A 115,343-nucleotide genomic window follows, 5' to 3' on the forward strand; every position below is an offset into this window, starting at 1 on the left:
TAAAATTCTGCCATTGATTGGAAGTATAATCCACACCCACTGACCATTTATCGTATTTGCGGATCATAATACCGCCACCAAATTCTTCCGGGTAAACTACCTTACCTTTATTGCCCTTTACATAGCTTACCGTATCCTGGTTGGTATAGTTACCGGCGCCATTCGACATCAGCGTTTCATTCAGCATTTCCTGGCGGGCATTCATATTTTGTTTCATGCTACCAGTAACGCCAAAGGTCATATCCATTTCCTTATTCAGTTTAGCCCTGTATTGCAAACCCAGCTTATAAAAGAAGCTATTATAAGTAATACGGGTCATTTTATGGGAAGGGTAGGTGTTAGGATCGGGGAAGAATAAACGGGTGTTGTTTTCTACGTTACCGAAAAGATAGCCCAGGTTTACGCCAATGCTAAAATCGCCCACACGAACGCCCGTACCAGCATATAGTTGATAAAGGCCGCCACTGCCTTCATACTTGTTGGTAAGCGGCCATTTGGTAGTATCTCCGAAATTGCTGTTGAAGCCTTGTTGAATATTGTAAGATATCCTGGTAACCGGGCGCAGGCCCAGGTTGAGGCCCCACCTGTTTCTTACCAACGGAATACCTAACTGCAGGTAAGAGAGTGTTCCAAACCCGGAACTAAATTTAGCTCCCCGGTCAGTAATAGATTTTGCGCCGCCTTCAATGCCAACATCAAAAGTGGTTAATACCAGGCTGTAATAACTAGCCGGGTTCACAAAGTTTACTGCCTGAGGATCACTGTAAGCTTGAGAAACGCCCCCCATACCACGATTTACGGTATTCTGGTTGTTGTTCAAATCTCCTAATCCGTAGCGGGAATATGGTGAGTTCTCTTGTGCGCTAACTTTATTTGCCACCAGGAAAAAGGTGCCCAGCAAGCAAAGAATACTGACTTTTGTCCAATGCATTGAGTTACAGAATTGAGTTTAAGCCCTTATTCCTGTCAAATATGGGTCTGCAAATATCTACTTTTTAAAGCGGGAAGCAAAAAAAACCAAAAACCGACCTGTTAAATGCACGTTAAAGTTGGCTTAAAAAAGGCTTGAAATGCACTACAGGTAATCATATTATATATTTTATAAATTATCTGTAGATAAATTCCTGAAGTGTCCATTCAGTAATACCCGTTCCTTAAGGCGTTCCATTTCAGCCATCATTGGAATTACCTTGTGCAGATGGCGTTTCAGATATTCCAGACGCTGAGCTTCATAAAAAAGATGTAATAATTCATACTCTTCGTCCAGCGATAGTCCTGCATGGTGCGCCAGATCGTACGACAACAGCGCCGTATCTTCCTTTTTAAAGGATTTATGGATTTGCAGGATGGCATGTAATTCCCGTACACCATGCAATACTTCTTTCAGTAAGCGCTGATGGCTGCCCTCATTATTATCCGGATAATTTACAATGGCGCCAGTATACAACTTATCCGGTATTTCAGTGACCTGCTCCAATATTCGGAAAACCCGGTCACCCACTGTTACAATGTCCATTTCACCGGTCTCATACATTTTCTCTACTCTCTTTATCTGCACCAGTGTTCCATATTCCATTATTTTCTTATTTATCACTACCGGGATACCGAATGGCTTTTGCTCAGCGATGCAGGCAGCCACCAGCTGTTTGTAGCGCGGTTCAAAAACATGCAGGTTCAATTGTTCTCCCGGGTACACTACCACTCCAAGCGGAAATATGGAAATGAAATTTGTCATATCAGATTAGCCGTGTTTTGTTAAAGTTAAAAAATCATCCGGCAACTACCCAGCCAAAACACAGAAGCCCAGGGCAGTAGCCTTATATTAAATAAAAGGGATACCTTTATAGTTAACATTATTATGTTTTAGTAAACGTACTGACTCATACATACCTTAATAATACGTAACCGCTGTACACAGCGTTTCTCCATAAAGAACCGGGAGAGAAAATTACGTGAATATTTACCACTATAAAGTTTGGGCATGTACCAATCGTTAATAGATGGCCTGGCTGATAAAGACATTAAATCACTGGCCCGTTGCATTTCACTGGTTGAAAACGAAGCTGCTGGCTATGAACAGCTGCTGGAACAGCTCCCGGTAAACAACCATACCAAAGTGGTAGGCATTACCGGCCCTCCGGGAGCGGGCAAGAGCACCCTCGTTAATGCCCTGATCACCCAGTTGCTGGAACAAGAAAAAAGCGTAGCCATCATTGCTGTAGACCCGTCTTCACCTTTTAATTTTGGCGCTTTGCTGGGCGACCGGATAAGAATGAGTCAACACTTTAATGATCCCCATGTGTACATCCGCTCTATGGCCAGCAGAGGCGCCTTAGGAGGATTAAGTCCTAAGATCATTGAAGTTAGCGACTTGATTAAAGCAGCTGCCTTCGATTATCTTTTTATTGAAACAGTAGGCGTTGGACAAAGCGAAGTTGAAATTGCCGGCGTAGCAGATACTACCGTGGTGGTAGTAGTACCCGAAGCCGGTGATGAAATACAAACTATGAAAGCGGGCTTAATGGAGATAGCCGATATCTTTATTGTCAACAAAGCCGATCGCGACAACGCTGATATCTTTGCAAAAAACCTGCGCTTGCTGGCACACAGCAAGTATCACGGTAACTGGGAAATACCGGTCATCAAATCGGTAGCTACCCAACAGGAAGGTATACACGACATCATACGAGCCATCGAACAACATCATGCGCAGGTATCTCACCAACAACAAAGACATACACTGTTGCTGGCCGAAAAAGCATATCAACTCATACAGCACCGTCGTATGAAGGATATCTCCAAACAAGCTCTCCAGCAAGAGATACAACAACTGGTCAAGAAAAAGGCGTTTAACCTATACCGTTATATTTCTACCAAAAGTTAACTACGCATGTCATATGTTTCCCTGATTACACAAACTTATACCTGTGCGGCCAACGCCAAGAATGCGGCAGCTATGAAAGCCTATATGCGCGATCAGTTTGCGTTCCTGGGCATTAAAACACCCGAGCGCCGCCAGCTCAATAAAACACTCATTACCCAACATGGGCTTCCAGACATTCATGATATACCGGGTCTTATAAAATCGCTTTGGGAACTTCCTGAGCGTGAATACCAATATGCAGCAATCGACTTCCTGCAACAAATGCACAAGACACGGACACCTGATAACCTTCCGCTGATTGAATACATGATTACCCATAAGTCGTGGTGGGATACGGTGGATAGTACTGTATCCTGTGTAGCGGCCCCCTGGCTCAGAAAGTTTTCTTCTCAACAACCAGCTGTTACGAATAAATGGATTGCCAGTAACCATATGTGGCTACAACGGGCCGCTATTATTTTTCAGAACGGTTACAAACAACACACCAACGAAAAATTATTATATCGTTACATTAAAACACAGCTTCATTCTAAAGAATTCTTTATCCAGAAAGCAATTGGCTGGGCGTTGCGGGAGTATTCCAAAACAAATCCCGAGAGCGTACGCACCTTTGTAAATAGTACAGCATTAGCTCCACTGAGCAAGCGGGAAGCGCTCAGAAGAATAGAATAAATAATTTTTGCTACCTTTGCTGCATGCGTTTTACTTCATTCGGTATATCTCTCACTTACGCAGTATTTAATTACGGTCTCTGATCCGCAGAGAGCGGGTGTTTCATGCCCTTCCTTTTAATCTATTTTTCTTACTTTTTAAATTTAGTGTTATGCCTTGGTTATTCCTTGTCATTGGTGGACTATTTGAAATAGGCTTTACTATTTCATTAAAGTATTCTGAGAATTTTTCAAGGCTATGGCCTTCTCTCAGTTTCATAGCATGTATTTCTTTAAGCTTTTTCTTTCTGAATAAGGCCATCAACGGAGGACTCCCCATAGGCACCTCTTACGCGGTATGGACGGGCATTGGCGCAGCAGGTACTGCTATTGCCGGGATGATATTTTTTAAAGAGCCGGCAGCAGTATGGCGGCTATTTTTTCTCGCTTTGTTAATTGGCTCTATCATCGGTTTAAAGTTTGTATCGGGTCATGATTAACCGATACCTCATCAGCGCGAAGCATTGCTTTGCGCTGTTTTTTTCCGAATGCAGCGATTCCATAAGCGATGGTGCAAGCTATCAGTAAAGGTATAGCCGTGTTCATATCATGGGTTGCTTCTAATAGTAATATTACCGTGGTAAGTAATGTCCGCGAAGTACCTACCATCATTGCACCCATGCCTACCAGTACCAGGGTGCCGGAGTGTATTACTACAGATGGGAATAATAGCTGGATAACCACTCCCAACAACAAGCCCGTGGCGCCGCCAATCAGCAATAGGGGCGTAATGCCACTCCCTGTTTTATAGGCACTGGAGAAGAAAATCCATACCAGTAATTTTCCGGCAGCCAATGCGAATAAAATTGCCAGCGTAACGTGCGCCTGCAATAGGTCATCCAGATAATGCTCTCCTGTACCCAATATTCTGGGAGAAAAATATCCGGTTAGCGCCACCAGCAACACAGGAACTAACAAATACCAACGATTGCTATCTATTAGCTTTCCTAACCAATCATATAACCGGAGATATAACTTTGAAACAACCCTGCCCCATGCACCAACAATTAAGCCTACCACTGCGTATACCAATACTGCCGGCAAATTTGTTACCGGTGCTGCACTGATGGTAAAAACCGGCGCAGTACCCCGTAGCAGATAGCTGCCTGCAGCAGTAGTGGCTGCTGCCAGCACTATAGGAATGATCCCTGCCAATGTATATTCTGCTAAAAATACTTCCAACGCAAGTATGATGGATGCTACCGGTGCACCAAACAAATAGCCGAAAGCACTGGTCGCACCAACTATTAATAGCAGCTGTGATTCAGCTACCGTACAGCGGAACAGCTTGCCCAGCCAATTGCCGATAGCGCCATTTAGCATCATTGCCGGACTTTCGGCGCCCAATGGGCCACCCATGCCTATAGCCAGCGTAAGCCCGATAGCTTTCCCGAAAGCCTTGATTTGTTTTGAGAATATAGTTAGAAACAGGGCACCAACTACCGGCGCCAACATGATTAAAATACCCAGCTCACTATCTCCCGCTCCTGCTTCCAGATGTGACAGATTTCCATAAAATGTCAGGGAGGTAGTAGCCTGAATAGCCATTGTGATGCCTTTGGCGGCTGCTATGCCAATGATGGCAACTAATACGGCTATAGCGGATAACCGGAGGATCCTTGAGGATGTGATAGCTGCAGGCATTGACAGCAGGGGAAAGTCCGGGGTTATGTGAAGTCCCTTTTTATTGATGCGATGAAAGATATTAATCATGCGGTATTTTATAGTCCTTATGCTCAAAGCTATATTGTTCGCGTTACAATCACAAATAAACTTTTATTAATATATACTATTATTGAATTACAAAAGATATATAATATTTTTTTAGTTAGGTAACCTTATTATATTTGTAAGAACCATTCCTCATGAAAATCTAAATCACTACTTATGAATGACGCGCTGCGGCATAATCCGGCGGATTCCGGCTCTCCCTCTACGCCCGATGCACAAACCCTGGTCACTTTAAAAAGGATGCTGCTCTTCACTCATGAGGATGAGGAATACCTGCTGATGGCAGGTAATATCTTACTGGCGCACACAGAAGAGATTTTGGATGCCTGGTACGATCACATACTCAAAAATAATTATCTGGCGCATTACTTTACGAAAAATGGGGCGCCGGATGCAGATTATCTGCAACGCTTACGACCGCATTTCCGGCAATGGATTATAGATCTATGCAACCGGGGAGAGGGGAATGACTGGTGGCAGCTGGAAGAGCGCATTGTAGCGCAATTACATCCGGGTACGGGATTAGATCCTGTAAATGAATTGCCTTCCAGTTACTTGCGTTATTTATCTACGTTTATCTACCCGGTTGCAGAGGCGGGACGGCCTTTTCTGGGTGATAGCGGGTATCCACCTCAAACTACTGCGCGTATGCAGCAGGCCTGGTTTAAAGCTATTTGTTTCAGTGTATTACTATGGATATACCCTTCCGCCAGGCAGTTTACCTATGAGTAACCATCCCTTAAACCAGTTGTTATGACAGTTGCTGTTTTCGACACCTATGTAAAGAAAAAAGATGGAGGTTACCTTCATTTCGACATCATAGTTGACAAGTCTACTTGTTTCGAGGATGTTTTAGTGTATGGGAATAACTATCTGCGATCGAGAAAGGGGGAAACCTTGTCTGTTTCGCATAAAGACTGCCGCTTTTGCCATCTTACCGAAATCATTCCCCAATGGCAGGAACATATCTCCCAGCGGGGTTATTACATACATGAGCTGGAAGGATGTCACTAAAAATTGTTGAATAATCAGGAATGTCACTAATATGCTATTTCCCGCCATACATTAATATTGTACCTTGCCCCATTAACTATTAAGGACAGCAAGAAAATATGGGGAAAGTTTCCACATTCAGCCCCGCACAGCAGGCAGAAAACACATCTAGCAAAGTAGTGGCCTCCCTGGAGCGACTATCAGAGGCCTTCCGCGTACTATTATGGCAGGAGGCTACACAGTATGGGCTTAGTCCCATACAGATTCAGGTACTTACTTTTTTACTGCACTATCCAGAGGAGCAGCGTACCGTTACAACTTTGGCATCGCACTTTAACATGACCAAAGCCACTATCAGTGATGCAGTGAAATCTTTAGAGCAAAAGAACTACCTGACCCGTAAAGCAAGTCTCACCGACACCCGTAGTCACACTTTACACCTGGTAAAGGAAGGCAGGGCGGTAGCAAAAAAAGTAGAACTGTTTGCGGCACCATTACAGGAAACAGTGGAGCAACTGTCTTCCAAAGACCAAAGCACATTGCTGGAGCAGCTGATGCAGCTGATTTACCAGCTTAACCAACAGGAAGTGATTTCTTCACAGCCTATGTGTTTCAATTGCCAGCATTATGCCATGAAAAAGGGGCATTACTGCAATCTGTTGAAAATATCCCTAAACCAAGGCGGTTTGCGGGTAGATTGTCCGGTATTTGAACTTCGGGAAGAGTAGCTGTTATTATTGTACAACTGGTATTTGCAACTGGCAGGTCATTTCATTATCTCCGGCCACGAAGCCAAACTGTTCGTATAATAAACGTCCGTCTTTGCTGGTATGCAGGCTTACCTTACCAGTATTACGTTTCCGGGCTTCTTCAAGAATTTTTTCAAGCAGGTATTTTGCAATGCCCTTCCGTCGGAAAGCGGGAAGTGTATATACATTCAAAATATAGGCAACTTTGCCTTCAAGGTTGTGGTATAGTGGCGGCTGATTATAAAAAATAATGCCGGCACTTGCCACTACCTTGCCTTCTGCTTCTGCGATCCAGTTTACAAAGCTGTCGGCTCTGAGATGCTCGGCGAGGTACATATTAAGATGTGCTGTGAGGGTATGATCCTGAGCGGAATCGGCTTTAGGGTATACTTCTTTCAGAAACTTCAGCCGCAATGTAATCAGCTGCGGGATATCACTTATATCCGCCTTTCTGTAGGTAATCATAGTTGTTAAGGGTTATACTTTATCAGGCTTCCTTATTACTTTTCCACCACCTGAAAGCCAGGAAACCAATAATTATCAGGGGGGTTAAAGCCAACATCAAAATACCGTTATTCAGGCCTTTAGCAGGGCCTTCGCCCAGCTGCTGCGCTGTTTTTGTGCAAAGTGAACACTGTGCCATTACTGACCCGCTCATCATCATCAAAACACTTGTTAACAAAAACAAACCTGCCTTTTTCATAGTACTTATCGTTTGATGCTACAAAATTAGGATATCCCGTTTAAAAAATCTCCTTAATTATATTAGTGGTAATAAGGAGAAATCATAATGTATACAATGACACCGGTTACGGCCACGTAAAACCAAAGCGGCCAGGTAATACGGGCAATTTTGCGGTGACGGGGAACGTCGTTCTGGAATCCGCGCAGCAGGGTAAAGAGCACTAATGGTACTATAATACCGGCTAGCAGGATATGTGTGAGCAATAAGAAATAGTAAAAGTAGCGGATACCTCCGAGGGCAGCTTTCTCTGCCATATCCAGCACACCATTATGGTCGATATCTCCGAAACGGGTTTCAGGCGCCAGGGCATGATACGTAACATAAGACAACAGGAAAATGGCGGACAAGGCCACTGCGATCAGGTTGGCAGTTTTATGCGCTTTTACGTATTTGTTCTTGATAAAGTAGAGGCTGGCCAGTAACAATACTGCAGTAGTAGTATTGAGAATAGCATGGAACAGGGGCAGTATCCGGATATCGAATCCAGGATGCAGGTCTGGCTTGGGTAAAACGAACAATAACGCCACCAGCGCCGGGATGGCAATGGAAACGATCGTAATGGGCGTATTGAGGTTTTTATTTTTTAGTTCCATGTCTTTAAAATATATAAGGGTGAATAAAGAAAGGTGAACACCCTTTCCTTATTCACCCTTCACTTAAAATCATCAATTATTTTTCTCCGGAGAATAACTTCTTAAGAAAGGCTATAAATCCTGGCCGGTGTCTTTCCTTTGCCAGGTGGAGAATGGCGATATCGCCGGCCACCTTTTTAATCGCATTGGAATCCAAACCATTATAGTATCCCCTGATATTCCCGTTTTTATCAATCAACACCAGCTTTTCCGTGTGTATGAAATCATCCGGGCCTCCATCTCCTTTTGTTACCGAAACAAAAAAGTCGTTTCTGGCCAGGTCATAGATTTCTTTTTTACTACCGGTAAGCAACCACCAGTTATCTGGATTTACCTGGTAATCATATGCGTACTTACGCAGTTTGTCTACCGTATCCCTTTCCGGGTCTACTGAGAAAGAGAGGATCTGGAGTAAAGAATCATTCTTTACATAGGCTCCCTGGATCTTCTTCAGATTTTTGGTAAGCGTAGGACAGATACTTGGACAGGAGGTAAAGAAGAAATCAACTAATAACACTTTTCCTTCCATGTCTTTGAGACTTACCTGTTGGCCGAGTTGGTTGGTGAGGTGGAAGTCTCTGATCTTATGAAAAACGGTATCGTAGGAAACTTTACCATTTTCATGGATCGTATCTATTCTTTCAGGGATATAGTATCCTGGTACTGGCACTACATTCTTTCCATAGTGATCTACGATGAGATAACCCAAAAGCGGCACCAGAATAGCCAATGAAACTCCTAATATAGCCCTGCGAGAAATGGTCCTTGAATTTATATATGAATTAAACGTGTCCTGGCTTTACAGCGGGTCCTACTTTAGGTGTTTCCACCGGTGTACCTGGTTTCAGGTCTTTCCTCATATTCTTCCAGGAGTCGCCTTCATACAGGAATGCAACGATAAACCAGATGAACAGTAACAAAGGTATCAAGATTGTCATGATCAGGTTTTTGATTTCATGACCCAGGTGCATAAATTCAGCCACGATATAGAAGGCTTTCACAACGGTAAGGCCGATGAATATTGCATTCAGCACTACTCTTGGGAGGAAACCATATTCCAGGTGTAAAAATGCAAGACCTACTTCCACTAAGGTGATACACAACAGGATCCAGAACGTTCTCCAGATAGATTTAGTAGACGAATCAACATGTGCAGTTTCGTGTCCTGCTGCAGTGTGTGTATGCTCCATTACTATTTAAATTAAATAAATGCTAAAAATCAGATTCCAAATAATCAATAATCCATCTTGTCTTAGAGCAGGTAGAAGCAGGTGAATACGAATACCCAAACCAGATCTACGAAGTGCCAGTACAGTCCTACCTTTTCCACCATTTCGTAATGGCCTCTTTGATCGTAAGTACCTTTCAGTACGTTGGCGAGGATTACGATATTGAGGATAACACCGGAGGTAACGTGTAATCCGTGGAATCCTGTGATGGTAAAGAAGAAGTTGGTGAAGTTGGTAGAAGCCTGTGTACCATCTGCATTGACGAAAGGATTACGACCCCACCATGCACCTTCGTGGAACAGGTGTGTCCATTCCCATGCCTGGCAGCTCAGGAAGGCGAAACCACCAATGATAGTCAGTAGGAGCCATTTAGCCACTGCTTTCCTATCTCTCATGTGACCAGCGTGTACCGCCAGTACCATGGTTACAGAACTCATGATGAGAATGAAGGTCATTAAGCTCACGAACATCAGCGGCAATTCGGCATGGCCCATGCCAGGAAATGATTTGAACACTTCATTCGGATCAGGCCAGGATGGGCTGGAAAACCGGATGGTACCATATGCTATCAATAATGCGCCGAATGTGAACGCATCTGACATCAGGAAGTACCACATCATCAACTTGCCATAGCTCACATTAAAGGGAGAATATCCTCCGGCCCACCATTTTTTCTTCGCTGTAACTGCTGTATCCATTGTTAGTTTTATAAAATTTTACAAAGTTTATCTGGCGATACTTAAAAAAATTAACAGGTAAATCCACAATACATCCACGAAATGCCAGTAGGTAGCGGCTACTTCAATGGGTACTGCGCTGTAGGTGCGTATGCGGGTTCTGTAAGCCCGGCCAAACATAACGAGCAGTGCAACTACACCACCCAGTACGTGCAGCATATGCACGCCTACGATAACATAAATAAAAGAGGCAGAAACAGGCCCGTTAAGGGGAAGTCCCATTGCCTTTAACTGAGAAAATCCTATCCATTGACAAACAGCAAACACCACACCCAGTATAGCTGTAAGCGTAATTAACTGTTTATAGCGTTGCATATTCCTTTCTTTAAATTGCTTTAAAGCCAGGTGAATGGTCAAGCTGCTTGTTAAAATCACTGCAGTAGATATCCAGAAAATATGTGGCAGTTCAAATGCCAGCCAATTTGCCTGGGATCTTTTAACAATGTAAGCACTGGTAAACCCGATAAACATCATAGTGATGCTGCCCATAGCAATCCATAGGGAATATTTATGCGGATGTATTTTCTTACGTTGTTCTAATGTCATAGTATCCATCACTCCTCTTTTCATTTTAAGCTTTGTCCAGTAGCTGTGCCAGCTGAACAATAGTCAGATAAATATAAGATCCGAACATCAGCTTGCGTGCTGCTGGTACATCATTCTTTCTGTAGAGGTTGATTGCCCTGTAGAGGAAGAATATACCAGCGAGAATAGCCACTATTGCAGAGATACTGCCTGTAATTTTCAGGAGGTAAGGCGCTACACCGGCAGGAATCAGCAACAAGGTGTACGTGGCTGCCTGTAAGGCGGTGTACTTGTTGGGTTCGCCGCTACCAGGCAACATTTTAAAGCCTGCCCTCGCGTAATCTTTATATGCAATCCAGGCGATGGCCCAGAAATGCGGGAATTGCCATAAAAACTGGATGGCAAATAAAGACCAGCCACCTAAACTCAGGTTATCGGCCCCTGCTGCCCAACCAATTAATAAAGGCATAGCTCCGGGAAACGCGCCTACCAATACTGCCAGTGAGTTCCATTTCTTCCAGGGGGTGTATAGAAAAGCATACATCACCAAAGAAACCAGGCTCAGCAGGGCAGAAAGGAGGTTAAAACAGTATCCCATTACAAAGATACCAGCCAACCCGGTTACAGTTGCTAATATCACCGCCTCACTCACGTTCATCCGCCCGGAAGGCAATGGACGTACAGCAGTACGGGCCATTAGTTTATCTGTTTCCCTTTCCCATATCTGGTTAATGGTATTGGCTGATCCGGAAACCAGCAAACCACCAGCGAATAATAAAAGAACTTTTACTAAGTTAAACTCCACGCCAGGTACAAGCAGATAGCCTACTACTGACGAAAATACCACCATAAAGGTGAGATTAAACTTCATCAGCTGAGAGTAATCCTTCACCTTGCTAGCTACTGCATACGATGACGACAATTTTATGGAGTTTTCTTGCAACATTTTTTTTCTAGCCACATTCCGGGTTTAAGTCCGGAGCAAATTTACAAACATCACTGTGAACAAAATCCCGGGAGGAAGATTTTTCGCCTTCCTACCGGAATTCTGACAATTATATTAGTGTACTTCTTCGTTAGGACCGATCGGCTCAGTTTGCGGGATGAAATCTCTTCCATCCTTGCTATAATCATAAGCCCAACGATACACCTCAGGAATTTCACCAGGCCAGTTACCGTGACCAGCATGGATTGGCGTAGTCCATTCCAGGGAAGTTGCGTTCCATGGATTCAGGGTAGTCATCTTTCTACCTTTGAATATGCTATAGAAGAAGTTGAATACGAACAACAGTTGCACTGCAAACACCAGGATTACCACGATGGTGATGAATTCGTTCAGACCACCGAATTGTTTGAACGAAGCCCAGTTAGATACATCATAGTATCTTCTTGGCATACCCGCCATACCTTCGTAGTGCATTGGCCAGAAGATGAGGTAAGCACCTACCATGGTTACCCAGAAGTGGATATAACCAATGGTAGAATTCATGAAACGACCATACAATTTAGGGAACCAGTGGTAAATACCGGCGAACATACCAAAGAATGCAGATACACCCATTACAATGTGGAAGTGGGCGATCACAAACATGGTATCATGCAGGTGAATATCGATAGAAGAGTTACCTAACCAGATACCTGTTAAACCGCCGGAGATGAAAGTGCTCACAAAACCGATAGAAAACAGGGAAGCAGGTGTAAAGTTGATATTACCTTTCCAGATAGTAGTGATCCAGTTAAATACCTTGATAGCAGACGGTACCGCGATTAACAAGGTTAAGAGTACGAAGAATGCACCCAGGAACGGATTCAGACCTGTTACGAACATATGGTGTGCCCAAACCAGGAAGGCCAGGATACAGATAGCGAACAGGGAACCGATCATCGCCAGGTAACCGAAGATAGGTTTGCGGGAACTAACCGCCAGTACTTCAGATACCATACCCATGGCTGGGAGGATGATGATGTATACTTCAGGGTGACCTAAGAACCAGAATAAATGTTGATAGAGGATAGCGCTACCACCTTCGTTAGCTAAAGCTTTACCGGCGATAAAGATATCAGACAGGTAGAAGCTGGTACCAGCGTGACGGTCCATCAGCAGCAGGATAAAGCCCGACAGCAATACAGGGAAGGACAGTACACCCAGGATAGCGGTGAAGAAGAATGACCAGATAGTTAATGGCATTTTAGTCATTGCCATACCTTTGGTACGCATATTCAGGATAGTAGAGATGTAGTTCAAACCGCCGAGCAGCTGAGAAACAACGAACAGTGCCATACTGGTCAACCACAGATCCACCCCTATTTTAGAACCGATAGACGCGTCGCCCAAAGCACTCAGTGGCGGATACATTGTCCAACCTCCGGAAGCAGGGCCTGTTTGAACGAACAGGGATGCCATCATTACCAGGCTGGCCAGGAAGAAGAACCAATAGCTCAGACAGTTCATGAAAGGAGAGGCCATATCACGCGCACCTACCTGCAAAGGAATCAGCAGGTTAGAGAAGGTACCGCTCAAACCGGCAGTTAATACAAAGAATACCAGGATGGTACCATGCATGGTTACCAGTGCATAGTAAGCTTCCGCTGTAATGCGGCCACCTTTAGCCCAATGACCCAGGATGCTTTCCAGCCATGGGAAAGTTGCATCGGGAAAACCAAGTTGCAAACGGAACAGAACAGAGAAGAAAGCACCAATGATAGCCCAAACGATACCAGTAATCAGGAATTGTTTGGCGATCATTTTGTGATCCATGCTGAACACATATTTCGAGATGAAACTGTCTTCATGGTGGTGCTCATGATCATGATGATCATGTGCTCCGTGCATTACCTCCTGTTGACTGTGCAATGTTGCTTCGTTACTCATAATCGGTTCGATTTATTATAAACTAACGCCCGGGAAGTATCGTCGTTTGTCAGTTTGTCTTTATTGTTTTTAATTGTACTCCGTCAAAAATTCTTCTACACAAAATTAAGCTTACTTAGTAACAGCAGCTACTACTTTTTGTGTGCTGTCTGCCTTAGGGGCTCCGGCCGGAGCTGCTGTATCAGCGTGGGTCAGACTGTATGTTGATTTTTGTTTGGCTGCCCAGGCGTCAAATTCTTCCTGAGTTTCTACTACGATCACACCTCTCATAGAGTAGTGGCCGCTACCGCACATCTGATCACATGAAATTTCATATGTGAAATCCGGGTTACCGGTCTTTTCTTTCATTTGTTTGGTGGTGTACTTAGGAGTAAACCAGAGGGTAGTAGGAATACCAGGTACAGCATCCATTTTCATACGGAAGTGAGGTAAACCTACGTCGTGGATAACATCGCGGGAACCGATGATGAATTTAACCGGCTTGCCCACTACCAGGTGAACTTCGGTAGGCATAAAGTCGTCCTTGTTCAACGGATCGTTCCAATCCATACCCAGCTCATTACCAGCACCCGGATCGATGGCTTTAAAGTCGCGGCGACCCAGCTGACCATCTTTACCGGGGTAACGGAAGATCCAGTTAAACTGTTTACCGGTTACTTCTACTACCTGTGCATCTTTCGGAGCATCGGAAGTCAGTTGGAACCAGTGTTTCAGACCAAAAGCTACCAGAACGGTCAGCGCAATGGCTGGAATAACGGTCCAGATAACTTCCAGTTTGTTATTGTGTGGGAAATAGAAAGCTTTACGACCTTCTTTTTCCTGGTATTTAAATGCAAACCAGAACAACAGGATCTGGGTAATAACGAACACAATACCGGTGATGGCCAGTGTTACGTAAATGAGGGTATCAACACCTTCGCCTTGTACTGAAGCAGATTCGCCCAGGATTTTGCCTTTCAGCAAATCATTACAGTAGTACACGCCTATAAGCCCCAGCACCAGGAATGCTATCAGCAGGAAACCATTTATACGGTTGCTTTGCTCACGCGCTTTCTTTTCTCCCTTCAATATGGACACATATTCGCTCGCCTTCGCAATCTGGAAGATGACTATGAATATGAGAACAACAACTAAGACTGCTAAAAATCCTGACATTGCTATATGAAATAATTAAGTTATCTAATGCTTTTCTTTTGCCTAATCTCCGTTATCACCTAATTAGGTGTGGTGAACGATACTTTCCTTCAGGTAAGGATGGTTTTTGGGAACCAGTGCAGCCTTCGTCAGTTGATTAGCAACCAGGAAGATGATCAGTCCTACAAAACCAAGTCCGAGTCCGAATTCAAACCATGGGAATACCAGGTCTTTCACGGTACCGGGGGATACCATTTGCCAGAAATCCAGCCAGTGACCGAAGATGATCACGATAGCGATGAATACAATGGCAGTATAGTTACGTTTAGTGTCCCTTTTCATCAGGAACAGTAACGGTGTAACAAAGTTGATCAGGAGATTGAGGAAGAAAATTGGTCTCCACTGGCCCCAAACGCGAGGTTGGAAGTATTCTGTTTCTTCCGGCATGTTAGCGTACCAGATCAGCATGTACTGGGAGAACCAGAGGTAAGTCCAGAAGATACTGAATGCAAACATGAATTTACCCAGGTCATGCAGATGTTCTTCGGTTACGAAGGTCAGGTAGCCATGTTTTTTCAGGTATACTACAAAGAGGGAGATCAGTGCCAGACCTGAAACCCAGGTACTTGCGAAAGTGTACCAGCTGTACATGGTAGAGAACCAGTGTGCATCGATACTCATTAACCAGATCCATGGAGTGGTAGAACCAACGCTGAGGGTGAAAACTACCAGGAAGGCGCCGCAAACAACGGTATTTCTCCAGAGCAGCTTGCGGCCGGTTTCAGGGCGCAGATCCCATCCATCTTCTTCGATAGACATTTTACGGAGTCTCACAGTAAAGAATACCCAGAGGCCTAGTGTAAGAATAGTAGCGATGGTAAAGAATCCTTTGTTCAGGAAAGCAGATTTCCAGGTAAGGACTTTATCTTCCGCAACGTGGTGAGGATTTACCCAGTGGTAGATATCATCTCTTCCGCCAAATACGAGAATCATTACTACTACAAATAAGATGGCAGCCAGAACAGGCACAGCCATTGAAATAGCTTCAGGAACGCGGCGGAACGCGATTTGCCAACCACCATGTGCGAGGGTAGTAGCAGCGATAAAAAAGGTGCTTGCCAATGTAATCAGCAAAAAGAAGCTGCTGTTTTGCAACAGACCGGCCCAAAACCGTGTCGAGTGTTCGCCTCTAAACGCAACTAATCCGATCAATAACGTCAGCAAGCCCACGCCCATTAACACGAAGCTGGTTTTTTTTAATCTTGCCGGTACTACAAATTGGTCTTTCATTACTGTATATTAAAATACTTGATTGAAATTCAGTTTTAACTCATTATTTGGATGCTACTACAGCAGCAGCGCTGTCTTTAGCAGGAGCCGCAGCCGGGGCGGCAGCGCCAGGCTGTTTACTTCTGATATAAGCAGCCACTTTCCAGCGTTGTTCCCTGTCGAGCTGGCTGGCATAGCTACCCATCATGTTAAAGCCATAGGTCATTACATGGAACAGGCGGCCTTCTGTATAACCGGATTTAGCACCGGCTACCAGGTTGGCAGGAGCGGCAGAGAATGGCCCTTCACCACCTTTGTAGAGGGGACCGTTGCCATCCAGTGCGGTACCGTGGCAGATACCGCAATAGATATTAAATAAACGTTCGCCTTCTTTCAGATCAGTTGGCGTAATAGTTAATGGATTTTTCACCAGATTAGCCAGCGCCGTATCTGATTCTTTCAGATGGTATGGCAAAAGTTCACCTCTTTTTACTGTTCCTTCCACTGGCTTCAGGCCTGACAAACGAGCACTGTAAAATTCGTACGCACGGGATTCATACATGTCTGGCATATAAATCCTGCCGGGCTTTCTGTTATGCTCCCCTCTATTACAGGCTGCCAGGAAAGCTCCAGTTGCCAATGCGGCTACAATCAATATGTTGGAAGTCCTTTTCATCAGAAATTATTTATCTAGCTTTCATTAGTTCTTGCTTGCTCAAATCCTAATGTCGCAACTGTATATTTTAGCTGTTAATTATAATTAAGCGTTTGTGGTCTGAATCTTACGGAGATAAGGCTCATCGTCCTTATCCCATCTTCCGAACCACCAACCGGCTTCAGCTTTCTGCTCATTGATATCCTGAGCACCAGCAGCAGCGAGGAAGCTTTTCACTTCTTCTGCATTGGTTTTTTCGGTTACTTCTATCACCATTACAAATTTATCATCTGTTTGTCTGGGATGGAAGATGTGCTTCTTTACAAACGGCATCAGCTGGCAGAGGTAACAGAAAGTGTATACCATCCCAACTGCAGCAAATAATACTGTCAGCTCGAAAGTAATAGGAATAAATGCTGGTAATGGAAAATGCGGCTTACCACCAATATTCAGCGGCCAATCCACATTAAATACCCAGCTCATAAAGGATAATGCTGTAGTGGTACCGGTGATACCGTATATGAAACCGGCTGTGTGCAGGCTGGTTTCTCTTAAACCCATTGCATGATCGAGGCCGTGAACAGGAAAAGGAGTGTATACATCGTGCAATTTGTAACCAGCAGTACGTACTTTCTTCACTGCCGGGAACAACACTGCCTCATCGTCAAACAAGCCTACAACAAATTTTTTAACAGCCATATATTTAAAAATTCAAATTCCAGTTAATAAATCTCTTGATTCGTCTAATTAGTGTGCGTGAGCTACGTCATGTGCAAATTTCTCTGCACTCTCTTCTTCGTATACCACCATTTTCTCCTTGAAATTCTCACCGGAAGTCTTCAGGATAGACTTGATTTCCGCTAAGGCAATTACAGGGAAGTATTTAGCGAACAGGAAATAGCAGGTAAAGAACAGACCAAATGTGCCCATGTAGAAACCTACTTCAGGCCAGGATGGACGATAGTAAGACCAGCTGGATGGCAGGTAATCGCGATACAGGGAAGTACAGATGATTACGAAACGCTCAAACCACATACCGATGTTTACGATGATAGACATTACGAAAGTCACCGCTACGCTTCTTCTCATTTTACGGAACCAAAATACCTGCGGAGTGATTACGTTACAAGTCATCATGATCCAGTAAGACCAACCCAGCGGACCGGCAGCGCGGTATTTGAAGAAAGTGGCAAACTCATAAGGGTTAGCACCATACCATGCCATGAATAACTCAGTCAGGTAAGCGCAACCTACTACAGAACCTGTCAGTACAATTACCTTGTTCATGGCTTCCATGTGACCCAGGGTAATGTATTCTTCCAGTTTTAATATTTTACGTGTAATGATCAGCAGTGTTTGTACCATCGCAAATCCGGAGAAGATCGCACCCGCCACGAAGTAAGGAGGGAAGATGGTAGTATGCCAACCAGGAATTACAGAGGTAGCAAAGTCAAAAGATACGATCGTGTGTACAGACAGTACCAGTGGAGTAGCCAAACCAGCCAGTACGAGAGACAGTGCCTCATGACGTTGCCAGTGTTTGGTAGAACCTGTCCAGCCGAAAGCCGCTATACCATATAACAGCTTACGCAATTTGGTTTTAGCTCTGTCACGTACGCTGGCGAAATCTGGTAATAAACCAGAATACCAGAACAACAGGGACACGGTAAAATAAGTAGAGATCGCAAATACGTCCCAGAGAAGCGGAGAGTTAAAGTTAACCCATACCGGACCGCGGGTGTTAGGGTAAGGCAGGATGAAGAACGCCATCCATACGCGACCCATGTGAATAATCGGGAACTGGCCGGCGCACATTACCGCGAAGATGGTCATCGCTTCTGCCGCACGGTTTACCCCTGTACGCCAACCCTGGCGGAACAGGAGGAGGATGGCGGAGATCAAGGTACCGGCGTGACCAATACCTACCCACCATACGAAGTTGGTAATATCCCAACCCCAACCAATGGTTTTATTCAGGTTCCATACTCCGACACCGAAATAAATCTGCCAAAACACGGAGAAGGCACCAAAGCCCAACAGTGCGAGGGAGATGAAAAAGCCTACATACCACAGTGTTCCGGGCTTCCCTTCAATGGGACTAATGATATCTTCCGTTACCTGGTGATAATCCTTAACCCCGTCTACCAAAGGTTCTCTCAGTGTGGATTCGTATTTTAAATGCATATTCTATAAGCTTTTAGCTGCTAGCTTCTAGCTACTAGCCTTGTCTTTTGTTATGATCTCAGATTCTGTAACTTCTTTCTGTCTTTATCTCTTAACGATAACCGGTTAAGATCTCTTACGCGTGATGCGCTTCTTCCTTATGAGCAGCTTCTTTCTCTGCTTTAGGAGCGGCATCCTTGTTTCTGATCTTAGCCAGGTAGCTGATAGAAGGCAGTACGTGTGTTTCTTCCAACACATAGTACATTCTGTCTACCTGCTGTTCGTTGCGGATCTTATAGATTTCGCTATTCTTGTCGTTGATGTTACCAAATACGATCGCATCAGCGCCGCAAGCTTGTTGGCAGGCCGTTTTAGCAGCTCCATCTTTCAATGGGTGACCAGCTTTCTTCGCATCCAGCTTAGCTTCTTGCAGACGTTGTACGCAGAAAGAACATTTTTCCATCACACCACGGCTACGAACCACTACATCCGGGTTCAGTACCATACGGGTGAGGTTATCGTTCATATCCGCAACATCGTACAAGTTGTTTTCGAAGCTATCAGCACCATTCCAGTCTCTCCAGTTGAGGCGACGTACTTTATAAGGACAGTTGTTAGCGCAGTAACGGGTACCGATACAACGGTTATAAGCCATCTGGTTAATACCTTCAGAGCTGTGGTTGGTAGCACCTACCGGGCAAACGTTTTCGCAAGGAGCGTTATCACAGTGCTGGCAAAGCATTGGCTGGAATACTACTTCCGGATTTTCGTCATCACCGCTGAAATAACGGTCGATACGGATCCAGTGCATTTCGTGCCCTTTCGCTACTTCTTCCCGACCTACAACAGATACGTTGTTTTCCGCCTGGCAGGCAATGGTACAAGCACCACAACCAAAGCAGGTGTTCAGATCGATAGACATACCCCATTTGATACCAGGGTAGCTATAGTTAGGGTACAGGGTAGCATCCTTGCGGAAGTCGGCGCCGAATTTCTTCAGTTCCAGTCTGTCCTCGTTTACTTCCTTAGGGTTCTTAATGAACTCTTCCAGGGTAGTTTCTTTAACGATAGGACGACCTTCGTAGCTATTATGTGTTTGAGTTGAAGCAACAATTTCTTTTGTGCCGGTAGCTTCTGCGGTAGCATCTGTTGTGAAATAGTCGAAAGTCTGACCATTAAAGCTTACAAATGGATAAGCATTTACGCCTACACCGCCAGCAGCTCTACCTGTTTTTTCACTACGGCCATAACCTACTGCAACAGCGATTACGTCTGGATGTATACCCGGAACAATCAGCAATGGCAATTCGATTTCTTTACCGTTAGATTTAATTTTGAGTACTTTCTTTTCAGCGTTGATTTCGTAGTCATCGCCTAATTGTGTAGAGAAAGTTTTAGCCAGCTTGTTGGAGATACAAGCGTAGTTGCCCCAGGTTGCACGGGTAATAGGATCCGGCATTTCCTGTAACCATGGGTTGTTAGCGAGTTTACCGCTACCGATGGCTACTTTTTCGTAGAGTACTAATTCTAATTTACCGCCCTTCTTAGCGCTGTTGATTTTAGCAGCGGCGCCGGCAACATCACCGGAGAAAGAGGCGCCACCTAAAGCTGGAGCAGTGGTTGGCTCAATAACACCGTCCTGCAGTGCTTTGTCCCAACCTTCCTGGCCACCCAGTTTGGATATCCATTCATTTTTCAGGTAGTCTGCCCATGGCGTGGTATTACCAGCCCAGGTCAGGAGGCTATCCTGGATAGCGCGTGTTTTAAACAGCGGCAGGATAGTAGGCTGTCCGAAGCTATAGTATCCGGTTCTACCTTCTGCATCGTTCCATGCTTCCAGGAAGTGATGATCAGGTGCTACATATTTACACAACTCAGTTGTTTCATCAGCTCTTTCGTTGAAAGAAACTGCCAGTTTCACTTTGCCCAGACCGGCTGCAAATTGCTTGGCATCGAAATAGTCGTAAGCCGGGTTAACGCCATAAACCAGTACCGCACCGATGCTGCCTGCGTTCATATCGCTTACCAGTTTCGCCATATCTGCATCACTACCCTGACGGTAGTTGGATGGAGAAGCGAAATCGATCGTAGTACCGTTAGCACCGATGGCATTGTTAATGGCGTTTACGATGATCTGTACATTCACATCGTTGGAACCACTTACCACCAGGGCTTTACCGTTATTTTCCTTCAGCGCTTTAGCCGCTTTCTGAATACCATCTGCAACACGTTTGTCGGCAATGGCAGGAGCAGTAACGCTACCACCTACCGCCGCCAGCAGTGCCAGTGCAATAGCACCGGTTTCAGAAGGTCTGTGTGTATATCTTTCATCCGCGTTCGCACCGGTAAGGCTCATCGTGCTTTCGAACTGGAAGAGTTTGGACATTTCCGGTTTCTGTGCATTGATCTTACGGGTCTGTGCAAATTGGCGGGCGTATTCAACCGGGTTCAGCCAGGTTCCGAGGAAATCAGCGCCCAGACCTACTACTACCTTTGCATTTTCAAAGTGGTAGGAAGGGATTACTCTTTTACCGTAGGAAGTTTCGTTGGCTTGCAGCATACCTGCATAAGAAACAGCATCGTATACTACGTGACGGGAGTTAGGATATTTAGCCAGGAACTCGCCTATTACTTTTTTGGTAGTAGGACTGAGTACAGTGCTGCTTAATAAAACAACAGGAGCACCGCCTAAACCGGCCAGTGCTGCACCTACTTGTTTATCCAGTTCTGCCCAGGTAGTTTCCGAACCGGCGATAGACGGGAAGCGGAGACGGGCAGTATCATACAGGCTCAGTACAGCACCCTGTACTTTAGCGGAAGTAGATCCCTGGGTGATAGAAGATAAAGTATTTCCTTCCAATTTGATAGGACGACCTTCGCGGGTTTTCACCACTACTGGTACATATTCACCATCAATAGCATAAGAAGAAGCATAATAATTGGCTACTCCCGGGGTGATTTCTTCCGGTTTATTTACATACGGAATAGCTTTCTTTACCGGTGTTTCACAGCTGGCAGCGATGGCTGCAGCAGCGGTGGTGAACCCCAGATATTTCAGAAAATCCCTACGGGGGGTAGTAGCATTCAACAGGCCTTCACTCTCGAACGGTAGTTCTTCACTGAATTCGTTCTTCACAATTTCCTGATGCGCATCGGTATTGTGCAACTCCTCCAAGCCTTTCCAATACTTTTTTTGCTCCATGTTATATTAACGAGTTACGTTTATAAATTTTGATATCTTCTGATTAAGAGAAAATCTCTCTAAATCCAACCTAGTAGTGACATTTTTGACATTCAGTACCACCTACCATTTCAACAGTTACGCTATCGATCTTCTTATCTTTAATATCCTGATGAAGCTTTTCGAAGATGCTGTAATAGTTGTTGTCAGCAAACTGCACTTTAGTAGTACGGTGACAGTTAATACACCATCCCATAGAGAGGTCGGCGAACTGATGAACTTCGTCCATTTCGTTGATGGCGCCGTGGCAGGTTTGACATTGTTGTTGACCAGCTACTACGTGTTGAGAGTGGTTAAAGTAAACGTGGTCTGGCAGGTTGTGGATTTTAGTCCATTCGATAGGTCTTCCTGGCTTGGTATATTTACCAGCATTAGGATCCCAGCCTACGTAGTCGTATAATTTTGCGATTTCGGCAGTACCATCCACCTTCTTACCTTCTGCAGTTACCAGCTCATAAGTACCGGAGTACTCTTTAATCGCTTTGTGGCAGTTCATACAGATATTCTCAGAAGGAATCATGGCATGTTTACTCTTCTCAGCACCAGCGTGGCAATACAAACAATTGATCTGGTTGATACCTGCGTGTACTTTGTGGCTGTAGAAGATGGGTTGCTCCGGCATATAGTCTTTCTGACGACCCAGGCCAATTGCGCCATTGATAGTGAAGTAACCGCCTACCATGAAGAGCACGAGGATAATCAGTGCGAGGTAAGCTTTGTTTTTGTAGAAAGGAACAGGATCCGGAGTAAGTACGCCCTCTTTATCGCCAGCCAGCTTATTCAGGTTGCTGTTGATTTGCATGAGGATCAGCGCTACTACTGCGAGAATCAGGGTAATGATACCAAACAGTAAGCTGTTATCATTGCCTTTTTCAGTACCGCCTTCAGGCTGACCTTCTGGTTTTGGACCAGCAGTAGCAGGCCCTTTGGAGCCTTCCACTTTAATATAAGCCAGGATGTCGTCGATGTCCTCGTTGGATAACTGAGGAAACGCGGTCATCGCGGTCTTATTGAACTCATTAAAGAGGTCATTAGCATACTTGTCCCCTGTGGCCAGTACAGAAGCAGAGTTGTGGATCCACTGGTGCAATAATTTCTTATCGGGCCAGCGATCTTCTACTCCCGCCAATGCAGGACCTGTCAGCTTTTTGTGGACATTGTGGCATGAGGCGCAATTTGTCTGGAATGTTGCTTTACCCTTTGCTGGATCTGCAGCCTTAACTGAAGAAAAAGGAATTACTATACTAGCGCATAGAATAAGCACACTCACAAAATGCTTGCGCAAAAGAATGGAAACACGACGATACACAGCCTATATAGTTTAGATTTGACCTAAAGTTTCTTAAAAGTGCCAGCAAAAATAAGACAGAATGTTGACAATTTACCAACAATTAAAAAAATTTATTGTCTTATTGCCGCTCGTTTTGGGCTCGTTTTTTTAGTGGCAATTGTGCTGTAAGTCTTTATGCTGGCCTATTTTAACGTTTTACCGAATATATCTTTCAAAACTTATTATTTTGATTGAAAGTTCGATTCCCCTGTGGAGGCTCGTCTACATCATAATAGGGGGCAAGGTTTGCGAGGATATAATTATAATATATGTAGATGAAAACAAAATAGTGACCCCCTATATCCTCCCGAACTTACACAATATAATATATTATCCCGCTACCTGGTTAATTTCTCCGAGAGTCGTTAATTTTACCTAATAACCTGCCGATAGGCCATAATGTTCACGCCTCAATTAAAAAACTACTCCATGAAACAACATTTTCTACTACCTGCTCTGTTTGTCGCCCTGGCAGCCTGTAACAATAATACGGCTGACCACCAGGCTCAAAATACCCAAAAAAATAAGCCCGGCGTAACCGCCCTCCCCATCACTGGCACTTACCAGGGTACATTGCCCTGTGCCGACTGCCCCGGCATGGACTACCAGATAAGCCTGTATGATGACCATACTTTCAGCGAACTTGTTGCCTACCAGGGCAGAGGACAAGAGGTAGCCACCGTAGAAACCGGCAGCTGGCGGCAAACCTCCGATTCCACTGTAATAATCCATAAAAAAACAGATAGCAGCTCCTTCCTCGCCGCTGAAGGGAAATTGCTACTGCTCGATACCAAAGGGAAACGTATCGAAGGTGTACTGGCCAGCAACTATGTGCTGAAACCGGTGGAAGGAGGCGACAGGCGCGCCCTCCTCGCTGCCAAGCTGAAATCAGGCATCCGCTTTACTGCCAATGGCAACGAACCCGGCTGGCAATTGGACATCGATAACCGGAAAATCTACTTTCACACTATGAATGGCGACAGTCTGCAGGCAACTTTGCCCCCTCCGCGCCCTAATTCCGACACTTTAAAAGTATATACCACTCCACAGATTACCATCAGCATCCGGAATACCATATGCTCCGATGACATGAGCGGGATCATGCGGCCCAATACCGTACAAGTCCAGTTAAAAGAAAAAACCTACCAGGGCTGCGGGGAATTCCTGAAATAAAATGAATACCCCTGATATCTTTATATCATGATACCATGATATAAAGATATCAGGCCGCAATTATGTAATTTTGCACCCTTAAAAGGAATCAATTGAAAAATATTGCCATATTCGCTTCGGGTGCAGGTAGCAACGCTCAGAAAATTATTGATCATCTCAGGAACTCAGATAAGGGCAGGGTATCCCTGATTGTGTGCAACAAACCAGGAGCTGGCGTCTTGCAAATCGCTGAACGGGAAGGTATCCCCAGCGTGCTCATAGAAAAAGATGATTTTTTCCGTTCTGATAAATATATACAGCTATTAAAGGAACAACAGATCGACCTGGTGGTATTGGCCGGCTTTTTATGGAAAATACCCGCCAACCTGGTGCAGGCATTTCCTAATCGTATCATTAATATACACCCGGCATTGCTACCCAAATTTGGGGGCAAAGGTATGTATGGACATTTTGTGCATGAAGCAGTCGTATTGGCCGGAGAAAAGGAAAGTGGCATTACTATTCACTACGTCAATGAAAAATATGACGATGGGGAAACGATCCTCCAGGAGCGCTGCGTGGTTACGCCCGAAGATACTCCCGAAACCGTAGCCAGCAAGGTACAAGCCCTCGAGCATCAATGGTTTCCGGTAATTGTGGAACGATTATTGACCAGTTTATAAACTACGGCATACCGCCACGATCAAGGTACTTAAGCCAGTCTAACCCTTACAACTGTATGAAAAAGACACTGCTATTACTATGGTTGTCCTGCTCACTATTTTTCGCATCCTATGCACAGGAAACGAAAACAAAGGTGGGTAAAAACGCCTACCTGAAAGTGAATCCTACCACATTAATTAATGAGTTAGATATATACCTGGAACAGGAGCTTTCTGACAAATTCAGCCTGGAAGTAGGAATAAGCGGTATCTATACAGACTATCCTGACTATGTGCTCGCCAAAAAAGTAGACTTCGGCCAGAAAAAGCCGGATATCAGCACCGAACAATTTGTAGATGGACGCGGACTTGGCTTCAGAGTGGGTATGCGTTGGTACCTGGTATCTCCGGATATGGACATGGCGCCGGTTAGAGCAGCCGGTACCTATTTCGAACCTATCTTGTTCTACAAAAAAGTATTCTATCCCAACCAGGACAATACCATCAGCAATGTAACCTATACCGACTCCGGCGACAAATCAGTAGTCGGGCTACAGCTGTTGATAGGCCGCCAGTTCAAAAAAGACCGCTTTCTCCTCGACCCATTCATTGGTATCGGCATACGCAGTAAAATCTACAATTACAACACTTATCATTTCGATGCCAACAATAACGTATCCTTGAATAACGGCAAACTGGTGAGTATACTCCCCAGCTTACAGGTAGGGATCAAAATGGGACTCAAGCTGTGGTAACCGTACCTAAAAAGGTACGATTACTTTAGCGCTGAAATTTCTTCCCATATTATATATACCCAAGCGCCCGTTAGGGGAAGCCGTATAATATTCGAAGTACTTTAACCGGTTGGTGTTAGCCTGGTAAGCCACATTGCCCACATTATCCAGCTGCAGGAACACCTCGCAAACCGTTTTCCCTTTTTTATTGATAATCCCGCTACCGGCGCCCACATTAAAAAGGGTGTACCCCGCTGTAAATGTTTCTGTATTGTCTACGCCATAAAACTGAGGCTGGTCGGACATAATATCTACTTCTGCCCGGATGTAGGCCTTCGAGAATAAGCCATAATTCTGCTGCGCTGTAGCTCTCCACTCGCTTCGTATATGCGTAGGAGGTATAAACGGAAGATACCGGGCTTCTTCTCCGTGCAAGCGAATCAATTCCTGGTTTTTATTCCTTCCTTGTATATAAGCCAGGCTGTTATTCACTGCCAGCCAGGCAATCCTGCGTGGATGCAGATTCACTGCCAGCTCCCCGCCATACAACCTTGCGGCCGACTGCTGGTAGCGATACGTTGCGTTGCCGGGAACAATGACTACGGGGTTACCATTATTATCGTATAGCCTTGCCTGGTAAATATAGTTATCAATATCGTTGTTAAACAATTCTATACTGATATCTGCATCTGGCAACCAGGCCTGTATACCAATATCTTCCTGTAAACTAAACTCCGGGTTAAAGCCGCGGTTGCCCAGGTATACAATATGCGCCCCCGGGTCCAGGCCATTAGAGCCGATTTCTGTAATATTGGGAGCACGATATCCCCTGGCAATATTGGCTTTGAACAACACCCGTTCGCTGATATTCCAGGTAGCTCCCAAACTACCGGAGATACCTGTATAACTGTGGCGAAAGGCGGGGAACTGTAATCGGGCTTCCGCCGTATCTCCTCCCCGCACGTGTTGTTCAAAACCGTTTTGCTTATTGGGTCCTACATAGAAATTATTCCATCGAATTGTACGATTGTCGTACCGGAGTCCTCCTGATATATCTATCTTCCCAATCGTTTTCTTTGCAAATACAAATCCCCCTATGTCAAACAGGCCATAATCAGGGATAGGGAAGTCAGTACCATTTTTACTGATATTTGACTGATACATGCCATTTACCCCCACGGTAGTTTCCCAGCCATCCATGACTGGTAAATTATAACGTATATCGTAGTTGAGTGTATTGAGCACTACATACAATCCCGGCTGCGACGGCATTTCCGGGTGGTTATACTCCCGGCGGATACTCTGTTGCAACCCTATCATGGCGTTGATATCCCCATCGCCCAGGCTCCATTTAGTGCGGTTGTACACCCGGTAATGCTGTATATGCTGATGCAATGGATGAATAGAATAGGAGCGTAGCTCATTTTCCGGCACCAGCGGCCTTTCTTTAATATCATCTTCTTCCTTTACCTGCTTTGTAAACTTACGGGTAAGGGAGTCCCTGCTGCCATCAGGTATTTCCTGGGTATTATCATATAGCGTTACACCAATTTGTGTACTTCCCCATGATTTATCTGTTCTTGCCAGCGCTGATAGATTATACTCGCGGAAAGCGGTTCCATATACTAACCCGTCTACTTTATTCCGGTAGTTATGCGCAGTTTTGGCGGTAGCACGGAATACATATTTCCAGTCGTTGCGGCCGTATGCCAATCCAAGTGAAGATCCCAGCATACCGTTATTACTGTGGTAATCGGTCAGGAAACTACCCTGCAATTTGCCGGGAGTCAAAGACGGTACATCCGGGATCATATTAATAACGCCTGCCAGGGCGTCTGAGCCATAGGTAAGGCTGGCTGGACCTTTCACTACCTCTGCCCTTGAAACACCGTACTGGTCTACTTCTATTCCATGTTCATCTCCCCATTGCTGGCCTTCCTGCCGCACCCCATCATATAAGGTAAGTACCCGGTTATATCCCAGCCCCCGGATAAAAGGCTTTGAGATATTAGGCCCGGTAGTAACTGCGCTCACACCCGGGATCCCTTTCACAATGGCGTCGATAAGGTTATTGTTTACATTCATATTCATTTCCCGCTTGCTGATAACGGCAATGGGTATAGGATTTTTCCGTACGGCGGTTGCACGCGAAACGCCGGTCACAATTACTTCATTTAGCTTAGACAGGTCGTCCTCCAGCTGGATATTCAATGTACAGACTTGTTCAGTAAAAACGGTTCGCTTCATTTTTATAGTTTGGAATCCTATCATTGAAATAACAATATCGTATGTTCCTGGCTGCAATTGCGTGATACTAAATCTGCCACGTTGATCGGAAATGGCGCCGGTATGCAACTGACGTATGGCTATGTTGGCAAATTGCAGTGGCTGACCGTTTTTATTAACAACAGTCCCTTTAATAGCGCCATGCTGACCGTACGTAAGGGAAGTCAATAAGAGTAAAAATAGTAATGTAGCTATTTGTTTCATGTTAGTAAGAAATGTAGGTAAATGGTAACCGTGCAGGACTTCCAGGATAGTAACACTGGTTACACTTCTAATTTAATTTTCAACAAAACTATATTCTATTTTTATACCCGTCTTAATTATTTTTTAGATTAACCTAAATTATAGGAAAAGGATCCTGAAAGACGGCTTTTTGCTGGAAGCTTTTAACTTCCGGTTCTGTACACAGGCAGTCATCCAGGGCAGCTGTAATGGCTGCAGCGTCGAGTTCCTGCCCAATAATTACCAATTCATTATAGCGATCAGCAAAACGGTTGTCCCAGCGGCTGGTTACCAGCTCATAGGTTTCAGTATCCAACTGCCACTGCTGGCGGGGAATGGCACACCACCAGTAACCCGCTTTTTCCGCGCGCAGCGAACCGCCGGCCTGGCTCCAGTTGACAGCGATCTCTGGCCGGGAGGCTAGCCAGAAGAGCCCCTTGCTGCGTATAATATTGCCCGGCCACTGTTCATTAATGTAATGCCAAAAACGTTCGGGGTGAAACGGTTTGCGGCTACGATATACAAAAGAAGAAATACCGTATTCCAGGGTTTCCGGAGTATGCTCATTTTCCAGCTCGGCCTGCCATCCCGCGCTCTGGGCTGTACTGTCGAAATCGAAGAGATGTGTATTCAATATTTCTTTTAGCGGCACGACACCATTTACCGCTTCTATTATCCGCGCCTGGGCATTAAGTTTATGAAGCACCGCCCGGAGATTCCCAAGTTTTTCCGGGCTTACCAGGTCACATTTATTCAATACAATCACATTTGCAAATTCAACCTGGTCGGTGAGCAGGTTTACGATAGTGCGCTGGTCGGCCGGATCATCTGTCAATCCCTGTTCGTGCAACTGCGTAATACTGCTGTAGTCCCGCATAAAATTGAATGCATCTACCACAGTCACCATTGTATCAAGGCGGCTTACGCTGGACAGGTCTATCCCGTTGGCTTCATCCTGGTAGCAAAAAGTTTGGGCTACCGGGATAGGCTCAGAAATGCCGGTAGATTCTATCAAGAGATAATCGAATCGTTTTTCTGCCGCCAATGCGGCTACTTCCTGCAGTAAGTCATCGCGAAGGGTACAACAAATGCAGCCATTACTCATTTCCACCAGCCGCTCTTCTGTTTTATGCAGGGTGTTTTCATTCCGTACTAACTGTGCATCGATATTTACTTCGCTCATATCATTCACAATTACGGCTACACGAATATTCTCGCGGTTATGCAACACGTGATTCAGGAGCGTAGTTTTCCCTGCGCCGAGAAAGCCACTCAGCACGGTAACAGGCAATTTTTCCATATATAAGATGATTAGGTTTCGATAGGCATGGCATACAGGGCATTACCGGCATGACTTTATCAGCCCCCCCGTTGCCGGTAACCGGATCCCTGTTTATCAATCTATTTTATCAGTGATGCTTATGAATTGTACACTGTTTGCAACCACGCATGTTCAGGAGGTGCGCTGCCATGATACTGGCGACGCCCACCAGGATAATTGCAAACGCCGTGTAGGTACCTGTAAAATAAAAATGCCCCGCCAACAGTAACAGGAAACCCGTTATAAATAACAGGAGCGGCGTGGGGCGGCGATGATGCCGGAAATATCCCCGGCCCAGCGATATGCAGCCAATAAGAAAAGAAAATGACATCAGCCCGTATTCCAGTGTTTCATTTTCCATAAAATCGGCCCCCAACAAGGGCAACAGAGTTACCAACAAAGGGAACAAAGCACAATGTACTGCGCAGATCAATGAAGCTCCAATCCCTAAAGTATCCAGGTTCATCCGCTTTAGCATGTTATCATCCATACCCCTCTTTTTTATTGCTGAACAAAACTACATAAATTTGCAACAATGTTGCAAATAAAAATAATCCAATTCATCAGATAATTTTATTCCTCAATTGTAAAATGTTGCAATCGTGTTAAAAAATATCAAGACATCTTCCGTCGCTGGGCATCTGTTAACTATGTACTACCTTTGTATATCGAATTAAACAGGGGAATCATACCTATGTCGAAGAAAGCAATTATACTCATTTCGTTTTTTATAGTACTGAGCGCGGGTTTCCTGGGCTACGCAGGATATGTTATCAAGGGTGAAACCGGAACCTTCTTTGGTAAAGAAAAGCTGCCAGTATTGGGTGCTCCCGGGCATACTGTACAGGGATTTTCTTTTACAGACCAGGATGGCAAAACAAAGGCCAAGGCTGACGTTGAAGGTAAAATCTATGTAGCCGAATTCTTTTTTACCACCTGTACCGGTATTTGTCCGAAGATGAATGCCAATATGGACCAGGTTTATGCTAAATACAAAGATAAACCAGACTTCCTGATCCTTTCACATACCGTTGATCCGGATCATGACAGTGTACCTATTTTAAAAGCATATGCCGACAAGCATAAGGCCGACAGCAAAAACTGGTGGTTCCTGACCGGCGATAAAAAGCAGCTATACCGCATGGCCCGTCAGGCCTACCTGGTAGATGACGGTACTTATACCGGCGAAGAAGATTTTGTACATACTCAATGGTTTGCCCTGGTAGATAAGCAAGGCCGGATCCGTGGCTTGTACGAGGGTACTAAAAAACAGGATGTAGATAAGCTGATTACAGACATAGACCGATTAATGGAAGAATAAAGTTTTTTCATCATGGGCACTAAACAACAAATAACAGAACGAATCGGTAGTCTCTTACGGGAAAGCAAGCTAAGTGTTACAGAAACCAGGACTAAGATATTGGAACTGTTTATGAAAAGCAGCGGGGCCCTGGAGCATGCTGACTTTGAGAAGCTGACCGGTAAAACATTTGACCGCGTTACCATCTATCGCACACTGCAAACATTTCTTGATAAAGGCATCATTCACAAAATACCAACTACAGACACCTCCGTACGTTATGCATTATGCAAATCGGAGTGTTCCGAACATGATCATCACGATCATCATATCCACTTCAAATGTGAGGAGTGTGGCAACACCATTTGCCTGGATGAAACCGATGTGCCCCCAATACACCTTCCCAAAGGGTATGCTGCGCATACAGTAGAGGTGGTAGTAAGCGGAGTATGCAAATCATGCAAATAACGACTGATCAAATCATTTAGCAGGGCGATTGTCCTGGTAAAAAAAGAGGGTGTATCGGATAAGTTCCGGTACACCCTCGTCTATTTAGCGCAACTTATTACAGTTTCTCTATCTCTGTTTTTATAAAATCGGCCAGCTCTTTTACATAATCCGGTGAGAAATCGAACTTAATCCCTGCTGCTTTATATAACTCCGGTAAAGTTTTAGTGTTACCTAAACTTAACGCCTGTACGTAATTATCCAGGGCCTGGGTTTTATTCTCCTTGTATTGTTTCCACATGGCAATAGCGCCTAATTGTGCAATACCATATTCGATGTAGTAGAAAGGCACTTCAAACAGGTGCAGTTGCTTCTGCCAGGTAATTTCACGGTAGTCTTCCTGCCCCGTCCAGTCTACCACGGCGGGAGAAAATTCTCCCAGGATTTCCAGCCATTTGGCGGTACGTTCAGCCACTGTATGTTGCGGATGCTCATATATCCAGTGCTGGAATTTGTCGATGGTAGCAATCCACGGGAATATGGTAATCGCTCTTTCCAGTTGCTGCAACCGTGCACGGCGCAGCTGTTCTGCGTCATCAAAGAAAATATCCCAATGGTCCATGGTGAGCAGTTCCATGCTCATGCTGGCTACTTCTGCAATTTCCATCGGGTACTCTTTAAATGCACTTAATGTGAGGTGATGGCTCAGGAAAGAATGCACCGCATGACCGCCTTCATGTACCATAGTGGTAAGGTCTTTCATCTGGCCGGCGGCATTCATGAAAATAAAGGGAACGCCTGTTTCTGCCAGCGGGCAGTTATACCCACCCGGCGCTTTGCCTTTGCGACTTTCCAGGTCGAGGCGGCCCATTTGTTTCATGACCCGCAGGCAATTGCCGAAGAACGGTCCCAGCTCATCAAAAGTAGCGATAGCTTTGTTAACCAGTTCTTCTCCAGTATGGAAAGGTTCCAGCGGTTTTACGCCAGCCGGTTCTGCTTCTGTATCCCATGGTTTCAGGGTATCCAGTTGCAGTTTAGTTTTCTGCTTTTCCAGGGTTTGCTGTGCCAATGGAACAATATGCGCCTTGATAGCATCATGAAACTGGAACACGTCTTCTTTTGTATAATCGAAGCGGCCCAGCTCTACAAATTTATAGTCGCGATAATTGGCGAAGCCTGCGTTCTTAGCTACCTGGTCACGTTTCTTTACCAGGGAGGAGAAGAGTTCATCCAGCTGCTGCCGGTCTTGCAAGCGGCGTGCGGCTGTTTTTGTAAATACTTCTTCTCTCAGGGAACGGTCGCCACTTTCCAGGAATTTGGCGGCCTGTTGCAGCGTATATTCCTGGTCATTTACCTGGATGGTCATTTTTCCTGCAATGACGCCATATTGCTGCGCCATTACAGTAAGTTCGGCCTGGATGGGAATATTCTCTTCCCTGAATAGGTCTATCTGTTTCTGTACATTCCGGAGGTAGGTTTTATATAATTCCTGGTCGAGTTCTTTCAGGAATGGGCTATCCAACAATTTCTTATTCAGCGCATCAGCGTAGGGCTGCAGCTTAGGTTGTATTTCCATACAGAAGTATGCAAATGCTTCTTCCAGTTCTTTACTGGTGGTGTCGCAGGTCATGCGGATCTGGCGCCAGCAAGCATCTTCGCTGGTAACGGCTTCCAGTTCACTCAGGTCTTTCAGCCATTTCTCGAGGTCGGCTACGCTATTAATGGGTCTTTGTTTCAGGGCCTCAAAATAGGGCTGTAGCGTATCCCAGGTAGTTACCTGGAAAGTTTCGGGGAGAAACTGGCGGGGTAATTTCTTTATATCTGCACTTAAATTATCCATGCTATCAAATATTTTGAATTTTTTCGAATGTAGAAATGTAGCACTTTTTTAGGCGAATGCACTTAAAAGATTCGTTAAAAACGGATACTAAAACGATTCAGGCTTCTATTCACCGTCAGCAAAGGCGGTAAATAGAAGCCTGAAATATTTGTTATTTGTTGATGGGTATCAGCAAATAACCAGTGTCTTACTATTCTTCTGTTTTCTTCTTGCGTGGCTTCGCAACTTTTTTAGGTTCTTCACCTTCTGCTGCCGGCGCTTCTTCTTTCTTAGCTTTAGCCTTCTTTGGTGCTTTTTCTTCAGCGCCTTCTTCCGTGTCGGCGGCTTTTTTAGCGCGTGTCTTTTTAGGCTTTTCTTCTACAGCTGCTTCTTCATTAGCGGCAGCAGGAGCTGCTTTAGCTTTTTTCTGAGGAGCTGCGGTTTCTTCTACAGCCACTGCTTCCACTTCACCTTCACCATCGGCCAGGATCTCTTCAAATTTCAACAGATCGTTTGCTTTGAGGATACCGAACCATTTTACCATCTTCTTCATATCACTCACATACACTCTGTCTTCATCGAATTCAGGGAATACGCTTTTGAAATAAGCTTTGATAGCATTGTTGTCTGCTTTACCAGCTACAAGCGGGAATGCCGCTGCTTTTTCATCCATGGCTTTAAATACTTCAGCCAGGTTTACGTTTTCGCCGGTAGTGAATACTTCAATACTTTCCAGTGGAGTAAAATTATGCACGCGGGAAGATACAAACCTTGTACTTTTATCTTCCAGTGACCTTACGATGGCGCCATCTTGTTTACTGGCTACTAACTGAAACAAACCGCCCAACCCGGTTACTGCAACAATTTCTCTGTACTGCATGTTCAAATTTTTAGGAAGCGCAAATATAAATAATTATAATAGATTGACCGCTGCTATTTTTAAGCCATAAAAAGCCTTTAACAGGCGGGTCGCTCAATTCAACTTTCGTGCCATCACCACTGTGCGTTTGCACCGTTTTACCTGTCCCGGCAAATTAAATATTTCTATAAGAAATATATAAATACCTGAAGGTAAAAGTACTGCATTTTCGTTTTTCCCATCCCACTGCAAATATCCATTATTTCCCAGCAAAAAATTACGGGCCAGCCATCTTACGGGTCTTCCTTGTATATCATAAATAACAATATTTCCAACGTAGCCAGGGCCGGGTAATGTCCAGGAAAGCCGGACCCAATCATCTATCCCATCCTGGTTAGGAGAAAAAACACCTGGGGCCAGCACAATATTCAGTGAATCGCCTGCATCTGGCCAGCGCTGGGAATTAATCGCACCTGGCGTAGCATTACCCGCCGCGGTAGCGGCCGAGTGCCAGTTATCTACATCATCTGAAGGATGGGAATAAGATAAACGCTCCAGTGATACGCCCTGCAGCTCCCTGGCAAGGGGGAAATGCAGGCGCCTTGTATAATGCAGTTCATCGAGCAGGGCGCTATCTGTCCGTAATAATACAATGGATCCTTCCGTAGCGGGCATAGAAGGCAAACTCCCAACGGTTTGAATATTTTCAGGTTGCGCACGGGGATAATAGTTGGAAAGTGCTACCGCATCGGTGGTGAGTGCAAGTGGCTGGCCAGGCATCAACAAGCGCCCGGTACTACTGAGTATCTTCCATGGCCCCAGGCTGCCATCAGCCTTCCGGTTACAAAGCCGCAGGCTGGCCAGTTCTACCACTTTCTGGCTGCCGTTGTACAATTCTATAAATTCGGGACTTCCCGGGCCAGGATCAAATAATACTTCATTAATGACTACCTCCTGCTTTTCTGGAAGTTGCGGAATGCCAATAGAAAGACTGGTATTTAATCCGCTACTTTCTCCCATACAGTCTGTCAGTGCCATGGTAGTTAATGTATATATCTCTCCCGGAGATAAAGGAATAGACAGTTGCAATACCACATTCCTGAATAGCGGTGGAAGTACGCGGCTGCTAGTCACCTGCAGGCCATTATTGAAATGATAGTGTGCCGGATCAGCGGCCACCGCGCTATCCAACGTTTTACTGAATCCCAGCAATACATGCAAACTATCTGTAATAGTAGCATAGCGCAGATCCGGCCGGGTATTATCCGGTAGCGGCTGCGCCACTGCGTTGGGATTGCCTGGCGTTCCACCCGCTACAGCTGTACTGGCGGTCCAGTTAATTTTACCGCTGCAGGGAAGCGCATCATTGATCATTTCCAGGCTGATGCCTCCTTTGGGAGGGGAAGGCGTACCATACCAGTGCGCATCATAGTCTACCGCGTGCATTACCCGCCGATGGGCATCATACAACACCACCAGCGCGCTGTCATCTGCCAGGGCCGGGAACCGGTCAATCCCTCTGATGTTGGGGACCCGGTAGCTGGGTACAGCCGCGGTAGCACAGAGCAGCAGCAGGCTGTCTGGCTGCAACAAACAAGCCGGCAGGATGATCTCCCGCTTATTGACCGCAATCCGCCAATCTTTCAGCTGTACAGGGGCTGTACTTATATTTTTTAGTTCTATATATTCGTATGGCGGCAACCCGAGTGGGGGACCAGGTTTAACCATTATTTCGTGGATAACCACGTCATAAATGGCCGGCGATTGGGTAAAACCGCTGAAAGCCCGTAGCAACAGGCCGATACAAACAATGGGGAATCGCATATCAGGTAGTTTTTGGGCCTCAAACTTACCCTATTCGTTTTTGCAAAGTGTTAACCCCATCCAAACGGCAAAAAAAATACTTAATGCTATGAAAAGCGCATGCGATACATTAATTTTGGGCTTCCAAAATTTAAAATGTAAAACAAAATGAAAGTTGCCGTAGTAGGAGCGACCGGATTGGTAGGCTCAAAAATGTTACAGGTGTTAACGGAAAGAAACTTTCCCGTTACTGAATTGATTCCAGTGGCTTCAGAGAAGTCCGTAGGTAAGGAAGTAACATTTAAGGGTAAGACCTGGAAGGTGGTGAATGCTGCAACGGCAATAGCAATGAAGCCTAATGTGGCTATCTTCTCCGCTGGTGGCGGTACTTCCCTGGAATGGGCGCCTAAATTTGCGGAAGCTGGTATCACTGTTATCGACAACTCCAGCGCCTGGAGAATGGACCCCAGCAAAAAACTGGTGGTGCCGGAAGTAAATGGCGATGCCATTACGCGAGAGGACAAAATCATTGCTAATCCAAACTGTTCCACCATCCAGATGGTGCTGGTACTGAAACCACTGCACGAAAAATATAAAATCAAAAGGGTAGTGGTATCTACTTATCAGTCAGTAACCGGTACCGGCGTAAAGGCGGTAACCCAGTTGATGAATGAAAGACAAGGTATTAGTGGTGAAATGGCATACGCATACCCTATCGATCTTAATGTTATTCCGCAGATAGACGTATTTCTCGACAACGGCTATACGAAAGAAGAGATGAAGATGGTAAATGAAACCAAAAAAATTATGCGGGACGACAGTATTCTGGTAACAGCAACGACTGTACGTATCCCTGTAATGGGTGGTCATAGCGAATCCGTAAACATAGAGTTTGAAAATGAATACGATGTGAAAGAACTGCGTGGTTTACTGGAGCAAACACCGGGTGTTGTTGTAGTAGATGATCCTTCTAAAGCGCAGTATCCAATGCCCAAAGATGCGCACGACAAAGACGAAGTATTTGTAGGCCGCATCCGCAGGGATGAAACACAGCCTAAAACTGTGAATATGTGGATAGTAGCAGATAACCTCCGCAAAGGGGCAGCTACTAACGCTGTACAGATTGCAGAATACCTCAGTGGTAAAAACTGGTTGTAATCATACTGTTGTGCTATGTAATTAAGGGACAAAAACACCCCTAAACGTGGCTCCCGTAGATGACTATACGAAAATGATTTTATAACTCCTTAAGAGCAAGCATGTTATCGCTTGCTCTTTTTTATTTCCTTCATAAAACAATAACACAGAAAGCTTAAAAATTACACGGAAGTAGTATTGATTTGTGCGGCAGAAAATCCAATTTTGGAATCAATAATCCTATGCCAACTAAAACTCTTTGAAAGTGAAGAGAGTAGTCCAATTTTAGAGATGCCGGTTTTTTTCGTTATTTTCTAATCAGAAAACACCCTTAAGTCCTATGAAAACCAACACCAATCGCGAGCTTCTGTTAATGCACAAGTTCACCGAAGAGTGGAGTAGCAATTTCTCCTCACAGGTATCCAGGATCATGAACATCGTTGATCAGCAGGATACTTTAGATGGGATCATACCAATTATCGAAGTGGCAAACGTTTATAATCAACGTTTTGCTCACGCTCGTACTGACAAAGAAAATCTTCTAAAGAATCGCAAGGCTCGTCCATTCGAATTTCTGATTCACAAGAACTAGTGGTATATTAGTTTATCAGATAAGTATGGGATGAAGAAAAAAAAATGGCCATTTAAATACGAACTTGATTCAAAAAATAACCTGAATTTACCTTCAGAACAAAAGAGCATATTCGCCTATATTGTTATATGGATATTAGGTATTATGTGCGGCTTAATGTTTTTGTTGTTATTCGCAATGGTCATACAAAAGCTGGTAACAGGCGATTATTAAATAATCGCATTTATCTGATAAACTAATATCAACACTTTCCGGCTAGTCCATAGCACGGTTAATGAACTGGATAAAGGGCTGCATGATGGCAAAAGTTTTAAGTATTTCCCTCACGAGCGCCGGTTGTGTGCAAGCTTCATCAGTGAACGGATGAGAAACAACAAAGCTTTTCAATTTCAGGTAGGCGATAGCCGGATTATCCGGCTGGTACCCCTGTGGAGCTGTTTTTAATGCTTCTCCTTCTATTTTCCCAAACTGTTTAATAAACTCTTTATGGGAAATCAGCTGTTCAAATTCCTGGAAATTATAATCTATTTCCTGGCGTAGCTTTTTAAGTTCAGGAGCACCTGGCATCCAGAGCCCTCCTCCGGCAAAGCTATTGCCTCCCGGTTCCATATGGAAATAATATCCGGCAAGGGTAGATTTTTTGCCGCCTGCCTGGAAAGAAGCGGCCAGGTTTACTTTATAGGGCGTTTTATCTTTTGAAAACCGAACATCTTTGTAGATCCGGAACACACAATCTTTTAATTGCAGCCCCTGCATAGAAGGCTCCTGTTTCGCCAGCCCATCTATCAGCTGCTGTACCATACTTTCAAAATCAGCCTTGGCGGCCTGGTATTCGGTTTTGTGTTCGTCAAACCAGACCTTATTATTATTCAGCCTGAGTGACTTCAGAAATTTTAACGTGGACGGCTGCAACATTCTTTCTTTTTGACAGCAAGATAATACAAATCAATTTACGATGCAGGGATTTAACCATTTGTTTCCATTGTCATGGGCTGCTGTCACCCCTGCATCGTTCTTTTTGTAATGCCCTATCAGAAATGATACGTGGCGGCTAACAAAACATTGGATGTAACATCATATGGTTTGCCATCAGACTTATTGAATATATTAGCTGAAGCTTTGTCTAATCTAAACTCCGGCATGATAGTAAGGTTTCCTACCTTATAATTTAAGGTAACTGTACCTTCCACCACGTTACCTCCGCCAGGTACGCTGCCAAATACTTTCAGGCCATCTTTATCACTAAAATATTCACCGCGTACTGTAAGTCCTACTTTACTTGTAAAATCAAGATTTACATACAATGCATTTCCCCACCATTTGGCATTTTCACGAATATTCTTAGGCACGGTAGTATTGGAGTAAGTGCTATAGGTAGCATTGTAACCAAGTCCCAATACCTTATTCACCTGGTAAGTAGCTACTAGGTCTACCTGGTGATTCTGTATGCCTGAAGTATCTTTTCCTTCCAGGTAATTGAGGTATAATTTGATGGGTGTTTCAGCTGGTGCAAAGCCCAGTTGAGCACCTATATATTTATGACTGTTTGCGGTGACTGATTTTAAATCGGTAGGGTTAAAAACCCCTACCATGGCGGTGAGTGAAGAAGTGAGTGCCAGGTCAACCTTGGCGCCGGTATTGAAGAACGGTCCATAGCTGAATAAATAACTCATGCTATAGTTCCTGTTGGAGTAGGCATCTACCAGCTCGTAACCAATATGGGTGGCAAAGCTACCCAGGCTGATCTTTATTTTAGGGGTGAGTTCATACGAAACATATAACTGCTTAATCGCCATGGCCAGGCCGTTTTTCCCATCTGGCAGGTCGTTATAGGAAAATTCTCCTGCTCTTTTTCCAAACCCCAGGTCCGCTACGATACTTCCTTTCTTAAATCCATGTTCTACTTTCAGCGATACCATTCCCAATTCAAATGAATTGTGCGAATTGGTAAAGCTGGTTTTATTGTCGGTGTAATTTCCGTTCAGGTTATATTTATAATAAACATCGGCTGAGCCGGAAAGCTTAAACGCGGGTACAGACGTGGTATCTGTGGCGGATTGCGACATGGCAAACAAAGTGCTGCCCATAGCAAATAAGGTCGTTAACATTCTTTTCATACTTAAATATTTGGTTGAGAAATGGTAAGTACTACGGCCTTTCTTGCAGATTGTTTCAGGGGTGGTGCATAACGCGAGCTTCTGATGATGCTACAATCAGAATAGAAGGAATGGATAATCAGTAGTCAATGATTGGTGCAATTTTTCACTTCTTTACAGCTAGTTAACTACCAATTATCCATTCCAGGTTCTTACAACATAAAATATATGTTTAATACAGTTGATATAGATCGTATCCGGAGTAGTTCCATTCTTTTGGAACTCCCGCCAATATTACATTTCAGGAATGTACCAGCTCATCTTCTTCTTTCAGGGAACCATTGTCTGATATGCTGATGAGAGAAGGATGATAATTTTCGTTGTGCTGTGTAACATCGAGTCCCAGTTCTTCTTCTTCTTCAGATACACGCAGTGGGTGAATCAGGTTAATGAGTTTGAAGATGCCGTAAGAAACGGTGAAGCTGTAACCTACTACCAGCAGTAATCCCAGCACCTGGTTTTTAAACAGCTCGAAGTTGCCGTAAAACCAACCATTATTACCAGCGTCGTTTATTGTTTTAGTAGCGAAGATACCGGTAAGCAACATACCTACCATACCACCTAAACCATGACAGGGGAATACATCCAGTGTATCGTCGATACTTGTTTTTGATTTCCAGTGTACAGCTACGTTAGAAATGATGGCAGCAATAAACCCGATGAATACACTTTGCGGGATCGCAACAAAGCCTGCAGCAGGCGTAATAGCCACCAGACCGACTACGGCACCTATGCAGAAACCGAGCGCAGATGGTTTTCTACCGCGGATTACATCAAAGAATACCCATGATAAACCAGCAGCAGCGGTAGCGGTGTTAGTGGTAGCAAAGGCAGTAGCTGCAAGGGAACCAGCGCTCAGGGCAGAACCAGCGTTGAAACCGAACCAGCCAAACCACAGCAAACCGGTACCCAGTAAAACGAAAGGAATATTTGCAGGCTGTAATTCTTTCTTTTCGATATGGTCTTTTCTTCTTTTCAATACCAGGGCTCCGGCCAGGGCTGCGCAACCTGCTGTAATATGTACTACGGTACCACCTGCGAAATCGAGTACGCCGAGTTTAAACAGGATACCATCAGGATGCCAGGTCCAGTGTGCAATTGGCGCATATACTAATAAGCTAAATAATACCATGAAAAGCACATAAGAAGTAAAGCGGATCCTTTCTGCTACGGCACCTACCACCAGCGCCGGGGTAATGATGGCAAACTTCATTTGGAAGAGTGCAAACAACAACAGCGGAATAGTAGGGGCAAGGCTCCAGGGACCGCCGGATCCTACGTGTTGAAACATAAAAAATGTGCGGGGATCACCGATGATGCCATGATAAGAAGAACCAAATGCCAGGCTAAATCCAACTACGACCCATACTATACTAATTAACCCGGTGGCAATGAAGCTCTGCATCATGGTAGATATCACATTCTTTTTATTTACCATACCTCCATAAAAGAAGGACAAACCAGGCGTCATTAAAAATACCAGCGAAGAGGCTACCAGGATCCAGGCAATGTCAGCAGAATTATATTTACTGGCATCTGCAAAATTTGGAAGTGAAGGGATGAAAACTCCAACAATTGCAATTATTGCAAGAAAGATGAAGGGGAGATAGTCCTGAAATGATATTTTCTTCATAGCGATCTATTTTTAAATTTCTTAAATAAAAGTATATCCGAAATTTAAAACGTCAAATAGAAGGCGCTAAAAATAGAAATATTTGAATAGTGAGTGCGATATTTAGGATTAAGCTAACTATATAACAATTAATTATAATATTAATTACGAATTATTGCTATAGCAACATTTTTAAACATCTTTTAAATAGGTGTAAATTGTTGAATATCAATACTTATAGTGGAGTATTATCAGAAGGTTAACAATTTTCAAATTTACCAGGTGCATGTACTACTGTAATTGAGCGAAAAGCAATACAATCACCTGGCAAACAATTTATTATAAATTATATATTTATCAATTCATGATTCAAAATCCATCAAACATATTAAGAATAAATACATATAATGTTTTAAATGAGCCAGCCCAATTATTGTTTCATTTCTACTAATTCGCGCTCTAAAGCAAACATCTGATCCCTTAAACGGGCAGCTTCCATAAAGTCGAGATCACGGGCTGCCTTTTCCATATCTTTTTTCACCTTGGCAATCGACTTCTCCATTTGCGGGATGGTTTTCACAGCCGCTGCAGACGACCTCGCATAAGCCATGGCATCTTCTGCCACCAGCTGCACCTCATCATGAACAGCCATAGGTGAATGTTCGTCAAAGTGCTTGATTTCCAGTACAGACGTTTGCCCCAGGATCTGTTCCTTGCTCTTACGAACCGTTTTGGGCGTAATATGATGTGCTTTATTAAATGCCAGCTGCTTTTCACGGCGCCGGTCTGTTTCATCCATAGTCCGCTGCATACTCTCCGTGATCTTGTCTGCATAAAATATTACCAACCCATCTACGTTACGGGCGGCGCGTCCTGCTGTTTGGGTCAGCGACCGCTCATCTCTCAGGAAACCTTCCTTATCGGCATCCAGGATGGCTACCAGCGATACCTCTGGCAGGTCCAACCCCTCACGGAGCAGGTTTACACCCACCAACACATCGATATTGCCCAGGCGCAGGTCTCTCAATATTTCTATACGTTCCAGGGTATCTACTTCGGAGTGGATGTACCGCGACTTAACATTAATACGCCCCAGGTATTTGTCCATTTCTTCTGCCATACGTTTGGTCAGGGTAGTTACCAGCACCCGGTCGCCCTTCAGCACCCGCTTATCGATTTCTTCCAGCAAGTCGTCCACCTGGTTCACACTGGGCCGTACCTCAATGGGAGGCTCCAGCAGGCCGGTAGGACGTACTACCTGCTCTACCACCACTCCTTCTGTTTTCTTCAGTTCGTAGTCACCCGGGGTAGCACTTACAAAAATGGTTTGATTGAGCATATTCTCGAACTCATGGAAGTTCAATGGCCGGTTATCCAGTGCTGAAGGCAAGCGGAATCCGAATTCCACCAGGTTCAGTTTACGGGAACGGTCGCCTCCATACATAGCGCCTATCTGGGGAATTGTTACGTGGCTTTCATCTACCACCAGCAGGAAATCCTTAGGGAAATAATCTAACAGGCAGAACGGCCTGGCACCTGGCTTACGACGGTCCAGGAAGCGGGAATAGTTTTCGATACCGCTACAGTAACCCAGCTCACGGATCATTTCTATATCATAATTCACCCTTTCTGATAAACGTTGCGCTTCTATCAGTTTACCGTTAGCTTTAAAATATTCTACCTGCGCCTTTAATTCGTCCTGTATTTCAAAAATGATCTGTTGCATCATTTCTTTTGGCGCCAGGTACATATTGGCCGGGAAAATGGCGGCATTTTCCACCACGGTAATTCGTTTACTATTCTGTACATCAATCGTCTCTATTTCCTCAATCTCATCTCCAAAAAAAGTAATACGGTAACCATAATCCACATAAGGAAGGTTAATGTCCACGGTGTCTCCTTTTACCCGGAAATTTCCCCGGTTAAAATCGCCCGTAGTACGACTGTACAGGGAATTAACGAGCCCATGCAGTAAAGTATTACGGCTTACGGTCTGGCCTTTCTGTATGCGGATAATCCCATTTTCATACTCCGTAGGGTTACCAATACCATAAATACAAGACACGCTGGCTACCACAATAATATCCCTGCGACCAGAAAGCAGGTTGGAAGTAGCTTTCAGTCGCAACTTATCTAATTCCTCATTAATAGCCAGGTCTTTTTCTATATATGTATCGCTCACAGGCATATAAGCTTCCGGCTGATAATAATCGTAGTAAGACACATAGTATTCTACTGCGTTATCGGGGAAGAATTGCCTTAGTTCACCATAGAGCTGCGCTACCAGTGTTTTATTATGAGTAAGCACCAGGGTGGGGCGCTGCACTTCCTGGATTACATTGGCAACAGTAAAGGTTTTTCCGGAACCGGTCACCCCCAGCAAGGTTTGAAATGGTTCACCGTCATTGATTCCTCGGGTTAATTGTTTAATCGCTTCCGGCTGATCACCAGCAGGAGCGTATGGAGCCTGTATCTTAAATGACATATTGAAATTTGTATTTGAGCAGTCTGTAAAAATACTAAAGAATCAGGAAGAGAAGTGTTAAAAAAGATGCTTTAATTTTGCTGCTCATTTAAGGACGACTTATGAGAAAAAAAATCTTAACAGGCCTGTTAATCGCCTTCCTGCTTCCCCTTGCCTCTTTCGCCTGGGGCCCCAATGGCCACCGCATTGTTGCCGAAATAGCCTGGCAGCACCTGACTCCACAAGCCCGTAAAGCGATCACCCAAATTCTTGGCCGCCAGCCGATGGCAATGATTGCCAACTGGCCTGATTTTATTAAATCAGATACCACTCATCAATACGATCATACCAACAAATGGCATTACCTGGATTTTCCGGCCAATATCGACCGGGCTAAATTTAATGAATTACTGGCCGCAGCTACCGATGAAAATCTTTATACCGAAACCCAGGCGATGATCAAGGAATTGAAAAACCGGTCTCTTTCCAAAGACAAACAGCTGTTTGCGCTTACGTTCCTCGTACATATGATGGGCGACATGCATCAACCCCTGCACGTAGGTCGTGATGAAGATATGGGTGGCAATAAAATTTCTGTCATGTGGTTTGATAAGCCTTCTAACTTACACCGGGTATGGGACGAGCACCTGATCGACTTTCAACAGCTCAGTTATACCGAGTATACCAAAGCCCTGGACATCGCTTCTGTTGCGGAGGTAAAAGCTATGCAAAAAGGGTCTATTGCCGACTGGATGTATGAATCGCACCTGCTGGCCGATAAAGTATATAGCTATACACAACCCGATGCCAAGCTCAGCTATCGTTATAACTATGTTTTTATGAAAGATCTGAACCAGCAATTACTGAAAGGGGGAGTGAGACTGGCCGCTATATTGAACGGCATTTATAAGTAGAGCAGAAGGCCGAAAGCAAAAAGCTACTATGGAATAGGACTTAGCGAGTATTTAAACTTCGCTTTAATCATTCTCCATAGTAGCTTTTTGCTTTAAGCTTAAAGCTTTATGTTTTACGTTCCTATACCAGGTCGATATCGAAATTAACCAGTTGTACAAACTGCTCCAGGCGTGCCGAAATATCTTCCTGTGTAATTTCCCGGAGGCGTTCGGTACCAAACTTCTCCACGCAGAAAGACGCCATTGCAGACCCTACGATGATAGCAGTTTTCATGTTTTCGAAAGAGATGTCTTTTGTTTTAGCCAGGTGACCTATAAAACCACCAGCAAAAGTATCTCCGGCGCCGGTTGGGTCATATACATCATCCAGTGGCATGGCAGGCGCAAAGAATACATGATTTTCATAGAACAGCAGGGCGCCATGTTCTCCCTTCTTGATAATAAGGTAACGAGGGCCCATAGCCATAATTTTACGGGCAGCCTTTACCAGTGAATATTCACCGCTTAGCTGGCGTGCTTCTCCGTCGTTTACCATAAGCACATCTACTTTCTTCAACACTTTCAGCAAGTCGTCGAGTGCCACTTCCATCCAGAAGTTCATAGTATCCATTACAATCAGCTTAGGACGTACTTTCAGCTGATCCAATACACTCATCTGTACTTGCGGGGTAAGGTTACCCAGGATCAGGAATTCGCTGCCCTGGTAACTTTCAGGGATAACCGGTTTAAAATCTGCCAGTACGTTTAACTCCGTAGCCAGCGAGTCGCGGGTATTCATATCCATGTGATACTTACCGGACCAATAAAAAGATTTTTCACCCTGTTTTACCTGTACTCCATCGAGCGCCACACCTTTGTTTTTCAGCGCATCCAGTTCTGCTTGGGGAAAATCGTCACCTATTACAGATACCTGGTTGATAGGCTTAACAAAATTAGAGGCCGCCCAGGCAATGTAAGTGGCCGATCCACCTATAATTCTACCTGACTTTCCAAAGGGGGTTTCGATTTCATCGAAAGCCATTGTACCTACGACAGTGAGAGACATGCTATTCCAGTTATTTTTTATTATGTTAAAATTTAATACAAAACCTGGCAAAGGTAATTACTTAAATAGAAAGACGACTTTAAATCTTTACTGTTTTCCAGGCACCGCGGCGGAATAGCAGTATTGCGGCGATAGCTGAGGTAGATTCAGAAATGGCGATGGCCCAGAATACCCCCACGGGACCAAGTTTCAGCCAGATAGCCAGGGCATAAGCCAGGGGCATTTGCAGGGTCCACATCACGAACAAATTGATGAGCAGGGGAGTACGGGTGTCTCCTGCACCGTTGAACGACTGGATCAGCACCATACCATAGGCATAAAAGACATATCCTGCACTCATCAACCGGATACATTGCACTGCATAATCCAATACCGCCTGGTCGGTGGTAAAAAAGCCTATAATGAGCCGGGCCCCGGTAATGAATATAACAGCTACGAAGCCCAGAAATAGCATATTAAAAAATGCCGCCCGCCAGGCTGATATCTCGGCTCTCTCTGGCTGTTGAGCGCCGAGATTTTGCCCTACCAGCGCTGCCGCAGCATTGGCCATTCCCCAGGCCGGCAGGATGGTAAAAAGCACCACCCGGATCGTAATCGTATACCCGGCTACTGCATCTTTTCCAAAATGGGCAATGATACGCACCAGGAAAATCCAGCTGGCCGCAGCAATAAGCATCTGGGCGGTAGCTCCTACTGCTATTCTGAGAATGCTCCAGATAATAGGTAGGGCAGGCGCCAGGTGTTTACGGGTAATACGTATCAGATCCCTTCCCTTCACCAGGTGATACAATTGATATAGCACGCCAACACCTCTTCCGATGAAAGTAGCAATGGCTGCGCCTTTCAACCCCATAGCCGGAAGGGGGCCGGCGCCGGAAATCAGCAGAGGACATAAAATAATATTCAAGCCATTAGCAATCCATAAGGCACGCATAGCCAGGGCCGCATCTCCTGCACCACGAAAAATACCATTGATGAGTATTAATAAAATGACGACAATATTACCGCACAGCAATATCTTCGTATATATATAACCGTAGTCTGCCACATCCGTGGAGGCTCCCATCATTAACAAAACATCTTTTGAGAAAAAGACGCCCACAACCGTTACCAACAGCGATAAGATCAAACCAATGTGCAGCGCCTGCATTGCAGCATGTGCTGCAGCATCCGGGTCTTTTTCCCCGGTACGACGCGCTATCATAGCAGTGGCGCCCATACTTAATCCCATTGTAACCGTATATACCAGCATCAGGATAGATTCCGTAAGCCCTACCGTAGTAATGGCGTTTACTCCTAAATGCCCCACAAAGTAGATATCCACCACTGCAAATAGCGATTCCATGGCCATTTCCAGGATCATAGGTACTGCCAGCAGGAAAATCGCCCGGTTAATACTACCGGTGGTAAACTCCTTTTCACTACCAGCTACTGCTATCTTGAATAACTGAAAAAAATGACGGACACGCAATAACGTTTTCGTTAAAATAGACATATAATAAGTTGAAATAATAAACCGATAATGACACCTAACAGTGCCACAAATTCAAACAATAATGTGGAGAGAAGATTCGCGGGAAGTACCAGCGACTATTTAAGCTTTCATATTACTATCAGTTTACCATCGAATGATGAGCTACAAATGTAAATGATTTCTTTCCATAAAAATCATCCCTTATAAAAGAAATGAAAAATTGATATACTTACCATGAATCTCAACCGCTCCGATGAGACCATTTACAGCAGGCCATTACAGGGCACAAGAAAAAATAATTCAAAATATATTGCGATACCTGTAACATTTAATTTCAAGTCTCGTTTAACATAGCATATCAGCGCTGAGAACCTATTGCATAAAAATTCAAGAACGAAAATTACACGACCAACAACGTAGCATCACCTTTATAAAACCTTCATAAAACACAAACAATGCTTATGTTCAACAAGAATACTCTCCTGACCGGAGCAGTAACTGCCGCTGTATTGGGTATATCTTTCAGCTCCTGCAAAAAGGACAACAACGATCCAATTGTCCCTACTCCACGCAGCAAAACTTATGAGCTGAAAGGCACTACAGGAGATGACAAGGATAAAAAAATAGGCACCGTAACACTCAAGGAAAACCTCGCTGACACTGGGAATAGCGTAATCGTTGTATTAAACCTCGACAAGAACACCAAAGACGCAGAATACAATGTTTATCTGATTAAAGGTACCATCGCCGCACCTACCACCGATACTATTTTCAGACCCAAAGACCTGGAGAAAAAAGCAATCAGCTTTAAAGGTACCGGCATAGCCCTTACTCACACCATGGTTGATAAAATCAATACCATCAAACTGTATCAGCCTAACAACGTACGTACTGAAATTAAGTTTAAATACGACGATGTACTGGCGCTTTCTTCATTCCTGAAGGTGGCTACAGCAACAGGAACTGAAACACTGGCCATCGGCAGCTTTGGCAAATAAACGGAAACCACTGTTGTAAGGTTTCAGTAAAACTATAAAAGCATGCTTCTTGCAGAAGCATGCTTTTGCGCATCCCGATAATATATAAGGATACCTAACTAATATAGTTTACACAGCCCCCTGCAGCACTTCATCATTAGAAAACAAAGAAGACTGTTCTTCAAAAAGTGCTTCAATCATTCCTATTTCCTTACTGTACATCGTCTTCTTACGAGTGCCAAAGTAGAGCGTATTTTCCATTACATTATTTCCTTCCCAGGTCAGCTTTAACTTTCCTGTAGCCAGTTCATGCCGGCAAAGAAAATCGGGAATAATCGCAAAGCCTTTCCCATCAATTAAGCAACGAACAATGGAACATTTGTTGGGCACAATGTAATTTGGGCGGAAATCGGGGTGCCTGTTAAAATTCAAGTACCAGAATCGGCGCATATTTTCCATATCAGCAGCAGTTGTATACCATGTTTGCCCCTTTAGCCACCGCTCCGCTTCTTCAATTTTATTAGCCAGGATTAAGCCGGTGAATGGTTGAATGTCTTGCATGCCACCACCCACCAACACAATTTTTTCTTTAGCAAAAGCCTTGTATTCCAGGTTTGCCTGGTTGCTTTTATGTGGCGCAATAATCAGGTCGAGCAAGCCATGGTCAAGGTCTTGTTGCATATCAGGGTACTCTCCAAATTTGATATTGATATTAAAGGGGAGGGTAGCGATATATTGTTCCAACGTGAACTGGAACGTTTCCAGGCACATACCAATGCTAATGGTTGACCGGTTGTCTTCCGCACTTTTATGAAAGTGCTCTTCCGCCTGTTCCAGTTTGTTTACTGCTTCGAGGATGAAATTATAGAACACTTTCGCCCGTTCTGTGGGCACCATCTTCCTCGCTGTTCTATCAAATAGTTTATATCCCACATATGCCTCCAGCGAATTTAAGTGCAGGCTTACACCTGGCTGGGAAATGAATAATGCTTGCGCGGTGGCTGTCAGTGATCCGGTTTCATAAATTGTCTTGAAAGTCCGGAACCATTCGAAATTTATCGGCATAACCCATTATTTTTCTGATGCAAATGTATCATTTAACTAATTATGATAATAACGCTTCCTGGAATAATTTTGTGTCAGTAAAAGAAAACAACATGGAACAAGCACTTACATTAAATAAAAAACATAATACCCGGGTAGTGGGAAAAAGGATTCCACCGGCACTTTGGGCATTGACTATCAGTGCGTTCGCTATTGGCACCACAGAATTTGTAGCCGTTGGCATCCTTCCCACGATAGCAGAAAGTTTGCATATTACCGTTTCCTCATCCGGGTTATTGGTAAGCATATACGCCCTGGGGGTAGCCATAGGAGGCCCCATCTTAACTGCTTTCACCAGCCATTTACCACGGAAGCCGCTGCTAATGTCTATGATGGGATTGTTCATATTGGGTCATATTGCTGCTGCGGTGGCTCCAAATTTTGGCTTGTTGTTAACCGCCCGGTTCATCTCTGGTTTCGCCCACGCCGTATTCTTTGGTGTAGGCGCTACCATTGCAGCCACACTGGTAACGCCCGACAAGAAGGCTACTGCCATCGCTATTATGTTTGCGGGGCTTACCGTTGCCATCATTGCGGGCGTACCCCTGGGAACTTTTATTGGTCAACATTTTGGTTGGAGAGCTACCTTCATTGGAGTGGCTATCCTCGGAGGCATTGGTTTTATGGCTACCTTCCTGTTATTACCCGGCGATTTAAAGAAAGGCGTTCCCTTACACATTGCCGATCAGCTGAGAGTATTAAAGAATAAACATATTGTAATGGTGCTTGGCATCACCACCCTGGGCTATGGAGGCACCTTCGTGGTATTTACTTACCTGGCCACTTTATTGGAAAAAATAAGCGGTTTCACCGCCTCCTCCGTTAGCTTACTGTTATTACTTTATGGCGTAGCCATCGCGCTGGGAAATATGATTGGAGGAAAGATCAGCAACTTTAATCCTGCTAAGATTCTCATCAAACTCTTTATTTATGAGGCAATCGTTTTATTCCTGTTTACCTTCTCCTCACACCAGCATGTTACCGCAATACTTACCCTGTTGCTGATGGGCGGGCTCTCCTTCGCTGCGGTGCCTGGTTTGCAGCTGTATGTAGTGCAAATGGCAGAAAAATACCTGCCGGGCACAGAGGATATTTCTTCTGCCCTGAATATTTCCGCTTTTAACCTGGGAGTGGCCATCGGTGCTTCTGTAGGCGGAAAAGTAGTAGATACTCCTTCCCTGGGATTAAATGCTACTCCCTGGATCGGAGCTATTATAGTGCTGGCGGGTGCCGGACTGACTGTATTGAGCTACCGGCAAAATAAAACCCATGCTGTTGGGTGATACATTTAAGTTGACAACAAAGAAAAAGCCGCCTCAATGAGACGGCTTTGGTAATTGTAGGATATGGAAGCAATAACGCTTCGGTAGGGGTCTATATTATTGTCCGGTATCGGTATCATATGTATTCTTTACCGCTACTTGTCTTTTTAATACTTTGAATTCGGTTCTACGGTTCATTTGCCGTCCTTCCGGATTATCCTTATGATTAGGTAATGAGTTGGGTGCTATTGGTCTTGATTTACCATAACCTTTAGCAATCAGCCTATCCGCGGCAATTCCCCTGCTAATGAGATAATCTACGCAGGATTGAGCCCGGGCCTGTGATAATTTCTCGTTGTATTTCACAGAACCAACGCTGTCTGTGTGAGCACTCATTTCGATAGTCAGCTTAGGATTATCATTCAACATATCTACCACGGTATCCAGTACTGTTTTCGATTCTGGCCGCAGGGTAGCTTTGTTAAAATCGTAGTAGATATTATTTAAGATAATGGGCTTCTCTATTTCATAGTGTTTAAGGCAGAGCGTCGGATTCTCCATAGAATCTACCTGCTGTAGTGATGCTGTATTAAAGTAGATGTTCTTTGTAAAATAGTTTTCCTTCTCTGCTACTATCTTATAGTAGCGTTGCGGATCTACTTCAAATGTATATCTGCCGGTTGCATCGAGGGTAACCTGGCGAATAGTTTTTCTTCTTACTGTATCCAGCAAACTTACGGTAGCGCCATCTAACGGCTGTTGCGTATCGCAATCTATGATCAGGCCACTTACCATCTTTTTAATCCGCCTGATGCTGAATACTTCGAGGCAGCAGATAGATTCTCTGTCGGAACTGATGAAACCCGCTGCAAAGGGGTGGGTATTATCTAATGCCGTGTAGTAAATATCATCCTTGGGAGAATTTAAGGGTTTGCCCATGTTAACGGGTACAGACCAGGTACCGAAATCTCCTTCACTTTGGAAGAAGTCTAATCCGCCCAGTCCAACACGGCCGTCGGTACTGAATACGAGCAGATTCTTTTCTGCATCATAAAAAGGCGCCTGTTCTTCATCTTTAGTGTTGATGGTAGTTCCCATATTACGAGCTCCTCCCGGTACACCGTTCGTCATAATGCAATACCACAAATCATTTTTACCCATACCTCCCGGCCTGTTGGATGCGAACAGAAGGTATTTACCATCGGCAGTAATATAGGGTTGCATGGAATTATAACCAGGCGCATTTACATTATCCCCCAGTATTTTAGGTTCTGTCCATTCACCATTATGAAGTGTGCTGATATAGATAGCAGCGTGTTTTACACCATCCTTCACCGACCACCTCGTAAGATACAAAGTGTTGCCATCAGGCGTGATAGCCGATACACCCTGGTCATATCCTTTAGTAACAGGTATATTTACTTTCTTGCTTTTATCATACGTATTATCGGCGCCAATAGCAGTGTAAAGATCATTTACATAGGGTGTTCCTTTCTTTGTTTGTTTTTTCGCAGCAGCCTGGTTATTGGTTGCCGGAGTTGGTAAGGGAGGATTGTCGGGGCGGGAAGATGTAAACATCAAGGTGCCTGCGTTCAATATTACAGGAGCATAGTTAGCTCCTCCTTCATTTACATTACCAGCAGTCTTTTCGATAGTATACCTGGGTTCCTTATTCGCTTCAGAGAGGGCGAACTGGCAGCAGGCTATTTCCAGCGGGGTTCTTACAGATAGTTCATCTGCTGCAGTGTAGCTTTGTTTGAATTTAGTGAACTCGTCGAGGGCCTGTTGATATTTACCGTTGTAGCGCAGACAAACAGCGTACCAGTAGCGTGCCTGCGGAAAAGCAGGGTTATTAAACCCTACGAGTTGGGAGTACCAGGTTTCCGCGTTACCATAGTCGTAGAAGAGGCGGTATGATTCCGCCAGGCGGGCAACCACCTGCTGATAATCTTTTAGTTTACCACTTGGAGCGGTGCCTCCAACGGTATAGGGCAGAACCTGTTCTGGTTTAATCTTAAAGGTACCCAATGCCTTATTGTAGTATTGGGCAGCAGAATAATAATCCCTTGAGTTATAAAAAACATCCGCCGTATGTTTGTAATCATACACATACTGCGCTTGTATGGAGTTTATTATTCCTAAAAAAATCACCAGCAAACAGAGTGTAATTTTTTTCATGAGGGTTCCATTTCTATTTTTCTGTATAAGTTTTTCCTCCATTCTTCCTCCGGTTTCAGACAGTTTTATAATCTTGGGCAGATAAAGTATTCTTCATTCAGCATTCTTCTTTTGCGGCTGATAAAGGACAGGGATATTTCAAAACTCTGGCTGCCATTTACCAGGCGGCGCATATTGGAGGTGTTGGCATCGTAGCTCAAGCCCAATACAAAGTTTTTGAAGTGAAAACCGGCAAAAGGAATAACCGCATCGTTAAACCGATAGTTACCGCCTACAAGGAAGTCAAACTCCGGATTTACCAACAGGCTGGCATATACGCCGGCAACGGTTTCTTCAGCGTTACCTTGTCTCATATACAAGCCGGTAGGCGTAAAGCTTAACCGTTCATTCAGTTTTATTTTAGTTCCACCGTGTACAAGGTAGCGAACGGGTAATCTTCTATCTGTTCCGTCTGATGCAAAAAAGTCCTTTGGCTGTGTGAGGTGAGCGGCGGCAAATCCTACAAATGGATTGAGCATGTGGTTGGGATTTCCGTCGAAGTATACCGCGCCTGCTCCTGCATCGAACTGGCTGGAGTTGGTTTTATTTACATTTTCTCCGTTAAAAATACTGGGATCAAAACCCGTAACCGGTTGATACTGGCTACCGGTCTGGAACTTAGCAGGATCTAATCTTCTATTGATTAAACCGGCATTTATACCAAATACTATTTGACTGGTTTTGGTGCGGCCAAATTTCACTCCACTATAGGAAACGCTGGCCATGGCATTGAAATAATTGTATCCGGCATCACCGGCAGACATGTTCATTACATTGAGTCCCACGCCGACATTCTTATCCGTAGCTGCGTCGATTGAAACACCGGCCGTGGAGAACGGTTTTCCATAGTTTGCCCACTGATTACGATAATTGCCGCTAATACGGTAATCTCCGTCAATCACTCCCGTCAGGGCTGGGTTTAACCACAGCGGGTAGGCATAGTATTGTGAAAAATGTGGATCTACCTGGGCTACCGCCAGGCGGGGCAACAAACTGCTCCATAAAATTATTGCAACTATAAACATCCTTTTCATAGGAACACTTTTTAGTTTTTCTGAATAAACCGGGATGCTATACCGCATCCCGGCTTTATAATGATTTGGACTTATGCTCATGAATCCGGGTTAGCGCATAAGTGTTACGTTACCTTTCTTGATGATCACAGTACCATCCTGCATAGTAGCTTTCACGATGTATACGTAAACGCCTACCGGTTGTTTCACACCACTCATCGTACCATCCCATCCCTGACGCTGATCTTTAGATGTGAATACTAACTGACCCCATTGGTTATAAACCCTGAATTCAAGTTGTGCGATCGATGTTGAGTACACATACATGATATCATTCACGCCATCGCCATTCGGACTGAAGAGGTTTGGTATGAATATGTTATTGCCTTGAGGATTCGTTGTTTTACCGGTAACCGCTGTAGACAATGCACTGGTTTCACAATCTGAAGCCCCGATTGCTCTTACCTGTATAGTAGCGCTCTGATTTGGCTGCAGGCCGGCAACAGTATGTGTAGTACCGTTTGGTCCTGAACTTGGTGGCAGGAATGTTACACCACCATCGAGCGATACTTCATAGCGTTGAGCACCGGTGATTGGTGACCAGCGGAATGTGATAGTAGTAGCTGTTGTATTATCTACCGTTACCACTGGAGCGGGCAGCGGCTGTGCAATGTTTACATTAACCGTTGTTCTCTGACCGGCACTGATACAACCGCCGGTGGTAACCGCTTCTACATAATAGGTAGTATTGGTAGTCAGGGCAGGTGTTACAAACGTTGCACCCGTGTATATTGGTGTGCCGCCTGTTGCCACTGTGTACCAGCGGAAGTCGACGCCTGTAGTAGTGGATGCCGCGGTCAGCATAGCTGTTTTACCCGGACAAACACCGTTGTCGTTACCAGTTACTGTTGGTGCACCTGGGGCAGGTGTAGCCTGTACGCTCACCGCTGTACGTGTCGGGCTTGCGCAGCCGTTACTGTTTTGAGCTTCCAGATAGTACATCTGGTTTGCAGTTACAGCTGGAGTAACATACGAAGCTCCTGTAGCTACCGCGGTACCGCCAGTTGGTACGGTGTACCATTTATAGGTCAGCGTTGCATCCGGGTTGAGTGCATTCAGTGTAACGGTTTGTCCTGGGCAAGCCTGCAGGGTAGCATTCGCTACAGCCGGAGCCGTTGGAGATGGATTTACGGTTACACTTACCGATGTTCTGCTGGCGCTGATACAGCCACCACTGGTAGAAGCTTCCACGAAGTAAGTCGTATTTGCTACCGGTGTGATGGTGAAGTCGCCACCTGTAAATACTGCTGCACCTCCCTTGGCCACGCTGTACCATTTATAAATAACACCAGGTTGTTTAGATTTCACGGACAGCACGCCGGTTTGACCGCTACATACAGTGATCGGATCTGCGAGTGGCGCATCTATTGTGCTTACCACTGTTGCTGTTAATCCTTTACGTACGCTGCCGCAACCTGCACTGTTTAGGGCTTCCAGGTAGATGGTGGTGGTTTGAGCCAGTGGCGCCGTAGTGTATGCATTACCGGTTGCCAGGAGGTTTCCACCTGATGGTGCATCGTACCAGCGGTAAGTGAACGTAGCGTCTGGGTTAGTTACCGCGAAGGTAGCTGTGCCGCCAATGCAGGTTACTACGTTGTCTTGCGCCACGGTCGGAATAGCCGGAGCCGGATCTACCGATACGTTTACCGCGGTCCTGGTAGAGCTGGAGCAACCGCCTCCGAGGTTAGCCTGTACATAATAAGTAGTATTCTGTGTTACTACCGGTACACTATAAACGGCGCCTGTAAAGAGCAGGTTACCTGCTGTTGGCGCATCGTACCATTGGTAAGTAATGCCTGGCTGTATTGTTTTCACTGCCACGGTTACGCCTGTACCAGCACATGTTTTGAGCGATGTAGCTACTACATCCGGTGCCGCTGGAGCTACTACCACTGTTACAGTGGCTTTCACTCTTGCAGATGGGCTACCACATTGGCCGCTAGTACCAGTTGCTTCCACCCAGAAGTCGGTAGTAGTATTCAAAGGATCTGTAGTAAATACTGGTCCTGTAAATATAGCTGTACCGCCCACAGCCTGTGTATACCATTTGTACGCGATATTATTGGTGGCTGAAGTTACACGGAGTGTAGCTGCAGTACCCTGACAGGTAGTAATGGCTGTTGCTTCCAGTGTCGGTGTTGGCGCCTGGCCTACACCTATAGATATCTTGGTCCTTGCAGTACTGCTACAGTTACCATTGCTGGCTTCTGCATAGAAATCAGTGTTGCTGCTTAATGGCCCAGTCTGATAGCTGGTACCTGTAAACAACAGGTTACCTGCTGTTGGTGCATCATACCAGCGATAAGTAGCACCCGCTGCCGGTGTTTGAATGCTCAGCGTCACATTTCCTCCCTGACATACGAAGAGAGAAGAAGCGTTTACAACCGGCGCTGCTGGTATACTATTTACCGTAATGGTAGCACTGGTCCTGGATGCGCTTGGGCAACCGCCATTTACCAGGGCTTGTACATAATAAGTGACGGTGGTATCCAGAGATGTGATGTTGAATACTGCTCCTTCAAATACCATAGTACCGCCTGTTGCTTTATCGAACCATTGGTAAGTAGTACCTGCCGCAGGATTTTGTACCGACAGGGAAGCTCCCTGGCCTTGACAACCCTGTACTGCATTATTCACCAATACCGGGGCTGCAGGAACTGGTACCACATTCACGCTCACGCTTGCACGGGCAGATGGTTTACCACAATTCGAGGTATCACCAACAGCTTCTACATAGAACTTAGTATTAGCATTGATTGCATTTGTGGTATAAATCGGCCCGGTGAATATTGCGGTACCACCTGTAGCGGTTGTGTACCACTTGTAAGTGATATTGTTAGTAGAAGATGTTACTTTCAGCACTGCTGTTCCACCCTGACATACTGTTACATTAGTAGCGTCCAGGATCGGAGTTGGCGCTACGCCTACACCTATGGATACTTTAGTCCTGGTTGCGCTGGTACATCCACCGGCTGATGCCTCTGCATAGAAGTCGGCTGATGCGGTAAGACCGGTTGCCTGGTATACTGGTCCGGTGAACAACAAGGTTCCACCTTGTGCTGCATTGTACCAGCGATAAGTAAGTGTATTATCTGCATTTTGTACAGTTAATGTTGCGGTATCACCCACACAGATGCTGATAGCAGAAGCAGAGATGATCGGAACCGGTACATCACGTACAGTTACCATTACTGCCTTCGCGTCGGCGGCTGTGTTAGCGCACTTGTTATCACCAGATACCGTTACGTAATATGTGGTGGTGGTGCTTATCGCTTGGGTAGTATAAGATGTTCCTGTGAACAGTAATGTTGTCAGGTTAGCATCGCTATACCATTTGAATGTTGGATTAGTGATGGTAGTGCTGGTAGCTGTCAGTTTCACGGCGCTATTTGCACAGATAGTAGTATCAGCCACTGTAATATCAGCTGCTGTGGCAGTGGTATTTACAGTTACTTTCACCGCTTTAAGTGCGCCTGCTGCATTTTCACATTTACCGGCGTTGCTTACACTTACATAGTAGGTGTAGGTACCAGCAGTTAATCCTGAGATAGTTAATACGCCGGTTGCGCTAACACCTTGTGTGATAGGACCGGTCTTATCCGGATTAGCATACCATTTAAATACAGGATTCTGTACAGTAGCACTGGTTGGCGTTAATACAGCCGTACCACCGGCACAGATCACCTGGTCAGCAACCTGTATATCCGCTGCGGTAGACGCACTGTCTACTGTGAGGGTAATCTTCGTACGTCCGCTGTCATTCATACAGTTGCCTGTATTCACTCCTTCCACGTAGAAGTTATATGTACCTGCCAGCAGATTAGCCGGTGTGGTGTAAGTATTACTGTTCGACATCAGTAAAGCACCTCCAGTTGCCGCATCATACCAGTTGAATTGCACGCCGGTTACCGCCTTCACGCTGAGTGTTACCGGTGTATTCAGACAGGTGGATACGTTATCATTAACCGCTATCGGTTTAGATGGTATTCCCTGTACGGTTACCACTGCAGGTGCAGACGCTGCACCGGTACAACCGTTCCTGTTGGCTCTTACAAAGTAGCTGTATCTGCCGGTATCGAGTGTAGTTGGTGTTACAAAGGCCACGCTGTCGAGCAGATGGTTGCCCAGGCTGTTATACCAGCTATACACTACACCAGATGCAGGATTTACTACGTTAAGCGTAGCTTGTTTTCCTTTACAGATTACAGCGTTGGTCACCTGTACAGTTGGTTGTACCATGGCGCGCTGTGCGTAGTTGAGGTCTACTTCTGTAAGAGCACCTAATACACCTGATTTCAGTGTTACCTGTACTCCATCAAACGGTTGAGTTGGTACGAAGGACAGTATTGCACCTCTGTTACCACTGAGCAGGTTGATGTTGAGTATTGGGTTAGATACCAGTACCACATCACCAGGTGTGTTACCGTTATAAGAAGTCAGCTGAATACTGCCCAGAACGGCTGCAGACAGTATCTGGCTTGGATTAGACAACATCACTTTTACAGTATCACCCGGCGTAGACAAGCCGTTGAAGGATACTCTCTGGTACACTGAAGCGTTGAGTGCTCCGAGGTTTATTACCAGGGACGATGCTGTGTTTACATTATTATCTATTGCGAGTTGCGGGTTGTATACATTACCGGAGATCAACAGACCTGACCCACCGATAATCTGTGTAGTAGCGCCTTCGCAAGGTACTGGTCCATTTGGTGTTGAAACAGTAATTACGTTAGCACCCACTCTTGCAGACTTACAAGAGCCTCCTCCAGGCAGTGCTGCTTCCACCCAATAAGTAACAGTACCTATTGCTGTAGATGCAGGAGCGGCGAACGTGCTGCCCTTGAAGAGTGTATCTGTACTTGTTGGTGTAGCGAACCAGTAGAACTCAGCATTTGCAGTAGCAGCTTTAGCTACAAACACAGCTTGCTGACCTACTACTACGGTATCATTCACCGGAGCTACAGTTGGTGACGCCAGCGCCGTAGCGGTGTTCACATTTACCGCTGTTCTGGTCGCTGAAACAGTATTACAGCTGTCGTTCTTCGCTTCCACATAGTAGGTAGCTGCAGCTGTAACATTCACCACTTTGTAGGTAAATCCGCTGTCTGTATTCAGCTTGGTTCCTCCGTTAGCTACGTTGTACCAGGCATAGGTGTAGCCTGTTACAGGATTGGCCACCGCGAGTACAGCATCAGATCCGGCACATACTGCTACGGTAGTAGCCTGTACCTGTGGTGCAGCCGGTGCAGGAGCTACGCTTACATCCACTTTTGTACGCCCTTTGCTTACACAACCATTTCTGGATGCTTCTACATAGAAGGTAGTGTCTTTGCTGAGTACACCGGAAGTGAAAGTAGTACCATCTTTACCAGTGAGGTAGTTACCCTGGCTGTTATACCAGCGGTAGGTAACACCTGCTGCAGGGTTGCTTACGCTGATGGTAGCGGTGCTGCCTGCGCAAACTGCTATCGAGCTTGCCTGAACGGTTGGTGCTACCAGGGCACGTTGTGCGTAGTTGAAATCTATTGTAGTTAATGCACCCAATACACCTGATTTCAGTTTCACTTCCACTGCATCAAATGCCTTCGTTGGTACAAATTCGGCTATTGCTTGTTTCTGGTTACTCAATAAGGTGAGTTTAACCAGTGTACTATTAATATTTACAGAATCTCCAGGAGTGGTACCGTTATAAGTAGTTAACTGTACTCCACCCAGTAAGCTGGCAGAAAGTATCTGGCTTGGGTTGGAGAGCAATACTCTAACAGTATCACCAATGGAAGATACGCCATTGAATTTCGCTCTCTGCCATACCTGTGCATTCAGAGCGCCCAGGTTAATTACCAGTGAGGACGCGGTGCTGGCGTCGTTATCTACTGCCAGGGCCGGGTTGTAAACGTTACCCAGGACGAGTAATCCGCTGCCACCAATTGTTTGACTGGTAGCACCTTCACAAGGTACTTGTGTAAATGGTGGTGGAGCAATGGATATCACCTGTACCGGTACACGGATAGATTTACATGTAGCACCGCTGGCTAGGGATGCTTCTACCCAATAGGTTACCGTACCCAGTGTATTGCTAACTGGTGGTGTAAATACCGGTCCCGTAAACAGGCTGTCAGTACCTGTTTGACTACCATACCATTTATAAATGGCGTTGGCAGTATTAGAGGTAGCATTCAACGCTGTTTGCGTACCAATTACAACAGAGTCCGGATTCGGTGTTACTGTTGGTGCACTCAGGGAAGAAGACAGCACAATACTGATCGCTTGTCTTGGTGAAGCTGCACCACAACTGCTCACTGCTTCCACATAGAAGGTAGTGTCACGGTTAACGGCTGCCACCTTGAATACGAAGCCGCTGTCAGCATTCAGTTTAGTGCCGCCGGTTGGTACATTATACCAGTTGTAAGTATACTGATGATCTGGGTTTGTTACTTGCAGCAATGCATCCGAACCGGCGCAGATGTTAACCGTTGTGGGCGCACCCGGAACCGGAGGTGCCGGAGATACATTCACCGTAACTGGTATCCTGTCTGGATTCGGACAATTAGTAGATCCACCTACTACCGCCACATAGTAAGTCACTTTGCCGGCGGTCTTCAGCGTATCAGTAGTGTAAGTATTCTGTGTACTTAATACGGTGGTGCTGGTAGAATCAGCGTACCAGCGTACAGTGGTACCTGCTGCCGGTGTTACAGACAGCGTCGCTTTATTATTTATACATACGCTTGTATTCGTAGTATTAACAGTTGCTTTTGGATAGAAGATGCGGGCGCCATAAATATCCAGGGAATTCAGCAGATTAGCCACGCCGGTTAATCTTACTTCTACGCGGTCAAATGCACCTGAAGCTGCCAGTGTAGCGGCAAATTGTTGTCCATTGATTACGCGCAGGGTGAGTAAATCTGCCAGGGTATCCGCTTTTACCAGGGTAGTGCCGTTGTACAGGGAAACTACTGTACCTCCCAGAAGGCTTACATCGGCCAGGCCGGTAGAAGCACCGAAACGAACCTGTACACTATCGGTTGCTTTACCCGGATTCGGGAATATCAGCTGTTGGTAAACAGCGCCACCCAATAAGCCAACCGGCATAGACAACCGTGTGTAGTTGGTTTGTATACTGTCGATATCATTGGTAGGTCCGCTTACGCTACACAGTACACAACCCAGCGTAGTACCAGATACCTGGCTAGTTGGTACATTACAATCAGGAGATGGAATAACTGGTCCGGTTACTACCACGTGTACGGCTACTCTTGGAGACTCGCAAGCGCCGGTGATGCGGATCGCACCAAAGTAGGTATATGTTCCGGGATTATTGAAAGGTCCTACCTGGAAGCTGGTACCTGTTCCCAGTGGTGTAGTGGAAGTTGAATCGCTATACCATACGATTGTAGCACCAGCTGGAGGAGCAGCGGCAGTTAAGGTTGCTTTCACCCCGGTTTGTACTACCACATCGCCGGTTACCACGGGAGCAGCAGGAGCGGTTACTACCTGTACGGTAGCTGCTTTCAGCGCGCCGGCCGGGTTTTCGCACTGGTTGCTGCCAGATACGCTTACATAATATTTATAGTTTCCTGCAGTTAGGCCAGTAATGGTGAGTACGCCAGCGGTATCCACAGCATACTTCACAGCTCCTTCTGTCAGGCCATTTGTAATAGCTGTGGTCTTATTGGCGTCTTTATACCATTTGAATACTGGTGCAGTTACCCCTGTTGCTGTTGGCCCCAGTACTACAGGATTGTTGGTACAAGCCACGGTAGTATCTGCCAGGTTAATATTAGCTGCATTGCTCAGTGGGTTCACCACCACTGTCACAGGAATACGATCAGGATTTGCACAACCATTTGCACCTACTGTTTGAACATAGTAAGTAAAGGTGCCTGCTGTTTTCAGGCTGTCGGTAGTGTACGATGCCTGAGTGCTCAGGATCGCAGTTGTGGTAGAATCTGCGTACCAGCGAACAGTTGTTCCTGTTGCCGGAGTTGCAGTTAATACCGCTGGTTGGCCTGCACAAACAGTAACTCCTCCGGCTGTAACAGTCGGATTTGGCGCTACTGCCCGTACGCCGTAAATATCAAGTGAGTTAAGGAGATTAGCCACTCCTGTCAGTTTAACTTCTACGCGGTCATAAGCAGCACCTGTTGGTACTGTAGCCGTGTAACGGGTACCACTCAGTAATCTTAAGGTGGCCAGCTGTGACAGTGTTGTAGTGCTCACTACTGTAGTACCGTTATATACGGTTACCACAGCACCACCCAGTAAACTTACGTCTGCCAGTCCGCCTGGTGAAGACAGATCCAGTCTGATACTGTCTGAGGCAGCACCGGCAGCCGGGAAGATCAATTGTTGGTATACGGAGCCACCCAACAAACCAACCGGAATATTCAGGCGGGTAAAGTTGGTAGCTGACGAATCAATATCATAAGTTGGGTTTGTTACGCTACACAGTACGCAACCCAGTGTAGTACCGGTTACCTGACTGGTAGGCACATTACAGGTGACTGGTATAACCGGACCTGTTACAGTAATAACGATGGCCAGGCGGTTGGACATACAACCTCCCGGCAAGCTATCGCCTGCATAATAAGTATAAACACCTGGTGTAGTAAACGGAGGTAATGTGATACTATTACCGGTACCTATGGCTGCCTTGGTAGTATCGCTGTACCAGGCTATTGTAGTACCCGGAGCAGGAGAAGCGACCAGGGTTAATGGCAAACCTGTGCTGATAGCATAAGTCTGCACCAGGGTTGGCGGAGCTGGCGCATTGGCCACTGTGATCGTTGCAGCTTTCAGGTTGCCTGCAGCATTTTCACAACGATTAGTACCGGATACGCTTACATAGTAGGTATGATTACCTGGAGTCAGGCCGGTAACGCGCAAATTTCCTGCTGCGTCGATCGTGAAGGTAGCGCTACCTATTACAGTGCCGTTAGTAATCGGGCTGGTTTTATTGGCATTTGCATACCATTTAAATACAGGAGCAGTTACGCCGGCAGCTGTTGGCGTCAAGAGCGCAGTGCTGTTGCCACAAACGGTAGTTGTATCAGCTACTGTGATATCGACAGGAGAGCCCGGTGCGTTAACAGTTACTACAACGGGTATACGTTCTGGGTTAGCGCAACCATTACCATCTACTACCTGTACATAATATTTGAAGGTACCAGCTGTTTTCAGGGTATCTGTTGTATAGCTGGCCTGGTTACTCAGTGAGGTAGTAGTGGTTGAATCAGCATACCATCTTACGGATGTTCCGGCGGCAGGAGTTGCGGTGAGTACGGCGGTTGAACCGGCACATACCGTTACGCTATCTGCGCTGATTGTTGGATTAGCGCCTATAGCACGAGCACCGTAAATATCCAGTGAGTTCAGCAGGTTAGCTACACCAGTGAGTCTTACCTCTACACGGTCGTAAGCTCCACCAGTCGGTACTGTAGCGATATAGCGGGTACCGCTCAACAATCTTAAGGTGGCCAGCTGAGACAGCGTCTTGGTGCTTACCACAGTAGTACCATTATATACAGTTACCACTGCACCACCCAGTAAACTTACGTCTGCCAGACCTCCGGGTGAGGACAGATCCAAACGGATACTATCGGTAGATGCGCCGGCAGCAGGGAAAATCATCTGTTGATATACAGAACCTCCCAGTAATCCTACCGGTATATTCAGGCGGGTAAAATTAGTTGGATCGTTATCAATATCATTTGTTGGATTAGATACACTACACAGTACACAACCCAGGGTAGTACCTGTTACCTGGCTGGTTGGTACATTACAGCTGGTTGGAGTTACGGGACCAGTTACAGTAATAACGATGGCCAGGCGGTTGGATACACAACCTCCGCTTACGCTGTCGCCAGCGAAATAAGTATATACGCCAGGTGTGGTAAACGGTGGCAGTGTGATAGAATTACCACTGCCAATAGATGCTTTGGTAGTATCGCTGTACCAAACTACGGTGCTGCCTGGAGCAGGAGAAGCTACCAATGTTAATGGCAAGCCGGTGCTTACAGTATAAGTTTGTACCAGGGTAGGCGGAGCTGGTGAGCTGGTTACTTTTATCGTAGCAGCTTTCAGATTTCCGGCAGCGTTTTCACAACGGTTGGTGCCGGATACACTTACGTAATAGGTGTAATCGCCAGGAGTAAGACCAGTAACACTCAGGTTACCGGCTGTATCAACGGCGAAAGTAGCACTGCCTATTACAGTACCATTTATAATTGGAGAAGTTTTATTGGCGTTTGCATACCATTTAAATTCCGGATTAGTTACGCCCGCAGCGGTTGGAGCCAGACGTGCAGTTCCACCACCGCAAACGCCGGTGGTATCTGCCAGTGTAACGTCTGCTGCTGTCCCTAACGGATTTACAGTCACTACAACGGGTATACGTTCCGGGTTAGCGCAACCATTACCATCTACTACCTGTACATAATAGGTATAAGTACCTGCTGTGGTAAAGGCGGTAGGAGTAGTATAAGTACTTTGGTTGCTCAGGGAGGTAACGGCGGTAGAATCAGCGTACCATCTTACAGAAGTTCCGGCAGCGGGTGTGGCGGTCAGTGTAGCGGTAGAACCTACGCAAGTAGTTACGCCACCGGCAGCAATAGCTGGGTTAGCACCTACTGCTCTCACACCGTATATCTGTACATTATTAAGCAGGTTGACTATGCCGGTAAGTAATATCTGTACGCGGTCGTAAGCGGCGGTAGCAGGTACTGTTACTACAATACGGTTATTGTTCAACAGTTGTACGTTTGCCAGTTGTGAAACGGTATCTCTTCTGATAACGGTTGTTCCATTGGCAACAGTTAATACAATACCGCCCAACAGGTTTACATTAGCTATTTGTGCACTGGTACCCAGATCAAACCGGATGCTATCCGTTGCAGCCCCTGCGGTTGGGAAGATCAGCTGTTGATAAACAGAACCTCCGAGCAGGCCTACCGGTATGCTAAGTTGGGTGAAGTTGGCCGGATCTGTATCGATATCGTTTGTTGGATTACTAACGCTACACAGTACGCAACCGAGAGTAGTACCACTATTTTGAGAAGTAGGTACATTACAGCCGCCGGTGGTTACCGGGCCGGTTACAGTGATGAGTACCGGTACGCGGTAAGATTCGCAACCACCGGTTAATCTTACACCTGCAAAATAGGTATAGTTACCGGGGGTGTTGAAAGGTCCTACCTGGAAGCTGGTACCAGATCCGATTGGAGCGAGGGTAGTATCGCTGTACCATTCGATAGTGGCGCCGGCTACCGGTGATGCCGTAAGCGTTACGGTTTGGCCGGTGGCTACGGAGAAGAATGGTGCTACTGTGGGCGGAGCCGGAGCAGCACCTACCGTTACCGAAGCTTGTTTAAGTGTATTAGCGGCATTTTCGCAGTGATTACTGTCGGAAACACTAACGTAATAATTATAGGAACCTGCGGCCAGGCCAGTGATAGATAATTTACCGGTGGTGTCAATACTATATTTAACGTTGCCTTCAACCAGGCCGTTGGTGATTGCTGTAGTTCTGGCGGCATCTTTATACCACTTAAATACAGGCTTATTGTTAACTGTTGTTGAAGTTGGCGTAATCTGTACAGTATCATTGGTACAGGATTGTGTAGTTGCGGGAACGGTGATATCTGCAGCTGTTGCATAATTATTCACCATCACAGTGATGAGTGACTGAGCTGATGCTGTAGAGCAGTTCAGCCTGGTGGACGAAACGTAATAGCGGAAACTTCCAGCCACATTTACCGGGGGGCTGTAGCTGGTGGCGTTGCTGGCCACTACTGTTGTTTGGGTAGAGTCGAACCAGGTATAAGTAAGTCCGGGATCAGGATTACTTACACTTAAAGTAATAGGAGTATTCAGACAGGTGGTTCGAATCGGACCTGTGGTGCCGGTAGCCGGTCCGGGTGCATAACGTTGTATTTCATGTACCCTTATAGTAGAAAGGGCTCCGACAACGCCGGAGCCAATAAGTACTTCCACATGATCGAATGGCGCGGAGGCTTGAAACGACAATGATTGAAGGGTGGTAGACCCTGCCAACAGGCCCAATTTCAGGACATTGCTGGAGGCAGTAATATTGTCAACAATGGTAGATCCATTATAAGTAATGATCTGCACAGAGCCCAGTATCTGCGGGGAAAGCAGTGAAGCGGGGCTGGACATATAAATGCGGACGGAGTCGCCGGCTTTTGAAAGCCCGGGGAATACCGCGGTTACTTCAGCACTGCTTCCAAGGGCGCCCACTACGCTGCTTAGTTCTGCATAGTTGGAATTTGATATAATACCATCACCTGCCTGGGCGGGATTGGTAACTGTTCCAAGGCTACCTACGGCACCTGCTACACCATATAATACATCGATGGGTGCATCGCAGGCGATGGTGCTGGTAGCGGGTTTATTATAATAAGCTGCGTATACATCAATGCTTCCGGCAACACCTGCCAGTCCTCCATCCACCGTTACTCTTACTCGATCGTAGGTACCTGGAGGGGGAGAGAGGAATACCTCCCCCTGGTTACCACTGGCCAAAAGCTGCAACACAGTTTGGCTGGCAAAAGCGGTATCACCCACGGGAGTACTACCATTGAAGGCCTGTACATAAACGCCTCCTAATAGATTTAATGATACCAGATTACCCAGGGTGCCTGAGGCGCCTATCTTCACAATAGCAGGTGTATTGTTGGTAATAGGAGCCGGGAAAACGAGATCCTGAGAAACTTTGGCGCCCAAAAGCGCTACAGTGGTAGTAATAGTAGCTTTTGTGCTGAGGGAATTATCCACCGCATTTGCTCCATTAGTCACACCGCAGAGCAAACAGACACCAGTTGCTGTACCACCTGGATTAGGCGTACTGTTGGCATATACCCGGGTAGTATATGTTTGCGCCCAGCTTTGCTGGGCACTTATACCTAATATACATAGCAGGGTTAATAAGAGGCTTTTCCAGGCCAACGAACCAATGCGGCTACAGGCATAAGCGCTGCGGTTTGCAACAGTATGCCGTTCCTTGGGGAAAGGAAGGCGAAAAAGGGCTGTAAAAGGGCTATTAGGAGTAGCTTTTGAATGCATAGCATCAAATATTTGGACAATAATTTTTCAGTTTCATTGCATTACAACAAAACTCTATAGGCGGCAGTCTGGTTAGGAAATACTACGGGAAGGATACTGGTTGATAAAAATTTTAGTATACCTCCTTGCGGGATTTGTTAAGGTATTGTTACAAAAACGCTACGAATGTATACTGAAGGGGTGGTATACCGAAGGCTCTTTTTGTTCATTCCGGCGATTTGGTTCAGTTTGTTCAAGATCAAAAAATCTTATTCATTTTGTTCATTTGAACTAAACCGATTTTATGCTTCATAACGCTAAATGGTGCTTGGAGCATGGGAAATCAAGTTTTCTCAAAAAAAATTCGAATTATTTAATTATTTCGCAGAATAAAAAAATATTATATATAGGAAGGGCTGATAGCATGATTATACCGGGGCAACCATATTAACATATGATATTCATATATTAATCATAGCATATAAATATTTTATTACAAAAATCAATATATATAATTCACACTAATATTTGCTGTTCATTTTGTTCATTCGAGTTTTCCAAAATCTAAACGCAAATAGCATACGTACTTAAACATGTACCGACAATTCGAAAATCCATTTTATTGTCCCCTATGATTGATCTATCCTATGACTTCATCATTACCCTGCAGAATGAAGTATTACGCAGGTTCGGTGTTGAAGTCATGCTACCAGGAGATTGCAAACATCTCTCTCAGTCCATATTGGATGACACTACGAAACTGGTGAGCGAAACTACGCTCAAAAGGGTATTCGGATTTGCTGTTGCTCAACACAGCTTCTCCAGATATACGCTGAACACGCTTTCGCAATATTGTCAGTATAAAGACTGGGAAGATTTTCAGCAACATCACTATAGAAAATTAAATACTACTTCAAAGTCCTCCGGCACATCCGGCTCGGCTGCGGCATTGGACAGTGGCAAATGGTCTGACCTTAAAAATAAGGCAGATGCGGTTTCCCATTACACCATGCTCACCCTTAAGAACCGCTCTGGAATTGCATTTCCTTATACTGTGCACAGACCCTTCTGCAACGCACATATAGAGAAATTCCTGGAAAGCGACTATGCTGCCACCGCATTGATTGCGCCTTCCGGTTGGGGAAAATCACTCGCACTCGTACACCTGGCAGAACATTGCTGGTTCGGAAAAGAAGCCCGCTATAAACAGGACGTTTGCTGGTTTATCCACGCACACGCAGCTGGAAGCCTCCTCCTGAAGGGATTTTCACTATCTACCTGGCTCGACAACCAGATGAACCTCGGTAATGGCGAAAACTTCCGCGAATACTTCGCCAGCCACTTCGATAAAAAAGGTGGACGCCTTATATTAATAATAGACGGTTTTGATGAAATTGCCGTAGCTGGTGAAAAACTCCGCCTGCTATACTCCAAACTGGAAGATTTCGTTTATTCCAATGATTTATATCCCTGGGTAAAAGTGATCCTCTCCATTCGCAGCAGCACCTGGGCAGAAATATTTCAGCACTCGCAGCAATACCCCGCTTTCCGCCGCTATTGGTACCTCGGCGCCGAAATGGATGAGGAAACCAATATTAATATGCCGCAATTGTCTGAACAGGAGGTGAAGTCTATCCTTTATAACCACCAATTCGACCCGGCTACTGTGCGGCTCTTTTCTGAAAGCTTCCTGCAAAAACTGCGGTACCCCTATTACCTGCAGCTGTTCTGCCAGCTGAATAGCGGTCCCGATCAGACGTTTGTAGATGAACACCTCAGTTTATTTGAAATTGTTTCCCGGTTTATTCAAAATCGTGTATTCAATTCTCAAAGCAATTCGTTCAAAATAAAAATCATTGAAAAATTACTGACGCTGCTGGATCTTGGCAGAACGGGCATCTATACAGACAAAAACCTGTTGCTGGCCCAGAATGCCGATCTGTTTCCTGCCTACAAAGAATTGCTGGCTGATAATATATTGGTAGAAGAGAACCTAAGCCAGGAGATCATGTTCAATGTAAAAGTGCGCTTTGCCCATACCATGTTGCTGGAATATTTCGTAGCCATGCATTACCTGAAAGAAAATGGCCAGGAAATTAATGAACAGCTGCTCATGGCTATACTGGGCCACTTACCACAGTCGCCCTATCGTATCGGCGTATTCAGATGGCTGCTCCGGTATGCTATCAACCATGCCCAGATAGACGGCATCATCAAAATGCTGCATTTACCATTATCCAACATAGAAAAATCCCATCTGCTCGAATACCTCGTACTTCACTACCAGCACGATGGCAATAACCAAGGTGAACTCAAATCCATCTTCCCGGCAGGCTTCTTCAAGAAGAATCCGATAGGTCCGTTTATTAATGATGAATTTATTCATTTCAGGAAACGTAAAGTCCTTACCGCCTTATTGGGATTGGCAGAAGCCCGGGAGGATAAACTCAAGATCAGGAGTAAACTGTTTACCATGGCATTGCTCCAGCTCGACGCAGAACAATGTGAAATTGAACTGAATAATATTAAAAAAATATATGCCCCCGATGAATTTGAAGATGAGCTGTGGGTAACTCCCTATGAAATCCAGCTGTTCATTTACGAATTCCTCAAGTTTGGCATCATAAACGAAGATATTAGAGAAAAAATCTACAATTATTTCCGTTACTGGACAGGCGGTGGTAAAAAACCGATCACAGAACCACAGGAGGTGGTGTTCCGGAACATGGGCATCGTATTTACCTTGCTGAATGACCATGAGCACCTCCTGAGCTTTACCACCCGGATATTTGAAACCTATCCCTCCCTGCAACACCGAAAAACAGATTCACTGCGTTTGACGCTGCTCTGCTGGCAGGCCCAGGCCTACCTGGGATTAGGAGACACTGCATCTGCGGCCCGGATTTGCCGCCATACCGACCAGGTGATTAAAAAATATTCATCCGATTATTTTGGCGGTAAATATATGGAGTCTGTTCAAAAACTGCTGTACGCCGGTATATACTTTCACGAACACGAATTCAACAAAGCTATCCGTACTGCAGAAATGGCGGTAGAGAATGCACAAAAGCTCGATTTTAAAGTGCTCGCCCTGATGAACTTTGGCCTGCTCAATAAAATCTATCAGCAACTGCAGATGGAGAAGCAAAAAAATGATACGGTGCAACAAATAGAACTCATCCGGAAAAGCACCTCTTTTAAACAGGCTGTTTCAAATTTTGCGAGGTGATTATGGCATAATTTTGCTTTATTGCGTAGCATAATGGCTATTGACGAAAGCAAATATACCAGTGCACAAAAAATAGGGTTCAACTTATTGAGTCTGTTGACCTTACTGTTACTGGCTCCTTACATAAACCGTTTCACACCACCACTGGTGGCCAATGGCTGGCATATAGACCTATTGGCAGCTGTGGTGGTGAGCTTTTTAATAGTATATCTCCTCCGCTGGATATTCCGCCCACTCATTCTTCCGGTTGTATTATTAATGACAGGAGTACTGTTGATCAACAAGTTTACTGACCGGTATACCTTTTCCAATGTTTTAAATGATTACAAAGGAATGGTGCAGGGCAATCTCCGTGCAAAGGACAGCAAACAACTGGACATACTCAGCCTTTATCCCAGGAGAGTAGAAAGCTACCGCGACAAAACCGTGAGAGGCATGCGGGAAAAAATTAACTCACAGGATTCCGTTGTCCGCAACTTCTCTGTAAAACATTCTCTGGATTATTACGACGAATATTTTTACAAATATGGAAAAATTACCCGATTCCTGTCGCTATTCCGGTATATCAACGGCCATTTTAAGTATGTACTCGATTCCCGAAGAGATGAATATTTTGCCACTCCGCAGGAAACCATACAAAATGGTCTTGGGGGCGATTGTGATGATCATTCTATCTTAATGATGTCCTGCCTGCAGTCGATAGGCGCCCGCTGCCGTATTGTACTGGTGAAAGGTCATGCCTACCCGGAATTGTATTGTGGCGATAAAAATGATTTTGAAATCACTAAACAGGCTATCATCACGCTTTTCCCGAAGCCAGCCGTAAAGGAAATCTACTACCATGAGCTGAAAGGGGAGTATTGGATCAACCTCGACTATACTGCCCGACACCCTGGCGGTCCTTATATGAACGATAAAGTTTATGCACTGATTGAACTCTGATCGTTAAATTTGCGGCATGAGCCAATTTAACCACCTCCGGAAATACCATAGTTTCTTTCGCTTTAAAAAAGATTTTGAGCAATACGGTCTTAAAAGTGTGAAAAGCTACCAACTGGTGCTCTATTGGCTTCATGCCCGGATGAACCGCAGCCAGTTCCTCTTGTTGTCGGGTATATTAGTAGGCTGCACAGCCGGTTTGGCTGGGGTTATCTTAAAAAGCCTGGTCCATTACATTCATTATATTATTACCGATAAAGTGCATTTCAGCACGCAGGTAATCTTTTATGTGGTATTTCCCTTCCTGGGGATTGTACTGACCACGCTCATGGTCATCTGGTTTTTTAAAGGCGAGTCCAGGAAAGGGATTCCGGCTATTTTACACGAGATAGCCCAAAATTCCAGTTTTATTCCGCCAGTCAAAATGTACTCGCAGATTGTACAGAGCGCGATTACGGTGGGGCTGGGGGGATCTGCAGGGTTAGAAAGCCCGATAGCCGTTACCGGCGCTGCCCTCGGCTCCAATTATGCCCGTACTTACCACCTGGGCTATAAAGAACGTACGTTGTTGCTGGCCGCCGGCGCTACCGCCGGGATTGCTGCTGCCTTTAACGCGCCCATTGCGGGGATGATGTTTGCTTTTGAAATTCTGCTCACGGGGGTGGTTTTCTCAGACTTCATGCCGCTGGTTGTAGCGGCCGTATGCGGTAGTTTGTTATCTAAAATTATTTTACAAGAGGAAGCCCTGTTTCATTTTGAGTCACGGGTAGCTTTTAACTACCATAATGTACCTTTTTACCTGGCGCTGGGGTTATTGAGCGGTTTTTACGCCCGTTACTATGTGGTGATTTCACAGAAGATAGAACACTTTTTCCATAGGTTGAAGTGGACGGCACTTCAAAGGGCCATCCTGGGAGGAGTAGTGATATCGGCGCTCTGCGTAGCAATGCCGCCGCTGTTTGGCGAGGGCTATACCAGCGTGAAATCCCTGGCTTCCGGCAATGGAGAAACCATTCTGCAAAATAGTTTTTTCCGTTACCTTCCTATCCAAAGCTGGATGATTGTAGTGTTTACAGGGAGCGTTTGTTTATTGAAAGCACTGGCCGCCTCTGTAACCATCCAAAGCGGCGGGAATGGCGGTAATTTTGCGCCCTCCTTATTCGCGGGTGGCTTCCTGGGCTTTTTCTTCGCGATGGTTTGCCAGCAAATGGGGATCACCGATATTCCAGTCACTAACCTGGTGATTGTAGGCATGGGGGGGGTAATGGCCGGCGTGATGTATGCCCCGCTAACTGCCATCTTCCTGATAGCTGAATCCAGCTCTGGGTATGATCTTTTTATTCCATTGATGATTGTTTCCACCATTTCTTACCTGATGGCTAAATGGTTTTCGCCACTTTCCCCGGAGTTGAAACAACTGGCGAAAGAAGGCAAAATATTTACCCGGGCCCACGACAACAATATTTTGCTGCTACTGAAAATGGATGACCTGATTGAAAAAGATGTACAGCAAATCAATATTGGCGCTACTTTACGGGAATTAATTGAATTGATAAAAGAAGGAAACCGGAACATTATTGCGGTAGTAAATGATCAAAACCGGTTTGAAGGTATTATTACCCTCGACGATATACGCCCCATCATGTTTAACCCGGAGTTATATGATAAGGTGATGGTGAAAAAACTGATGAAGGCTCCCCCGGCGGAAGTATACCTGAAAGATAACATCAACCTGGTGATCAAGAAATTTGACGAGGTGCAAGCCTGGAATCTGCCGGTAGTACAGGATAAACAGCTGGTTGGTTTTATCTCCAAATCCAGTATCCTCAATAAATACCGGTCGCTGTTACAGGAATATTCCGAAGGATAGCCATATTTGTTGGCTATTTTTATAATTATAATGAGAAAAAATGGCCAGAGTACTGATCAATTTTGCACATCCTGCCCTGGAGAAGTCGAGGGTGCATGCCCAGCTGCTGCGTGCCATTAAAACCATACCGGGCATTACTATCAACGATCTGTACGAGCAATATCCCGATCTTGATATTAATGTAGCGCGGGAGCAGACCTTACTGGAGCAACACGATATTATATTCATGCAGCATCCCTTTTACTGGTATAGTGCGCCGGCCATTGTAAAGCAGTGGATAGACCTGGTGCTGGAACATGGGTGGGCATATGGCCATACCGGGAAAGCCTTGCAGGGAAAGTACTTCAGTAATATTATCAGTGCCGGCGGATCAGAGAATGCCTATCAGCCTGACGGACATCATGGCCATACGATACATGACTTCCTGTTGCCGTTTATACAAACGGCGAAACTCTGTAATATGCACTACGCCGCACCTTATATAATTTATGGCGTACACAGAGAAGATATTTCCGATATAAAAGAGGAAACGCAAAAACTGGTACAAGTGCTGGAACGCTTACGGCGTCCGGAGTTTGACCTGAGTGCCATCACAGGGTTCAGCAACTTGTCGCAATTACTTCAACTTCCCGCTCAAACCCAATAATATGGATCAACATTCATTACTATTCCAGGCGATGGTATACCTGGCCGCAGCGATTGTATTTGTACCTCTGGCTAAGAAATTGGGATTGGGTGCCGTATTGGGCTATCTGCTAGCTGGTATTATTATAGGCCCTTCGGTATTGGGTTTTATAGGTACGGAAGGAGAAGACATCATGCACTTTGCGGAATTTGGCGTGGTGATGATGCTGTTCCTGATCGGTATAGAACTCGAGCCTGCATTGCTATGGCGGCTGCGGGCCTCCATACTTGGGCTGGGAGGGCTGCAGGTAGTACTGAGCGCCGCTGCCCTTGCTGGTATTGCATTACTGCTGGGGCAACCGGTGAATAGCTCGCTGGCCCTGGGCATGATATTGTCGCTTTCATCAACCGCCATTGTATTACAGACCCTGAATGAAAAAGGGTGGATGGGTACCGCTGCAGGACAAAGTGCGTTTTCTGTATTATTATTCCAGGATATCGCGGTGATCCCTATGCTGGCCATATTTCCGCTATTGGCGGGAAGTGTGGCCACAGAGGCGACTTCGCATACTCCTTCTCTCCGGGATAACCTACCCGGCTGGGGACAAACACTGGTGGTACTTGGAGCCGTTGCTATCATTATTATTGCCGGCAGGTACCTGGTACGGCCCATTATGCGGGTGATCGCCCGTACACGGGTGAGGGAACTATTTACCGCCACCGCCTTGCTAATGGTGGTAGCCATTGCCGTACTAATGAACCTGGTGGGCCTGAGTTCCGCGCTGGGGGCCTTCTTAGGCGGGGTAGTGCTGGCGAACAGTGAGTACCGCCATGAGTTGGAAAGTGATATTGAACCATTCAAAGGATTGTTGTTGGGTTTATTCTTTATTGCGGTGGGCGCTTCTATCGACTTCAAGCTGATATTGGAACAGCCCTGGCTAATAATGGGGCTGGTAGTGGGTATCATGGCAGTCAAAGGCATTATACTGTTTATATTGGGTAAGATATTTAAGCTGAACATAGACCAGAACCTGCTGTTTGCCTTTGCCCTGGCGGATATTGGAGAATTTGCCTTTGTGCTGTTGTCCTTTACCAGTCAAACGCAGCTGCTAAGTGGTGAAATGACCGCCATGATGACGGCCGTGGTGGCTATTAGTATGGCGTTGACGCCGCTGATTATGCTGTTGTATGAAAAAGTGATACAGCCATATTTTACCCGTTCGGAAGTGAAAGCGGAGCGGGAAGCCGATGAAATTACCGAAAAACACCCGGTGATTATTGCAGGATTTGGCCGCTTTGGCAGTATGACAGGGCGTTTCCTTCGGGCCAACGGTATTAACGCCACTATCCTGGACCTGGATTCCGACCGGGTAGATGCCCTGCACAACCTGGGTATTAAAGTATATTATGGAGATGCTTCGCGGTATGATTTGTTGGCCGCCGCAGGTGCGGCCGATGCTAAAATACTGATCATTGCCACCGACCATCCGGAGCAAACGCTGGAAATTGTGAAGATGGCGCAGCGCTATTTTCCGCACCTGCAGCTATTGGTACGGGCAGAAAATAACGAAGATACCTTCGAGCTTATGGACCTGGGTGTATTACATATTTACCGGGAAACCATAGACACATCGTTACGGGTAGGAGTAGATGCCTTGCGCATGCTGGGCAACCGCGCCTATAAAAGCGAGCGGGCCGCCCGTACCTTTTTCCGGCAAGATGAACGTACGCTGAAAGGCTTATCAGCCCTCCGCGACGATAAAAAACAATATATCATTTCCATGAAAGAGCGCATTGAAGAAATGGAAAAGCTCATTTCATCCGATCGCGTAAAAACCTGGCTGGATGAAGGCCAGGGCTGGGATCCTGAATCACTGCGCGACGAAATCAGGGGCGAGAAAAGAGAAATAGAATAATACTTACCGGATATGCTGAATGATTAATTCGGCTACATGGTGCAACAGCCCAACATCCAGCGAATGTAAGTGATCGTGCATGGGTGTACTCGACACGGCTCTTACATAACCTTCTTCATCGGGTTCAAAGGTGATTTCATGTTCCTGGATCACCACCTTATATACCGTTTTGAATTGCTGATGCGCTGTTGTAACCTCTACGATATGTGGGTGACCTTTGTATTCAAATTTAAGTGTGAAAATGTCTGACATACAGTTATCGTTATGCAGCGCGCTTGCCTATTCATCCTGGTGATAGTACCGCCTGATCCGTTTTTTTTTCTTCACGGGAAAGCTGGTGAATAGCCCACAGGGAGAAGGAAGCAAGGCCACTGATGATCAATATGTAACCAATAAAACCGAGTGTATGGAAGACCTTAAACCATATCCAGTCGTTTGTGATGGCGTACTGCGCTAAGATAGCTAAAATCCCTTTGTTACAACTGTAAACGAATACCCAACTTATTTAATCCTTTTACCAGTAATAACATCAATACAGAGAAGATGCCGCACCATAGGATGCCTGGCACCCCTTGATTCAATACTGCGGGCAGGCTCACGCCGGCCAGTATCATACCGAAATAAACGATATCGGGCAATATATAGGTAAGCAGCGGATTGGATCCTGCCGGGCGGAAGAAGGCAGTCCACTTACTGACCTTGTTTACATCTATCAGTATATATAGCAGGGAAAATATCGCCACACAAATAGCCGCGCTATATAAGCACCAGGAAGGCGTAGCGCGTATTTTAGAAATTTGGTACGTAGGCCTTAACAGCAGGGCGCCCATCATTAATAGCACAAAAAAGCCGCATACTTTTGAAAAAAGCCTGCGTCCTTTCAAGTCGAGATCCTGATCAAAATAAAATAAGGTGAGCAACATGCCAGACAAAACAATAGACGCATGCGCCGCGTTCCGGCTCTGGGAAGCAATCCAGCTCCACTCTCCTTTGTGCATAAAGGGCTGCTTACATAAAATATAATAGCCAATGCAAACGGCTATCATGAGCATAATAGCGTTGGCATTGCCTTTAAACCATTGGTAAAAAATACAGGCGTATAGGTAAGCCCAGCCGATCAATCCCAGGATGCCCCACCATTGCGGCGCCAGTCGCTCGCTGCCATCGCCGCCACGATAAATGATGCCCAATATAATCAGCCCTGCCATACCGGCTCCTTTAAAGCACCAGCTTATCCAGGACTGTTTAAACGTATAAACGTTCCACACCAGGACAGCACAACCATAAAACAGCAACGACCATAATGCTACGCTCATGCCGGTAGCCGCGGCATTCAGCTCTTCTGTATTTACCATGAAAATACCCAGTACCCAGAGTCCCACGGTACGCCAACCGATGTGTTGTTGCAACTTCCAAAAACTATCTCCCTTAGCCAACCTGCTATTAATAGCAAACGGGATAGACATGCCGACAATAAAGAGAAATGCAGGGAATACCACATCTACAAATGTCATCCGGTCTTCCGTAGCATGTGCATGCTGCATCCAGGCGGGAATGCCCTGTACGCCGGCTACACTATTCACGAAAATCATGATCAGGATAGTAATTCCGCGGAATGCATCGATAGATAAAATACGACCGGATTTCAGGTTGTTGATCATACGGGTAACGAATAAGGGTTGAAGTAATAACAAAATACAATAATAAATTGTGTTTCATTCTTATTTATCAAGATCTCCTCTTATCCTTTCTAATATTGGAGGTGGCAAAAAATAATTACCTTTCCCCCGCTAACAAAATCTCAAACAACTTATGAAGCAACTCTTTCTCGCCGGCGTCGGCGTGGCTTTTTGTGTAGCCTGTAACCAGGGGCCATCCAACACCAACAAGCAGGTAAACGCCACCCCCGATGCAGTAGCCGCCAACGTAGATACTACTGTAAATCCCAAAGACGACTTTTTTGATTATGTGAACGGAGGCTGGATTAAACGTAACCCGATTCCCGCAGAATACAGCTCCTGGGGCATTGGCAACCTGGTACAGGAAGAATTATATAAACGCCTGCGTATCATCAATGAAAAAGCAGCAGAAAACCCATCCGATCCCATCTCTAAAAAAATTGCTGCCTTCTGGAAAAGCGGTATGGATTCCGCACGCATCAATGCAGCAGGTATTACGCCTATAGCCGGTACTTTAAAAGAGATTGATGCTATAACCAACGTACAACAACTGGCACAGCTGGCCTCTCAACTGAACGTAACCGCAGGTGGCACCTGTGATATTTACATAGGGCAGGATGCGAAAAACAGCGATGCCATTATGGTGCAGCTGGGGCAGGGCGGCCTCGGATTACCGAACCGTGATTACTATTTTAATACCGACGATCGTACTACTAAAATAAGACAAGCCTATCCCGGCCATGTGGCCAAAATGCTGGCATTTACCGGCATGGATACCACTACTGCGCAGAAAGCTGCGGCTGGCATTGTACAACTGGAAACCCTGCTGGCAAAATCCAGCCGCAAGCTGGAAGCCCTGCGTGACCCGGAAGCCAACTATCATAAAATGCCAGTAACCCAATTGAATAAAATTGCCGGGAACATAGACTGGACAGGTTTTATCAAACAACAAGGTATCAGCAAATTTGCAGACACCGTAATTGTTGGTCAGCCAGAATTTTATACTGCCTTAAGTGGCGCCATCAAATCACAACCACTCGACACCTGGAAGAATTACCTGAAATGGATAGTGATTGCCAATGCGGCGCCGCAATTGAGCGATACCATTGCTAATACCCAATTTGCTTTTTATGGTAAACTTCTCAGGGGACAAGACCAACAAAAACCCCGCTGGAAAAGGGTATTAGACGCTGAGGAAGGCGCCATGGGCGAAGCGCTCGGACAATTGTTTGTAAAAGAATTCTTCAATGCTACTGCTAAAAAAAGATATGAAAACCTGGTGGAAGAGATCCGTACTGCATTGAAAAACAGGATTGAACACCTTGACTGGATGAGCGACAGCACTAAACAAAAAGCATTATACAAGCTCTCCAAAATCAGCAAGAAAGTAGGCTATCCTGACAAGTGGAAAGACTTTTCCGCTATGGATATCAAGGATCAATCTTATTACCAGAACGTAGTAGCAGCCAAACAATGGTGGCAAAATTATGAGATTAATAAACTGGGTAAACCGGTAGACCGCAGCGAATGGGATATGACGCCACAAACCTATAATGCCTATTACAACCCCAGCAATAATGAAATCGTATTACCGGCAGGCATCTTCACCGTTCCCAGTAAGCGCGATGAAGAGCTGGACGATGCCGTTGTATATGGCTATGCCGGAGCTTCTACCATTGGACACGAAATTACCCATGGCTTCGATGACGAAGGCCGCCAATTTGATGCAGCCGGTAACCTGAAAAACTGGTGGACCAAAGAGGACATCAAAAAATTCAATGACCGCGCCGATGTGATGGTAAGACAGTTTAACGGCTATGTTGTAGTAGACAGCTTACATATTAATGGGAAAGCTACCCTGGGTGAAAATATCGCAGACCTGGGTGGTATCTTACTGGGATGGGAAGCATTTAAAACGACCGGACAATACAAGAAAAATGAAAAGATTGCCGGCTACACGCCTGCACAGCGCTATTTCATGGGATATGCCCTGGGCTGGTTGAGCCATACCAAGAAAGAATCGCTGGCCAGGCAGGTGCTGACAGATGTACATTCACCGGCTAAATTCAGGGTGAACGGCCCATTCAGCGATGTAGACGCGTTTTACGAGGTATATGACCTGCAGCCCGGAAACGGCATGTATAGAGCAGATAGTACCAGGGTAAAAATCTGGTAGGTATAGCACATAAAGCAGAAGACATAAAGCAAAAAGCTATTGAAGCGGATGATATTAGCGAATGTTTAAATACTCGCATCTATCGCTTCAATAGCTTTTTGCTTTTTGCTTTTAGCTTTTTGACCTGGCTATGAAAAAACCAACACCACATCGTACATTAGTGCCCTATAACGGTGTGTTTAAGATGAAAAATGAAACTCGCTGCAGGAGGCAGACAGGTAGATCGTTGACCAGCAAGATGGCAGCAGGTATGGTGGGATTAATGCTAGCCGGAACGGCCAGTTCCGCACAAATTTTTTCCGACGCTTTTCGCCCGTTTACGGGTGTACCCCGTCATTACGTATGTTATCAAACTACCGACAGTATACAGATTGATGGCAATATCACAGAAGGCGCCTGGGAGAAAGCACCCTGGTCGGAAGATTTTAAAGATATTGAAGGCGATGCTAAGCCTGCGCCACGACTGCGTACCCGGGTAAAAATGCTGTGGGATAGCCAGTATTTATATATTGCTGCGTCTTTAGAGGAGCCACACGTATGGGGCACGCTTTTAAACCACGATACTATTATTTTCCAGGATAATGATTTTGAGGTATTTATTGATCCGGATGGCAAAACGCACCAGTATTATGAAATAGAGATCAACGCTCTCAATACGGTAATGGATCTGTTTATGGTTAAGCCTTACCGCAATGGGGGATTGGCTATGCTCAACTGGGATACCAAGGGCATACGTACCGCTGTACATGTAAATGGCACCATCAACAATCCTTCGGATACAGATAAAGAATGGACGGTGGAGATGGCGATCCCTTATAGCGCCCTCAGCTTCTTCGATAAAGCTCAACGGCCTTCCGACAACACACTATGGCGGATTAATTTTTCAAGGGTAGAGTGGGATACCGATATAAAAAATGGCGCCTATGTAAAACAAAGAAAGCCAGAAAATAACTGGGTATGGTCGCCTCAAAACATTATCAATATGCATGCGCCGGAAAGATGGGGTTACCTGTTATTCACTACAAAGGAGCATACTGCCTTTCAGCTGCCGGCAGCCGAGGAAGCCAGGCCATACCTCTGGAAAGTATACTGGGCGCAACAACAATACCGACAAGCCCATGGACGTTATGCCAATAACCTGGCTGCGCTCCAAATACCTGAAAAGCAACGCGGCAGCAAAGGACAAACATATACGCTCCGCCTGGAGGCCACCTCTTCCCAGTTCAATGCCAACATCACCGGTACCGATTTTACCGGCGCCGTCTACATTGACCAGGAAGGTAAAGTTTATTACAACAGCAAATAACGGATATGAATAAACGTCATTTTATTAAGTCATTAGGTATTGGCGGACTGGCGCTGGTGAAGCCATCGTTGCCCGCGCGGGCAGCCGTAGCAGCAACTTCGCCACGCCTGGAAAAAACAGGCGTTGAACACCGGGTATGGATTAATCCTGATCATAAAGATACCACCGCGGTATTGCAAACCAGGTATGCTACTTACCGCAAAGCCGGGATTACCGATATTATGTTTGAAGCGGATAGCGAATTGCACTTCAAAACCGCCAAAGCCAATGGGATCAGGGCCCACCGCTGGATGTGGACCATGAACAGGGGCGAAAAAGAATTGTTGGCCAGTCACCCGGAATGGTATGCCCAAAATCGTAACGGCGAATCCTGCGCCAATCATCCACCCTATGTAGACTACTACCGGTGGTTATGTCCGAGTAAACCGGAAGTAATCAATTACCTCAAAGACCAGGTAGAAAAGATCCTCTCCCTGAGTTATGTAGACGGTATTCACCTGGACTATGTACGTTTTTGCGATGTGATATTGCCCGTTAACCTGTGGAGCCATTATGGTATTGATCAATCGAAAGAATTACCGGAGTATGATTTCTGTTATTGCGAACAATGCCGCAATGCCTATAAAGAAAAACGGGGTATAGATCCGCTGGAGATAGAGCATCCCGACCAAAGCCCTTCCTGGCGTAAGTTTCGATACGATCGTATTACCAACGTAGTGAATAACCTGGCAGCGGTAGCGCGGCAACATAAAAAACCTATTTCGGCGGCGGTATTTCCTACGCCGGAAATTGCCAAACGTATTGTGCGGCAGGACTGGACCAACTGGCCGTTGAACGCCGTATGTCCTATGATCTATCATGGCTTTTACCGCGAAAATGTGGAGTGGATAGGAGATGCAGTAGCAGAAGGTGTGAAGGGGCTACATGGGGCATTTCCATTATATGCAGGGCTTTATTTGCCTGACTTTCACGGTAATTATACCGATCTGGCAGAAGCCGTGAGGCTGGCTGTTCAAAACGGAGCGGCAGGTGTATCTATTTTCGGGGAAGTAACACCGGAAGTATTACGGATACTGGGAGAAAGCGCTTAATTTTCTTATATAGAAAGGGGCCCCGCGTTGTAACGCGGGGCCCCTTTTCATTTCCTGTTATCTTATAAGACATTTTTAGGTCTGTCTGCAGCAGGTTTACCAAACTCATAGTTAGGTTTGTTTCCCATTTTTATCACCATGGTGCCGCCTTTCACTACATCCTGGTGGGTAATAAAGCTTTTGCTGTAAGGCTTTCCGTTGAGCGTAATACTTTGGATATAGATGTTTTCCGGACTATTATTAATCGTTTGTACAGTAAATGTTTTACCGCCGCCTACTTTCAAAGTAGCTTTATCAAACAGCGGGCTACCTAGTACATACACGCCACTGGCGGGATTTTCGGGGTAGAAGCCCAGGGAAGAGAAGACATACCAGGATGACATAGCGCCACAGTCTTCATTACCGGCAAGTCCTTCCGGCTTATCGAAATAAAAGTCTTTCATTACCTGTCTTACTTTCTCTGCTGTTTTCCATTGGTTACCTGCGAAAGCATACATATAAGTTACGTGGTGACTAGGTTCGTTACCATGTGCATACATGCCTATGAGACCGGAGATATCGCTGGAGGCTTCGGCGCCCATATCGCCCTTGGCGGTAAAGAGGCTGTCGAGCTTGCGGGTAAATGCATCGTCGCCTCCCATGAGTTGGATCAGGCCTTCTACATCCTGTGGTACCAGCCAGGTGTATTGCCAGCCGTTACCTTCGGTGAAGTCGCCTTTTTCGTGTATGGAATTAAACGGATTGTAAGGTGTTTTGAAACTGCCATCGCTCATACGCGGGCGTACAAAGCGGATGGTGCTATCGAAATAGTTTTTGTAATAGCCGGCACGTTTTTTAAAGTATTCGTAGTCGGCAGTTTTACCTAACTTCTTTGCCATAGCGGCTATACACCAGTCATCGATCGCATACTCCAGTGCTTTGGAAACAGATTCATATTCTTTATCCGCCGGGATATAGCCCCGTTCCTTTACATATTTGAGTCCCAGGTCATCGCGGTTGGCGGTAACTTTCATCGCTGTAAACGCCTCTTCTGCATTGAAGCCTGTAAAGCCTTTGAGGTAAGCATCCACGATAGGAGGTACTGCATGATAACCAACCATACAATTGGTTTCATTGCCCATCAGGTGCCACACCGGCAGTTTACCCTGTTGCTTATAAACGGTGAGCATAGAGTTTACGAAGCTGTTTACCTTTTCAGGATGCAGGATGGTGCTTAATGGTGCGCAGGAACGGTAGATATCCCAGAGAGAGAAAACGGAATAGTTATCGAATCCTGGGTTAGCATATACTTTTTTATCGGTGCCGCGGTAACTACCATCATGATCGTTGAATAAAGCCGGATCAATCATGGTGTGATAGAGGGCAGTATAAAATACGCGGCGGGCGGATAGATCTTTAGTTTCGATATTTACTTTCGACAATTCCTTATCCCATTTAGCATTGGCAGTATTCACTGTTTTGGCAAAGTCCCATCCTGGTATTTCTGCTTTGATATTGGCGAGTGCATTTTCGCTGCTTACCGGGGAGATACCTACTTTCAGCATTACTTGTCCGGGAGATTTATCAAAGACGATGACTCCCTTGGCCGCTTTTGATTTTACCGAGTTTCCGGTTTGTTTGATATCTCCATCAAAAACGAGAAATTGTTTTACCGGTACAGAAGATTTAATCGCAAACCACAGGCGTTGGTCTTCTGCCCAGCCTTTAGAGTAGCGGTATCCTTCGAGGGTATATTCATCTACTTGTTTGATAAATGTTTCTACCGGAGCGTCCCAGCCAATACCTTCTTTCAGGTCGATGATGATATTAGCGGGCTGATTTTTCGGGAAGGTAAAGCGGTTAAGCGATACTCTTTCTGATGCCGTTAATTCCGCCAGGATGTTGTAGTCATCCAGCTGAACAGAATAATAGCCTGGGCGGGCTTTTTCGCGGCTATGGGAGTAATGAGAGCCGTAGCCGGAAGTAGGGTCTTCCTGTGTGCCCCTGTTGGTTCTTACTTTGCCGGTGTAGGGCATTACGAGTACATCGCCCAGGTCGCCGATACCTGTTCCGCTGAGGTGTTGCTGGGAGAAGCCAATCAACACGCTGTCAGAATAATGGTAGCCGGAGCACCAATCCCATCCTTTCACGATATTGGTAGGACCTACAGATATGGCGCCATATGGTACGCTGGCGCCTACAAATACGTGTCCATGCTCTCCCGAGCCGATATAAGGATCTACTGAAGCAACAGATTTGCTTTCTACAAATGTTTCTTTCTTCTGCGCCTCTGCCTGTACGCCGTGAAGCAATGCAGCAGATAGCGCCAAAGCACTACCTATCTTGAATCCCGATTTCATAATCAAAAACCTTTAATAATCCCGGCAATTTACGGCAGAATGTTAAAGGATTTTTGTTAATTTTTTACAGGTGGCTCACGGGCTGCAATTCCCTGGCAGACGCGGGTATCGGCGCTGGTTCCTTTCTCACTAAAAACTTACGGGTAAGTACCTGGTATACAATCATCAGCCACAACACCAGGCAGGGCAAGGCTTTGATGGCATATGGCGTGGCTATATTTTTCCTTACCCAGGGTGTTACCAGGTCGGAATGCGAGAAGCTGACCAATAAAATGGAGAAAAAGAGGAATATGTTATTTGCCCGGGTGGCGGGTTGTAACACGTACCAGATACATACTGCAGGTAAGGCAATGATATAAGTGCAAGCCTCGGAGCCGCTGCTGAACAACACCGGGAACATGAGGGTAGAGCATAATATGTATAAGCGGTAACGTGAGTTATATCGGTATTTGAGCTGAGTATATTGTAATAAGAAAAGTACAATAGCTGGTATCAGTATAATGGCGCCATTCAGCGAAGGAATATGAAATACCCGTTTGATGAATCCTCCGGCGGAAATATCCTGATAGAGGGTCGCTGCGGTGTTTACGTTCTGCTCATTCTTATGTACTAACTCTACATACCAATCCTGGTATGCCTGCATAATATATTGCGGCGATGAAATGGCCATTGGCAATACGAACAATACGGCGCTCCACAGGAAAAAGCCGGCGATAAAGCGCCTGGGATTAGGGCTAAAAAAGAAGAATGCCAATCCCACGATACCATATAGCTTGGTAAACGTACCCAATGCGATTAAAAAAGTGGCCCACATTTCCCGTCCTTTCAGGGTATTGGTAAACGTGAGGATGATAAAAGCCCCGATAAACTGGTTTAACTGGAACCAGCCGCTGGCGCCCATCATTTCCTGGGCACATAAGAGCAGGATAATATTTTGTTGGATGCGGCTGAGGGGGAGTTGCCTGATGGCATAAAACAGTACGGCCGCGCCGGTTAATGCCCATAACATAGCACCAAGGCGGTCGTCGAGTCCGGCAAAGGGAGCAATCAGGAAGCTGAATACGGGACCATAGTGGTTAACGTCAAAATATTCTGCCGGGTAAGCAGCGTATAGTGGTTGCTGATGCAACACATGGAAGAAGACCTGTTTAAATATAAGGTAGTTATTAATATTATGCCTGGAGATTTCCAGGGCGGCGCCCAGAAAGGCCAGTCCAAACCAGAGTCCCAGGATCAGCCACTCTTTCTCCGCCAAATAAGTCAGCACATTTCTTTTTTCACGCATATCAGTGATCATTTAAAGCTACAATATGCCTGTATAACGCGTGCCAGGAGGAGGCCCCCCTATGCTGGAGGATATTTATGTGGCAGTAGGTATGAAACACCTGTTCATTCCAGAAAAAAAACGCCTTATCGCAGGCGTACATTATTTTTCTGATTCCGCCCATTGCCTGGACTGCAGATTAATAGCATAAACAGTACCTGCGATTACCAGGCAGGATACGATCAGTACGGCAGATATAATCAATAACATAGCACTCGAATTTTTCACATGAACCCAAATTTACATTTTTTTTGTTACTGACCTAACGTCGCGGTTTCCCGCCAGAGTTTCGTAAATTAAGGGTATGAGCGCACAGATGAATGCAAGAAGAAAGCGTCCGGGTAAGGACGAGGAATTGACTTTTAAAGAACGACTGGCCGCGCTGCGGAATTTGCCTGCCTTTTTCCGGATGGTATGGCAAACCAGCCCGGGGTTAACCATCGCCAATACCCTGTTGCGGGTGGCACAATCGGCCATGCCTTTGTCGTTGTTGTATGTAGGCAAACTGATTATAGACCAGGTAGTACTGTTGAGCAAAGATGCCAGTCATTCTGCCACCTGGCTGTGGGAGCTGGTAGCCATTGAATTTGCGCTGGCTATTGTGTCTGATGCACTGAGCCGGGCCATTTCTTTACTGGATGGGCTGTTAGGCGATCTTTTCGCCAACCACACCTCCATAAAAATCATGGAACATGCGGCCAGGTTGGACCTGGACCAATTTGAAGACGCAGAATTTTACGATAAACTTGAGCGTGCCCGGCAGCAAACCAGTGGAAGAACAGTACTGCTGGCGCAGGTATTGAGCCAGGTACAGGATGTAATTACCGTTGCCTTCCTGGCGGCAGGCCTGATGATCTTCAACCCGTGGCTGATCCTGTTGCTATTGCTGGCAGTAGTGCCGGCGTTTCTGAATGAGTCGCATTTCAACGACCTGTATTACAAGCTGGCCTGGGGACAAACTTCCGACCGGCGGGAGCTGGACTACATCCGCTACCTGGGCGCGAGCGATGAAACAGCCAAAGAGGTAAAGGTGTTTGACCTCTCCAATTTCCTCATTGACCGCTTCCGGGCAATTTCCGATAAATTTTATACCGATAAAAAGGTGTTGCAGGTGAGGGACTCCATCTGGGGTACTGTATTTGCCTTTGTGGGCGCGGCCGGCTACTATGCCGCCTATGTGATCATCATCCTGCAAACCATACGCGGACATCTCAGCATTGGCGACCTGGCTTTCCTGGCAGGTTCTTTCCGGCAACTGCGCACCACCTTTCAGGGTATCCTGATCCGGTTTTCCAGCGTAACCCAGGGCGCGCTGTACTTACGCGACCTGTTTGAATATTTTGAGATCCAGCCGAAAATGGTGGCAGTCGCACGTCCTAAGCCATTTCCCCGGCCTATACAAACGGGTTTTACTTTTGAAGACGTGGGGTTTAAATATGTAAATTCCGATAAGTGGGCTATCCGTCACCTCAGCTTTACCCTGCATGCCGGAGAAAAACTGGCGCTGGTAGGAGAAAACGGCGCCGGTAAAACCACGCTGGTAAAGCTGCTTTCGCGTTTATACGATCCGGTAGAAGGCCGGATTTTACTGGATGGAGTAGATTTGAGAGAATACGACATCAATGAATTACGTACACAGGTGGGCGTTATTTTCCAGGATTATCAACGCTACCAGATGACTGTTTCTCAAAATATTGCCGTAGGCAAAATCACGGAAAGTCACAACCAGCCTATGATTGAGGAGGCGGCCAGGCAAAGCCTCGCTTATCCGTTGATAGAAAAAATGCCCCATGGCTTTGACCAGATGCTCGGTCGTCGCTTTAGTCAGGGTGTAGAGCTTTCCGGGGGCGAATGGCAGAAGATAGCGCTGGCGCGGGCTTACATGAAAGATGCCCAGCTGCTGATACTCGATGAGCCCACCTCCGCCCTGGACGCCAGGGCAGAATACAACGTATTCCTGCATTTTGCAGAACTGACCCGCGATAAAACTGCCGTGTTGATTTCTCACCGTTTTTCTACTGTACGCATGGCCAACCGTATACTGGTATTGGAAAAAGGAAGCCTGGTAGAAATCGGGAGCCACCAGGAACTACTGGATAAGAAAGGTAGGTATGCCGAGCTGTTTGAGCTCCAGGCAGCCGGCTATAAATAGATTGTTTGCTAGTCGGGAAACGTTCTTTAAAATATGATGGAGGAGAATAAAATGCTCTTTCTGTAAACAGAAGGTTTGCCGGCTATTATTCTCTCTACCGGTGGGTATACCACCATTTTAATACGATGGCCAATAACAGCAGTACAATACCTGATATCACCTTTACCCAGGGCATTTCTCTTTTTACCAGTAACTCGCCCGAAATACGCTGCCAGGCTTGCTGCGGGTGATATTGCTCCATTTCCCCCATTTCTTTCTTCAATATTGGCTCCTGGCTTAATTCTTCAAACAGTGCCCGGTTCTCCTCACTGGCAGACATCCATTGATGCAGCTCTTTTCGCTCTTCATGCGACAAAGCGTTCTTCCAATACTTAACAATTAACCTTGATGTATGATACACTTGTTCCATATCCTACTTTTATAAACAAACAAGATATAACGCCAGGAAAGTTTCTGACGTTAACTTCAACCGCAGGAGTTCCATGGCCCTCGACTTCTGCAGCATCACTGCGTCCATAGAGATATTTAACCTGCTGGCAATGGTATCGTTTTGTTCCCCCTCGATAAAACCCAGGCGGAATACCTGTTGACAGTTTTCCGGCAATGCGGCTATGGCGCCATAAATCTCTCCCCATACTTCTGCTTTCAGCAGGGCGGTTTCGGTATGCTGCTCCTGTTGCCGACAGGCGCTTTTCACCATTGTATACAACAACGTTTTAATAGCCGGGTAGTCGGTAATCGTTTGCTTTTGGCGTGCATACTGGATAAATACTTCCTGTACAATATCTTCCGCTATAGCGGAATCGGAGATAAGCAGGTCGGCAAATCGGCACAGACGCAGGTATAGCAGGTCAAATAATGACTTCAGCTGGTGGAATATGGGAGATTGTTCTTTGGTGTACATGTAGGGTAAATTTAGAGAGAATAGGGGGGATTTGCAATGGTGAGGGAGAGAATGATCCAAGCTTCTCCGAAATTACAGGCTCGGTAAATTAGCCGCCACCAACTCATACAACCTATCTATAATTAATCCTCGCTTCGCTTCAAAGGCCCCTTCCAGCTTAAGGAACCAGGGATCCGCGTTGATTACATTCGCCACATGAATTGACGCCTTCTTCACAGGCTTTTTCTTATAGTGCACGATAAGTTCATCACTACGTACCCTGGCAGCCTGCAGACAGTAGGCCATTTCTGGCAGTCGTAGCGCGGTTTCCAGCTGAGGTGCTACTATATCCAGGTGGAAATAGATAGCATGGTCAAACCCTTCATAGTCAAGGTATTCGCGCCATTCATTTACTACTGCCAATGTATATTGCACAGGGGTGAGAGCTGGCAGCTGGTCTAATAATAACCAGTAATTGCGGGGAAGTTGTTGTTCTTTTTCCAGGTTATAGGCCAGCAGCGTTAACGCCCCTTCTTTATCGTTCTTTTTACTACGTAAGATCTTTTCAGGTAGGGTATATCTTTCTTCTTCAATACTGGCCAAAGTTTTAGCGATATCATAACTGCATTTGGTCAAATGCTCCGCGGCTGTTTCGGTTGCTACAGCTGCTTTTTCAACGACAATAGCTACCATTTCGGCCTTGAACTGGTGAATCGCCTGGTCGATATTGCCGTTGGTATTATTGAGTAATTGGAGGGCATGACGTAGGCCTATTGGGATTTGCTGGCGCAATAAGTTTACTTCTTGCTGGTATTGCATGGGTAAATGTTTACAGGGGTCAACAGCCTGCGCCGCTCAGCTAATACTACCTTTAGCCTATTAAATATTTTATCACTCATAAAACCGCTTTTAAAGCATACTTATCAACAATCTAAGTATAATAACTCTCATATATTGCAAAAAGCTATAAAAAGATATTTATATAAAAAAGTTAATGCTCATTTTATCTCTTCCAGGGAATAGAAATTTTTCCCTATCTTATGGTTCCTATGAAAAAACGACTTGCCGAACTCCTGGTTATTTACGTTATCTACTTTCTCACCTTATTGCTGTATATCCACCTGCATGCAGGTTATGTGCGCGTGGCGCTGGGATCGGTGGTTATCTGGCTCATTCCGCTGATAGCGGTGTTACCTACGCAGTTCCTCGCGTTTATCATTGGAGTAGGGTGGCCTGGAAAAGCAGATGAGACACTGGATGATAAAACGGATACCCGCATTTACCGGGTAACGCACCTGGCAGTATACCTGCTGATAGTGATCCTGGCATTTAAATAAAAAAGCCCGGCTCAGCAGGCCAGGCTCCGTCAGTAAACCCTTTTCAGCTTATACGATTTTAAACCATGGCATTCCATCCTTCCCTTTCGGGTGGTGGATAGAAGTGAGCACCGCACTGTCGCTGATTTCGTACCAGGGAAATGAGCTCCGCCCTTGCGGATGATGCGTGGTAGGGTATAGCTTATTATCCCGTATCTCGAACCACGGCAGGGCACTGGAGCCGTTATCGTGATGAACAGTAGTATACACGTTATTTTCTCTTATTTCATATTCGGCAAATGAACGCGCACCTTCCGGGTGGTGCAATGTTCTATGGAGTTTCATATTTAATAGATTTTTTGGGTAAAAAATATGGTTAACACAATTATTGGGTTTACTTAACAATAATCGAATATAGGAAAATATTTAATAAGGATGACCAACCAGTTGTTAAAAATATCTGATCATTTGAAGATCCTCATTTCTCTGTCAACCTATACCCATTGCCATATTTATTACGAAGCACTACCGTTCCATCCACCACTTTCAACACCCTATTGATCCGGGATATATAACTATATACCCGCTTTATATCTCCCGATACAATGAGCATAAGTTCTGCTTCCGATATTAACACTCCGGGATTAGTCAGAAAACAGATTATTAAACGATGCAAATAAATAGGTAGTTTCCTTTTCCGTTCCGGACCAGCCATTTCCCTTGTTTCCTTGTTATAGTTAGATCTGCCGATAGGAATCATTTTGATTCATTATTGGAGGTGTGATAAAATAATGTAGTAAAACATCTGACAATTTTCTGATGTTGAATGTCTTGCAAAAAAATTCAGTGCCAGACAAACAACCTGTCAACTGCATTTCCAGCCAATGGCCGTCTTCACCAGAGAGAAAACAAATAGGTACTCCCCGGTCTTTAGCACGAATTCGTTTCCCCAGTTGAATACCATCTAAACCAGGCATAACAACGTCCAGCAAGCAAAAATCAAATCTCATTTCATTAAAAAGCAGCCATGCCTGCTCGCCATCGCCGGCATGAAACACCTCAAAACCGGACTGACGAAGGATCCTGCTTACAATACCACTAAATAGGATATCGTCATCCGCGTGAAGGATTCTTAACTTCATATGTTTATTTAGATTTGATTAACAATTTGCAAGCATTTAGTAGATAATATCGGTATACCTGTAGTACTGATTGGGCGATGTTGCTTAGAACATACTTTATGTTGCGTTCTCATGAATGCAGATTATTTAATTCTTCAAAGAAAAAAATTATTATGCAGGATACCTGAATGCTTAACTACTATTTTTAAAAGCATCTCTCAAAACTGATTCCATATTATTGATATAAACATCAGTAGTAAACAGTTTTAGCATCAACAATTAACTTGTTAATACAATGCTTAAGTAGATTCGTCAACGTTAGTATTTCACTAACGTATAGTGGTGATATTTTTTTATGCAACAACATGCATCAAATAGATATCCCCGCACTTTTTTTGTTAATCTTAATTAACAAACATTTCATTCACATATATCTGCCATACGCTATCCCTGTTAGTAGCCTTTTAGTAACTACCTAACGATAAAGTGTACACGTAAAAAGCACCCACACATTTATCAAGTCAAAAAATATTTTAAAAAAATTTTGGAGATATTAAAAAAATATATTCATCTTTGCACTGTTAAAAAAATCATAAACATGTACCGCTCAATTATACATATACAAACAAAAAATTGGTTTAGCCACAAAGGGGGCTATGCTAATGGCGGGGCATGTTATGCTACTGAATAGTTGATAAAACGAATTCGATATAACACAAGCCCCGCAAGAGATTGCGGGGCTTTTTATTTGTGCTTAAAATAGATTTTAAACATGCAAATGCGCATTCAATACATATCATTTGGTCACCACAGCGGTAAACAACAGTTACCGATAGGAGACACGTATACATATTATTTTCAACGACCGAGTTGTCAACGAACCTAACCAAAGGTTATGCTGAACAGAAAGCCGGTCGTGACGAACGACCGGCTTTTTTATTGCCCCTAAATTGGTAAAAGTCAATATAGCAAAAGGTTATAGGACAATTTAACCAACGTAAACCCGGCCTTCATCCATTACTCACTCGTATAGTGAGGACCCCAAAGTGTGCATAGGCCACACGCTGACCAGTAGCTCAATGGTGAGAGCGACTGCCTTATACGCAGCAGGCTACCGGTTCAAATCCGGTCTGGTCAACTATTTTCATGGTGCTTGTAGTTCAATGGCAGAATATCCGGCTGTGAACCGGAAGAACAGGGTTCGATCCCCGCCAGCACCCAACCGTGAGTACGGCGACGTGGGAGTGTCGCAATGGTCTGTAAAACCATCGCCTTAACGGCTTAGCAGGTTCGAATCCTGCTACTCACACTCCGTAAATGCAACGCATTTGCTAAAGAACTTCCCTCACGGGAAGACGAGTATCGATGCCTTCACCAAGCAAACCAGGCGAGGGTTTCAGATAGCCCCGCAGTGCAGCCGTAGTAACGCGCTGTATGCTGTTGCTTCACAGGCACTATGCTCGCCATCATCTATGGGTCGCAGGTTCGATTCCTGTCCGCCTGTATAGGCGGTAGCTCAGTAGGAAGAGCAATAGACATGTCTTCCTTTATAGGAAAGGTCAAAACAGAGGACTGACAATCCTTAAAAACAACATGGACTTGAAATCCAGACAACCAACAAAAGCCAGGGCTGTAAGCCCTGCCACTTCATCAAAAGGATGATAACGGCAAATGAGTAAACACCAGCAGGCAATCGCTTCGGCTGTTATCTCCCATCACTTGGCACTTCCGCCCCAACTGATGCAGGGATAGCTGTTGAATCACTGCCTCCGTGCACCCTCATCGGACAACACTCCTGGCTTTTTTTAATGAACCCCAAAAAACAAAAAAATGAAAAGAGTTACCATCAATGCCTACGAAAGAGGATTGATATTCAAGAACGGCGTATACCAGCGAATGCTGACAGAAGGTCGTCACTGGCTGATTAACGAAGATGCTCAGATCTATGATATCAACAAACCTTTTGTAGCCCCCATTGAATTAAACATATTGCTGCAAGACAGCGACGTCAGAGTCGCTTTGCACGTAGTGGAAGTAAGCGAAACTGAAATTGTGCTGCACTATGAAAACGGTTTACTGAAGCAGGTACTGACCGCCGGAAGATATACTTTCTGGAAAAACATGATTGACTATAAGTTTGTTAGAGCCGACATCTCTAAGATCGCCATCACCGAAAATATAGACCGGTCTACCTTGAGTCACCGGCTGGTAGCACCTTTCGTAAGAACGTTCAACGTAGAAAATTACGAACAGGCAGTGATGTTAGTAGATGGTAAATACGCCACTACCTTGTATCCCGGCATCTATTCCTGGTGGAGAAATAATATCTCTATCGCCATCAGCAAAATTGATATGCGGCAGATGCAGCTGGAAATCAACGGCCAGGAAATCCTGACCAAAGACAAAGCTGCCCTGCGTATCAACGCATGGGCACAATACCAGGTAGCAGATATCAACAAGGCCATCCTGCAAAACAAAGAATATGAAAGGCAACTGTATGTGTTGTTCCAGCTCGCGCTGAGAGAATACATCGCCACCTTGCATTTCGATGAATTGCTGGAAAAGAAAGATGCCCTGGCGCCTTTCATTATGAAGGCAGTAAGCGACAAGGCTGAAAACCTGGGTATTACCCTGCATACCTTCGGTATCCGCGACATCATCCTGCCAGGCGATGTGAAGGAAATCATGAACCAGGTACTGGTAGCCGAAAAGAAGGCGCAGGCCAACATCATCATGCGCCGGGAAGAAACTGCCAGCACCAGGAGCTTGCTGAATACAGCCAAACTAATGGAAGACAACCCCATGCTGTTTAAGCTGAAGGAGATGGAGTATGTGGAAAAGATCGCTGAAAAAATCAACAGCATCAGCCTGAGCGGAAACGGCGTGCTGATAGATCAATTGAGGCAAATATTTATCCCTAAATAGAACAACGGGTGCATCAAATTTGATGCGCCCGCTTGTTATCTTTTTGCTTTCTGGGTAAAAAACTAACTTTGCCTTATGGACGGACAATATAGAAAAGATATTTATCCAGGACTGGAAGTAGCCATCATCCTGAAAAAAGACCAACGCAGCGGTAAAAAAACCTACGGCATTGTGAAAGATTTACTCACCTCGGCCGCCTACCACTCCCGCGGTATTAAAGTGCGGCTGGAAGATGGCCAAATAGGCCGGGTAGTAGAAACAGACGTAGTAGGCGACGAAGACTAAAGCAGCTTCAGATCTTTGGTGATGCGGTCTATCGCCTCATTGAGGTTAGGACCGATAGCACAACAGGTTTTCGTAGGCACGCCTCCAAATTCCGTTAACCCCGAATCTGTTATCAAAGTAGCATTCAGTCCATCCTCCACGGCTTGCTGATACACCCGCTCCAGCTCTTCTTCTGAATCGACCGACAAACAAATTTTGGTAAACCCTTTCGTCATCCATTCCGACACCTCTTCGGGGTTTCTTAAGTTCGTTTGCAGCGTATAGCCTTCTATGGTAGCATGGCGGGTAAGAAAGGCAATAGATGCATGCGCCCCCTGGGCAATCATTTTCCCCTTGCGCATGTTTAAATCCTTGCGCATCACAATTACCTGCTTAACTATCCTGGACGACATATGTCACGATTTAAGCAGCGAATGTACAAAATTACCATATCACATAACCTACGCTGAGCCGTATGCTCAGGTAATGAGCAGCATCGTTGTAATAGTTACGTGGCGTAAACATCCAGCCAAAGCGGCCTTCGAAGTTGATATGATTTCCCCAGCTGCGTTGCATGCCCCAGGCGGGTGTTACAAAACCATAGGTGCCTGTTGCAAAGTTCTTCGAAAAAAGAGGCGCCGTTACCGTCCCTGCGGTAATGCTTACAAAGCTTCCCGCATTGTTATTTACTTTCTTCCCTTTGGCTATCCGTCGGGCAATACCATAATACTGCCTTACTTCTCCTGAAAAAACGGGTACGGCCGCATAAGCCCAATGATCATCCTCAAAGTAACTATAACTATTGCTCGAATACGCCAGGCCCAGTTCAACGCCTGCTTCCAGGTTGAGCGTGGTATATTTCAACAATCGTAATTCATAATTGGCGCCAACGCCTAACAGGGAAAGATTTGCTTTTAATTGACCCGGTTTTCTCCAACCTTCTTCCTGGGCGGCTACACGCAAACAGGAAAACAATAATAATGCGCAGACCGCCTTCATTTTTTGGGACATTGTATACAGTGTATAGGTTACGTATTTTTGCAATATACAGCGCTTTCTAATGAAGCAGAAAAAGTTGTATTTTAATCTTTTCAAGTGGCCTGAAAGAATGCGAAACATATCCACCCTAAACGATGTACACCAACAATTTGCTGAGTATTTCGATATACCAGCACTGAAGCCGTATGCTTACTTATTATCAAAAAAAGGCAGCGAAGGCCATATCTGTCTTCATCTTGATAAAATAAAAGAAGAACGGGAAAATCTTCCGGAATCTTACCAGAAAATAGAAACCGGGAAAGAAATATTGGAAAGTATTCCATTGGTCGGGCTTCAGGGCAACGATAAACAGCCGTTTGTGGTATACCAGGACCGCCTCTACCTGCAACGCTATTTCAGGTATGAAACCAACTTCCTGCAACGCATCAAAGCATTTCTGGCCACGGAAAAAACACTACTGCCGGAAAGAATGACTTTACTGCAAAACCAGCAACCGCTGATCAGTAAATTATTTGCCGGCGGCATTCTCAACGATGGCAGCGATCCTGCCGACTGGCAACTGGCCGCTGCTATCACCGGCGTATTGAATAATTTTACGATTATCACCGGGGGACCCGGTACCGGCAAAACTACCACCGTAGCTAAAATACTGGCGATCCTGTTTGCTGCCGATCCCCGGCTGAAAGTGGCCCTGGCAGCACCTACCGGTAAAGCTGCCGCCCGTATGGCGGAAAGTCTCCGTAATACCAACCTGGAGGTAGATGCTTCCATTAGTCAGCAATTTAGGCAGCTACAACCCGCCACTATTCACCGTCTCTTGAAATCTATCAGTGGCAGTCCGTACTTCCGGCACGATAAAACCAATCCCCTCAACTACGATGTTGTTATCGTAGACGAATGTTCTATGATAGATGTAGCACTGTTCGCCAAGCTGCTGGATGCCATCCATCCGGATACCCGCCTGATTTTATTGGGCGACAAAGACCAGCTCGCCTCTGTGGAGGCAGGTAGTTTGTTTGGCGATCTTTGCCAGGCACAGGAGTCCCTCAACGGCTTCAGCACAGAAAGACACCGCTTTATCAATAGCTTTATTGCCGATGAGCAGCGCCATATCCCGGCGGCGCAGGAGCAACAAGAGAGCCATCATCCCTTGTTTCAACACCTGGTAGAACTGCGGCGCAGCCATCGTTTTACTGGCAACACAGGCATTGGCAAATTCAGTAAAGCCATTATCGCTAACCAGGTACCTGTTATCCAGTCTTTTTTTCCGCCTTCGGCAGATGAACAGGTAGTCATAGACCCCAGCGCGGATGAAAAATTATTTGAAGACTTTATAGGCCGCTACGCCACTTTTATCCAGGAACGCGACATTGCTACTGCGCTAAAATTATTAAATGCGCAACGGGTACTTACCGCCGTAAGAGAAGGCCCACAGGGACTTTATACGGTTAACAAGCAAATTGAAAAATATTTATACGATAAGCAGCTAATTACCGCACACAGCGAGTTTTATGAAAACCGCCCGGTGATCCTCACCCGTAACTATTATGAACATGGCTTGTTCAACGGCGATACCGGCATTATCCGTGCTGATGAAAACGGGGTGCTCATGGCCTGGTTTGAAGACAGCACCGGCGCGTTGAAAGCCGTATTACCCGGCTACCTTACCCAGGCAGAAACCGCCTTCGCCATGACCATCCATAAAAGTCAGGGGTCGGAGTTCGGGGAAGTATTGGTATTATTACCGGATACCACCGATGTCCCTATTCTCACGCGGGAATTATTATACACTGCCGTGAGCAGGGCCAGGCATAAAGTATACGTACAGGGGTCGCCGGAAGTAATACTAATGGCAGCGGAACGTTTCGTGGAAAGAGCCTCGGGAATTGCGGCCCGGTTCATGGAAGTGGCAGAGAATGCAGATTAAATAACATGCTTCGGGAATGGCGGAGTGTAAACAAAGGACTTATCAATGGCATTGTTTTTAAAGGTTTCAAATTCACTGAACAGCTTATCATCCGGACTGGCACAAGACCTGCAGGATGCGGGCAACAGTGTGTTTCAACCTCATTATATTATCACACAAACAGAAGGTATGAACAACTGGCTCAAACTCCAGTTGGCAGACCGTTTGGGTATAGCGGCCAATTGCCGCTTCCTCAAGCCCAACGACCTGTTGTACCAGCTGTATGTATTGCTGGGCGGGCCATATTCTGAAGTACTTTCTCCCCAAAACCTTAGCTGGCTGGTATTTAAGCTGCTGGGGCAGGAGGAGTTTATGGCTAAATTCCCTAAGGTAGCTGCTTACTATGCCGATCAAAATGGAGAAAGTGACCTGAAACGCATGGCTCTGGCGGAAAAAGTAGCCGACTTATTTGACCAGTACCAGGTATACCGTCCGGAAATGATCCAGGCATGGACCTATACCAATACCCCTGAACTTGCCAGCGCAGGCTGGCAGCATTGGCTGTGGGTAAAGGTAAAACAGCTCTCGGGCGGCGCCCTGCCCGACAAAACCATCGTGGGCAACTATATTCTCGACACCTTACACAATACCGGCCATAACAAATCGGCACTCACCAGCCGCATGCCCGTTATTCACCTGTTTGGCCTCTCCATTATTACGGCCTATCACGTGAAGATATTGCACGAGCTGTCGTCCTATATCGACGTACATTTCCATATCATCAACCCTGCGCCAGGCGTATTTTGGTTTGATGACCGTAACGAAAAACAGCTGGCCCGCTGGCGTCAGAAAGGACTCAATGAATTGGATAACAATAAAGCCGGCAATGCCCTCCTCACCGGCTGGGGCAGGATTATCCAAGATAGCTTCAGCCTCTTCTTTGCCTATGATGCCTTTATTAATGGCTATGAGGAAATTGAATCGGTGGAACCAGGTACCGATACCCTGCTGCATAAAATCCAGCACGATATCTTTTCCGCGGCAGCGCCTTCCGACCGGCTGCCACTCACCGCGCAGAATATCACAGATGGTTCAATCACTATCAACGCCTGCTATACCGTTGCCCGGGAAGTGGAAGTATTGTATAATTACCTGGTACACCTGGTGGCCCAGCGGAAAGAAGCATTGTCGCCCCGTGATATCGTGGTGATGGTCAGCGATATAGATGCCTATGCCCCCTATATCAAGGCGGTATTCAACAATGCTCCTTACACCTTCCGCTACACTATTGCCGACGAAAGCTATACCGACAACGACAATATCTTCAATGCCCTGCATGCCATCCTCACCATGAGCGAGGAATCGTTTAAGTCGGAGGCAGTGGTGCAGTTGCTCGACTTTTCGTATATCCGCAAACGTTTCAACCTTACCGATCCGGTACAGATCCGCCGGATTATAGAAGCGGCCAATATCCGCTTTGGTATCAACGGGCAGAAAAAGGACGAAACGCATTTTGTAAGCTGGCAGTACGGCATACAACGCATTATGTACGGCATTTGCATGAGCGGAGAAGAAGAATATGGCATGGGGGAAGACAGCTTTTTCCCCCTGGATATCACCGAAGGCAGCGATGCGCATGACGTGATCCGGTTCTGCCACTTTGCAGAGGTGCTGATGTCGTCGATCCTCGACAGGCGGCGTCCCCGTACCATTGTAGAATGGGTGGCCTATACAGAAAGAGTACTGCACAATATGGTATTCGAGCCTGTTGAAGATATAGACGAAGACTATAACACGCTGGTAAAACAACTTACCACCTACAATGCACTCAATGAGTTCATGAGTGAAAAGGTAACTTTTGAGGTGTTTAGCCATAGCTTCCTGGATACCCTTACCGGCAGCACCCGCGCTGGGCTTTTCGTAAACGGCGGCATTACTTTCTGCTCGCTCATTCCCATGCGTAGTATTCCCTTTAAGATAGTGGCTTTAATGGGATTGAACTACGATAAGTTTCCCCGCCGGGAAAATAAATCCAGCTTTAACCTCATGGAAGAAAACCGGCAGAAAGGCGATCGTAATGTTAAGGAAAATGATAAACATCTGTTCCTTGAAACCTTGCTCTCTGCCCGGGAATACCTGTATATCAGCTATCTCGGAAAAAATGCCAAAGACAATGCGGACCTTCCACCTTCGGCCCTGGTAGATGAGCTGATAGATTATATCGAGGCCGGTACTCCCTCGCCGGAAACCGTGCGGCAACGGCTGGTAACGCTGCAACCACTTCAAAGTTTCAGTAGAAAGTATGCAGGCACAGACGAACGCCTGTTTTCTTATCTGAGCGCCAAAACAACTGCTGGCAAATCATTTCTCAACGAAAATAAAACCGCCAGCCCTTTAACCTTCGAAGAAATTACGCTGGATGAGCTGATCAGCTTCTTTAAAAACCCTGTTAGGGCGTATTACAACAAGGTATTGGGCATCCGGTATAACGACAACCAGCTGCTGCTCAGCGAAACTGAAATCTTCGACCTGAATAAACTGCAGCAATGGTCGATCAAAAACGAGCTGTTGCCGGTGCCAGTGCCTGTGCAAAGCACGCTCCAGGGAAGCATGGTCAAAAAAGGGAAACTTCCGTTGCGGAATATGGCCTCAGTGGCCATTCACCGGATGGAAGACCAGGTGGTGCCGGTACGTAATCTCTACGAAGCCTGTACCCAGGGTGCTACTGAAAGGCGGCTACCCGTTGAAATAATGATAGACGATAGCCTGCTAAAAGGAAATATCCGGGTATTTGATCATACTGTTTTACAGATATCCTGGTCGAAGCGGGAAAGCAAATACCTCATAGAGGCTTATCTCCGTTATCTTGCCGCCAGGGCCGCTGGCATCGCTACGGACCTGTGCTTTATTTCCGGCACCAAAAAAGAAGATGCATTCCAGGCGGTAGCAATCACCCAGGAGGAGGCCATTCGCCGGCTGACTAACATTATCCGGGTATTTAAAACCGGGTTTAACCAGATGGTGGCATTTTACCCTGACCTGGAGATTACCGCCAAAGACTTGCTCACGTTGGATTTGAAAAAATTCACCACAAAGCTGAGCAGCCTGGTGGAAAGGCAGGAATCGCCCGACCCATACATCGCACAGGCATATGAACAGGGTTTTTTTGATGGAGAAGCGGCGCTTGTCAGCTTTCTCGATATTTATGAGCTGCTGATAACGCCCCTGGCAATCTTGTTGCCCGCTTATTTTGAAACACCAGATAAACAGTAATGATCGATAGCAACATATATAAACCATTCGATGCCATAAAAGCGCCACTGGAAGGCAGCAACCTCATTGAGGCCAGCGCCGGAACGGGTAAAACCTATTCCATTGCCATCCTGGTACTGCGACTAATACTGGAACAAAAGCTATCCATCAAAGAGATTCTGATGGTGACCTTCACCCGCGCTGCGGTAGCAGAGCTGGAAGAAAGGATCCGCCTTTTTATTCGCCAGGCCTATAAAGCCAGCCTAGGTAAAGATATTCCCGACGAAACCATCTTCAACCTGGTACTGGATGTGATTGATCCGGAAGATCCGATCCCCACACAACAACTATTACGCGATGCGATCCTGCTGCTCGATGAAACGGCCGTATTAACCATCCACGGCTTTTGCCAGCAAACACTGAATGAGTACGCCTTTGAAACCAACCAACTGTTTGGCGCGCAAATGGTGCCCGATCTTACTCCCATCGTAGAAAATGAATTGAATAAATTCTGGCGCAGAAATATTACCACACTTAAAACGGAGCTGCTGGAAAACATCTGGGATGAAAAGATGAAACCGGACATGCAGCAGGTAATCCAGGAACATCTGAGCGGTAAGAAATATATCGGCTATACAGAAGATATTCCCGATACCATCAGCGAAGCGCAGCAGGACAACTGGCTCCAGGAAATAGCACAACAAACAGCGAAAATACAGACTGCTATAGAAGCGCTATACGACTGGATTACCGCACATAGTGCGCAACTAGAAACTGCTTGTCTCGCTAACCGGTATACCAAAAAAGATTGGCCGGCGCTGGTAACACAGCCGGAGTTACTGGTAAAAAAGATCCTGGAAAAAAAAGATGCGAAATATATAGCGGCCGTTTTTCCTGATATACTGGAAGAACTGGACAAGATAGAAGAAATGCGCCACCAGCTTACCTTGCAGCAACAGGCCATACGCAGGCAGGTCTTTTATACCGCCATCAAAGAAGTGGGAGAGCAGGTACGCCTGTTTAAGGAACGCAGCAACATGATGGGTTACGATGACCTGATCAACAATCTCCACACAGCGCTGGTAAAAAATGAAAATCCTGCATTGGCAGCCTCCCTGCAAAATAAGTACAGGGCGGTTTTCGTAGATGAGTTCCAGGATACCGACCGTGAACAGTTTGAAATATTTAACCAGGCGTTCGGTCAAAACACCATCCTGTTCTACATCGGCGATCCCAAGCAAAGCATTTATGCCTGGCGTAAAGCCGACATTTTCACCTATTTCAAGGCCCGTAATGGCGTACAGCAGATCTACGACATGGACCAGAATTTCCGCTCTTCAGAAAACCTGATCCGCGCCATGAATCTCTTTTTTAAACCAACACCTGATTTCGATACCTTCCACTTCGGACAGGAAGCCAATAGCATCGACTATATCCAGGTGAATAGTCCCGCTAACAACAGCAAAGGCCACCTGTTTAAAGGCCGAGACAAAGAAGTGCCCATAGCAGTCATTACCTGTGAGAAGAAAGAAAGTGTTTGTACCGCTGTAGCAGCCCAGGTAGCGCAACTCTTGTTGAACAAAGACTATCACATCACCACCGATAAGGGCACCCGCTCCATCACCCCTTCAGATATCGGCATATTGGTGCGTACCGGTCAGGAAGGGAAAGATATCAAGCACGCACTGGCGAAGCTGGGTATCCCCGCCGTAACGATAGACGAGGCCAGGGTATTGAGAACGGGAGAAGCGCAACAGCTGCTACACCTGTTGGAAGCCATGGAAACGCCCGACCGGTCATCCATTAACCGTGCCTTGTTGGGATCGTTCACTGGCTATAACGCCCATACCATCCTGAAGCTGGACGATGAAATTATGCTGGACCTGTTTGCCAAATACCGTACCCTCTGGCAACGCGACGGCGCCTACACCGCCCTCATGGAGTTCATCTCCGATTTCAGTGTACGTCATGTATTACTGGATGGGGCTGTAGAAAACGGCGAACGCATTATCACTAACCTTTACCAGTTGTCGGAACTGGTACACCAGGTACAGAGCCGCAAGAACCTGTCGATGCGTGACCTCATTTCCTGGCTCAAACGCGGTATAGATGGTATGACCACCGATGGCGACGAGTACGCACAGCGCGTGGAAAGCGATGAGGAAGCCGTCAATATTGTCACCATCCATAAAAGTAAAGGCCTGGAATACAAGATCGTGATGGCGCCTTTCCTGGATTTTGTAGAACAACAAAACATAGAGCTGGTCAGCTTCCGCGACCCGGTAACCGGCGACTACTTAAGCACGCAGCGTTCCCGTCTCTCCGAAGAACAACTGGCGGCTTACCAGCAACAACAAGAGCAGGAAAATCGCCGCCTCATTTACGTAGCCATTACCCGCGCGGTGTACAAGTGTTACCTGTTTAAAAATAGCTACGCCAGGTTCAACGATTCTTCCCTGGCTATCTTCCTGAAAGAGCTAAAAAAAATCAGCCCGGAGCAGGCGGTCATTCCAGGCATTACTACCGTGCTGGATACCAGCTTGATTGACCTAAACGCCCCTGTGCCGACAGCCCCGGAAGAAAATTATCGCCAGCAAATTACCAAAGGTCAGCTGGCAGTGAACCGCACTTCGGTCAGCTTTCGCCTGCTGGAACAAAACTGGCGCAAAATGAGTTATACCATGCTGGCGGCCAAAGCAGAGCATCGGCCCCGGATAAGGTCTTTTCAGCAAACCGATCCTTACGATAACTTCATTTTTACCACCCTTCGCCGGGGTGCTAAAACAGGAAACCTGCTGCACTTCATTTTTGAAAGTATCAATTTCGCGGATAGCAGCAAATGGGAATACTGGCTGGAAGAGGCCATCCGCCGATTTGTACCGGGTCATAGAGAACTATACCTCGAACGGTTACACGAAATGCTACAGCATGTAATGTACAGCACCATCCAGGTAGGAGGCACCAGCTTCCAGCTGGCTTCCGTTGGGCGAAATCAACGCCTCGCAGAATTTGAATTCGATTTCCCGGTGCCTGTATTCCAATCCAACCTACTCAACCAGCTTTCGGACGATGAGGTGAGCGTAAGCATCCGGCGCTTTTCGGAATATAGCAGCCAGGAGCTGGAAGGCATTATGAACGGGAAAATTGACCTGTTCTTTGAACACGGCGGTAAGTATTATATTCTCGACTGGAAGTCGAACTACCTGGGCAACAGCATTGCGGACTATGATGCCACAGGTCTGGCAGCAGCCATGAATGAAAATAATTATCACCTGCAATACTTTATTTATACCGTGGCCGTGAAGAAATACCTGGAAAGCCGTTTACCTAATTTTGACTATCATAGCCAGTTTGGCGGGATTATCTATTGTTTTGTACGGGGCGTAAGGAATAATGCGGGGTATGGGTTCTATACCACCAAGCCTGCACTCAACAAAATACAGCGACTGGAAAGATTATTAACAAAATAAACCGGCAGCAGCATTAACTGCCGCCGGTTGGATGCTTAAAATAGCCATACGCCATTCATCATGGCAATACCACAGGTAGTTTCAAAGGAGTTCACATAGTTATCCGGCGTCCGATGCCACCACTGCCCCCACATCAGGCCGTTGGAGTTGCGATAGTTCCAGGCTTCAGCAGCATTATAGTTAAGCCACGAAGCATAGGTGCCCTGGTAGCCCTGGTCATGCACAAACTTGCAGGCCCAGCGCGCAAAAATGGCTTTAAATCCCTGGCAGTCGTCGTTGTCGTATTCGTCTGGCAATAAGCCTTGCGCGTTACACATACTGTTTTTCGTATAGTCCATCGCTTTAGCTCCCATAGCTTTATAATTATTGGAGGGGTAAACGCCTTGCAGCATATTGCACGCGCCAATGAAAGTTCCCTGGGTATAGGTACGGGCGCCTTCTGTAATGGTGCCTCCGGCATTAATAGCTCCTTTCACTTCGCCGGTACCGGATACGTATAATTTGCTCACCATCCAGTCCACAATCAGTTTGGCTTTATCGCGATAACCGGCATCGCCGGTAGCCTGGTACAGGTACATCGCGCAAATAGCTGCGGGAGCGTTCACACAGGCGTTCTTGGTATTATTGGCGGTAGTCCACCACAACCCGCCTCCCAGGCTGGTATCCCAGGCGCGGGCCCATACCATATCAAAATTGTTTTTTGCCATATCCTTCATCCCGCCATCATTGGTAATCTGGAAAGCCCGGATACACATCAGGGCGCCCCAGATCACATCGTCGTTATAGATATTGGAAGACCACAGCAGTCCATAGGCATCTCTCATACCGTTATAGAGGTATACCATTTTGTTTTTAAGGTCTGTGTCGTTGCTAATTGTATAGGCGTCGATGAGCGTTTCGATAGCCTCCGCCTGGCGCCAGAAATCCATGCGGCCACTTTGCGTTACATCTGAATAGTAATAGGCCTTGTAGGATGGGCCATAGGTGCCATACTGGTGATAAAATGCATTATTGTAGCACTGCATGGCCAGCAGTGCCTCCGATTTTACCGGTTGTACGGAGTTGATCGTTACCGTGCCGGTGGTTTTAGTACTGAGGGAACTGCTGTCTTTCAGCGTCATTTCTTTTTTCTGGCATCCGGAAATAGTCAATGCCAGCAATAGGGCCGCCATACATTTGTTGCGGGAATGTGGAATTTTCATGTTTTTGCTGTTTTTGTAGAATAAAGAGATCAGGTTGAAACAGGGCCAGTCAATACGAAAGCCATTGCCCGTCGGTACAGGCAATATGCGTATACAATGGAACCGGGTTTACACAGGTATCCATTAAGTCAGGACAGGTTTAGGAGGAGGAATTACTTACAGGGAAAGAAAAAAATTAAAAAGCCCCCAAAAGCAACGAACTTTTGGGGGCTATCTATCGTATAAATCTATTACAGCTGTAACTGACCATTCACCAGCTGTACAATTTCTGCATGAATATCTTCTACGGACTTCATCTGGCCGGTATCGTTAGCACAGTGAATGCTGTTGATAGTATGATCTATTGCAAGCATAGCTTCGTATTCTTTCTTTACAGCCTGCTGCAGGGAGGAGTCCTTCTCATGGATGTCATCTTTTCCCTGGAGATATTCCCGGCTTTCATTAGCCCTTCTTTTAGACAATGCTGCTTCTACAAAAGAAAAGGGAACGTCCAGGTATATTGAAAACTGTGGTTGAGGGATTTGGTTGTACTCGTATTCAAACTCCAGGATCCATTTTCTCAGGTAGGCCTTTTCATCGTCGGTATGAAGTTTGGCGCATTGGAAAGCAATGTTGGATAGCACGTACCGGTCTACCAACACAAAGTAGCCATCACGGAGCCATTCATTGATCGTAGCAGCAAATGCTTTACGGTCTTCCGCAAACAAGAGCGCTACCAGCTGGGGATGTACCTGTTTAACATCTCCAAATTCACCGCGTAAAAACTTAGCAATAAGCTCACCAAAAACACCCTGACTACTTCTGGGAAAGTGAACGAATTTTGTTTTCTGATTTTTAGATTCCAGGTATTCTGTTAAACGCTCTATCTGTGTTGATTTTCCAGCGCCATCTAAACCTTCGACCGCTATAAACTTATTGCTTTCTTTCATTATAAAACCTGAGTTAAGGAACTCCGCGAAGTTAGTAAAGTTTGGAGCAAATCCAAATCGCTTACCAGGCCGTAGAATTCTCAGATAGCGCGCTTATCGCTCCGAGGTGTATAGCGGTATTCCCGAAATTCTTATAAATGATCCCCTCGCCAAAACCGGATTCATTGACGGGGCTTCTTTTGCTTTTGTTATCTGAAAATATCCTTTTACCCATATAGATGGCCCTTTTCAGAAGAAAGTTCTGGCGCTGCAAATCAGCTTTGATCCGATGAAAATGGTGTTGATTATCTGACACCAGGTGGTCGGGAGTTTGGTAAGTTAGGGTCTGGAAAGGCTTCCCGGTTTCCCGGTAAAGTAGTAGCTGTTGGTCATCCTGATGATATAGCCCTGTTTCCCTTTTCCTGGGATGCAGCATAGAGTGTTTCAGATCATTGTCTGTCAGGGAGTCGCTGGCAACGAGAAATTTTTCAAAGATATTATTTTCCTGGAGATAGATAATCTCCGCCATCTGCTCTCCAATACAAGCCATGAACAAGTCTTTCCCGCTCTTTCCAGATAAGCTGTCGGCAATACGCAGACTATTATCATGGGTAATTGCGTGTAAAAAACGTTCTTCTTTAATAGTGGCTCTCTTGCGTCCTATGGCTTCCAGCCGGCTTTTGAGATCCTGGTCTTCAAATCCGTATTCCACCACCTTTTCGTCATAGCCTCTCAGTTGATGGAAGTCTTCTTTTCTTACACATATCCGGCCTTGTACATCCCACCATTTTCTATCAGTGGCAATACGTGGTGGCGCCATAAATATTTCCTCTTCCCGGTTAAACTGCTCATTCACATAAGCTGCAAAACCGGCACCGGTATAATTATCTGCATCAATACCACATAAAATATCGCCAGAGCCCAGCCTGAACGCCATGTTTTTGGAATGGCTCATATGAAAAAACAGGGGAGTGGTAGTCCGGTAGTAGCTTACGAGTCCAGCATCGATGTAAGATGACAATGCTGTTTGTGCCCATTCATACATATCATCCCTGGAGCCGTAGTCGAGCAAAATGAATTCAATGTTTCCGTACTCCATGTTATCCTGGATGTTACGGATAAAGGTTTCCTTAAGATGTATAGTCCTGTTCATACATACTGTACAGAAGGATATCCTGTGTTGCATTCCGTGTTTTTCTTTAATGGTGGAAGAATCGGATACTATAACAACCATAGCAGTATAATGTTCATTTTATTATTCTTTTTATCAGCTAAACGGTAGTGGCTGGTTTAAAAACAATATATCCCGGCAAGGCGCCTATAGCGCCTCACCGGGATATATACCAGGAAATAGGAGGATGAGTTACCCCCCATTTATCATTCTTACCATCTCCATTGGGTGTAAGTATGTTAGTGGTGCTTAATTTAATTTCATCGGCAATCAAGAAATAGCTGGTCAGTTTAGGATAAAGCGGAGAATATAGCACCAAGCTTGTGATAACACCTTAACAGATCAGATAAAAAATAACCGGGGCAGATCCCACATTTATCTATCCCTTAGCCCTTGCTTTTATCAGCTATATTCCTGATGCCAGTAACTCGGTAGGTGCGTATCCAAATTCTTTCTTAAATGCGAATGAAAAATGTGATAAATTCTCGAATCCTACCTCATAACAAACATCCACGGGCTTCTTCTTTTTATGCACAAACTCATAATGCGCCAGGTCCAGTCGTTTCTTGGTCAGCCATCGTTGTGGTGTGGTAGCAAATGTTTTCCTGAAGTCTCTCTTAAAGGTTGTCAGGCTTCTTCCGGTAAGGTAACCGAATTTATCCAGGGGTAAATTGAACATGAAATTTCTCTCCATGTAATCTGCCAGGTCTATTTTCCCTGGTTCTTCAAAATTGGCGAGTAAATTATCAATATCTCTATCTATAGTACGCAAAATGGTGACGGCTTCCGTAATTTTTAAATCAGCCAGGCCTGGGGGCAAATCCTTCACCTCAAAGTAAGGAATCAACGATGCCAGGCAGCTCTTCAGCAACGGGTGGTTTACATAATGCCTTATCTGATGCACATTTGCAGTTGTCGGCTTAATATTAAGCCCTGCGTAAAAACGACGCAGCCATGCTGTTGTCAGATGCATTACAACTGTTTTATGTGGCAAACCGTCTTTAGGGTAATTGATAATGGTGGCCAGCTGATTTCTTGGAATTAAGAAGATATCGCCTTCTTTAAATAGGTAGGTTCCTTCGGCGCGAATGATTTTGGTTTCGCCAGAGATAAACCAAATCAGCATGTGATGTTCAAACATGATATCGGATTTAAAGAACTTGTCCTGGTAACAAGACAGCTTGATATCTTCTGTGATATATTTAGCCCGATATTCCATGTTGATATTGAATATGCTTCTTACAAATTTAAGAGAAATAATGACCTTTTACTCTGGGATGGCGGTACCCCTATTTATTCAGGGATTGTCCACCATCTACCAGGTATTCCGCTCCTGTAATGAATGCAGCTCCGTCGCTAGCCAGGAAGCCAATCAGTTTTCCTACTTCGGAGGGGTTTCCCAGCCGGCCCAGGGGAACGCCAGCTTTAATGAAATCCTGCATTCCCGGATCGGCCAGTCCTGTTTTTTCCATAATTGCTGTGTTAAAAGGACCTGGGCTCACTGAATTTACCCGGATCCTTCTCGGCGCCAATTCCACGGATGCAATTTTCATCACTGCATTCACAGCTACTTTACTCGCCGCATAGATAGATGTCTGTGGAATTGACTTCGATGCGGAGGAAGATGATAACAGTACTACAGATGCTCCATCATTCAGTAATGGGATAAACCTGCTTAAAGTAAAATAAGTCCCTTTTAGATTCAGGTCCATCACTTCGTCAAACAACTTTTCCGTTGCATTTTCTATCGTTGTTAATTTGGAAATGCCTGCATTCACTACCAGGATATCAATTTTACCAAACTGTTGTCTTACACTGGCTGCCAGATTTTCAATATCGCCGGGGTTCGCTTGATCTGCGAGGAAACTGGTCGCATTCAACTCGGCGGCGGCTTTCTCTATCGCTTCTTTTCTCCGGCCGGTGATGATCACCTGTGCACCTTGTGCCATCAATTCTTTGGCGGTAGCGTATCCAAGACCGCTGTTTCCACCAGTAATCAGTGCAATTTTTCCTTCAAGAGTCGTCATTTTGATTGTTTTTATTTTTAAATAATGTCGGGAAAGCAGGTTTTTATTTAACCTGGAAATGTACACCTGTCATTTCTTCTGTGAGTGTCCATAGTAGCTTTGCCTGGCGTTCGTCCAGCGAATATTCCTGTACGCCGCTTTGGTGAAGTTTGGCGTGGGTAGGTGTTGTCGTATTAGACAGTAACAGTTCCGCGATATCTCCGTCTTCACAGTACACGCCGCCGATATTATTAAGTTGACTGCTGGTAGCTGCCCAAACGGTGGTTGCTGCTCCCTGAGGAATTGTTTTTAATCTCGCTAATACATCCGGACGCATATTTCCTTCTTCGTCCAGGAAACCCATTTTCTGGAATAATTCAATTGATGCCTCCCGTCCTAATTCAGTACCGGCAATTGATCCGGGATGTACCGCGTAGGCCCGAACATTATATGCACGTGCGCGACTATCCAGTTCAAGGGTAAAAAGGTTACTGGCTGTTTTTGATTGACCATATGCCAATAGCGTTTCATACTCCCGGTGCTCAAAATTCGGGTCTTCAAAATCGAATGGCGACATATGATGGCCCAGGGAGGAAACGTTCACCACTCTTGCACCATTGGCCGCTTTAAGTGCAGGCCAGAGCCTGGCCGTTAAATGAAACTGCCCGATATAATTGGTGGCCAGTTGTGATTCAATTCCCCGTAGATCTCTACGCAGCGGTACCCACATAATGCCCGCATTATTTATCAATAAATGCAAAGGCCTGTGGGAGGCCAGAAACCTCCCAGCAAAAGCGTCGATTGACGCAGGATCCATGATATCCATAGGCTCAATCTCCACGCTGGCAATACCAGCCAAATTTTTTTTTGCCTTTTCTATGTCTCTCGCCGGAACAATCACTGTAGCGCCGGCGGAGGCGAGTGTCTTTGTTGTTTCCAGACCGATGCCCGTGTTCCCACCTGTTACAATAACAATTTTACCACTGAGATCAACACCTTTGATAACATCTGCTGTGGTGGACTGTGCATAAAATCCTGCGCCAATAGGATGCTGTAACGCTCCCTGATAATTGTGCTGTATCATTTAAATTTCGTTTTGTTTGATACAAAAGTAGCGCAGTGGTTTCCGACCGGCTTTGTTCAAAAGGCCGAATATGCTTTGTTTAAAAGGTCGTGGAAATAATCGTTGTAAGAGAGGTTGTGGCGGGAAAAACAAACCAGTATAAAATCAAAGAAGCCCTATCAGGTTGAACTGATAAGGCTTCTTCTTTTTCTTTTGCTCCCCCTGCTGGACTTGAACCAGCGACCCTCTGATTAACAGTCAGATGCTCTAACCAACTGAGCTAAGGAGGAGTGTTTCCCGTATCGTTTATGCGATTTGGGATTGCAAAAATAGGCAAATTTTTATTTTCGCAAAATCTTATCTCACTTTTTTTTAAAAAATTTCCTGAAAAAGAAAAAAAGACACCGACTAATGCAGCCACCATGGCCCATTTCAACAACAAATAAAAAATTTATTTTTTCACCGCCACCAGCAATCTTTCTCCCAAAGCACTTGCCCGGGTTACTTTCCGGACAAATGGTAAATCCAGTTTGCTCACATAAAAGTGGGGGAACGACCGGATGATGCTGCAGGTATGTCCCTGGGCTTGTAAGAGATCCAGGCCTTCCCTCGAGGTAAACACTACCGCGCTGGCGCTATCCTGGCGTATTACAGGCGCATCCAGGTAAAAATCAAATGCGTAGGAGTTAACCTGGAATAAACCGATGCTTTGCCCCGGAAGGGTAGTATTGGCATATGCCGCAGCCTGACTACCGCTCTGGTACTGCATCATATCGGGGTACAAGATGGTGTTCAGGTAGAGGTTCAACAGAATACTGATGGCGATGGTGCGATAAAAAATTGCCTGCCGGCTAGATTTATCCAACCAGTAATGCAGTAGTACATATAAGAGTAACAATGCCCCCGCCAGCAACAACCAGGCATAGTGCATGGCGGGTTTATAAAGCAGGTCCAGCACCACGCCAGCTATCGCCACCAGGATAATGATGGTATACTGGGTGATCCGGAAAAACTTCAATTCTTTCACCGTTTCGAGCGATAAAATATACCGGGCGGTGAGTATAGCAAAAAAGGGGAAAATGATATTCAGGTAGTGAGGAAGTTGAAACCTCGACAATGAAAATAACAGGAAAGTAGCCATGGACGCGCAAATACAGTAATATTCCTTTTGCTGTTTCCATTTCCGGATAAATAGAATAACGGCGGCATATAACATCACCGACCAGGGTAAAAACGCCCATAATACGGTATGAAAAAAGAAAAAGGGATCGCCGCTTCCTTTAATAGGGCCGGTGTTCATAAATCGCCCAAACTGGCTGTCCCAAAAGAAAAAGCGCAGCCCTGATACACCCGTGCTGTTAAACACCGTCTTCTCGGGATGCAGGTCAAATTGCCGGTAAAGCGCATATAGCTCAGGCGTAATAAATAGGGCTGTCAATAGCAGCGCCAACAGCCAGCGAATATGAAACAGCTCGTTCCAGTTGCGGGTAAACAGCAATTGCCCGCCAATAGCGGCGCCAACAGGCACAAGGGCGAATAAACCCTTCGTCATGATGGCACATGCCGTAAAAATGGCTCCTAACAAGATTTTCCGGCGGTAACCATAATATACCGCTCCAATGATCAACCCGGTAAGGTAGGGCTCTGCCCTTACATCATTATTGGAAATAACCAGATGTTCGGCCGTTAGGAGGATGCATACCGCCCAGCGGGCTACCTTTTCATCATATAGTTCATAGGCAAAGCGGTAAGTATACCAGGCGCCCATCAGCAAAAAGAGGATAGCAGGCAGTTTATACGACCAGGTATGAAAACCGAAGAGCTGGAAGCTGATGGCAGCCATCCAGAAAGGGAAGTGAGGTTTATCCAGCCAGTCATGACCATCGGCATAAAGATTCCAATAGTCGTGTTTTAATACCATTGTTTTGGCAATACCGGCATAGAGGGCGCCATCCGGCTCCAGTATAGGTACAAACAAAGCACTGAATTGCAACAGGACTACCATTGCTGTTATCAACAGCCATACCTGTTTTTCCTGGAGATGAAATCTGTGTGTGATAGTTGTAGGTGTAGTCAGCATAGCGAAAAGTTACAGGCATATGCCGGTTACGTCAAGCTCACCTGCCACTTTTAACAGAAAGATAATTGCCTACCAGAACCACCCGGTTTTCTCTATTCCCAGCCAGGGGCCGTCTCCCCGCTGCTCTATGGGATAGGTTTTCAGGTAGTAGCCTTCTCCACTGCAGTTGTATCCATTTTTTAGGCTGAACTTATAACGATGTATGGGGCATACCACGTTGCCGGCAGTATCGATGAATCCGTCGGACATAATACCACCGGCATGCGGGCATTTATGAGCAAAGGCGAAAAGTTGGCCCTGGTGCAGGGTACAACAGATCTTTTTTCCATTTACCTCTATTTCTGTAATCTCTCCTTCCGCCAGCGGCAAATGCCCTTCCGACAATTTATACCAGGTATACGATTTGGCCATTAGTAGAAAAATTCCGATTTATAGGGAAAACGTTCTTTGTACAGCTTGGATACCTTGTCCAGTATGGTTTTACGCAGCTCTTCAATATTCCTTTTCTCTAAAGCAGAAATGAATACACAGTTACCCTGAGTTTTTGTTTCCCAGTTCTGTTTCAGGTCTCTCAGGATATCTGCTTTCACTTCGGGCTCCAGCCACTGATCAAAGGTGTTGGCCTCATACAGGTCCATCTTATTAAAGATCAGGATAGTAGGCTTTTCAAAGGCTTTCAGGTCCTGCAGGGTGCGGTTTACTACCTCAATCTGCTCTTCATATTGCGGGTGCGAAATATCTACCACATGGATCAGGATATCGCTTTCGCGCACCTCATCCAAGGTGGACTTGAAGCTCTCCACCAGGTGGTGAGGCAGCTTACGGATAAATCCTACGGTATCGCTGAGCAGGAAAGGCGTTTGTTCAAACACTACCTTGCGGGTAGTGGTATCCAGCGTGGCAAACAATTTATTTTCGGCAAATACTTCACTTTTGCTGAGGAGGTTCATGATCGTGCTTTTACCCACGTTGGTATATCCTACCAGCGCTACACGCACAAATTCGCCGCGCTCTTTGCGTTGGGTCAGCGACTGCTTATCAATTTCCTCCAACCTTTTTCTCAAAAGGGCAATTTTATCCTTTACGATACGACGGTCCGTTTCGATTTCCGTTTCCCCCGGGCCCCTGCTGCCAATACCGCCTCCCTGTCTTTCCAGGTGGCTCCACATCCCACGCAAACGGGGCAGGATATACTGGTATTGCGCCAGCTCCACCTGTACCTTGGCTTGGGCAGTACGGGCACGGCGGGCAAAGATGTCCAGGATAAGGTCACTGCGGTCGATCGTTTTTACTTTCAGGACTTTTTCAATATTGGCAATCTGCGACCCGGTTAACTCATCGTCAAAGATGACGAGTGAAATATCCCGGCCAGCGATAAACTGATGTATTTCTTCCAGCTTTCCCTTTCCCACAAAAGTGGCCCTGTCGGGATGTGCCAAACGTTGGGTAAAACGCTTTACAGTGGCAGCTCCAGCGGTTTCCGCCAGGAATACCAGTTCATCCAGGAACTCATTAGCCTGGCGCTCTGTCTGGTCTTTCGTGATCACCCCTACAATAACGGCCTTCTCTTCTTTTTGTACGACTTGTTTTTTCTCAATCAAGTTTTTTCTGAATTTGCAGCAAATTTACACAGAATTTACCGGCTACAGAGCGAGCCCCGTAAAATCCCTATTTCTTCCTACATTTACCCGATCCAAAACAACCTTTCGATACCATGTATAAACCTTTTTTACTGACAGGACTATTAATCTCAACTATGGCAGTAGCCCAGGATAAGATGACGCCTGAATTGCTATGGCAATTAGGCCGTGTAAGCGGCGAGGCATTGAGCGCCGATGGGAAAACCGTCTTCTTTGGCGTCTCCCAGATCAATATGACGGAAAACAAAAATGAAAAAAATCTCTATGCCATTCCATTAGCCGGCGGCGCCGCTACCCAAATCACCCAAACACCGGGTGCAGAAGGAGATGTAGCCATCCTCCCCGGCAATAAAATCGGGTTTTCCCTGAAAGGACAATGGTACGAAATGAATGCCGATGGCTCCAACCCGGTACAAAAAACCAATGTGGAAGGCGGTATGCAAAATATCCGCATCTCTCCCGATGGTAAGCATATCTTGTTTTCGAAAGATGTGAAAGTGAAAAAGATATCCGGCGCAGATCATTTCCCGGATCTTCCTAAATCCAATGTCCAAATCTATGATAATCTCAACTACCGCCACTGGGATACCTGGGAAGATGGCAACTTCTCCCACGTATTCTATGCTACTTACAATAATGGCGAAGTAGGTACCCCGGTAGACATCATGGCAGAAGAGCCGCACGACTGCCCTCAAATGCCGGCTGGTGGCCCGGAAGACATGATCTGGAGCCAGGACGGCAAAAGCATTATCTATGTTTGTAAGAAAAAATTCGGGAAAGAATACGCCCTCAGCACCAATACCGATATCTACGAATACAACCTGGATACCAAAAACACCCGTAACCTGTCTACAGGCATGATGGGCTACGATGTAGCCCCTTCCTTCAGCCAGGATGGCAAATACATCACCTGGTTAAGCATGGCCCACGATGGATATGAGTCTGATAAAAATGATGTCATCGTGATGGACCGTACCACCGGCGTTATCACCAACCTCACCAAAGATTGGGACGGTACCGCCGCCTCTTGCCGCTTCAGCAACGATGGTAAAAAAATATACTTCGTAGCCGTGATCAAAGGCACCGAACAACTGCTGGAAATAACACTCCAGAAAAATCTGGCTCAAACCAACGCCAAACATATTCGCCAGGTAACCACCGGCGACTTCGATATCAACGATATAGTTGCTCAAGCAGGTAAC

At 45.7% G+C, this 115,343-nt stretch carries 87 protein-coding genes and 4 tRNA genes (1 of these 91 running past the window's edge); 34 read left to right on the top strand and 57 right to left on the bottom strand.

Translation table 11 applies throughout. The features are described 5' to 3' along the window. Together HGH90_RS18560 and HGH90_RS18565 are read right to left on the bottom strand one after the other, a co-directional pair. Positions 1-931 carry the 5' portion of a hypothetical protein gene (locus HGH90_RS18560; protein ID WP_169191693.1) on the bottom strand. It extends 365 nt beyond the left edge of the window, so the window shows 931 of its 1,296 coding nt (coding positions 1-931); it begins with the start codon at positions 929-931; its stop codon lies off the left edge, out of view. Between the two features lie 168 nt (positions 932-1,099). Continuing rightward, positions 1,100-1,735, bottom strand: a complete 636-nt coding sequence (locus HGH90_RS18565; RefSeq protein ID WP_168764763.1) for an LON peptidase substrate-binding domain-containing protein — start codon at positions 1,733-1,735, stop codon at positions 1,100-1,102. A 246-nt stretch (positions 1,736-1,981) separates the two neighbouring features. On the opposite strand from HGH90_RS18565, the gene meaB reads away from it, so the two are divergent. The 3 genes from meaB (at position 1,982) to HGH90_RS18580 (ending at position 4,034) form a co-directional block, all read left to right on the top strand. Next, positions 1,982-2,884, top strand: coding sequence for a methylmalonyl Co-A mutase-associated GTPase MeaB (gene meaB / locus HGH90_RS18570; RefSeq protein WP_168764764.1), 903 nt, complete (start codon positions 1,982-1,984; stop codon positions 2,882-2,884). A 6-nt stretch (positions 2,885-2,890) separates the two neighbouring features. Then, positions 2,891-3,556 (top strand): DNA alkylation repair protein, encoded by a 666-nt coding sequence (locus tag HGH90_RS18575; RefSeq protein WP_169191694.1) that lies wholly within the window; start codon positions 2,891-2,893, stop codon positions 3,554-3,556. A 151-nt stretch (positions 3,557-3,707) separates the two neighbouring features. Continuing rightward, complete coding sequence (locus HGH90_RS18580) at positions 3,708-4,034, top strand: DMT family transporter (RefSeq protein WP_168764766.1); 327 nt, start codon at positions 3,708-3,710, stop codon at positions 4,032-4,034. On the opposite strand, the gene HGH90_RS18585 is transcribed toward HGH90_RS18580, so the two are convergent. Beyond that, positions 4,000-5,307, bottom strand: a complete 1,308-nt coding sequence (locus HGH90_RS18585; protein ID WP_168764767.1) for a chloride channel protein — start codon at positions 5,305-5,307, stop codon at positions 4,000-4,002. The genes HGH90_RS18580 and HGH90_RS18585 overlap by 35 nt on opposite strands. 174 nt (positions 5,308-5,481) lie before the next feature. Here HGH90_RS18585 and HGH90_RS18590 point away from each other — a divergent pair, with 174 nt between their 5' ends. The 3 genes from HGH90_RS18590 to HGH90_RS18600 all read left to right on the top strand — a co-directional run bounded on the left by HGH90_RS18590 (position 5,482) and on the right by HGH90_RS18600 (position 7,046). Then, positions 5,482-6,057, top strand: a complete 576-nt coding sequence (locus tag HGH90_RS18590; RefSeq protein ID WP_168764768.1) for a protoglobin domain-containing protein — start codon at positions 5,482-5,484, stop codon at positions 6,055-6,057. A gap of 21 nt (positions 6,058-6,078) precedes the next feature. After that, positions 6,079-6,339 (top strand): DUF2024 family protein, encoded by a 261-nt coding sequence (locus HGH90_RS18595; protein WP_168764769.1) that lies wholly within the window; start codon positions 6,079-6,081, stop codon positions 6,337-6,339. 98 nt (positions 6,340-6,437) lie between these two features. After that, entirely contained in the window at positions 6,438-7,046 is a 609-nt protein-coding gene (locus HGH90_RS18600; protein WP_168764770.1) for a MarR family winged helix-turn-helix transcriptional regulator, read from the top strand. Positions 7,047-7,052: 6 nt separating this feature from the next. On the opposite strand, the gene HGH90_RS18605 is transcribed toward HGH90_RS18600, so the two are convergent. The 16 genes from HGH90_RS18605 to HGH90_RS18680 all read right to left on the bottom strand — a co-directional run bounded on the left by HGH90_RS18605 (position 7,053) and on the right by HGH90_RS18680 (position 23,578). Then, a complete protein-coding gene (locus tag HGH90_RS18605) occupies positions 7,053-7,532 on the bottom strand; it encodes a GNAT family N-acetyltransferase (protein WP_168764771.1) in 480 nt (159 codons plus the stop codon). 22 nt (positions 7,533-7,554) lie between these two features. Then, positions 7,555-7,770, bottom strand: coding sequence for a hypothetical protein (locus tag HGH90_RS18610; RefSeq protein WP_169191633.1), 216 nt, complete (start codon positions 7,768-7,770; stop codon positions 7,555-7,557). A gap of 62 nt (positions 7,771-7,832) precedes the next feature. Further along, a complete protein-coding gene (locus HGH90_RS18615) occupies positions 7,833-8,405 on the bottom strand; it encodes a DUF420 domain-containing protein (protein WP_168764772.1) in 573 nt (190 codons plus the stop codon). 76 nt (positions 8,406-8,481) lie between these two features. Next, a complete protein-coding gene (locus HGH90_RS18620; protein ID WP_168764773.1) occupies positions 8,482-9,174 on the bottom strand; it encodes an SCO family protein in 693 nt (230 codons plus the stop codon). A gap of 52 nt (positions 9,175-9,226) precedes the next feature. Beyond that, positions 9,227-9,634, bottom strand: coding sequence for a cytochrome C oxidase subunit IV family protein (locus HGH90_RS18625; protein ID WP_168764774.1), 408 nt, complete (start codon positions 9,632-9,634; stop codon positions 9,227-9,229). A gap of 62 nt (positions 9,635-9,696) precedes the next feature. Further along, positions 9,697-10,371 (bottom strand): cytochrome c oxidase subunit 3, encoded by a 675-nt coding sequence (locus HGH90_RS18630; protein ID WP_168738517.1) that lies wholly within the window; start codon positions 10,369-10,371, stop codon positions 9,697-9,699. 27 nt (positions 10,372-10,398) lie between these two features. Continuing rightward, on the bottom strand, positions 10,399-10,980 hold the full coding sequence (locus HGH90_RS18635; protein WP_247679905.1) for a heme-copper oxidase subunit III: 582 nt from the start codon (positions 10,978-10,980) through the stop codon (positions 10,399-10,401). Between the two features lies 1 nt (position 10,981). Beyond that, a complete protein-coding gene (cyoE, locus tag HGH90_RS18640; protein WP_247679906.1) occupies positions 10,982-11,857 on the bottom strand; it encodes a heme o synthase in 876 nt (291 codons plus the stop codon). A 138-nt stretch (positions 11,858-11,995) separates the two neighbouring features. Then, positions 11,996-13,807 (bottom strand): cbb3-type cytochrome c oxidase subunit I, encoded by a 1,812-nt coding sequence (locus HGH90_RS18645; protein ID WP_168764775.1) that lies wholly within the window; start codon positions 13,805-13,807, stop codon positions 11,996-11,998. Positions 13,808-13,918: 111 nt separating this feature from the next. Further along, positions 13,919-14,962 carry a cytochrome c oxidase subunit II gene (locus tag HGH90_RS18650; protein WP_168764776.1) on the bottom strand — a complete coding sequence of 348 codons (1,044 nt, stop codon included), beginning with the start codon at positions 14,960-14,962 and terminating at the stop codon, positions 13,919-13,921. A gap of 63 nt (positions 14,963-15,025) precedes the next feature. Then, positions 15,026-16,231 carry a quinol:cytochrome C oxidoreductase gene (locus HGH90_RS18655; protein WP_168764777.1) on the bottom strand — a complete coding sequence of 402 codons (1,206 nt, stop codon included), beginning with the start codon at positions 16,229-16,231 and terminating at the stop codon, positions 15,026-15,028. A gap of 43 nt (positions 16,232-16,274) precedes the next feature. Further along, a complete protein-coding gene (locus HGH90_RS18660; protein ID WP_168764778.1) occupies positions 16,275-16,886 on the bottom strand; it encodes a c-type cytochrome in 612 nt (203 codons plus the stop codon). Positions 16,887-16,970: 84 nt separating this feature from the next. Then, positions 16,971-17,564: a DUF3341 domain-containing protein gene (locus tag HGH90_RS18665; RefSeq protein ID WP_169191695.1), complete on the bottom strand. Its 594-nt coding sequence runs from the start codon at positions 17,562-17,564 to the stop codon at positions 16,971-16,973. A 48-nt stretch (positions 17,565-17,612) separates the two neighbouring features. Continuing rightward, complete coding sequence (gene nrfD / locus HGH90_RS18670; protein WP_168738510.1) at positions 17,613-19,049, bottom strand: NrfD/PsrC family molybdoenzyme membrane anchor subunit; 1,437 nt, start codon at positions 19,047-19,049, stop codon at positions 17,613-17,615. 115 nt (positions 19,050-19,164) lie between these two features. Then, complete coding sequence (locus HGH90_RS18675) at positions 19,165-22,230, bottom strand: TAT-variant-translocated molybdopterin oxidoreductase (RefSeq protein WP_168764780.1); 3,066 nt, start codon at positions 22,228-22,230, stop codon at positions 19,165-19,167. 70 nt (positions 22,231-22,300) lie between these two features. Next, positions 22,301-23,578 (bottom strand): c-type cytochrome, encoded by a 1,278-nt coding sequence (locus HGH90_RS18680; RefSeq protein WP_317166162.1) that lies wholly within the window; start codon positions 23,576-23,578, stop codon positions 22,301-22,303. Between the two features lie 450 nt (positions 23,579-24,028). On the opposite strand from HGH90_RS18680, the gene HGH90_RS18685 reads away from it, so the two are divergent. The 3 genes from HGH90_RS18685 (at position 24,029) to HGH90_RS18695 (ending at position 26,168) form a co-directional block, all read left to right on the top strand. Next, positions 24,029-24,772, top strand: coding sequence for a copper resistance protein NlpE N-terminal domain-containing protein (locus tag HGH90_RS18685; RefSeq protein WP_169191696.1), 744 nt, complete (start codon positions 24,029-24,031; stop codon positions 24,770-24,772). A gap of 92 nt (positions 24,773-24,864) precedes the next feature. Then, positions 24,865-25,434, top strand: a complete 570-nt coding sequence (purN, locus tag HGH90_RS18690) for a phosphoribosylglycinamide formyltransferase (RefSeq protein WP_168764782.1) — start codon at positions 24,865-24,867, stop codon at positions 25,432-25,434. 56 nt (positions 25,435-25,490) lie between these two features. Beyond that, entirely contained in the window at positions 25,491-26,168 is a 678-nt protein-coding gene (locus HGH90_RS18695) for a hypothetical protein (RefSeq protein ID WP_145662664.1), read from the top strand. A 6-nt stretch (positions 26,169-26,174) separates the two neighbouring features. Here the strand turns inward: HGH90_RS18695 and HGH90_RS18700 are convergent, their stop codons facing one another. From HGH90_RS18700 to HGH90_RS18710, 3 genes are all read right to left on the bottom strand, one after another. Next, positions 26,175-28,637, bottom strand: coding sequence for a TonB-dependent receptor (locus HGH90_RS18700; RefSeq protein ID WP_168764783.1), 2,463 nt, complete (start codon positions 28,635-28,637; stop codon positions 26,175-26,177). Between the two features lie 133 nt (positions 28,638-28,770). Further along, on the bottom strand, positions 28,771-29,955 hold the full coding sequence (locus tag HGH90_RS18705) for a GTP-binding protein (RefSeq protein ID WP_168764784.1): 1,185 nt from the start codon (positions 29,953-29,955) through the stop codon (positions 28,771-28,773). A gap of 109 nt (positions 29,956-30,064) precedes the next feature. Beyond that, entirely contained in the window at positions 30,065-30,466 is a 402-nt protein-coding gene (locus tag HGH90_RS18710; RefSeq protein WP_168764785.1) for a MerC domain-containing protein, read from the bottom strand. A 204-nt stretch (positions 30,467-30,670) separates the two neighbouring features. Between HGH90_RS18710 and HGH90_RS18715 the strand changes: the two genes are divergently transcribed. Both HGH90_RS18715 and HGH90_RS18720 read left to right on the top strand, forming a co-directional pair. Further along, a complete protein-coding gene (locus HGH90_RS18715; protein ID WP_168764786.1) occupies positions 30,671-31,297 on the top strand; it encodes an SCO family protein in 627 nt (208 codons plus the stop codon). A 12-nt stretch (positions 31,298-31,309) separates the two neighbouring features. Beyond that, complete coding sequence (locus tag HGH90_RS18720; protein ID WP_168764787.1) at positions 31,310-31,744, top strand: Fur family transcriptional regulator; 435 nt, start codon at positions 31,310-31,312, stop codon at positions 31,742-31,744. 97 nt (positions 31,745-31,841) lie between these two features. Here the strand turns inward: HGH90_RS18720 and HGH90_RS18725 are convergent, their stop codons facing one another. From HGH90_RS18725 to HGH90_RS18735, 3 genes are all read right to left on the bottom strand, one after another. Next, positions 31,842-33,563 (bottom strand): M3 family oligoendopeptidase, encoded by a 1,722-nt coding sequence (locus HGH90_RS18725; protein WP_168764788.1) that lies wholly within the window; start codon positions 33,561-33,563, stop codon positions 31,842-31,844. A gap of 190 nt (positions 33,564-33,753) precedes the next feature. Further along, positions 33,754-34,422 carry a DUF5606 domain-containing protein gene (locus HGH90_RS18730; RefSeq protein ID WP_168764789.1) on the bottom strand — a complete coding sequence of 223 codons (669 nt, stop codon included), beginning with the start codon at positions 34,420-34,422 and terminating at the stop codon, positions 33,754-33,756. A 93-nt stretch (positions 34,423-34,515) separates the two neighbouring features. After that, positions 34,516-36,225 (bottom strand): lamin tail domain-containing protein, encoded by a 1,710-nt coding sequence (locus tag HGH90_RS18735; RefSeq protein WP_169191697.1) that lies wholly within the window; start codon positions 36,223-36,225, stop codon positions 34,516-34,518. 147 nt (positions 36,226-36,372) lie between these two features. On the opposite strand from HGH90_RS18735, the gene HGH90_RS18740 reads away from it, so the two are divergent. Together HGH90_RS18740 and HGH90_RS18745 are read left to right on the top strand one after the other, a co-directional pair. Then, positions 36,373-37,362 carry an aspartate-semialdehyde dehydrogenase gene (locus tag HGH90_RS18740; RefSeq protein ID WP_168764791.1) on the top strand — a complete coding sequence of 330 codons (990 nt, stop codon included), beginning with the start codon at positions 36,373-36,375 and terminating at the stop codon, positions 37,360-37,362. Between the two features lie 319 nt (positions 37,363-37,681). Continuing rightward, the gene (locus tag HGH90_RS18745; RefSeq protein ID WP_145662617.1) at positions 37,682-37,933 is read left to right on the top strand and encodes a hypothetical protein; all 252 of its coding nucleotides are present in this window, start codon (positions 37,682-37,684) and stop codon (positions 37,931-37,933) included. 255 nt (positions 37,934-38,188) lie between these two features. Here the strand turns inward: HGH90_RS18745 and HGH90_RS18750 are convergent, their stop codons facing one another. The 4 genes from HGH90_RS18750 to uvrB all read right to left on the bottom strand — a co-directional run bounded on the left by HGH90_RS18750 (position 38,189) and on the right by uvrB (position 44,186). Then, on the bottom strand, positions 38,189-38,848 hold the full coding sequence (locus HGH90_RS18750; RefSeq protein ID WP_168764792.1) for a DUF2461 domain-containing protein: 660 nt from the start codon (positions 38,846-38,848) through the stop codon (positions 38,189-38,191). Between the two features lie 116 nt (positions 38,849-38,964). After that, the gene (locus HGH90_RS18755; RefSeq protein ID WP_168764793.1) at positions 38,965-40,050 is read right to left on the bottom strand and encodes a porin; all 1,086 of its coding nucleotides are present in this window, start codon (positions 40,048-40,050) and stop codon (positions 38,965-38,967) included. Between the two features lie 280 nt (positions 40,051-40,330). After that, positions 40,331-41,722, bottom strand: coding sequence for an ammonium transporter (locus HGH90_RS18760; protein WP_168764794.1), 1,392 nt, complete (start codon positions 41,720-41,722; stop codon positions 40,331-40,333). 409 nt (positions 41,723-42,131) lie between these two features. Continuing rightward, on the bottom strand, positions 42,132-44,186 hold the full coding sequence (gene uvrB / locus HGH90_RS18765) for an excinuclease ABC subunit UvrB (protein WP_168764795.1): 2,055 nt from the start codon (positions 44,184-44,186) through the stop codon (positions 42,132-42,134). 101 nt (positions 44,187-44,287) lie between these two features. Here uvrB and HGH90_RS18770 point away from each other — a divergent pair, with 101 nt between their 5' ends. After that, complete coding sequence (locus tag HGH90_RS18770; RefSeq protein WP_168764796.1) at positions 44,288-45,079, top strand: S1/P1 nuclease; 792 nt, start codon at positions 44,288-44,290, stop codon at positions 45,077-45,079. A gap of 121 nt (positions 45,080-45,200) precedes the next feature. Here HGH90_RS18770 and HGH90_RS18775 read toward each other — a convergent pair whose 3' ends face one another. Beyond that, positions 45,201-46,124, bottom strand: coding sequence for a PfkB family carbohydrate kinase (locus HGH90_RS18775; RefSeq protein ID WP_169191698.1), 924 nt, complete (start codon positions 46,122-46,124; stop codon positions 45,201-45,203). Positions 46,125-46,203: 79 nt separating this feature from the next. Beyond that, on the bottom strand, positions 46,204-47,619 hold the full coding sequence (locus HGH90_RS18780; RefSeq protein ID WP_168764798.1) for an MATE family efflux transporter: 1,416 nt from the start codon (positions 47,617-47,619) through the stop codon (positions 46,204-46,206). 440 nt (positions 47,620-48,059) lie between these two features. Between HGH90_RS18780 and HGH90_RS18785 the strand changes: the two genes are divergently transcribed. Next, positions 48,060-48,596, top strand: a complete 537-nt coding sequence (locus HGH90_RS18785) for a hypothetical protein (protein WP_168764799.1) — start codon at positions 48,060-48,062, stop codon at positions 48,594-48,596. A 108-nt stretch (positions 48,597-48,704) separates the two neighbouring features. Here the strand turns inward: HGH90_RS18785 and HGH90_RS18790 are convergent, their stop codons facing one another. Next, positions 48,705-49,640 (bottom strand): LysR family transcriptional regulator, encoded by a 936-nt coding sequence (locus HGH90_RS18790; protein ID WP_168764800.1) that lies wholly within the window; start codon positions 49,638-49,640, stop codon positions 48,705-48,707. Between the two features lie 92 nt (positions 49,641-49,732). Here HGH90_RS18790 and HGH90_RS18795 point away from each other — a divergent pair, with 92 nt between their 5' ends. Next, on the top strand, positions 49,733-50,962 hold the full coding sequence (locus HGH90_RS18795; protein ID WP_169191699.1) for an MFS transporter: 1,230 nt from the start codon (positions 49,733-49,735) through the stop codon (positions 50,960-50,962). Between the two features lie 96 nt (positions 50,963-51,058). On the opposite strand, the gene HGH90_RS18800 is transcribed toward HGH90_RS18795, so the two are convergent. The 3 genes from HGH90_RS18800 to HGH90_RS18810 all read right to left on the bottom strand — a co-directional run bounded on the left by HGH90_RS18800 (position 51,059) and on the right by HGH90_RS18810 (position 67,311). Continuing rightward, the gene (locus HGH90_RS18800) at positions 51,059-53,119 is read right to left on the bottom strand and encodes an OmpA family protein (RefSeq protein ID WP_168764802.1); all 2,061 of its coding nucleotides are present in this window, start codon (positions 53,117-53,119) and stop codon (positions 51,059-51,061) included. A gap of 65 nt (positions 53,120-53,184) precedes the next feature. Further along, positions 53,185-54,192, bottom strand: coding sequence for a PorP/SprF family type IX secretion system membrane protein (locus HGH90_RS18805; RefSeq protein WP_168764803.1), 1,008 nt, complete (start codon positions 54,190-54,192; stop codon positions 53,185-53,187). A 90-nt stretch (positions 54,193-54,282) separates the two neighbouring features. Next, positions 54,283-67,311: a gliding motility-associated C-terminal domain-containing protein gene (locus tag HGH90_RS18810; protein ID WP_169191700.1), complete on the bottom strand. Its 13,029-nt coding sequence runs from the start codon at positions 67,309-67,311 to the stop codon at positions 54,283-54,285. 610 nt (positions 67,312-67,921) lie between these two features. Here HGH90_RS18810 and HGH90_RS18815 point away from each other — a divergent pair. Genes HGH90_RS18815 through HGH90_RS18835 form a run of 5 tightly spaced genes read left to right on the top strand, consistent with a single transcriptional unit; the run spans position 67,922 to position 75,868 of the window. Then, positions 67,922-70,519, top strand: a complete 2,598-nt coding sequence (locus tag HGH90_RS18815; RefSeq protein ID WP_168764805.1) for a hypothetical protein — start codon at positions 67,922-67,924, stop codon at positions 70,517-70,519. 33 nt (positions 70,520-70,552) lie between these two features. Continuing rightward, entirely contained in the window at positions 70,553-71,461 is a 909-nt protein-coding gene (locus HGH90_RS18820; RefSeq protein ID WP_168764806.1) for a transglutaminase domain-containing protein, read from the top strand. 16 nt (positions 71,462-71,477) lie between these two features. Further along, the gene (locus HGH90_RS18825; RefSeq protein WP_168764807.1) at positions 71,478-73,328 is read left to right on the top strand and encodes a chloride channel protein; all 1,851 of its coding nucleotides are present in this window, start codon (positions 71,478-71,480) and stop codon (positions 73,326-73,328) included. A 40-nt stretch (positions 73,329-73,368) separates the two neighbouring features. Continuing rightward, a complete protein-coding gene (locus tag HGH90_RS18830; protein ID WP_168764808.1) occupies positions 73,369-73,974 on the top strand; it encodes an NAD(P)H-dependent oxidoreductase in 606 nt (201 codons plus the stop codon). Between the two features lies 1 nt (position 73,975). Continuing rightward, positions 73,976-75,868, top strand: coding sequence for a monovalent cation:proton antiporter-2 (CPA2) family protein (locus HGH90_RS18835; protein WP_168764809.1), 1,893 nt, complete (start codon positions 73,976-73,978; stop codon positions 75,866-75,868). Positions 75,869-75,871: 3 nt separating this feature from the next. Here HGH90_RS18835 and HGH90_RS18840 read toward each other — a convergent pair whose 3' ends face one another. Both HGH90_RS18840 and HGH90_RS18845 read right to left on the bottom strand, forming a co-directional pair. Continuing rightward, positions 75,872-76,120 (bottom strand): hypothetical protein, encoded by a 249-nt coding sequence (locus tag HGH90_RS18840; RefSeq protein ID WP_168764810.1) that lies wholly within the window; start codon positions 76,118-76,120, stop codon positions 75,872-75,874. A gap of 224 nt (positions 76,121-76,344) precedes the next feature. Beyond that, positions 76,345-77,562: a DUF5009 domain-containing protein gene (locus HGH90_RS18845; RefSeq protein ID WP_169191701.1), complete on the bottom strand. Its 1,218-nt coding sequence runs from the start codon at positions 77,560-77,562 to the stop codon at positions 76,345-76,347. Positions 77,563-77,680: 118 nt separating this feature from the next. Between HGH90_RS18845 and HGH90_RS18850 the strand changes: the two genes are divergently transcribed. The 3 genes from HGH90_RS18850 to HGH90_RS18860 all read left to right on the top strand — a co-directional run bounded on the left by HGH90_RS18850 (position 77,681) and on the right by HGH90_RS18860 (position 82,120). Then, a complete protein-coding gene (locus HGH90_RS18850) occupies positions 77,681-79,723 on the top strand; it encodes a M13 family metallopeptidase (RefSeq protein ID WP_169191702.1) in 2,043 nt (680 codons plus the stop codon). Positions 79,724-79,907: 184 nt separating this feature from the next. Then, a complete protein-coding gene (locus tag HGH90_RS18855; RefSeq protein ID WP_248277034.1) occupies positions 79,908-81,029 on the top strand; it encodes a carbohydrate-binding family 9-like protein in 1,122 nt (373 codons plus the stop codon). Between the two features lie 5 nt (positions 81,030-81,034). Further along, entirely contained in the window at positions 81,035-82,120 is a 1,086-nt protein-coding gene (locus HGH90_RS18860; protein ID WP_169191703.1) for a family 10 glycosylhydrolase, read from the top strand. Positions 82,121-82,182: 62 nt separating this feature from the next. Here HGH90_RS18860 and HGH90_RS18865 read toward each other — a convergent pair whose 3' ends face one another. Both HGH90_RS18865 and HGH90_RS18870 read right to left on the bottom strand, forming a co-directional pair. Further along, positions 82,183-84,459, bottom strand: coding sequence for a GH92 family glycosyl hydrolase (locus HGH90_RS18865; RefSeq protein ID WP_168764814.1), 2,277 nt, complete (start codon positions 84,457-84,459; stop codon positions 82,183-82,185). A gap of 64 nt (positions 84,460-84,523) precedes the next feature. Beyond that, entirely contained in the window at positions 84,524-85,744 is a 1,221-nt protein-coding gene (locus HGH90_RS18870) for a glycosyltransferase family 87 protein (protein ID WP_169191704.1), read from the bottom strand. 343 nt (positions 85,745-86,087) lie between these two features. Between HGH90_RS18870 and HGH90_RS18875 the strand changes: the two genes are divergently transcribed. Continuing rightward, positions 86,088-87,935, top strand: coding sequence for an ABC transporter ATP-binding protein (locus HGH90_RS18875; protein ID WP_247679908.1), 1,848 nt, complete (start codon positions 86,088-86,090; stop codon positions 87,933-87,935). Positions 87,936-88,029: 94 nt separating this feature from the next. Here HGH90_RS18875 and HGH90_RS18880 read toward each other — a convergent pair whose 3' ends face one another. The 3 genes from HGH90_RS18880 to HGH90_RS18890 all read right to left on the bottom strand — a co-directional run bounded on the left by HGH90_RS18880 (position 88,030) and on the right by HGH90_RS18890 (position 89,637). After that, a complete protein-coding gene (locus HGH90_RS18880) occupies positions 88,030-88,344 on the bottom strand; it encodes a hypothetical protein (protein ID WP_168764816.1) in 315 nt (104 codons plus the stop codon). A 9-nt stretch (positions 88,345-88,353) separates the two neighbouring features. Then, positions 88,354-88,839, bottom strand: coding sequence for a sigma factor-like helix-turn-helix DNA-binding protein (locus tag HGH90_RS18885; RefSeq protein WP_169191705.1), 486 nt, complete (start codon positions 88,837-88,839; stop codon positions 88,354-88,356). Between the two features lie 72 nt (positions 88,840-88,911). Then, positions 88,912-89,637: a hypothetical protein gene (locus HGH90_RS18890; protein ID WP_169191706.1), complete on the bottom strand. Its 726-nt coding sequence runs from the start codon at positions 89,635-89,637 to the stop codon at positions 88,912-88,914. 230 nt (positions 89,638-89,867) lie between these two features. On the opposite strand from HGH90_RS18890, the gene HGH90_RS18895 reads away from it, so the two are divergent. Beyond that, positions 89,868-90,155, top strand: coding sequence for a hypothetical protein (locus HGH90_RS18895; protein ID WP_168764819.1), 288 nt, complete (start codon positions 89,868-89,870; stop codon positions 90,153-90,155). Between the two features lie 48 nt (positions 90,156-90,203). Here the strand turns inward: HGH90_RS18895 and HGH90_RS18900 are convergent, their stop codons facing one another. The 3 genes from HGH90_RS18900 to HGH90_RS18905 form a co-directional block, all read right to left on the bottom strand. Further along, positions 90,204-90,479 (bottom strand): hypothetical protein, encoded by a 276-nt coding sequence (locus HGH90_RS18900; RefSeq protein WP_168764820.1) that lies wholly within the window; start codon positions 90,477-90,479, stop codon positions 90,204-90,206. A 133-nt stretch (positions 90,480-90,612) separates the two neighbouring features. Further along, complete coding sequence (locus HGH90_RS32000; RefSeq protein ID WP_262888596.1) at positions 90,613-90,747, bottom strand: hypothetical protein; 135 nt, start codon at positions 90,745-90,747, stop codon at positions 90,613-90,615. Between the two features lie 124 nt (positions 90,748-90,871). Next, complete coding sequence (locus HGH90_RS18905; RefSeq protein ID WP_168764821.1) at positions 90,872-91,276, bottom strand: response regulator transcription factor; 405 nt, start codon at positions 91,274-91,276, stop codon at positions 90,872-90,874. A gap of 1,044 nt (positions 91,277-92,320) precedes the next feature. Between HGH90_RS18905 and HGH90_RS18910 the strand changes: the two genes are divergently transcribed. The 5 genes from HGH90_RS18910 (at position 92,321) to HGH90_RS18930 (ending at position 94,465) form a co-directional block, all read left to right on the top strand. Continuing rightward, positions 92,321-92,393, top strand: a tRNA-Ile gene (locus tag HGH90_RS18910). A 10-nt stretch (positions 92,394-92,403) separates the two neighbouring features. Continuing rightward, positions 92,404-92,475: transfer RNA gene (locus HGH90_RS18915), tRNA-His, on the top strand. Between the two features lie 4 nt (positions 92,476-92,479). Further along, positions 92,480-92,564 (top strand) — tRNA-Tyr (locus HGH90_RS18920). Positions 92,565-93,085: 521 nt separating this feature from the next. Continuing rightward, positions 93,086-94,180 (top strand): slipin family protein, encoded by a 1,095-nt coding sequence (locus tag HGH90_RS18925; RefSeq protein WP_168764822.1) that lies wholly within the window; start codon positions 93,086-93,088, stop codon positions 94,178-94,180. Positions 94,181-94,255: 75 nt separating this feature from the next. After that, entirely contained in the window at positions 94,256-94,465 is a 210-nt protein-coding gene (locus HGH90_RS18930; RefSeq protein WP_145662520.1) for a YwbE family protein, read from the top strand. Here HGH90_RS18930 and pth2 read toward each other — a convergent pair. Further along, positions 94,462-94,857 (bottom strand): aminoacyl-tRNA hydrolase, encoded by a 396-nt coding sequence (gene pth2 / locus HGH90_RS18935; protein ID WP_168764823.1) that lies wholly within the window; start codon positions 94,855-94,857, stop codon positions 94,462-94,464. The two genes, HGH90_RS18930 and pth2, sit on opposite strands and share 4 nt — an antisense overlap. Positions 94,858-94,888: 31 nt before the next feature. Continuing rightward, the gene (locus tag HGH90_RS18940; RefSeq protein ID WP_169191707.1) at positions 94,889-95,443 is read right to left on the bottom strand and encodes a hypothetical protein; all 555 of its coding nucleotides are present in this window, start codon (positions 95,441-95,443) and stop codon (positions 94,889-94,891) included. 109 nt (positions 95,444-95,552) lie between these two features. On the opposite strand from HGH90_RS18940, the gene recD reads away from it, so the two are divergent. Genes recD through recB form a run of 3 tightly spaced genes read left to right on the top strand, consistent with a single transcriptional unit; the run spans position 95,553 to position 104,071 of the window. After that, complete coding sequence (gene recD, locus HGH90_RS18945; protein WP_211172657.1) at positions 95,553-97,370, top strand: exodeoxyribonuclease V subunit alpha; 1,818 nt, start codon at positions 95,553-95,555, stop codon at positions 97,368-97,370. Between the two features lie 45 nt (positions 97,371-97,415). Further along, positions 97,416-100,622: an exodeoxyribonuclease V subunit gamma gene (gene recC, locus HGH90_RS18950; RefSeq protein ID WP_169191708.1), complete on the top strand. Its 3,207-nt coding sequence runs from the start codon at positions 97,416-97,418 to the stop codon at positions 100,620-100,622. Further along, positions 100,622-104,071: an exodeoxyribonuclease V subunit beta gene (recB, locus tag HGH90_RS18955; RefSeq protein ID WP_169191709.1), complete on the top strand. Its 3,450-nt coding sequence runs from the start codon at positions 100,622-100,624 to the stop codon at positions 104,069-104,071. The genes recC and recB overlap by 1 nt, the downstream gene beginning before the upstream one ends. Before the next feature lie 35 nt (positions 104,072-104,106). Here the strand turns inward: recB and HGH90_RS18960 are convergent, their stop codons facing one another. The 10 genes from HGH90_RS18960 to hflX form a co-directional block, all read right to left on the bottom strand. After that, positions 104,107-105,273, bottom strand: coding sequence for a glycoside hydrolase family 76 protein (locus HGH90_RS18960; protein WP_168764827.1), 1,167 nt, complete (start codon positions 105,271-105,273; stop codon positions 104,107-104,109). A gap of 230 nt (positions 105,274-105,503) precedes the next feature. Beyond that, a complete protein-coding gene (tmk, locus tag HGH90_RS18965; protein WP_169191710.1) occupies positions 105,504-106,202 on the bottom strand; it encodes a dTMP kinase in 699 nt (232 codons plus the stop codon). Between the two features lie 61 nt (positions 106,203-106,263). Beyond that, a complete protein-coding gene (locus tag HGH90_RS18970) occupies positions 106,264-107,334 on the bottom strand; it encodes a glycosyltransferase family A protein (protein ID WP_169191711.1) in 1,071 nt (356 codons plus the stop codon). Positions 107,335-107,758: 424 nt separating this feature from the next. Then, complete coding sequence (locus tag HGH90_RS18975; RefSeq protein ID WP_168764830.1) at positions 107,759-108,571, bottom strand: helix-turn-helix domain-containing protein; 813 nt, start codon at positions 108,569-108,571, stop codon at positions 107,759-107,761. A gap of 70 nt (positions 108,572-108,641) precedes the next feature. Beyond that, a complete protein-coding gene (locus HGH90_RS18980) occupies positions 108,642-109,379 on the bottom strand; it encodes an SDR family oxidoreductase (protein ID WP_168764831.1) in 738 nt (245 codons plus the stop codon). A gap of 43 nt (positions 109,380-109,422) precedes the next feature. Beyond that, on the bottom strand, positions 109,423-110,442 hold the full coding sequence (locus HGH90_RS18985) for an SDR family NAD(P)-dependent oxidoreductase (protein WP_168764832.1): 1,020 nt from the start codon (positions 110,440-110,442) through the stop codon (positions 109,423-109,425). A gap of 195 nt (positions 110,443-110,637) precedes the next feature. Continuing rightward, positions 110,638-110,711, bottom strand: a tRNA-Asn gene (locus HGH90_RS18990). Between the two features lie 161 nt (positions 110,712-110,872). Then, on the bottom strand, positions 110,873-112,501 hold the full coding sequence (locus tag HGH90_RS18995; protein WP_211092997.1) for an ArnT family glycosyltransferase: 1,629 nt from the start codon (positions 112,499-112,501) through the stop codon (positions 110,873-110,875). A gap of 69 nt (positions 112,502-112,570) precedes the next feature. Continuing rightward, on the bottom strand, positions 112,571-112,912 hold the full coding sequence (locus HGH90_RS19000; RefSeq protein ID WP_168764833.1) for a Rieske (2Fe-2S) protein: 342 nt from the start codon (positions 112,910-112,912) through the stop codon (positions 112,571-112,573). Continuing rightward, the gene (hflX, locus tag HGH90_RS19005) at positions 112,912-114,102 is read right to left on the bottom strand and encodes a GTPase HflX (protein WP_168764834.1); all 1,191 of its coding nucleotides are present in this window, start codon (positions 114,100-114,102) and stop codon (positions 112,912-112,914) included. The genes HGH90_RS19000 and hflX overlap by 1 nt, the downstream gene beginning before the upstream one ends. Positions 114,103-115,343 lie beyond the last annotated feature (1,241 nt).

Source organism: Chitinophaga sp. Ak27 (genome assembly GCF_012726295.1).
Taxonomy (GTDB): Bacteria; Bacteroidota; Bacteroidia; order Chitinophagales; family Chitinophagaceae; genus Chitinophaga.

Excerpts from the sequence above, each read along its gene's own strand:
- HGH90_RS18565 (WP_168764763.1), bottom strand. The coding sequence starts at position 1,735 with ATGACAAATTTCATTTCCATATTTCCGCTTGGAGTGGTAGTGTACCCG.
- meaB (WP_168764764.1), top strand. The coding sequence starts at position 1,982 with ATGTACCAATCGTTAATAGATGGCCTGGCTGATAAAGACATTAAATCA.
- HGH90_RS18575 (WP_169191694.1), top strand. The coding sequence starts at position 2,891 with ATGTCATATGTTTCCCTGATTACACAAACTTATACCTGTGCGGCCAAC.
- HGH90_RS18580 (WP_168764766.1), top strand. The coding sequence starts at position 3,708 with ATGCCTTGGTTATTCCTTGTCATTGGTGGACTATTTGAAATAGGCTTT.
- HGH90_RS18585 (WP_168764767.1), bottom strand. The coding sequence starts at position 5,307 with ATGATTAATATCTTTCATCGCATCAATAAAAAGGGACTTCACATAACC.
- HGH90_RS18590 (WP_168764768.1), top strand. The coding sequence starts at position 5,482 with ATGAATGACGCGCTGCGGCATAATCCGGCGGATTCCGGCTCTCCCTCT.
- HGH90_RS18595 (WP_168764769.1), top strand. The coding sequence starts at position 6,079 with ATGACAGTTGCTGTTTTCGACACCTATGTAAAGAAAAAAGATGGAGGT.
- HGH90_RS18600 (WP_168764770.1), top strand. The coding sequence starts at position 6,438 with ATGGGGAAAGTTTCCACATTCAGCCCCGCACAGCAGGCAGAAAACACA.
- HGH90_RS18605 (WP_168764771.1), bottom strand. The coding sequence starts at position 7,532 with ATGATTACCTACAGAAAGGCGGATATAAGTGATATCCCGCAGCTGATT.
- HGH90_RS18610 (WP_169191633.1), bottom strand. The coding sequence starts at position 7,770 with ATGAAAAAGGCAGGTTTGTTTTTGTTAACAAGTGTTTTGATGATGATG.
- HGH90_RS18615 (WP_168764772.1), bottom strand. The coding sequence starts at position 8,405 with ATGGAACTAAAAAATAAAAACCTCAATACGCCCATTACGATCGTTTCC.
- HGH90_RS18625 (WP_168764774.1), bottom strand. The coding sequence starts at position 9,634 with ATGGAGCATACACACACTGCAGCAGGACACGAAACTGCACATGTTGAT.
- HGH90_RS18630 (WP_168738517.1), bottom strand. The coding sequence starts at position 10,371 with ATGGATACAGCAGTTACAGCGAAGAAAAAATGGTGGGCCGGAGGATAT.
- HGH90_RS18635 (WP_247679905.1), bottom strand. The coding sequence starts at position 10,980 with ATGAAAAGAGGAGTGATGGATACTATGACATTAGAACAACGTAAGAAA.
- HGH90_RS18645 (WP_168764775.1), bottom strand. The coding sequence starts at position 13,807 with ATGAGTAACGAAGCAACATTGCACAGTCAACAGGAGGTAATGCACGGA.
- HGH90_RS18650 (WP_168764776.1), bottom strand. The coding sequence starts at position 14,962 with ATGTCAGGATTTTTAGCAGTCTTAGTTGTTGTTCTCATATTCATAGTC.
- HGH90_RS18655 (WP_168764777.1), bottom strand. The coding sequence starts at position 16,231 with ATGAAAGACCAATTTGTAGTACCGGCAAGATTAAAAAAAACCAGCTTC.
- HGH90_RS18660 (WP_168764778.1), bottom strand. The coding sequence starts at position 16,886 with ATGAAAAGGACTTCCAACATATTGATTGTAGCCGCATTGGCAACTGGA.
- HGH90_RS18665 (WP_169191695.1), bottom strand. The coding sequence starts at position 17,564 with ATGGCTGTTAAAAAATTTGTTGTAGGCTTGTTTGACGATGAGGCAGTG.
- nrfD (WP_168738510.1), bottom strand. The coding sequence starts at position 19,049 with ATGCATTTAAAATACGAATCCACACTGAGAGAACCTTTGGTAGACGGG.
- HGH90_RS18675 (WP_168764780.1), bottom strand. The coding sequence starts at position 22,230 with ATGGAGCAAAAAAAGTATTGGAAAGGCTTGGAGGAGTTGCACAATACC.
- HGH90_RS18685 (WP_169191696.1), top strand. The coding sequence starts at position 24,029 with ATGAAACAACATTTTCTACTACCTGCTCTGTTTGTCGCCCTGGCAGCC.
- HGH90_RS18695 (WP_145662664.1), top strand. The coding sequence starts at position 25,491 with ATGAAAAAGACACTGCTATTACTATGGTTGTCCTGCTCACTATTTTTC.
- HGH90_RS18700 (WP_168764783.1), bottom strand. The coding sequence starts at position 28,637 with ATGAAACAAATAGCTACATTACTATTTTTACTCTTATTGACTTCCCTT.
- HGH90_RS18705 (WP_168764784.1), bottom strand. The coding sequence starts at position 29,955 with ATGGAAAAATTGCCTGTTACCGTGCTGAGTGGCTTTCTCGGCGCAGGG.
- HGH90_RS18710 (WP_168764785.1), bottom strand. The coding sequence starts at position 30,466 with ATGGATGATAACATGCTAAAGCGGATGAACCTGGATACTTTAGGGATT.
- HGH90_RS18715 (WP_168764786.1), top strand. The coding sequence starts at position 30,671 with ATGTCGAAGAAAGCAATTATACTCATTTCGTTTTTTATAGTACTGAGC.
- HGH90_RS18720 (WP_168764787.1), top strand. The coding sequence starts at position 31,310 with ATGGGCACTAAACAACAAATAACAGAACGAATCGGTAGTCTCTTACGG.
- HGH90_RS18725 (WP_168764788.1), bottom strand. The coding sequence starts at position 33,563 with ATGGATAATTTAAGTGCAGATATAAAGAAATTACCCCGCCAGTTTCTC.
- HGH90_RS18730 (WP_168764789.1), bottom strand. The coding sequence starts at position 34,422 with ATGCAGTACAGAGAAATTGTTGCAGTAACCGGGTTGGGCGGTTTGTTT.
- HGH90_RS18735 (WP_169191697.1), bottom strand. The coding sequence starts at position 36,225 with ATGCGATTCCCCATTGTTTGTATCGGCCTGTTGCTACGGGCTTTCAGC.
- HGH90_RS18740 (WP_168764791.1), top strand. The coding sequence starts at position 36,373 with ATGAAAGTTGCCGTAGTAGGAGCGACCGGATTGGTAGGCTCAAAAATG.
- HGH90_RS18745 (WP_145662617.1), top strand. The coding sequence starts at position 37,682 with ATGAAAACCAACACCAATCGCGAGCTTCTGTTAATGCACAAGTTCACC.
- HGH90_RS18750 (WP_168764792.1), bottom strand. The coding sequence starts at position 38,848 with ATGTTGCAGCCGTCCACGTTAAAATTTCTGAAGTCACTCAGGCTGAAT.
- HGH90_RS18755 (WP_168764793.1), bottom strand. The coding sequence starts at position 40,050 with ATGAAAAGAATGTTAACGACCTTATTTGCTATGGGCAGCACTTTGTTT.
- HGH90_RS18760 (WP_168764794.1), bottom strand. The coding sequence starts at position 41,722 with ATGAAGAAAATATCATTTCAGGACTATCTCCCCTTCATCTTTCTTGCA.
- uvrB (WP_168764795.1), bottom strand. The coding sequence starts at position 44,186 with ATGTCATTTAAGATACAGGCTCCATACGCTCCTGCTGGTGATCAGCCG.
- HGH90_RS18770 (WP_168764796.1), top strand. The coding sequence starts at position 44,288 with ATGAGAAAAAAAATCTTAACAGGCCTGTTAATCGCCTTCCTGCTTCCC.
- HGH90_RS18775 (WP_169191698.1), bottom strand. The coding sequence starts at position 46,124 with ATGTCTCTCACTGTCGTAGGTACAATGGCTTTCGATGAAATCGAAACC.
- HGH90_RS18780 (WP_168764798.1), bottom strand. The coding sequence starts at position 47,619 with ATGTCTATTTTAACGAAAACGTTATTGCGTGTCCGTCATTTTTTTCAG.
- HGH90_RS18785 (WP_168764799.1), top strand. The coding sequence starts at position 48,060 with ATGTTCAACAAGAATACTCTCCTGACCGGAGCAGTAACTGCCGCTGTA.
- HGH90_RS18790 (WP_168764800.1), bottom strand. The coding sequence starts at position 49,640 with ATGCCGATAAATTTCGAATGGTTCCGGACTTTCAAGACAATTTATGAA.
- HGH90_RS18795 (WP_169191699.1), top strand. The coding sequence starts at position 49,733 with ATGGAACAAGCACTTACATTAAATAAAAAACATAATACCCGGGTAGTG.
- HGH90_RS18800 (WP_168764802.1), bottom strand. The coding sequence starts at position 53,119 with ATGAAAAAAATTACACTCTGTTTGCTGGTGATTTTTTTAGGAATAATA.
- HGH90_RS18805 (WP_168764803.1), bottom strand. The coding sequence starts at position 54,192 with ATGAAAAGGATGTTTATAGTTGCAATAATTTTATGGAGCAGTTTGTTG.
- HGH90_RS18810 (WP_169191700.1), bottom strand. The coding sequence starts at position 67,311 with ATGCATTCAAAAGCTACTCCTAATAGCCCTTTTACAGCCCTTTTTCGC.
- HGH90_RS18815 (WP_168764805.1), top strand. The coding sequence starts at position 67,922 with ATGATTGATCTATCCTATGACTTCATCATTACCCTGCAGAATGAAGTA.
- HGH90_RS18820 (WP_168764806.1), top strand. The coding sequence starts at position 70,553 with ATGGCTATTGACGAAAGCAAATATACCAGTGCACAAAAAATAGGGTTC.
- HGH90_RS18825 (WP_168764807.1), top strand. The coding sequence starts at position 71,478 with ATGAGCCAATTTAACCACCTCCGGAAATACCATAGTTTCTTTCGCTTT.
- HGH90_RS18830 (WP_168764808.1), top strand. The coding sequence starts at position 73,369 with ATGGCCAGAGTACTGATCAATTTTGCACATCCTGCCCTGGAGAAGTCG.
- HGH90_RS18835 (WP_168764809.1), top strand. The coding sequence starts at position 73,976 with ATGGATCAACATTCATTACTATTCCAGGCGATGGTATACCTGGCCGCA.
- HGH90_RS18840 (WP_168764810.1), bottom strand. The coding sequence starts at position 76,120 with ATGTCAGACATTTTCACACTTAAATTTGAATACAAAGGTCACCCACAT.
- HGH90_RS18850 (WP_169191702.1), top strand. The coding sequence starts at position 77,681 with ATGAAGCAACTCTTTCTCGCCGGCGTCGGCGTGGCTTTTTGTGTAGCC.
- HGH90_RS18855 (WP_248277034.1), top strand. The coding sequence starts at position 79,908 with ATGAAAAATGAAACTCGCTGCAGGAGGCAGACAGGTAGATCGTTGACC.
- HGH90_RS18860 (WP_169191703.1), top strand. The coding sequence starts at position 81,035 with ATGAATAAACGTCATTTTATTAAGTCATTAGGTATTGGCGGACTGGCG.
- HGH90_RS18865 (WP_168764814.1), bottom strand. The coding sequence starts at position 84,459 with ATGAAATCGGGATTCAAGATAGGTAGTGCTTTGGCGCTATCTGCTGCA.
- HGH90_RS18870 (WP_169191704.1), bottom strand. The coding sequence starts at position 85,744 with ATGCGTGAAAAAAGAAATGTGCTGACTTATTTGGCGGAGAAAGAGTGG.
- HGH90_RS18875 (WP_247679908.1), top strand. The coding sequence starts at position 86,088 with ATGAGCGCACAGATGAATGCAAGAAGAAAGCGTCCGGGTAAGGACGAG.
- HGH90_RS18880 (WP_168764816.1), bottom strand. The coding sequence starts at position 88,344 with ATGGAACAAGTGTATCATACATCAAGGTTAATTGTTAAGTATTGGAAG.
- HGH90_RS18885 (WP_169191705.1), bottom strand. The coding sequence starts at position 88,839 with ATGTACACCAAAGAACAATCTCCCATATTCCACCAGCTGAAGTCATTA.
- HGH90_RS18890 (WP_169191706.1), bottom strand. The coding sequence starts at position 89,637 with ATGCAATACCAGCAAGAAGTAAACTTATTGCGCCAGCAAATCCCAATA.
- HGH90_RS18895 (WP_168764819.1), top strand. The coding sequence starts at position 89,868 with ATGAAAAAACGACTTGCCGAACTCCTGGTTATTTACGTTATCTACTTT.
- HGH90_RS18900 (WP_168764820.1), bottom strand. The coding sequence starts at position 90,479 with ATGAAACTCCATAGAACATTGCACCACCCGGAAGGTGCGCGTTCATTT.
- HGH90_RS32000 (WP_262888596.1), bottom strand. The coding sequence starts at position 90,747 with ATGCTCATTGTATCGGGAGATATAAAGCGGGTATATAGTTATATATCC.
- HGH90_RS18905 (WP_168764821.1), bottom strand. The coding sequence starts at position 91,276 with ATGAAGTTAAGAATCCTTCACGCGGATGACGATATCCTATTTAGTGGT.
- HGH90_RS18925 (WP_168764822.1), top strand. The coding sequence starts at position 93,086 with ATGAAAAGAGTTACCATCAATGCCTACGAAAGAGGATTGATATTCAAG.
- HGH90_RS18930 (WP_145662520.1), top strand. The coding sequence starts at position 94,256 with ATGGACGGACAATATAGAAAAGATATTTATCCAGGACTGGAAGTAGCC.
- pth2 (WP_168764823.1), bottom strand. The coding sequence starts at position 94,857 with ATGTCGTCCAGGATAGTTAAGCAGGTAATTGTGATGCGCAAGGATTTA.
- HGH90_RS18940 (WP_169191707.1), bottom strand. The coding sequence starts at position 95,443 with ATGAAGGCGGTCTGCGCATTATTATTGTTTTCCTGTTTGCGTGTAGCC.
- recD (WP_211172657.1), top strand. The coding sequence starts at position 95,553 with ATGCGAAACATATCCACCCTAAACGATGTACACCAACAATTTGCTGAG.
- recC (WP_169191708.1), top strand. The coding sequence starts at position 97,416 with ATGGCATTGTTTTTAAAGGTTTCAAATTCACTGAACAGCTTATCATCC.
- recB (WP_169191709.1), top strand. The coding sequence starts at position 100,622 with ATGATCGATAGCAACATATATAAACCATTCGATGCCATAAAAGCGCCA.
- HGH90_RS18960 (WP_168764827.1), bottom strand. The coding sequence starts at position 105,273 with ATGAAAATTCCACATTCCCGCAACAAATGTATGGCGGCCCTATTGCTG.
- tmk (WP_169191710.1), bottom strand. The coding sequence starts at position 106,202 with ATGAAAGAAAGCAATAAGTTTATAGCGGTCGAAGGTTTAGATGGCGCT.
- HGH90_RS18970 (WP_169191711.1), bottom strand. The coding sequence starts at position 107,334 with ATGAACAGGACTATACATCTTAAGGAAACCTTTATCCGTAACATCCAG.
- HGH90_RS18975 (WP_168764830.1), bottom strand. The coding sequence starts at position 108,571 with ATGGAATATCGGGCTAAATATATCACAGAAGATATCAAGCTGTCTTGT.
- HGH90_RS18980 (WP_168764831.1), bottom strand. The coding sequence starts at position 109,379 with ATGACGACTCTTGAAGGAAAAATTGCACTGATTACTGGTGGAAACAGC.
- HGH90_RS18985 (WP_168764832.1), bottom strand. The coding sequence starts at position 110,442 with ATGATACAGCACAATTATCAGGGAGCGTTACAGCATCCTATTGGCGCA.
- HGH90_RS18995 (WP_211092997.1), bottom strand. The coding sequence starts at position 112,501 with ATGCTGACTACACCTACAACTATCACACACAGATTTCATCTCCAGGAA.
- HGH90_RS19000 (WP_168764833.1), bottom strand. The coding sequence starts at position 112,912 with ATGGCCAAATCGTATACCTGGTATAAATTGTCGGAAGGGCATTTGCCG.